Origin of the sequence: Cryobacterium inferilacus (assembly GCF_019599185.1) — a bacterium.
GTDB classification, from domain to species: Bacteria; Actinomycetota; Actinomycetes; order Actinomycetales; family Microbacteriaceae; genus Cryobacterium; species Cryobacterium inferilacus.
Genome location: NZ_JAIEUL010000009.1, coordinates 55,989 through 150,250 on the forward strand (window position 1 = coordinate 55,989; position 94,262 = coordinate 150,250).

97 protein-coding genes, 3 tRNA genes and 1 pseudogene (1 of these 101 only partly in view) are annotated in these 94,262 nt (G+C 69.7%); 60 read left to right on the plus strand and 41 right to left on the minus strand.

Annotated elements, in window-relative coordinates:
- A protein-coding gene (mshD, locus tag K2F54_RS09750; RefSeq protein ID WP_308287599.1) for a mycothiol synthase crosses the window boundary here: on the minus strand, positions 1 to 83 show its start. It extends 802 nt beyond the left edge of the window; 83 of the gene's 885 nt are visible here — the first part of the coding sequence; the start codon lies at positions 81 to 83; its stop codon lies beyond the left edge, outside the window.
- Entirely contained in the window at positions 58 to 750 is a 693-nt protein-coding gene (locus tag K2F54_RS09755) for a winged helix-turn-helix transcriptional regulator (RefSeq protein WP_220605675.1), read from the minus strand. Before K2F54_RS09755 ends, mshD begins: the two co-directional genes overlap by 26 nt.
- Before the next feature lie 73 nt (positions 751 to 823).
- Here K2F54_RS09755 and K2F54_RS09760 point away from each other — a divergent pair, with 73 nt between their 5' ends.
- The 4 genes from K2F54_RS09760 (at position 824) to K2F54_RS09775 (ending at position 3,971) form a co-directional block, all read left to right on the plus strand.
- Entirely contained in the window at positions 824 to 1,087 is a 264-nt protein-coding gene (locus tag K2F54_RS09760; protein ID WP_220605676.1) for a hypothetical protein, read from the plus strand.
- Between the two features lie 170 nt (positions 1,088 to 1,257).
- Positions 1,258 to 1,908 (plus strand): heme-binding beta-barrel domain-containing protein, encoded by a 651-nt coding sequence (locus tag K2F54_RS09765; protein ID WP_220605677.1) that lies wholly within the window; start codon positions 1,258 to 1,260, stop codon positions 1,906 to 1,908.
- 41 nt (positions 1,909 to 1,949) lie between these two features.
- Positions 1,950 to 3,134 (plus strand): CAF17-like 4Fe-4S cluster assembly/insertion protein YgfZ, encoded by a 1,185-nt coding sequence (ygfZ, locus tag K2F54_RS09770; protein ID WP_220605678.1) that lies wholly within the window; start codon positions 1,950 to 1,952, stop codon positions 3,132 to 3,134.
- Between the two features lie 87 nt (positions 3,135 to 3,221).
- Positions 3,222 to 3,971, plus strand: coding sequence for a phosphoglyceromutase (locus tag K2F54_RS09775; protein ID WP_220605679.1), 750 nt, complete (start codon positions 3,222 to 3,224; stop codon positions 3,969 to 3,971).
- Positions 3,972 to 4,047: 76 nt separating this feature from the next.
- Here K2F54_RS09775 and phoU read toward each other — a convergent pair whose 3' ends face one another.
- Positions 4,048 to 4,710, minus strand: coding sequence for a phosphate signaling complex protein PhoU (phoU, locus tag K2F54_RS09780; protein ID WP_220605680.1), 663 nt, complete (start codon positions 4,708 to 4,710; stop codon positions 4,048 to 4,050).
- 182 nt (positions 4,711 to 4,892) lie between these two features.
- On the opposite strand from phoU, the gene K2F54_RS09785 reads away from it, so the two are divergent.
- Both K2F54_RS09785 and K2F54_RS09790 read left to right on the plus strand, forming a co-directional pair.
- The gene (locus K2F54_RS09785) at positions 4,893 to 6,047 is read left to right on the plus strand and encodes a sensor histidine kinase (RefSeq protein WP_220605681.1); all 1,155 of its coding nucleotides are present in this window, start codon (positions 4,893 to 4,895) and stop codon (positions 6,045 to 6,047) included.
- Positions 6,044 to 6,724, plus strand: coding sequence for a response regulator transcription factor (locus K2F54_RS09790; protein WP_220605682.1), 681 nt, complete (start codon positions 6,044 to 6,046; stop codon positions 6,722 to 6,724). The genes K2F54_RS09785 and K2F54_RS09790 overlap by 4 nt, the downstream gene beginning before the upstream one ends.
- 165 nt (positions 6,725 to 6,889) lie before the next feature.
- On the opposite strand, the gene K2F54_RS09795 is transcribed toward K2F54_RS09790, so the two are convergent.
- The gene (locus K2F54_RS09795) at positions 6,890 to 7,441 is read right to left on the minus strand and encodes a hypothetical protein (RefSeq protein WP_220605683.1); all 552 of its coding nucleotides are present in this window, start codon (positions 7,439 to 7,441) and stop codon (positions 6,890 to 6,892) included.
- Positions 7,442 to 7,633: 192 nt separating this feature from the next.
- Here K2F54_RS09795 and K2F54_RS09800 point away from each other — a divergent pair, with 192 nt between their 5' ends.
- The 4 genes from K2F54_RS09800 to rlmB all read left to right on the plus strand — a co-directional run bounded on the left by K2F54_RS09800 (position 7,634) and on the right by rlmB (position 11,988).
- A complete protein-coding gene (locus tag K2F54_RS09800) occupies positions 7,634 to 8,116 on the plus strand; it encodes a CarD family transcriptional regulator (RefSeq protein WP_220605684.1) in 483 nt (160 codons plus the stop codon).
- A 120-nt stretch (positions 8,117 to 8,236) separates the two neighbouring features.
- Complete coding sequence (gene ispD, locus K2F54_RS09805) at positions 8,237 to 9,469, plus strand: 2-C-methyl-D-erythritol 4-phosphate cytidylyltransferase (RefSeq protein WP_220605685.1); 1,233 nt, start codon at positions 8,237 to 8,239, stop codon at positions 9,467 to 9,469.
- A gap of 9 nt (positions 9,470 to 9,478) precedes the next feature.
- Entirely contained in the window at positions 9,479 to 10,894 is a 1,416-nt protein-coding gene (gene cysS, locus K2F54_RS09810; RefSeq protein WP_220605686.1) for a cysteine--tRNA ligase, read from the plus strand.
- Positions 10,894 to 11,988 (plus strand): 23S rRNA (guanosine(2251)-2'-O)-methyltransferase RlmB, encoded by a 1,095-nt coding sequence (gene rlmB / locus K2F54_RS09815; protein WP_220605687.1) that lies wholly within the window; start codon positions 10,894 to 10,896, stop codon positions 11,986 to 11,988. Before cysS ends, rlmB begins: the two co-directional genes overlap by 1 nt.
- A 205-nt stretch (positions 11,989 to 12,193) precedes the next feature.
- Here the strand turns inward: rlmB and K2F54_RS09820 are convergent, their stop codons facing one another.
- The gene (locus K2F54_RS09820) at positions 12,194 to 13,498 is read right to left on the minus strand and encodes a DUF4032 domain-containing protein (RefSeq protein WP_220605688.1); all 1,305 of its coding nucleotides are present in this window, start codon (positions 13,496 to 13,498) and stop codon (positions 12,194 to 12,196) included.
- Positions 13,499 to 13,654: 156 nt separating this feature from the next.
- Positions 13,655 to 14,752 carry an ABC transporter ATP-binding protein gene (locus K2F54_RS09825; protein ID WP_220605689.1) on the minus strand — a complete coding sequence of 366 codons (1,098 nt, stop codon included), beginning with the start codon at positions 14,750 to 14,752 and terminating at the stop codon, positions 13,655 to 13,657.
- 280 nt (positions 14,753 to 15,032) lie between these two features.
- Here K2F54_RS09825 and K2F54_RS09830 point away from each other — a divergent pair, with 280 nt between their 5' ends.
- From K2F54_RS09830 to K2F54_RS09840, 3 genes are all read left to right on the plus strand, one after another.
- Positions 15,033 to 15,932 (plus strand): DsbA family protein, encoded by a 900-nt coding sequence (locus K2F54_RS09830; protein WP_220605690.1) that lies wholly within the window; start codon positions 15,033 to 15,035, stop codon positions 15,930 to 15,932.
- A gap of 103 nt (positions 15,933 to 16,035) precedes the next feature.
- A tRNA-Thr gene (locus tag K2F54_RS09835) sits at positions 16,036 to 16,108 on the plus strand.
- Positions 16,109 to 16,197: 89 nt separating this feature from the next.
- Positions 16,198 to 16,521 (plus strand): hypothetical protein, encoded by a 324-nt coding sequence (locus K2F54_RS09840; RefSeq protein ID WP_220605691.1) that lies wholly within the window; start codon positions 16,198 to 16,200, stop codon positions 16,519 to 16,521.
- On the opposite strand, the gene K2F54_RS09845 is transcribed toward K2F54_RS09840, so the two are convergent.
- Positions 16,511 to 17,866, minus strand: coding sequence for a chloride channel protein (locus K2F54_RS09845; protein WP_220605692.1), 1,356 nt, complete (start codon positions 17,864 to 17,866; stop codon positions 16,511 to 16,513). The two genes, K2F54_RS09840 and K2F54_RS09845, sit on opposite strands and share 11 nt — an antisense overlap.
- A 110-nt stretch (positions 17,867 to 17,976) precedes the next feature.
- Between K2F54_RS09845 and K2F54_RS09850 the strand changes: the two genes are divergently transcribed.
- Positions 17,977 to 18,603 (plus strand): sugar O-acetyltransferase, encoded by a 627-nt coding sequence (locus K2F54_RS09850; RefSeq protein WP_220605693.1) that lies wholly within the window; start codon positions 17,977 to 17,979, stop codon positions 18,601 to 18,603.
- A gap of 32 nt (positions 18,604 to 18,635) precedes the next feature.
- Complete coding sequence (locus tag K2F54_RS09855) at positions 18,636 to 19,010, plus strand: DUF1304 family protein (protein ID WP_220605694.1); 375 nt, start codon at positions 18,636 to 18,638, stop codon at positions 19,008 to 19,010.
- Between the two features lie 82 nt (positions 19,011 to 19,092).
- Here K2F54_RS09855 and msrB read toward each other — a convergent pair whose 3' ends face one another.
- The gene (gene msrB / locus K2F54_RS09860; RefSeq protein WP_220605695.1) at positions 19,093 to 19,494 is read right to left on the minus strand and encodes a peptide-methionine (R)-S-oxide reductase MsrB; all 402 of its coding nucleotides are present in this window, start codon (positions 19,492 to 19,494) and stop codon (positions 19,093 to 19,095) included.
- Between the two features lie 188 nt (positions 19,495 to 19,682).
- Here msrB and K2F54_RS09865 point away from each other — a divergent pair, with 188 nt between their 5' ends.
- The 3 genes from K2F54_RS09865 to K2F54_RS09875 all read left to right on the plus strand — a co-directional run bounded on the left by K2F54_RS09865 (position 19,683) and on the right by K2F54_RS09875 (position 20,985).
- Entirely contained in the window at positions 19,683 to 19,982 is a 300-nt protein-coding gene (locus K2F54_RS09865; protein WP_255576945.1) for a DUF3263 domain-containing protein, read from the plus strand.
- A gap of 26 nt (positions 19,983 to 20,008) precedes the next feature.
- Positions 20,009 to 20,569: a LytR C-terminal domain-containing protein gene (locus K2F54_RS09870; RefSeq protein ID WP_220605697.1), complete on the plus strand. Its 561-nt coding sequence runs from the start codon at positions 20,009 to 20,011 to the stop codon at positions 20,567 to 20,569.
- A 212-nt stretch (positions 20,570 to 20,781) separates the two neighbouring features.
- On the plus strand, positions 20,782 to 20,985 hold the full coding sequence (locus K2F54_RS09875) for a cold-shock protein (protein WP_088457037.1): 204 nt from the start codon (positions 20,782 to 20,784) through the stop codon (positions 20,983 to 20,985).
- A gap of 153 nt (positions 20,986 to 21,138) precedes the next feature.
- On the opposite strand, the gene K2F54_RS19560 is transcribed toward K2F54_RS09875, so the two are convergent.
- Positions 21,139 to 21,285 carry a hypothetical protein gene (locus K2F54_RS19560; protein ID WP_220605698.1) on the minus strand — a complete coding sequence of 49 codons (147 nt, stop codon included), beginning with the start codon at positions 21,283 to 21,285 and terminating at the stop codon, positions 21,139 to 21,141.
- Between K2F54_RS19560 and K2F54_RS09885 the strand changes: the two genes are divergently transcribed.
- From K2F54_RS09885 to K2F54_RS09895, 3 genes are all read left to right on the plus strand, one after another.
- Positions 21,266 to 22,147: a DUF3048 domain-containing protein gene (locus K2F54_RS09885; protein WP_308287608.1), complete on the plus strand. Its 882-nt coding sequence runs from the start codon at positions 21,266 to 21,268 to the stop codon at positions 22,145 to 22,147. The genes K2F54_RS19560 and K2F54_RS09885 overlap by 20 nt on opposite strands.
- Positions 22,148 to 22,288: 141 nt before the next feature.
- Positions 22,289 to 23,917 carry a chaperonin GroEL gene (gene groL / locus K2F54_RS09890; RefSeq protein ID WP_220605700.1) on the plus strand — a complete coding sequence of 543 codons (1,629 nt, stop codon included), beginning with the start codon at positions 22,289 to 22,291 and terminating at the stop codon, positions 23,915 to 23,917.
- Positions 23,918 to 24,084: 167 nt separating this feature from the next.
- Positions 24,085 to 25,239: a hypothetical protein gene (locus tag K2F54_RS09895; RefSeq protein WP_220605701.1), complete on the plus strand. Its 1,155-nt coding sequence runs from the start codon at positions 24,085 to 24,087 to the stop codon at positions 25,237 to 25,239.
- A gap of 43 nt (positions 25,240 to 25,282) precedes the next feature.
- Here the strand turns inward: K2F54_RS09895 and K2F54_RS09900 are convergent, their stop codons facing one another.
- The 3 genes from K2F54_RS09900 to K2F54_RS09910 all read right to left on the minus strand — a co-directional run bounded on the left by K2F54_RS09900 (position 25,283) and on the right by K2F54_RS09910 (position 28,218).
- Entirely contained in the window at positions 25,283 to 25,573 is a 291-nt protein-coding gene (locus K2F54_RS09900) for a WXG100 family type VII secretion target (RefSeq protein ID WP_220605702.1), read from the minus strand.
- A 137-nt stretch (positions 25,574 to 25,710) separates the two neighbouring features.
- Positions 25,711 to 27,495, minus strand: coding sequence for a sensor histidine kinase (locus K2F54_RS09905; protein WP_220605703.1), 1,785 nt, complete (start codon positions 27,493 to 27,495; stop codon positions 25,711 to 25,713).
- A 30-nt stretch (positions 27,496 to 27,525) separates the two neighbouring features.
- Positions 27,526 to 28,218, minus strand: coding sequence for a response regulator transcription factor (locus K2F54_RS09910; RefSeq protein WP_110128143.1), 693 nt, complete (start codon positions 28,216 to 28,218; stop codon positions 27,526 to 27,528).
- A gap of 161 nt (positions 28,219 to 28,379) precedes the next feature.
- Between K2F54_RS09910 and K2F54_RS09915 the strand changes: the two genes are divergently transcribed.
- From K2F54_RS09915 to K2F54_RS09930, 4 genes are all read left to right on the plus strand, one after another.
- A complete protein-coding gene (locus K2F54_RS09915; protein WP_220605704.1) occupies positions 28,380 to 29,684 on the plus strand; it encodes an NAD(P)/FAD-dependent oxidoreductase in 1,305 nt (434 codons plus the stop codon).
- Between the two features lie 49 nt (positions 29,685 to 29,733).
- Complete coding sequence (folP, locus tag K2F54_RS09920) at positions 29,734 to 30,639, plus strand: dihydropteroate synthase (RefSeq protein ID WP_220605705.1); 906 nt, start codon at positions 29,734 to 29,736, stop codon at positions 30,637 to 30,639.
- The gene (locus K2F54_RS09925; RefSeq protein ID WP_220605706.1) at positions 30,639 to 31,364 is read left to right on the plus strand and encodes a pyrimidine reductase family protein; all 726 of its coding nucleotides are present in this window, start codon (positions 30,639 to 30,641) and stop codon (positions 31,362 to 31,364) included. The genes folP and K2F54_RS09925 overlap by 1 nt, the downstream gene beginning before the upstream one ends.
- Before the next feature lie 89 nt (positions 31,365 to 31,453).
- Positions 31,454 to 33,040 (plus strand): HNH endonuclease signature motif containing protein, encoded by a 1,587-nt coding sequence (locus K2F54_RS09930; protein WP_220605707.1) that lies wholly within the window; start codon positions 31,454 to 31,456, stop codon positions 33,038 to 33,040.
- 61 nt (positions 33,041 to 33,101) lie between these two features.
- On the opposite strand, the gene K2F54_RS09935 is transcribed toward K2F54_RS09930, so the two are convergent.
- The 3 genes from K2F54_RS09935 to K2F54_RS09945 all read right to left on the minus strand — a co-directional run bounded on the left by K2F54_RS09935 (position 33,102) and on the right by K2F54_RS09945 (position 36,948).
- Positions 33,102 to 34,754 (minus strand): DNA repair helicase XPB, encoded by a 1,653-nt coding sequence (locus tag K2F54_RS09935; protein ID WP_220605708.1) that lies wholly within the window; start codon positions 34,752 to 34,754, stop codon positions 33,102 to 33,104.
- A gap of 66 nt (positions 34,755 to 34,820) precedes the next feature.
- On the minus strand, positions 34,821 to 36,668 hold the full coding sequence (locus tag K2F54_RS09940; protein ID WP_220605709.1) for a helicase-associated domain-containing protein: 1,848 nt from the start codon (positions 36,666 to 36,668) through the stop codon (positions 34,821 to 34,823).
- Positions 36,669 to 36,672: 4 nt separating this feature from the next.
- Positions 36,673 to 36,948: a hypothetical protein gene (locus K2F54_RS09945; RefSeq protein WP_220605710.1), complete on the minus strand. Its 276-nt coding sequence runs from the start codon at positions 36,946 to 36,948 to the stop codon at positions 36,673 to 36,675.
- A 94-nt stretch (positions 36,949 to 37,042) separates the two neighbouring features.
- Between K2F54_RS09945 and K2F54_RS09950 the strand changes: the two genes are divergently transcribed.
- Both K2F54_RS09950 and K2F54_RS09955 read left to right on the plus strand, forming a co-directional pair.
- A complete protein-coding gene (locus K2F54_RS09950; protein WP_220605711.1) occupies positions 37,043 to 37,423 on the plus strand; it encodes a cold-shock protein in 381 nt (126 codons plus the stop codon).
- Positions 37,416 to 38,180, plus strand: a complete 765-nt coding sequence (locus K2F54_RS09955; protein ID WP_220605712.1) for a DUF3027 domain-containing protein — start codon at positions 37,416 to 37,418, stop codon at positions 38,178 to 38,180. Before K2F54_RS09950 ends, K2F54_RS09955 begins: the two co-directional genes overlap by 8 nt.
- Here the strand turns inward: K2F54_RS09955 and K2F54_RS19155 are convergent.
- Positions 38,106 to 38,276: pseudogene (locus K2F54_RS19155) on the minus strand (DUF2530 domain-containing protein); the annotation flags it as partial. The gene K2F54_RS09955 and the pseudogene K2F54_RS19155 sit on opposite strands and share 75 nt — an antisense overlap.
- 9 nt (positions 38,277 to 38,285) lie before the next feature.
- Positions 38,286 to 39,401, minus strand: a complete 1,116-nt coding sequence (gene serC / locus K2F54_RS09960) for a phosphoserine transaminase (protein WP_220605713.1) — start codon at positions 39,399 to 39,401, stop codon at positions 38,286 to 38,288.
- A gap of 73 nt (positions 39,402 to 39,474) precedes the next feature.
- Between serC and K2F54_RS09965 the strand changes: the two genes are divergently transcribed.
- The 6 genes from K2F54_RS09965 (at position 39,475) to K2F54_RS09990 (ending at position 44,490) form a co-directional block, all read left to right on the plus strand.
- Entirely contained in the window at positions 39,475 to 40,182 is a 708-nt protein-coding gene (locus tag K2F54_RS09965; RefSeq protein WP_220605714.1) for an iron-dependent transcriptional repressor DtxR, read from the plus strand.
- A gap of 243 nt (positions 40,183 to 40,425) precedes the next feature.
- A complete protein-coding gene (locus K2F54_RS09970) occupies positions 40,426 to 41,286 on the plus strand; it encodes a C40 family peptidase (RefSeq protein ID WP_255576950.1) in 861 nt (286 codons plus the stop codon).
- Positions 41,287 to 41,638: 352 nt separating this feature from the next.
- Complete coding sequence (locus K2F54_RS09975; protein WP_220605715.1) at positions 41,639 to 42,148, plus strand: HNH endonuclease; 510 nt, start codon at positions 41,639 to 41,641, stop codon at positions 42,146 to 42,148.
- 122 nt (positions 42,149 to 42,270) lie between these two features.
- Positions 42,271 to 43,314 (plus strand): CHAP domain-containing protein, encoded by a 1,044-nt coding sequence (locus K2F54_RS09980; RefSeq protein WP_220605716.1) that lies wholly within the window; start codon positions 42,271 to 42,273, stop codon positions 43,312 to 43,314.
- A gap of 49 nt (positions 43,315 to 43,363) precedes the next feature.
- Positions 43,364 to 43,438 (plus strand) — tRNA-Arg (locus K2F54_RS09985).
- A gap of 50 nt (positions 43,439 to 43,488) precedes the next feature.
- Positions 43,489 to 44,490 carry a Gfo/Idh/MocA family protein gene (locus tag K2F54_RS09990; protein ID WP_220605717.1) on the plus strand — a complete coding sequence of 334 codons (1,002 nt, stop codon included), beginning with the start codon at positions 43,489 to 43,491 and terminating at the stop codon, positions 44,488 to 44,490.
- Between the two features lie 104 nt (positions 44,491 to 44,594).
- Here the strand turns inward: K2F54_RS09990 and K2F54_RS09995 are convergent, their stop codons facing one another.
- The gene (locus K2F54_RS09995) at positions 44,595 to 44,864 is read right to left on the minus strand and encodes a hypothetical protein (protein ID WP_220605718.1); all 270 of its coding nucleotides are present in this window, start codon (positions 44,862 to 44,864) and stop codon (positions 44,595 to 44,597) included.
- Between the two features lie 411 nt (positions 44,865 to 45,275).
- Here K2F54_RS09995 and K2F54_RS10000 point away from each other — a divergent pair, with 411 nt between their 5' ends.
- Positions 45,276 to 45,548, plus strand: coding sequence for a DUF2277 domain-containing protein (locus K2F54_RS10000; protein ID WP_220605719.1), 273 nt, complete (start codon positions 45,276 to 45,278; stop codon positions 45,546 to 45,548).
- A gap of 4 nt (positions 45,549 to 45,552) precedes the next feature.
- Here K2F54_RS10000 and K2F54_RS10005 read toward each other — a convergent pair whose 3' ends face one another.
- Both K2F54_RS10005 and K2F54_RS10010 read right to left on the minus strand, forming a co-directional pair.
- Positions 45,553 to 46,446: a hypothetical protein gene (locus K2F54_RS10005; RefSeq protein ID WP_220605720.1), complete on the minus strand. Its 894-nt coding sequence runs from the start codon at positions 46,444 to 46,446 to the stop codon at positions 45,553 to 45,555.
- A 53-nt stretch (positions 46,447 to 46,499) separates the two neighbouring features.
- Complete coding sequence (locus tag K2F54_RS10010; protein ID WP_220605721.1) at positions 46,500 to 47,102, minus strand: hypothetical protein; 603 nt, start codon at positions 47,100 to 47,102, stop codon at positions 46,500 to 46,502.
- Positions 47,103 to 47,179: 77 nt separating this feature from the next.
- Here K2F54_RS10010 and K2F54_RS10015 point away from each other — a divergent pair, with 77 nt between their 5' ends.
- Positions 47,180 to 47,380 (plus strand): hypothetical protein, encoded by a 201-nt coding sequence (locus K2F54_RS10015; protein ID WP_220605722.1) that lies wholly within the window; start codon positions 47,180 to 47,182, stop codon positions 47,378 to 47,380.
- Here K2F54_RS10015 and K2F54_RS10020 read toward each other — a convergent pair.
- Genes K2F54_RS10020 through K2F54_RS10030 form a run of 3 tightly spaced genes read right to left on the minus strand, consistent with a single transcriptional unit; the run spans position 47,350 to position 50,485 of the window.
- Entirely contained in the window at positions 47,350 to 48,888 is a 1,539-nt protein-coding gene (locus K2F54_RS10020) for a tripartite tricarboxylate transporter permease (RefSeq protein ID WP_220605723.1), read from the minus strand. The genes K2F54_RS10015 and K2F54_RS10020 overlap by 31 nt on opposite strands.
- On the minus strand, positions 48,876 to 49,508 hold the full coding sequence (locus K2F54_RS10025; protein ID WP_220605724.1) for a tripartite tricarboxylate transporter TctB family protein: 633 nt from the start codon (positions 49,506 to 49,508) through the stop codon (positions 48,876 to 48,878). Before K2F54_RS10025 ends, K2F54_RS10020 begins: the two co-directional genes overlap by 13 nt.
- Complete coding sequence (locus K2F54_RS10030; protein WP_220605725.1) at positions 49,505 to 50,485, minus strand: Bug family tripartite tricarboxylate transporter substrate binding protein; 981 nt, start codon at positions 50,483 to 50,485, stop codon at positions 49,505 to 49,507. The genes K2F54_RS10025 and K2F54_RS10030 overlap by 4 nt, the downstream gene beginning before the upstream one ends.
- A gap of 115 nt (positions 50,486 to 50,600) precedes the next feature.
- On the opposite strand from K2F54_RS10030, the gene K2F54_RS10035 reads away from it, so the two are divergent.
- Together K2F54_RS10035 and K2F54_RS10040 are read left to right on the plus strand one after the other, a co-directional pair.
- Positions 50,601 to 51,893 carry a sensor histidine kinase gene (locus tag K2F54_RS10035; RefSeq protein ID WP_255576951.1) on the plus strand — a complete coding sequence of 431 codons (1,293 nt, stop codon included), beginning with the start codon at positions 50,601 to 50,603 and terminating at the stop codon, positions 51,891 to 51,893.
- Positions 51,890 to 52,624: a response regulator gene (locus tag K2F54_RS10040; RefSeq protein WP_220605726.1), complete on the plus strand. Its 735-nt coding sequence runs from the start codon at positions 51,890 to 51,892 to the stop codon at positions 52,622 to 52,624. The genes K2F54_RS10035 and K2F54_RS10040 overlap by 4 nt, the downstream gene beginning before the upstream one ends.
- A 7-nt stretch (positions 52,625 to 52,631) precedes the next feature.
- On the opposite strand, the gene K2F54_RS10045 is transcribed toward K2F54_RS10040, so the two are convergent.
- The 4 genes from K2F54_RS10045 to K2F54_RS10060 all read right to left on the minus strand — a co-directional run bounded on the left by K2F54_RS10045 (position 52,632) and on the right by K2F54_RS10060 (position 55,530).
- Positions 52,632 to 52,829: a hypothetical protein gene (locus K2F54_RS10045; protein WP_220605727.1), complete on the minus strand. Its 198-nt coding sequence runs from the start codon at positions 52,827 to 52,829 to the stop codon at positions 52,632 to 52,634.
- A gap of 171 nt (positions 52,830 to 53,000) precedes the next feature.
- Positions 53,001 to 53,630 (minus strand): hypothetical protein, encoded by a 630-nt coding sequence (locus tag K2F54_RS10050; protein ID WP_220605728.1) that lies wholly within the window; start codon positions 53,628 to 53,630, stop codon positions 53,001 to 53,003.
- A 63-nt stretch (positions 53,631 to 53,693) separates the two neighbouring features.
- Positions 53,694 to 53,996: a hypothetical protein gene (locus K2F54_RS10055; RefSeq protein ID WP_220605729.1), complete on the minus strand. Its 303-nt coding sequence runs from the start codon at positions 53,994 to 53,996 to the stop codon at positions 53,694 to 53,696.
- Positions 53,997 to 54,093: 97 nt separating this feature from the next.
- Positions 54,094 to 55,530 (minus strand): aminotransferase-like domain-containing protein, encoded by a 1,437-nt coding sequence (locus K2F54_RS10060; protein ID WP_255576952.1) that lies wholly within the window; start codon positions 55,528 to 55,530, stop codon positions 54,094 to 54,096.
- 64 nt (positions 55,531 to 55,594) lie between these two features.
- Between K2F54_RS10060 and K2F54_RS10065 the strand changes: the two genes are divergently transcribed.
- Genes K2F54_RS10065 through K2F54_RS10075 form a run of 3 tightly spaced genes read left to right on the plus strand, consistent with a single transcriptional unit; the run spans position 55,595 to position 61,952 of the window.
- Complete coding sequence (locus K2F54_RS10065; protein ID WP_308287601.1) at positions 55,595 to 56,509, plus strand: DMT family transporter; 915 nt, start codon at positions 55,595 to 55,597, stop codon at positions 56,507 to 56,509.
- Between the two features lie 40 nt (positions 56,510 to 56,549).
- The gene (locus tag K2F54_RS10070) at positions 56,550 to 60,617 is read left to right on the plus strand and encodes a Pls/PosA family non-ribosomal peptide synthetase (protein WP_220605731.1); all 4,068 of its coding nucleotides are present in this window, start codon (positions 56,550 to 56,552) and stop codon (positions 60,615 to 60,617) included.
- Positions 60,618 to 60,623: 6 nt separating this feature from the next.
- Positions 60,624 to 61,952 carry a M1 family metallopeptidase gene (locus K2F54_RS10075; RefSeq protein WP_220605732.1) on the plus strand — a complete coding sequence of 443 codons (1,329 nt, stop codon included), beginning with the start codon at positions 60,624 to 60,626 and terminating at the stop codon, positions 61,950 to 61,952.
- Positions 61,953 to 62,045: 93 nt separating this feature from the next.
- Here the strand turns inward: K2F54_RS10075 and K2F54_RS10080 are convergent, their stop codons facing one another.
- The gene (locus K2F54_RS10080) at positions 62,046 to 62,729 is read right to left on the minus strand and encodes a 4'-phosphopantetheinyl transferase family protein (protein WP_220605733.1); all 684 of its coding nucleotides are present in this window, start codon (positions 62,727 to 62,729) and stop codon (positions 62,046 to 62,048) included.
- Between the two features lie 145 nt (positions 62,730 to 62,874).
- Between K2F54_RS10080 and K2F54_RS10085 the strand changes: the two genes are divergently transcribed.
- From K2F54_RS10085 to K2F54_RS10100, 4 genes are all read left to right on the plus strand, one after another.
- Positions 62,875 to 63,477, plus strand: coding sequence for a hypothetical protein (locus K2F54_RS10085; protein WP_220605734.1), 603 nt, complete (start codon positions 62,875 to 62,877; stop codon positions 63,475 to 63,477).
- 65 nt (positions 63,478 to 63,542) lie between these two features.
- Complete coding sequence (locus K2F54_RS10090) at positions 63,543 to 64,559, plus strand: magnesium and cobalt transport protein CorA (protein WP_220605735.1); 1,017 nt, start codon at positions 63,543 to 63,545, stop codon at positions 64,557 to 64,559.
- A gap of 99 nt (positions 64,560 to 64,658) precedes the next feature.
- Positions 64,659 to 68,408, plus strand: coding sequence for an AAA family ATPase (locus tag K2F54_RS10095; RefSeq protein ID WP_220605736.1), 3,750 nt, complete (start codon positions 64,659 to 64,661; stop codon positions 68,406 to 68,408).
- Complete coding sequence (locus K2F54_RS10100; RefSeq protein ID WP_220605771.1) at positions 68,401 to 68,688, plus strand: hypothetical protein; 288 nt, start codon at positions 68,401 to 68,403, stop codon at positions 68,686 to 68,688. The genes K2F54_RS10095 and K2F54_RS10100 overlap by 8 nt, the downstream gene beginning before the upstream one ends.
- 358 nt (positions 68,689 to 69,046) lie before the next feature.
- Here the strand turns inward: K2F54_RS10100 and mscL are convergent, their stop codons facing one another.
- The 3 genes from mscL to K2F54_RS10115 form a co-directional block, all read right to left on the minus strand.
- On the minus strand, positions 69,047 to 69,529 hold the full coding sequence (gene mscL, locus K2F54_RS10105) for a large conductance mechanosensitive channel protein MscL (RefSeq protein ID WP_220605737.1): 483 nt from the start codon (positions 69,527 to 69,529) through the stop codon (positions 69,047 to 69,049).
- 87 nt (positions 69,530 to 69,616) lie between these two features.
- Positions 69,617 to 69,976 carry an FmdB family zinc ribbon protein gene (locus tag K2F54_RS10110; RefSeq protein ID WP_220605738.1) on the minus strand — a complete coding sequence of 120 codons (360 nt, stop codon included), beginning with the start codon at positions 69,974 to 69,976 and terminating at the stop codon, positions 69,617 to 69,619.
- A 57-nt stretch (positions 69,977 to 70,033) separates the two neighbouring features.
- Complete coding sequence (locus tag K2F54_RS10115) at positions 70,034 to 70,612, minus strand: 5-formyltetrahydrofolate cyclo-ligase (RefSeq protein WP_220605739.1); 579 nt, start codon at positions 70,610 to 70,612, stop codon at positions 70,034 to 70,036.
- Between the two features lie 51 nt (positions 70,613 to 70,663).
- Between K2F54_RS10115 and galU the strand changes: the two genes are divergently transcribed.
- The 5 genes from galU to K2F54_RS10140 all read left to right on the plus strand — a co-directional run bounded on the left by galU (position 70,664) and on the right by K2F54_RS10140 (position 74,415).
- Positions 70,664 to 71,557, plus strand: a complete 894-nt coding sequence (gene galU / locus K2F54_RS10120) for a UTP--glucose-1-phosphate uridylyltransferase GalU (protein WP_220605740.1) — start codon at positions 70,664 to 70,666, stop codon at positions 71,555 to 71,557.
- Between the two features lie 78 nt (positions 71,558 to 71,635).
- Complete coding sequence (locus tag K2F54_RS10125) at positions 71,636 to 72,295, plus strand: GNAT family N-acetyltransferase (protein ID WP_220605741.1); 660 nt, start codon at positions 71,636 to 71,638, stop codon at positions 72,293 to 72,295.
- Positions 72,296 to 72,349: 54 nt separating this feature from the next.
- Positions 72,350 to 73,339 carry a hypothetical protein gene (locus K2F54_RS10130; RefSeq protein ID WP_220605742.1) on the plus strand — a complete coding sequence of 330 codons (990 nt, stop codon included), beginning with the start codon at positions 72,350 to 72,352 and terminating at the stop codon, positions 73,337 to 73,339.
- A 55-nt stretch (positions 73,340 to 73,394) separates the two neighbouring features.
- Positions 73,395 to 73,470: transfer RNA gene (locus K2F54_RS10135), tRNA-Ala, on the plus strand.
- A gap of 66 nt (positions 73,471 to 73,536) precedes the next feature.
- The gene (locus K2F54_RS10140) at positions 73,537 to 74,415 is read left to right on the plus strand and encodes a serine hydrolase domain-containing protein (RefSeq protein ID WP_220605743.1); all 879 of its coding nucleotides are present in this window, start codon (positions 73,537 to 73,539) and stop codon (positions 74,413 to 74,415) included.
- Between the two features lie 9 nt (positions 74,416 to 74,424).
- Here the strand turns inward: K2F54_RS10140 and K2F54_RS10145 are convergent, their stop codons facing one another.
- The 4 genes from K2F54_RS10145 to K2F54_RS10160 are packed head-to-tail and all read right to left on the minus strand — an operon-like array spanning position 74,425 to position 78,392.
- On the minus strand, positions 74,425 to 75,252 hold the full coding sequence (locus K2F54_RS10145; protein WP_220605744.1) for an ABC transporter ATP-binding protein: 828 nt from the start codon (positions 75,250 to 75,252) through the stop codon (positions 74,425 to 74,427).
- Positions 75,249 to 76,307, minus strand: coding sequence for a FecCD family ABC transporter permease (locus tag K2F54_RS10150; RefSeq protein ID WP_220605745.1), 1,059 nt, complete (start codon positions 76,305 to 76,307; stop codon positions 75,249 to 75,251). Before K2F54_RS10150 ends, K2F54_RS10145 begins: the two co-directional genes overlap by 4 nt.
- A 1-nt stretch (position 76,308) precedes the next feature.
- Entirely contained in the window at positions 76,309 to 77,364 is a 1,056-nt protein-coding gene (locus K2F54_RS10155) for a FecCD family ABC transporter permease (protein WP_308287602.1), read from the minus strand.
- Positions 77,365 to 77,369: 5 nt separating this feature from the next.
- Positions 77,370 to 78,392, minus strand: coding sequence for an iron-siderophore ABC transporter substrate-binding protein (locus K2F54_RS10160; RefSeq protein ID WP_255576955.1), 1,023 nt, complete (start codon positions 78,390 to 78,392; stop codon positions 77,370 to 77,372).
- A 197-nt stretch (positions 78,393 to 78,589) separates the two neighbouring features.
- On the opposite strand from K2F54_RS10160, the gene K2F54_RS10165 reads away from it, so the two are divergent.
- From K2F54_RS10165 to K2F54_RS10185, 5 genes are all read left to right on the plus strand, one after another.
- Positions 78,590 to 79,003, plus strand: coding sequence for an ankyrin repeat domain-containing protein (locus K2F54_RS10165; RefSeq protein ID WP_220605746.1), 414 nt, complete (start codon positions 78,590 to 78,592; stop codon positions 79,001 to 79,003).
- Positions 79,004 to 79,016: 13 nt separating this feature from the next.
- Complete coding sequence (locus K2F54_RS10170) at positions 79,017 to 79,274, plus strand: hypothetical protein (protein WP_220605747.1); 258 nt, start codon at positions 79,017 to 79,019, stop codon at positions 79,272 to 79,274.
- 89 nt (positions 79,275 to 79,363) lie between these two features.
- Complete coding sequence (locus tag K2F54_RS10175; protein ID WP_220605748.1) at positions 79,364 to 80,170, plus strand: hypothetical protein; 807 nt, start codon at positions 79,364 to 79,366, stop codon at positions 80,168 to 80,170.
- A gap of 76 nt (positions 80,171 to 80,246) precedes the next feature.
- A complete protein-coding gene (locus tag K2F54_RS10180; protein WP_220605749.1) occupies positions 80,247 to 81,383 on the plus strand; it encodes a baeRF11 domain-containing protein in 1,137 nt (378 codons plus the stop codon).
- Between the two features lie 400 nt (positions 81,384 to 81,783).
- Positions 81,784 to 82,029, plus strand: a complete 246-nt coding sequence (locus tag K2F54_RS10185) for a hypothetical protein (protein ID WP_220605750.1) — start codon at positions 81,784 to 81,786, stop codon at positions 82,027 to 82,029.
- A 32-nt stretch (positions 82,030 to 82,061) separates the two neighbouring features.
- On the opposite strand, the gene K2F54_RS10190 is transcribed toward K2F54_RS10185, so the two are convergent.
- Genes K2F54_RS10190 through K2F54_RS10200 form a run of 3 tightly spaced genes read right to left on the minus strand, consistent with a single transcriptional unit; the run spans position 82,062 to position 85,759 of the window.
- Positions 82,062 to 83,678 carry a threonine/serine exporter family protein gene (locus tag K2F54_RS10190; RefSeq protein ID WP_220605751.1) on the minus strand — a complete coding sequence of 539 codons (1,617 nt, stop codon included), beginning with the start codon at positions 83,676 to 83,678 and terminating at the stop codon, positions 82,062 to 82,064.
- Positions 83,671 to 84,864 carry an acyl-CoA dehydrogenase family protein gene (locus K2F54_RS10195; protein ID WP_308287604.1) on the minus strand — a complete coding sequence of 398 codons (1,194 nt, stop codon included), beginning with the start codon at positions 84,862 to 84,864 and terminating at the stop codon, positions 83,671 to 83,673. The genes K2F54_RS10190 and K2F54_RS10195 overlap by 8 nt, the downstream gene beginning before the upstream one ends.
- 10 nt (positions 84,865 to 84,874) lie before the next feature.
- A complete protein-coding gene (locus tag K2F54_RS10200) occupies positions 84,875 to 85,759 on the minus strand; it encodes a DUF4349 domain-containing protein (protein ID WP_220605752.1) in 885 nt (294 codons plus the stop codon).
- Positions 85,760 to 85,920: 161 nt separating this feature from the next.
- Here K2F54_RS10200 and K2F54_RS10205 point away from each other — a divergent pair, with 161 nt between their 5' ends.
- From K2F54_RS10205 to K2F54_RS10220, 4 genes are read left to right on the plus strand one after another with little or no spacing between them, the layout of a single operon-like run.
- Positions 85,921 to 86,133: a hypothetical protein gene (locus K2F54_RS10205; RefSeq protein WP_220605753.1), complete on the plus strand. Its 213-nt coding sequence runs from the start codon at positions 85,921 to 85,923 to the stop codon at positions 86,131 to 86,133.
- 20 nt (positions 86,134 to 86,153) lie between these two features.
- Positions 86,154 to 87,077 carry an alpha/beta fold hydrolase gene (locus K2F54_RS10210; RefSeq protein ID WP_255576958.1) on the plus strand — a complete coding sequence of 308 codons (924 nt, stop codon included), beginning with the start codon at positions 86,154 to 86,156 and terminating at the stop codon, positions 87,075 to 87,077.
- Positions 87,078 to 87,081: 4 nt separating this feature from the next.
- A complete protein-coding gene (locus K2F54_RS10215) occupies positions 87,082 to 87,870 on the plus strand; it encodes a GNAT family N-acetyltransferase (protein ID WP_220605754.1) in 789 nt (262 codons plus the stop codon).
- Positions 87,871 to 87,915: 45 nt separating this feature from the next.
- Positions 87,916 to 88,902, plus strand: a complete 987-nt coding sequence (locus tag K2F54_RS10220) for an aldo/keto reductase (RefSeq protein ID WP_220605755.1) — start codon at positions 87,916 to 87,918, stop codon at positions 88,900 to 88,902.
- A 75-nt stretch (positions 88,903 to 88,977) separates the two neighbouring features.
- Here the strand turns inward: K2F54_RS10220 and K2F54_RS10225 are convergent, their stop codons facing one another.
- Positions 88,978 to 89,796 (minus strand): aldo/keto reductase, encoded by an 819-nt coding sequence (locus K2F54_RS10225; RefSeq protein ID WP_220605756.1) that lies wholly within the window; start codon positions 89,794 to 89,796, stop codon positions 88,978 to 88,980.
- A 21-nt stretch (positions 89,797 to 89,817) separates the two neighbouring features.
- Between K2F54_RS10225 and K2F54_RS10230 the strand changes: the two genes are divergently transcribed.
- The gene (locus tag K2F54_RS10230; protein WP_255576959.1) at positions 89,818 to 90,753 is read left to right on the plus strand and encodes an SDR family oxidoreductase; all 936 of its coding nucleotides are present in this window, start codon (positions 89,818 to 89,820) and stop codon (positions 90,751 to 90,753) included.
- Positions 90,754 to 90,765: 12 nt separating this feature from the next.
- Here K2F54_RS10230 and K2F54_RS10235 read toward each other — a convergent pair whose 3' ends face one another.
- Positions 90,766 to 91,974, minus strand: coding sequence for an MFS transporter (locus K2F54_RS10235; RefSeq protein WP_220605757.1), 1,209 nt, complete (start codon positions 91,972 to 91,974; stop codon positions 90,766 to 90,768).
- 73 nt (positions 91,975 to 92,047) lie between these two features.
- Here K2F54_RS10235 and K2F54_RS10240 point away from each other — a divergent pair, with 73 nt between their 5' ends.
- The gene (locus tag K2F54_RS10240) at positions 92,048 to 92,953 is read left to right on the plus strand and encodes a sulfurtransferase (RefSeq protein ID WP_220605758.1); all 906 of its coding nucleotides are present in this window, start codon (positions 92,048 to 92,050) and stop codon (positions 92,951 to 92,953) included.
- Between the two features lie 44 nt (positions 92,954 to 92,997).
- Here K2F54_RS10240 and K2F54_RS10245 read toward each other — a convergent pair whose 3' ends face one another.
- Positions 92,998 to 93,894: a PhzF family phenazine biosynthesis protein gene (locus K2F54_RS10245; RefSeq protein ID WP_220605759.1), complete on the minus strand. Its 897-nt coding sequence runs from the start codon at positions 93,892 to 93,894 to the stop codon at positions 92,998 to 93,000.
- Positions 93,895 to 94,262 lie beyond the last annotated feature (368 nt).

The window sequence follows — 94,262 nt, forward strand, 5'->3', positions numbered from 1 at the left end:
TGCGCCGCCGCGTCGGCGACGTCATGGAACCGGGCCGCGAATGCGGTGTCGGTCAGGTCAGGCGCCGACAGAGTGAGCGACACGTTCACCGTCCTCTTCGTACACGTTGAAGCGGTAACCGACGTTGCGCACGGTGCCGATCAGGGATTCCTGGTCGCCGAGCTTGGCGCGCAACCGCCGCACGTGCACGTCGACCGTGCGGGTGCCGCCGAAGTAGTCGTAGCCCCACACCTCACTGAGCAGCTGCTCCCGGGTGAACACCCTGGACGGATGCGCGGCCAGGAAGCGGAGCAGTTCGAACTCCTTGTAGGTGAGGTCGAGAGGCTTGCCGTGCACCTTGGCGGAATAGCTGGCCTCGTCGATGACGACACCGGCGGCGCGGATGGTGGGGGAGGGCTCATTGTGCGGGGTGCGCCCGGCGGCGAGACGGATGCGCGCGTCCACCTCGGCTGGGCCGGCGGTGTTGAGCACAACGTCGTCGACACCCCAGTCGGGGCTGACGGCGGTGAGGCCGCCCTCGGTGATCACCAGCAACAGCGGCACGCTGCTCCCCGTGGTGCGCAGGATCTGGCACAGCGACTTGGCGGCCATCAGATTGGCCCGCGCATCCACCAGGATCAGATCGGAATCGGGCGCGGTGATGAGCTGATCCGGCTGAGCCGGAATGAGTCGTGTGCTGTGTGAGAGCAACGCCAGGGCTGGGAGAACGTCATCATTCACCGCCGAGGTTAGGATCAACAGCTGCGCCACGCAGGTCCTCCAAGAGTCGTGCGACTCATCCTAGCGTGCCACGGAATCGGACTCTGGCGTGCACAATGGGACTGTGAGCTGGAAGCGTTTGAGCGTGGGAATGATTTGGCTGGTCGCCGCGGTATGTGCCGTACTGACCGGTCTGCTCGTCGCCCCGGAAAATCGGTTCGTCTGGACGAGCCTGTCCCTGGCGGGTTGCACCATCCTCACCCTCGCAGCCCAACTGTCCACCGGGCAGAAGGAAGGCTACGTCAGCCGGGTGACGCTCAGCCTGGTCGGTGCCGTCCTGGTGCTCGCCGTCGCCACCGGCATCTTCGCCCTGTTGGGCCTCGTATAACGGTTCGGCGTTTCGGCCTCAGGCCGCGCGGCAGAGGATAGAGTGAAGGCATGTCAACGCTCGCACTCGAAATCCTGTTCCTGGGCCTCCTCGCGCTGGCCAGCCTGTCGATCGCCTGGGTCTCCGGCGTCGTGCTGTTCAAGCTGTTCCGGGGCCAGCGGTAATCCGAAGTGTACGAAATCCCGGTCGGCCTGCCGTCCGAGCTCGTTCCGCTGTCCTGGCTCCTCGGAGTCTGGGAGGGTTCTGGCATCCTCGACTACACGGCCGACGGTGAGACGGTCACCCGCGAATTCGGTCACCGGATCAGCTTCAGCCACGACGGTCTGCAGCACCTTAACTACAGCTCGTACACCTGGCTCGAACCCGAACCCACCGCCGCTCTGCCCGTCGATGCCGATGCCGCAGCACCCGACGCCGCGGCCGCCGCTATCCCGTTAATGACCGAGACCGGCTACTGGCGGCTCAGCCGCCCGCAGCAGGCCGGCGACCCGGGGCCAGGCCTGCTTCCCGGTGTGGGCGAGGCCCCGTTCCAGACCGCCGAGGCGGTGGAGACCCTGCGCAACGCCGACGGCGGGTTCGACATCGAGGTGAGCCTGGTGCATCCGGGCGGCATCATCGAGCTGTACCTCGGCCAGGTGAAGGGTCCACGCATCGACCTGGCCACCGACGCCATCGTGGCCACCAGTGGGGCCAAGCCGTACGCGGCCGCGACCCGGCTGTACGGCCTCGTCGACAGCCACCTGCTCTGGGCGTGGGACATCGCCGCCCTGGGCGAGGACCTGCGCACCCACGCGTCCGGCCGGCTCAGCCGCATCTCCTGACCGCCCGACGCCGTTTTCCCCGCTGTTATCAAGGAGACCCGATGACCACCGACCCCGCAGCATCCGTTCCCCCCACCGGCTCGGCCCTGCTCGACCTGGATGCCGCGGTGCAGGCCGACGGCATCGACGCCGGGGTGGCCGCCCACTACGGCAACCCGAACGCCGAACAACGCCGGCTGCTGGCCGGTGAGGCCATCGTCGACCTGTCCCACCGCGGGGTGCTGTCGGTCTCCGGCCCCGACCGGCTCACCTGGCTGAACTCGATGTCCAGCCAGGAGCTGCGCGGACTCACCCCCGGCCAATCCACCGAGACGCTGCTGCTCGACCCCACCGGCCACCTCGAATACGCCATCGCCCTCATCGACGACGGTGTGGAGAGCTGGCTGCTCATCGAGGCCGCCGAACTGCCCGGCCTGCAGGCCTGGCTCGACCGGATGCGGTTCACCCTGCGCGTGCAGATCGTCGACCACACCCTCGCATACGCCACCATCGGCACCATGGCCGCCGACCCGGCCGCCGTCGCGCTGCGCCCTGCCGCGCCCAACGGGGTGCCGCTGGTGTGGCACGACCCGTGGGCCGAGGTCGCCCCTGGCGGCTGGCAGTACGCCGCCGGCACCGCCCACCCCGGCGCGGACTGGCACTGGACAGAGGTGCTGATCGACCGGTCGGCGCTGCCGGCACTGCGCGATGCCATCGCGGCCGGTCCCGTCACCGCCGCTGGGCTGCTCGCCCTGGAGGCGCTGCGCATCGCCGCCTGGCGGCCGCGCGGCGCCCTCGACGCCGACGAGCGCACCATCCCGCACGAGCTGGACTGGCTGCGCACCGCCGTGCACCTGACCAAGGGCTGCTACCGCGGCCAGGAAACCGTCGCCAAGGTGCACAACCTCGGCCACCCGCCGCGCCGCCTGGTACTGCTGCACCTGGACGGCTCCGACGCCGTGCTGCCCGTGCACGGCGACGAGGTGCAGGGTGACAGGTTCGTCGCCAACAGCGACCCGGAGCGTCGCACCGTCGGCACGATCACGTCCAGCGCCATCCACTACGAGCTCGGGCCGATCGCCCTGGCCGTGGTGAAGCGCACGGTGCCGGGAACGGTGACCCTGCACGTGCTCTCGCAGGGCCTGTCCATCACGGCCAGCCAGGAGGTCATCGTGCCGGAGTCCGCTGGGTCGGTGGCCGAGATCCCGCGGCTGCCTCGCCTGGGCGTACGGGCCCCGCGCGGCTGAGACGAGGCGACGGGCCGGGCATCCGCCGGGACTTTCGTCACCCGAGGGGGTGCGGCGTCTGCGTGTGCGCCTCGCTAGAGTTGGAGCATGTCTGCTCCTTATACCCTCATTCTCCTCCGCCACGGCAACAGCACCTGGAACCAGCAAAACCTCTTCACCGGTTGGGTGGACGTGCGTCTGAGCGACCAGGGCCGGGCCGAGGCGCTGCGCGCCGGCGAGCTGCTGGCCGAGTCCGGCCTGCTGCCGGACATCCTGCACACCTCGCGCCTCACCCGCGCGATCCAGACCGCCGACATCGCCCTCGAAGAGGCCGACCGGCTGTGGATCGACGTCAAGCGCTCCTGGCGCCTCAACGAGCGCCACTACGGCGCGCTGCAGGGCCTGGACAAGGCCGAGACGCTCGCCAAGTACGGCCCGGAGCAGTTCCAGACCTGGCGTCGTTCGTTCGACGTGCCGCCGCCCCTGCTCGACGACTCCTCCGAGTGGTCCCAGGCCGGCGACGCCCGTTACGCGGACCTCGGTGAGGACCTGCCCCGCACCGAGAGCCTCAAGGACGTCATCGCCCGGATGCTGCCGTACTGGGAGTCCGACATCGCCGCGGACCTCCGCACCGGCAAGACCGTGCTCGTCACGGCACACGGCAACTCGTTGCGCGCCCTGGTCAAGCACCTCGACGGCATCTCCGACGCCGACATCGCCGAGCTGAACATCCCCACCGGCATCCCGCTGGTCTACCGCCTCGACGAGAACCTCAAGCCGATCGGTGCGGGCGAGTACCTCGACCCCGCCGCGGCCGCCGCCGGTGCCGCAGCCGTCGCCGCGCAGGGCAAGAAGTAACCCGAAGCCGCACACGAAAAGCCCCCGTCGCGAGACGGGGGCTTTTCTCGTTGACCAGCGACGGCGAGAGGGGAGGCTAGGCCTCCACCGGGGTGGACTGGTGCCAGTCGCCGGTGCCCAGGTACTGCACCTTCTTCGCGATCGACACCGCGTGGTCGGCGAAACGCTCGTGGTACCGGCTGGCCAGGGTGGCGTCGACGGTCTCAGCCGACTGGCCCTTCCAGGTCTCGCCGAGTACCGCGTCGAACACGCTCAGGTGCAGCGCGTCGACCTTGTCGTCTTCATTGCGGATGGCCTCGGCCAGCGCCATGTCCTCGGTCGTGAGCAGCTCGGCGAGCATGTTCGCGATCTTCACGTCCAGTGCGCCCATCTCGGCGAACGTGGGACGCAGGCTCTTCGGAATCACCTTGTCGGGGAACCGGTACCTGGCCAGCTGGGAGATGTGCGTCGACATGTCGCCCATCCGCTCCAGCGACGCGCTGATGCGCAGCGCGCTCACCACGATGCGCAGGTCACGCGCCACCGGCTGCTGCCTGGCGAGGATGGTGATGGCCAGCTCATCGAGCTCCACGGTGAGAGCGTCGATCTTGTCGTCGTCGGCGATGACCTGCTCGGCCAACGCCACGTCGGACTTGTTGAAAGCCTTGGTGGCCTTCTCGATGGAGATGGCCACCAGACGAGCGATCTCGGCGAGACGATCCTGCACCTCGGCGAGCTCCTGCTGAAATACTTCACGCATGTATCTGTGGTCCTTCCTGGTCGCGCCAAAGCGCGCGAACGCATGAGGCCCGCCTGGCCCCCGACCCATAGTGGCCAGCGGAGGTTAACGGCAGGTGCCCTGCGATTGAACAGTTCCTAAAGTAGCGTGTGCCCACCCTTGCCGCTGCGAATGCCCCGTGGGATAGTCACTAATCTGGTCAAATGGAATCGACCTGGCTCGTGTTGCTGTCCCTGGCACTGGGCCTCGCTGTCGGCGGAGGGTTCGTGACCTTGCTCTATGTGGCTGAGCACCACGGCAAGCGGGCGTCAGAGGTGATCAACCCCGCGGTCCCCGACGGCATCGACCAGGTTCTCGATGCCCTGGAGAGCGCCGGCCTGGTGCTGGACCCGTCGAACAACGTGATCAAGACCTCCCCTGGAGCGGTGAGCATGGGACTGGTGGTGAACCAGCAGCTGACGCATCCGGAACTGCTGGCGCTGGCCCGCGGGGTGCGGCGCACCGGTGAGCCGGTGTCGGAGGACCTGGTGCTCTCCCGCGGGCCGTTCGGCGACGCGAGCATGCACGTGCGGGTGCGCCTGGCCCGGCTCGGTTCCCGCTACGTGCTGCTGCTCGCCGAGGACCGCACAGAGGCGTTCCGGCTCGACGAGGTGCGCCGGGATTTCGTGGCCAACATCAGCCACGAACTCAAGACCCCGATCGCCGCCGTCGGCCTGCTCGCCGAAGCCCTCGGCCACGCCGCGGATGAACCCGTGCAGGTGCGCCGGTTCGCCGATCGCCTCACCACAGAGGCCGGCCGGCTGGGCCGGCTCACCCAGGAGATCATCGAACTGTCCAGGCTGCAGGCGCAGGATGCGTTGCGCCAGCCGGAACTGCTCGACATCGACGAGATCGTCGGTGCAGGGGTCGACCAGAACCGGGTCGTGGCAGAGGCCGACCGGATCACCATCGCGGTGGGGCGGAAGTCCAGGGCCAAGGTCTTCGGCGACGAACGCCTGCTCGTCATGGCCGTGCACAACCTCGTGGCCAACGCCGTGCACTACTCGACCTCCGGCGCCAGGGTCGGGGTGGGCGCGCGTGTCACCGACGGTGTGGTCGAGATCACGGTCACCGACCAGGGCATCGGTATCCCAGAAGGCGACCTCGACCGCATCTTCGAGAGGTTCTTCCGCGTCGACCAGGCGCGGTCCCGCAACACCGGCGGCACCGGCCTCGGCCTGTCCATCGTCAAGCACGTCGTGCAGATCCACGGCGGTGACATCCGGGTCTGGTCCCAACCCGGCAGCGGCTCCACCTTCACCATTCGCCTGCCAGAGGCGACTCACCCCGCGTTAGCGGCGACAGGAGACACCCCATGACTCGAATCCTTCTGGTTGAAGACGAGAAGGCGCTGAGCGAGCCGCTGAGCTTCCTGCTGGAGCGGGAGGGTTACGAGGTCACCGTGGCCGAGGACGGCCCGGCCGCGCTCGCCGAGTTCGACCGCACCGGCGCCGACCTGGTGCTGCTGGACCTCATGCTGCCCGGCATCCCCGGCACCGAGGTGTGCCGGGAGATCCGCACCCGCTCCTCGGTGCCGATCATCATGCTCACCGCCAAGGACTCAGAGGTCGACATCGTCGTGGGGCTCGAACTGGGCGCGGACGACTACGTCACCAAGCCGTACTCGACCCGGGAACTGCTCGCCCGCATCCGCGCCGTCTCACGTCGGCACACCGACCAGGGCGAGGGGGACGACGGTGTCCTGGCCGCCGGCACCGTGCGGATGGACATCGAGCGGCACACGGTGTCGGTCTCCGGCGAGGTCGTGAACATGCCGTTGAAGGAATTCGAGCTGCTCGAATTCCTGCTGCGCAACGCCGGCCGGGTCCTCACCCGCGGACAGCTGATCGACCGGGTCTGGGGCAGCGACTACTTCGGCGACACCAAGACCCTCGACGTGCACATCAAGCGCATCCGCTCCCGCATCGAAGCGACGCCGTCGGATCCGACCATGCTCGTCACCGTGCGCGGGTTGGGTTACCGCTTCGAGGCCTGACCGGCGCCTGCGGTTCGACGCCTCAGCGCCGAGATGCCTCGAAATGCCCCTTCAGCCGGTCTGACGGGGCATTTCGCGGCATTTCACCGGGCAACAACCCCGCCAGATACGCCGAAATGCCCCTTGCGCGAGCGCGAAGGGGCATTGTGCGGCAACTCAGCAGAGCTACGGGGCGGTGGTGGCTTCCGGCGTCGCGGTGGCCGCGGGGGTCTCCGTCGGCTCCGAGGTCTCGGCGGGCTCCGACGTCTGAGCCGGCGTGGGGGCCTCTGTCGGCACCAGGGTGGAGTACTCGGCCAGTTCGCCGTCGAGGACCGGAACGAGCAGCTCGATTCCGGTGAGGTCGCCGTACTGGAAGAACACCGGGAAGAGGGAACCCGCGCTGGCGTTCAGGCTTTCGACCGGCACGCTCTCGCCGTCGACGCCGATCTCGGTGGTCGAGTTAGCCTCAATGGTCACCTCGGTGTCGATCTTCTCGTCGACGCCCTCGTACTGCACAAGCAGCTCGATGTCCTCGGTGCTGGAGTTCACGACGTGAACGAGCAGGTTCGCGTTCTCACCGTCGGCGGTGAGCAGGATCGCGTTGCGGATGGCGAGGTCGCCGACGTCGCCGCTGACGCCGTCGCTGGCGTCGTACTGGATCGTCGTCGCCTGGGGAGCGTACAGATTGCAGCCCGTCGTTCCCAACAGGATGCCGGCCGCCACAACGACGGTTGCCATGGTTCGCGCTCTCACAAGACCTCCACAAGAGTTCAGCGTTCAGCCGAAAGTGGCGTGAACGCTGCAGATTTGGGTCGAGTTTACCTTACGGAAGGAACCGGCCACGGCGCGTAGGCCGGGTCGGCGCATACTCATCCGGGAGGGTGGCGGAGAGGGGTGGTATCATAGACGTTGCTGAAGGGATATCAATACATGCTATTCGAAGTTGGCGAAACAGTCGTCTATCCCCACCACGGCGCTGCGACCATCACCGAGGTGAAGACTCGCATCATCAAGGGTGAAGAAAAGCTCTATTTGAAGCTCAACGTCACCCAGGGAGATCTCACCATCGAGGTCCCCGCCGAGAACGTCGACCTTGTCGGCGTGCGCGACGTCATCGGCCAGGACGGCCTTGACAGGGTCTTCGAGGTGCTCAGGGCCCCGTTCACCGAAGAACCCACCAACTGGTCACGCCGGTACAAGGCCAACCTCGAGAAGCTGGCCAGTGGCGACGTGATCAAGGTCTCGGAGGTCGTGCGCGACCTGTGGCGCCGGGATCAGGACCGCGGCCTGTCGGCCGGAGAGAAACGGATGCTCGCAAAGGCGCGGCAGATCCTCATCTCCGAACTGGCCCTGGCCGAGAAGACCGACGAAGACCGGGCATCCAGCGTGCTCGACGAGGTGCTCGCCTCGTAACCCGTGATCTGCGACCGGCGGCGCCCAGCGGCGCCGCCTTTCGCACGTTCCCCGCCAGACTCGACCGCCCCCAGCCCCGCTCACCACGCTTCACGGCGCCGCACCAGATAGCCTCCAGACATGACTGAATACCCGCAGCCCGCCGTCGCGGTCATCGTCGTCGCGGCGGGAAGCGGCAGCCGGCTCGGCCGTGACCGCCCGAAGGCGTTCGTGCCGCTGCACGGCCGCAGCATCCTCGAGCACGCCCTCACCGGCGTGTTCGGCCTGACCGAACCCGCGCAGGTGATCGTCGTGGCCCCCGCCGCCGAACTCGCCGACGCCCGCGCCATCGCCGAGCGGGTCGCAGGGGGAGCCGCCGGGTACCTCGACGTCGTCGCCGGCGGAGACACCCGGCAGGCCTCCGTCGCGCGCGGCCTCGCGCTGGTGCGAGCCGACGTCACCGTCGTGCTCGTGCACGATGCCGCCAGGGCGCTCACCCCGCCCGCGCTCATCGACGCCGTGGTTGCCGCCGTGCGCACCACCGGCCACGGCATCGTGCCCGGACTGCCCGTTGTCGACACCATCAAGAACGTCGATCAGACCGGCAGCATCCTCGGCACCGTCGACAGGTCGCTGCTCTCCGCCGTGCAGACCCCGCAGGGCTTCCCCCGCGCCATGCTCTACGCCGCGTTCGCGTGGGCAGACGCCCTCCCCGCCACGGATGCCGCCGCCCGCGACCTCACCGACGATGCGGCCCTGGTCGCCGCGGCCGGCAACCCCGTGAGCACGATCCCCGGCGATCCGATGGCGTTCAAGGTCACCACGGCCTGGGACCTGCGCCGCGCCGAGCTGTTGCTCGGCGACGGCGTCGTGGCACCGGCATCCGCCGACCCGCGGGTGGGCACCGGGCTGGATGTGCACGCCTTCGACGACACCAGCCCGCTCTGGCTGGTGGGCCTGCACTGGCCGGGGGAGCGAGGCCTGTCCGGGCACAGCGACGGAGACGCCGCCGTGCACGCCATCTGCGATGCCCTGCTCGCCGCTGCTGGCCTCGGCGACGTCGGTCAGGTCTTCGGCACCGCGGATCCGCGTCTCACCGACGCCCACGGTGCGGTGTTCCTCACCGAGACCCTGCGCCTGGTCACCGAGGCCGGCTACCGGGTCGGCAACGTCACCGTGCAGGTCATCGGCAACCGCCCCAAGCTCTCCCCACGCCGGCAGGAGGCCCAGGATCTGCTCGCCGGTATCCTGCACGCCCCGGTGTCGGTCTCGGCCACCACCACCGACGCACTGGGCTTCACCGGGCGCGGCGAGGGCATCGCCGCACTGGCCACCGCGGTCCTCTACCCGAGCATCCGAGCGACCCTCGCCTAAACTGGACCAGTGAGCATGCGACTATACGACTCGAAGGCCCAGACCCTTCGCGATTTCCTGCCGATCGTCCCCGGCCAGGTGGGAATCTACGTCTGCGGACCCACCGTGCAGTCCTCGCCGCACATCGGCCACCTGCGCAGCGCCCTGGTCTACGACCAGCTGCGCCGCTGGCTCAGCTACCGGGGTAACGACGTCACCTTCGTGCGCAACGTCACCGACATCGACGACAAGATCCTGCTCAACGCCCAGGGCACGACCGAACAGTGGTGGGCGTTGGCCTACCGCTACGAACTCGAGTTCACCGCCGGCTACCAGAAGCTGGGCATCCTGGCCCCCACCTACGAGCCGCGCGCCACGGCGAGCGTGCAGGAGATGCAGGACATCATCGGTCGGCTGATCGACGCCGGGCACGCCTACCCGGCCGCAGACGCATCCGGCGACGTGTACTTCGACACCGCCAGCTGGCCCGCCTACGGCACCCTCACCCGGCAGAACCCCGACAACATGGAAGCCGCCACCGACGCCGACCCGCGCGGCAAGCGCGACGCCCGCGACTTCGCCCTGTGGAAGGGCCACAAGGACGATGAGCCGGCCTCGGCGGCCTGGGCGTCACCGTGGGGCGCCGGCCGTCCCGGCTGGCACATCGAGTGCTCGGCCATGGCCGCTCGCTACCTGGGGCCGCAGTTCGACATCCACGGCGGCGGACTCGACCTGCGCTTCCCGCACCACGAGAACGAACTGGCCCAGTCCACCGCGGCCGGAGACGCCTTCGCGAACTACTGGGTGCACAACGGCCTGGTCAACACCAACGGTCAGAAGATGTCCAAGTCGCTGGGCAACTCGGTGTACGCCGCCGAACTGCTCGAACAGGCCCGCCCCATCGTCGTGCGCTACTACCTCGGTGCGGCGCACTACCGGTCCACCCTCGACTTCCACGAAGGCTCCCTCGCCGAGGCCGAAGCCGCCCTCGAACGCATCGAGAGCTTCCTCGACCGCGCCGACCGGCGCCTGGCCGACACCCGCTTCGCCGGGTCGGGTGTCGAGATCGTGCCGGATGACTTCGCCACGGCCATGGACGACGACCTCGCGGTTCCGCAGGCGCTCGGCGTGCTGCACGACACCGTGCGCGCCGGAAACGCGGCCCTCGACGCCGAGGACCTGCATGCCGCCGCGGCCGCCCGCGGCCAGGTGCTCGCCATGAGCGAGGTACTCGGCATCAACCCCCTGTCGCCCGGCTGGGCCGTGGCCACGGACGAACCCGCCATGGTGGCCCTCACCGCCCTCGTGGAGCGCCTGCTCGACGACCGCGAGACCGCCAGGAACAACCGCGACTACGCGGCCGCAGACCGTATCCGGGACGAGCTCGTCGCCGCCGGCATCACCATCGAAGACACCCCGTCGGGTGCACATTGGAGTTTTGACTGATGAAGAACACAGATCGCAAGTCGCGCACCGGCGCGGTGCGTAAGGGCAGCCGCGGACCTCAGGTCGGCTCCGGCGGACAGGGGCGCCAGGCCCTCGAGGGCAAGAAGCCCACCCCCAAGGCCGAGGACCGTCCGTACCACCCCGCGGGCAAGGCCAAGGCAGCCAAGGACCGCTTCGCCGCGGCCGGCGGCGGACGCAGCCGCGCCCCCGGCGGCTCCGGCGCCCCGCGCACCGGCCGGAGCGCGAGCACAGGCAACACCGGCGGAGGCGGCTCGTCCACCCGCAAGGCCAAGTCGGATGCCGAGTTCGAGGTCGTGACCGGCCGCAACTCGGTGCTCGAGGCGCTGCGTGCCAAGATCCCCGCCTCTGCGCTGTACGTGGCCACGCGCATCGAAATGGATGACCGGGTCAAGGAAGTTCTCAAGCTCGCCACCACCCGCAACATCCCGGTCCTCGAGGTCATGCGCCCCGAGATCGACCGGCTCGCGGGCAAGGACGCCGTGCACCAGGGCCTCGCCCTCAAGGTGCCGGCCTACGAGTACGCGCACCCGGTTGAGCTGCTCGACCTCACCATCAGCCGCGGTCACAAGCCGCTGTTCGTGGCCCTGGACGGCATCACCGACCCGCGCAACCTCGGTGCGATCATCCGCTCCACCGCCGCGTTCGGCGGCCACGGCGTGATCGTGCCGCAGCGTCGCTCTGTGGGCGTCACCGCCTCGGCATGGAAGACCTCGGCCGGAGCGGCCGCCCGTCTGCCCGTCGCCATGGCGAGCAACCTCACCCAGACGCTCAAGGCGCTCAAGGAGCGCGGCATGCTCGTCATCGGCCTGGACGGTGGCGGCGACACCGAGCTGCCAGAGCTCGGCATCGGCTACGCCGAGCGTCCGATCGTCGTCGTCGTTGGCAGCGAGGGCAAGGGCCTGTCCCGCCTCGTCACCGAGACCTGCGACGCCATCGTGTCGATTCCGATCAACGCCTCCACCGAGTCGCTGAACGCCGGTATCGCCGCCGGTGTCACCCTGTACGAGATCTCCAAGCTGCGCGCTGTCGCCGTGGCCGCGAAGGCCGCGACGAAGGCTGCCGCCCAGGGCTAAACACCTGCAGAGCGGGTGAGAACGGCGCAGATCCTCCCTCGGGGTGGGTCTGCGCCGTTCGTGCGTGCGGGAGGTCGCACAGTGCCCTGGGAGCGTCTGAAGGAGACATCCGACGCATCCGTCTCTCGCGAGAACGCACAAAATGCCCCTTCAGCGCGGCTGAAGGGGCATTATGGCGCAACTCGTCGGAGCTGCAGGGGCGGGATCAGACGTTCAAACGCCAGTCGTCGGCGTCGGCGCTCTCGGAGTCGAGTTCCTCGTCGTCGAGCTCTTGGACGTCGATCGGGGTGGTGGGTGGGTCGATCACGGTGGCTTCGTCGCGGCGGTGACGGAGCACATCCTGCACGTACGACGTGACGGCCTCGGCCAGCGGGATGTCCCGGTTCGCGTTCTGGGCCATGTACCAGCGGTGGTCGAGCAGCTGGTGGAACACCTCTGCCGGTTCGAGCTTGCCCTTGAGGTCACCCGGGATGGCCCGCACAACGGGTTCGAAGACACGCATCAGCCACTCGTGGGCCATCATCTCCTCGTCGGCGTCCGGGTTGCCGTAGGCCACCCCGTATGAGTCGAGGTCGTTGAGCAGGCGGCGGGCCTGGTTCTCCTCGGCGTCCAGGCCGGTGAGGCGCAGTAGGCGGCGCTGGTGGTGACCGGCGTCCACGACCTTGGGCTGGATGCGCACCGTCGTGCCGTTCTCGTCGGTCTTGATGGCGAGTTCCTCGATGTCGAACCCGAGATTGTTGAGGCGTTCCACGCGCTCGGTGATCCGCCAACGCTCGCTGCTGGCGAAGGACTCCGAGCCGGTGAGCTCCTTCCAAAGCAGCCGGTAGGCCGCGACGATGCCGTTGCTCACGTTGATCGGGTCGAGCTCGTCGGCGACCCGGCCGCCGGCCTCGAGGTCCATCAGTTCGCCGGCGATGTTGACGCGGGCGATCTCGAGGTCATTCTCGCGTTGCCCGTTCGAGAGCCCGCCGGGGTAGAGCTGACCGGTCTCGGCGTCGACGAGGTAGGCGGCGAAGGCGCCGGCGTCACGGCGGAAGAGGGTGTTGGACAGCGACACGTCGCCCCAGAACAGTCCCACCATGTGCACGCGCACGAGCAGGAGGGCCAGCGCGTCCACGAGTCGGGTGGCGGTGTCCGGCCGCAGCGCCTGGGAGTACAGCGCCCGGTAGGGCAGGGAGAACTTGAGGTGCCGGGTCACCAGGACCGAGTTGAGCGGGTCACCGTCTTCGTCGGTGCGGTTGGTGATCACCGCGAGGGGCTCCACGCAGGGAACCTCGAGCCCCTGGAGGGTACGCAGCATCTCGTACTCGCGTTTGGCCATCTCACTGGTGGTCTCCTTGATGGCGACGACCCGACCGCTGAGGTGGGCGAAACGCACGAGGTGCCGGGAGAGTCCCTTAGGCAGCGACGCGATGTTCTCGTTCGGCCAGGCGTCCAGGGGAACGTTCCAGGGAAGATCGAGCAGGGCCGGGTCGGCCGTGGCGGAGGTGATGTTGAGGGAACCGCTCATGAGGAGCCTAACTTTGACGAAGGCCCGTCAGGGCCACAGCCGTCCCGGCCGGATTCGGCGCGGAAACGCATAAGACGGCGCCGACGGGCATCCGGGCGCCGATATGACAAACTCGACCGCCGAAAGTGCCGGCGGTCGAGTTTGTCGTGAGGGAACTTAGTCGGTGACGGCGCCGCCGAGACGGGCACCGGACTCCGCGTTGAACACGTGCAGGTGGTTCGGCGTGGTCGTCAGGTAGACGGTGTCGCCGGCCGACGGGTGCGAACGGCCATCGACGCGGGCGACGATGTCGGTGCGCTTGCCCTCGACGGTGGAGTGGCCGTACAGGTAACCGTCCGCGCCGAGCTCCTCGACCAGGTCGACCTCGACGGCGAGGCCCTCGCCCTGCGTGGTGGAGAGCTGGATGTCCTCGGGCCGGACACCGATGGTGACCTTGGGGCCGTTGGCTCCGGCCATCGTCTCGCGGGAGACGGGGACCGTGGCGGTACCGAACTTGACGCCACCGTCGACGGCGTCGGCCAGGAACAGGTTCATGGCCGGGCTGCCGATGAAGCCGGCAACGAAGACGTTGTTCGGCTTGGCGTACAGGTCGCGCGGGGTGCCGACCTGCTGCAAGACGCCATCCTTGAGGACCGCGATACGGTCACCCATGGTGAGCGCCTCGGTCTGGTCGTGGGTGACGTAGACGGTGGTGACGCCCAGGCGACGCTGCAACGACGCGATCTGGGTGCGGGTCTGCACGCGCAGCTTGGCGTCGAGGTTCGACAGCGGCTCGTCCATGAGGAACACCTGGGGCTGACGCACGATGGCGCGACCCATTGCGACGCGCTGACGCTGGCCACCGGAGAGTGCCTTCGGCTTGCGGCTGAGGTAGGGCTCGAGGTCGAGCAGCTTGGCGGCTTCCAGCACGCGGGCGGCGCGCTCGTCCTTGTTGACGCCGGCGATCTTGAGCGCGAAGCCCATGTTCTCTGCGACGGTCATGTGCGGGTACAGCGCGTAGTTCTGGAAGACCATGGCGATGTCACGGTCCTTCGGGGGAACGTCGGTGACGTTGCGCTCACCGATGAAGATGTCGCCGTCGTTGACCTCTTCGAGGCCGGCGAGCATGCGGAGCGACGTGGACTTACCACAGCCGGACGGGCCGACCAGGACGAGGAATTCACCGTCGGCGACCGAGAGGTCGAGGTGGTCGACTGCCGGGCGGGTGGAGCCCGGGTACAGGCGTGTGGCCTTGTCAAAGGTTACTGAAGCCATTATTTCGTTATTCTCCTTCACCGGCAGGTACGTGCCGGACGATCCGTTGTGATGGGATTTACGTCTCCAGCCGGTGCAGCACCGGCGCAAGACGTACCCAGTATGGCACGTCGCCGGTGCGGAGTCGCTGAATCGGGGTCGAGCTCGGTCGCAGATGGCGCTGTGCCTGCGGTGAGGCGGCGGTGCACCGGTTGGTCATTTCCCAGACTCGGGTCCTACTATTTGGAGTGCTGGCGCGCAATTTGCGCGAGCAAATCCCCTCGACTCGGAGCGATCATCCATGACAACTGGCGGCCCAGGCGACTCTCGTCCCGCGAAGACCACCCGAGACGCCGCACGCACGAAGGCCGCGAAGCTTCGGGTTCAGCAAAAGAAGCGTGACCGCCGCAATCGGTTTCTGTTGCAGGGGGGCATCGGGGTTGTCGCCGTCGCCGTCATCACCGCCATCGTCCTGATCATCGTCAACTCCGTGCAGCCGGCCGGTCCTGGCCCGAAGAACATGGCCAGCGACGGCATTCTGCTCGGACCCGGGCTTGCCGCAGTCACCACGCCCGCCCTGCAGCCCGATGACGACCTGGTGCCGTCCCTTCCGGATGCGTCGGGTGCCGTTGCCGACATCCGCGTGTACCTCGACTACCTCTGCCCGTTCTGCGGAACCTTCGAGAAGAACAACAGTGACCAGATCTCGCAGTGGGTCGAGGCAGGGGCCGCGACGTTGGAGATTCACCCGATTTCGATTCTGACCAGCAAGTCGGCCGGCACGCAGTACTCGCTGCGGGCCGCGAATGCGGCGGCATGTGTGGCGAACTGGTCACCAGATGATTTCTTCGCGGTCAACGCGGCGCTGTTCGCCGACCAGCCCGTCGAGGGCACGGTGGGGCTCAGCGATGAGGAGCTCAAGGCCCTCGTGCGGGATGCCGGAGTGTCCACCGGGCTCTCCTCGATCGAGGAGTGCATCGACGAGACCACCTACCGGTCCTGGGTCAAGGCGGCGACCGACCGGGCTCTCAGCGGCCCCATCCCGAACTCGACGCTCGAGGCGATCACCGGCACGCCGACCGTGCTGGTGAACGGGAAGCAGTACGTGGGAGCGCTCGACGACCCGAAGGAATTCGCCGCTTTCGTCCTCCAGGCGGCGAGCGAAACCTACTCCACCGCGGACCCGGCACCCGCCGGCTAGCCGGATTGTCGCGCCGAGGTCGAAGGATCGCGACGGGTCTGCGTCGCGAGTGGGTGCCAGGGTGATTTAGGATGAATGCTCGAGGCTGCTCGTTCGGTCTCATGCCGGCCTGGCGCAATTGGTAGCGCACCACTCTTGTAAAGTGGGGGTTACGGGTTCAAGTCCCGTGGCCGGCCCTCTCCCGTCGATTCCGTGTGAGCACGCCGCGGTTGTCATCAAGGCCCGTGAGGTTCACCGTCAGGCCCGCTCGGTCTACACTGACCGCGTGCCGGCCAGCCGTCGCGCCGGCGGAATCGAGAACCTCATGTTCACTCTGCACATCGAGCACACCATCGGCGACTACGACCAGTGGAAGCGCATGTTCGATTCCGATCCTCTCAACCGGCGGGCCGCGGGTGTCGCCGCGTTCAGAGTCCTGCGCACTGTGGCTGATCCGAACGCGGTGTGGATCGACCTGGATTTTGAGGCCCGCGCGGACGCCGAGGCGATGAAGACCGCTCTCGAGCGGATGTGGGCGGGACCCGCAGCCGCCATGGTCCACGGCCCCACCGCGAGACTGAGCGAGAACGTCGAGACGATCACGCTCTAGCCGTCGGCGGCTCCTGGCCCGGCTGTCGCCGACCCGTCGCATCCGGCAGTCGGCCGGTCAGCACGTGGGCCGTGACGACGGCCACGATAACCAGGGGCATCACCGCGGTGGCGTCGCTGGCGAGGAGCACCGTGGCCAACAACACGCTGGTCAGCGGCAGGCGCAGCATCGACACGCACATGGCGCCGATTCCCACGCCCACGGCTGGAACCAGCTCGAGACCGGGAAGGTTCGAGGCGGCGACACCCACAGCGGCTCCGAGGAACATGGCGGGGAAAACCGGCCCGCCGCGGAAGGCGCCCAATGACAAGCCGTAGGCCAGGGACTTGCACGCGACGAGCAACAGGATGGCTCCGAGAGGCCAGGCCGCGCCCGCGGTGAGAAGGGCGGGCAGAGCCGCCTGGCCCGAGAAGAGCACCTGGGCGGTGTCCTCACCGGTGACCATCGCGAAGCCGATTGCCAGCCCGGCGATGAGCGCTCCGAGCGCCGGTGTAACCAGCACCCGGTGCGCGTGCACCAGGGGGCGCACCAGGCGGGCCACCGCGGTGATGCCCCAGGCCAGGAGCGGGCAGGCAAGCCCCAGTACCAGCGCCCAGCCGAACATCGCGAGGGTGGGGGTCGTGAACGCCGGCAGATCCGGAATGGCCAGCGAGAACGTGCCCAGCCCGGTCCACGAATCCAGCCCGACGAACACCAGGGAGCCGATCCCCGACGCCAGCAGGCCCGGGAGCAGCCCGATTCCGAGCATCGCCCCGGCAAGACCGGATGCCTCCATCAACAGGAACGCGCCCAACAGGGGAGAGCCGAGCAGGGTGCTGACGGCGGCAAAGCTCCCGGCCGAGGCGATCACGGTCACCGCCGTGGGCGGGGAGTCCTTCTTGATCAGGCGGATCGTCAGGGCGGCCAACCCGCCTCCCAGGGCGATGAGCGGGGCCTCGGGGCCGAGGACCGCGCCGAGGGCCAGCGTGGCGAGTGCGGCCAGTGCCACCCCGGGCAGCTCGGCGGCTGTCGGGACGCCGCCGGCTGTGAAACCCTGCGACGGTGAATGCCCACCGGTTCCTGGCAGCTGCCGAATGGATAGGGCGACCAGCAGCCCGGACAGGGTAAGCAGCGGCAGCGGCCACCAGAGCGGCACTGCGTCGAAGCCCAGCATGCCGGGCAGCTCGGTGAACAGGTAGGCCTGCAGCCAGTCGACCAGTGCCAGGAAGCCGTACGCCACGGCTGACACCGGGACGCCGATGAGGCCGGCCAACAGCAGAATGCGCAGGTATCCCCGCGAGCGGATAATGCTGAGGGGGTCGGGGGTGGCTGTGCCGGGCGCCGACGGGTCGGGGTGCGCCTGCATGTCTCGGTCCTCTCCGGCTTGCGGGCGGGGGATGTGCAGCCCACGCTGGCCCGGGGCCGCCCGCGCCGCAAGGCCGAAAGGCCCGACCCGACACCGATCAGTCGACTACCATGGCTTTTGTGGTTACAGACAACAAAACGCCCCCGACTCCCGTCCGCTCCGAATTCGACAAGATGGTGGCGGGGGAGTGGTACCGGTACCGCAATGGGCCGGAGCTCGCCGACCTGACCACGAGTACACAGCGCACCTGTCGGCAGATCACGGCCCTCTACGACGACGACCGCGCCGCGGCGCACGCCCTCTTCCAGCGCCTGCTCGGCACGGTCGGTGACGGCGTCGACTTCCGGCCGCCGATGTACCTGGACTACGGCTCCCGACTGCATGTGGGCGCGAACACGTTCATCAATGCCGACTTCCTCACCCTCGGCGGTGGGGAGATCACCATCGGCGCCAATGTGTTGGTGGGGCCCAGCGCCCGCCTGTACACCCCGACTCACGCTATCGACCCGGACGAACGGCGGGCCGGATATGAGCGGGTATCGCCGATCGTCATCGAGGATGACGTCTGGCTGGGCGGCAACGTGGTGGTCTGCCCCGGCGTGACCATCGGTGCCGGCAGCATCATCGGCGCCGGCTCTGTCGTCACCAAGGACATTCCGGCCGGGGTCATCGCCGCCGGCAATCCGGCCAGGGTGGTTCGCGCGATCGGACCGGAGGACCGGGGGATCATGGGCTAGGCCTGCCTCGATGGCGGGCCTATTCTGGCTGCATGAACGCCGCCGCCCAGGTACTCGCGGTTCTGCAGGGGTTGACTCTGATCGGGGTCGGCACGCTGGAGGCCTTCTTCTACAAGAATCCGCGCTTCTACGGAATGTTCCTGATCAAACCGGATGAGATGAAGGCCGTTCGGTTGTGGGTGGTCAACGTGGGCGTCGAGAACATCCTCGTCGGTCTGGCCTGCATCCTGGGCGTCATCCTGCTGCCCATCGAGGAGACTGTGGGTCGCACCCTGATTTTCGCGGTGTGCGCATTGCACATCGTCATGGGGCCGGTGCTCGTGATCACCGACCGGCGGTTGTGGAAGAGCGGAATCGCGGAGGCTGGGCTGCCGATCCTGGTGATCGTGGTCGCGCTGGCGTACTGACCGGCCCAACTGTTGCCCGAACGGACAAATGCGCCCGGCGTACCGGGCGCATTTGTCCGCAGCGGGAACAGTTGCAGCGGGACTACTCGCCGGGGGTGAAGTTGAGCGAGATCGAGTTCATGCAGTACCGGTCGCCCGTTGGCGTGCCGAAACCGTCATCGAACACGTGACCCAGGTGCGACCCGCAGGCAGCGCAGCGCACCTCGGTGCGCAGGACGCCGAGCGAACGGTCCTCGAGGAGCTCAACGGCCTCTGGGCGCACCGACTCGTAGAAGCTGGGCCAGCCGCAACCGGAATCGAACTTGGTGCCGCTCTTGAATAGCTCGGCGTTGCAGGCGCCACAGGTGTACACACCCGCCCGGCCCTCATCGAGGAGTTCACCGGTCCAGGCTCTTTCCGTGGCTGCTCCACGCAGCACTGCGTACTGCTCTGCGGAAAGCTCGGCCTTCCATTCGGCGTCAGACTTGGTGACCTCGTAGTCCATGGTGCGTCCTTTCGATCCTTCGTGTGCGGCAGGCGACTGCCTCCAGCCTAAACTCGCCCGGTGCCACGGACATTCCCGGGTGGCGGGCACTGTCAGGCGATTCTCACTCCCCGGCGCACGAATGCCGTCGTCGCGACAGGCTGCGCCGGTCAGCGAAAACCCAGTGCCCGGCAAATAGGATGACGCGTATGGCGACGAGCGGGCACGATACGAGCGAGGGCGACGACGTCGCCGCTCGGTCGCTCACCCCGCGCGACGAGGCCGTGCTCGCCTTCGAACGGCGCTGGTGGTCGCACCCCGGCGCCAAGGAACAGGCAATTCGGTCCGAGTTCGGTCTTTCGGCCGCCCGCTACTATCAACTGTTGGGTGCCCTGCTCGACTCCCCCCTCGCCCTCGCCCACGATCCCATGCTGGTCAAACGACTGCAGCGGATGCGTGACGCCAGGGCCCTGGCCCGGTCGCACCGGGCCATCCGCCCCATCGAGTAACCAACGAGGATCGAACCAGACTGACAATGCCCACTTCGTACCCGAAAGACCGCTTCGACGACCTCCCGCACCACCTCGACAGAGTGGGGGCACACCGGGCTCCCACGAAGAAGGGCCGGCGGTGGGTGGCGCTCTGGTGGGCGCTCGGTGCGACGGCCGTGCTCGTCACGATCGGTGCGATCGGGCTGTCGGTACTGAACAACCGGCTCGACTTCACCATTCCGGGCATCCCGGCGGTTACCGACGAGGTGGCACCCACCGAAGAAGCGGTGCCGACGGCCGAACCCACCACTGACCCCAGTGCGAGTGTCACGGTGCTCAACGGCACCCCGGGTGCCGGCGTTGCCGCCGCCGTCGGGGAACTGCTCACCGGCGCAGGCTGGTCCGTGGCCGCGACCAGCAACGCGGACACCGAGGACGTCGCGACGACCACGGTGTACTACGCGGATGCCGCCCAGGAGGGCGCTGCCCGGGGTGTGGCGGCGTTGCTGCCCGGCTCGGACGTTCTCCTCTCGGATGTCTTCGCGAGCTCAGGAGCCACCCTGACCGTCGTGGTGGGCAGCGACTACGTGGCACCGGTGGGCTAACCGGCGGTTTCTTACCGGGATCCAAGCTCCCAGTCAACCCCCTATGGGAATTCGCAATGGTCACTAGCATCTGCAGTGGTCGCTCATTTTCTGTGTGAGCGCTCTCCAGCGGAGGGCGCGCCATTGCGGACGGTGGACGCAGCTACTGCGCCAGGCCCGGTAACACCAACGGGTGAGTGCCGAACTACAACACTGCATTAGGGGAGTTTCACATGGCGAACGGAACCGTCAAATGGTTCAACGCTGAAAAGGGTTTCGGCTTCATCACTGTTGATGGAGGTGGGCAGGACGTCTTCGTCCACTATTCCGCCATCGACATGCACGGCTACAAGGTTCTTGAAGAAGGCCAGCACGTCATCTTCGAACTCGGTACCGGAGCCAAGGGCCCCCAGGCCGAGTCGGTCCGCCCGGCCTAACCACGCGTCGATCACACCCGCATCACCAGGCGGCTGTCAGGTCGCACACTGAATCATCACGCCACCACCGTGACCGCCGCGCAGCGATGCCGGGTGGTCACGGTGTGTGGCGTGATTCGTTTGTTCCTCGTTCGTCGACCAGGGCCCTCCCATTCATGTCAGCACGACCATGACCCCGTGGCGGATGGCCGGAGTGCCGGCGGTCGTCATCACGATGCTCATCGGGATGACGGGCTGCGCGCTGGCGCCACCCGATCCGGTTCCCTCACCGACGACGGCCGTGGCGCCGCTCCGGGGCACACCGCTGTCCCCGGCGGATGCGTGCCGCCCGGCACTCGCCGTGAAGATCGACAATCATCCGGCCGCCCGCCCGCAGGTGGGTCTGGAACGCGCCGACCTGGTCTTCGAGGAGTTGGTCGAGGGCGGCCTGACCCGGTACGCCGGGGTGTGGCACGCCGAGGTGCCGGATACGGTCGGCCCGGTCCGTTCCATCCGCCCGATGGACCCGGACATCCTCAGCTCCCTCGGCGGCATCGTCGCCTATTCCGGCGGTCAACCCCGGTTCGTGGCGGCCATGGAGGAGACGGGGATGCTCAACCTGGTCTTCGACCGGGGAGACACCGATCTGTTCGCCCGGTCCGAGCTGCGCCCGTCGCCGCACAACGTCTTCCTGGGCGCGGCGGATGCCGTCGAGCAGCACGCTGACCTGGCGCCCCCTGACCCGCAATTCCGTTACGCCCGCAGCGCGGCCGATGCCACCCCGGTCGGCGCAGGGACGCCGACGGCCGCAATCACGCTGAGATTCTCGCCGACAGAGGAGCGCGAGTGGAGCTGGGATCCCGACACCCGCTCGTACCTGCGCGGGCAGAACGGTGCCACCGACCTGGACAGCACCGGCTCGGCCCTCGGCGCCACCAACGTTGTGGTGCTCAGAGTGGGGGTGGACCGCACCACTGACGTGCCCCGCACCCGGATCACCGGATCGGGGGAGGCCTGGGTGTCGGTGGGTGGCGCGACGGTGCCGGCCACGTGGCGGAAAGCGGGACCAGACGCGCCCATCCGCCTGGAGGATGCGGTGGGGAACGAGGTCATGCTGGCACCGGGGAACACCTGGATCGAATTGGTCCCGGCCGATGACGGCGGTGTGGAGCTCACGCCCTGACCGGGCCGGTCGGTGCCGCCGAGCCCCGCCCGTTCACTTGCACTCTCGACCCCAGAGTGCCAGAATCGGTTTAGCACTCTGCTGTTCGGAGTGCTAACCCATCATCGTTTTGGTAACGTCCGGGAGGGACGAGAAACACATATGGCAAAGATCATTGCTTTCAATGAAGAGGCCCGTCGCGGCCTTGAGCGCGGCCTCAACATCCTCGCTGACACGGTCAAGGTGACCCTCGGCCCGCGCGGACGCAACGTCGTGCTGGAGAAGAAGTGGGGCGCCCCCACGATCACCAATGACGGCGTGTCCATCGCCAAGGAGATCGAGCTCGACGACCCGTACGAGAAGATCGGTGCGGAGCTCGTCAAGGAGGTCGCTAAGAAGACCGACGACGTCGCCGGCGACGGAACCACCACCGCCACCGTCCTCGCTCAGGCCCTGGTTCGCGAAGGACTGCGCAACGTCGCAGCCGGCGCCGACCCGATCAGCCTCAAGCGCGGCATCGAGAAGGCCACCGCTGCGGTCATCGCCGAGCTCATCTCCAGCGCCAAGGAGATCGAGACCAAGGAAGAGATCGCGGCCACGGCCTCCATCTCCGCCGGAGACGCCGAGATCGGCGCCATCATCGCCGAGGCCATCGACAAGGTCGGCAAGGAAGGCGTTGTCACCGTCGAGGAGTCGAACACCTTCGGCACCGAGCTCGAGCTCACCGAGGGCATGCGTTTCGACAAGGGCTTCCTGTCGGCATACTTCGTCACCGACCCCGACCGTCAGGAAGCGGTCTTCGAAGACCCCTACATCCTGATCGTCAACTCCAAGGTCTCCAACATCAAGGACCTGCTGCCGATCGTTGACAAGGTCATCCAGAGCGGCAAGCAGCTGCTCATCATCGCCGAGGACGTCGACGGCGAGGCCCTGGCCACGCTCGTTGTGAACAAGATCCGCGGCATCTTCAAGTCGGTTGCCGTCAAGGCCCCCGGCTTCGGTGACCGTCGCAAGGCGCAGCTGCAGGACATCGCCATCCTCACCGGTGGCCAGGTCATCTCCGAGGAGGTCGGCCTCAAGCTCGAGAACGTCACCCTCGACCTGCTCGGTAACGCCCGCAAGGTCGTCATCACCAAGGACGAGACCACCATCGTCGAGGGTGCCGGCGACGCCGACGCCATCGCCGGTCGTGTGCAGCAGATCCGCAACGAGATCGAGAACACCGACTCCGACTACGACCGTGAGAAGCTCCAGGAGCGTCTCGCCAAGCTCGCCGGTGGAGTTGCCGTCATCAAGGCCGGCGCCGCGACGGAGGTTGAGCTCAAGGAGCGCAAGCACCGCATCGAGGACGCCGTTCGCAACGCGAAGGCAGCCGTCGAAGAGGGCATCGTCGCCGGTGGTGGCGTCGCCCTCATCCAGGCCGGCAAGACCGCTTTCGAGGGCGAGGCCATCACGAGCCTCGTCGGCGACGAGGCAACGGGCGCGAACATCGTGCGCGTCGCCATCGACGCTCCGCTCAAGCAGATCGCGCTCAACGCCGGTCTGGAGCCGGGCGTTGTGGCCGACAAGGTGCGCAACCTGCCCGTCGGATTCGGCCTCAACGCCGCGACCGGTGAGTACGTCGACATGATCGCTGCCGGCATCAACGACCCGGTGAAGGTCACCCGCTCTGCGCTGCTCAACGCAGCGTCGATCGCCGGACTGTTCCTCACCACCGAGGCCGTCGTCGCCGACAAGCCCGAGAAGAACCCGGCTCCGGCCGGCGACCCCTCGGGTGGCATGGACTTCTAAGTCCGGCCGCACCAGTCACCAGTACTGACGCAATGTGGGCGTCCCCTTCGGGGGGCGCCCACATTCGTGCGTGCGGCGCTGGTCGACCACAGCGAGTGCTACCGTGCGGTATGGGGCACCGGGGGACACACCAGGCATCAGGCACGCTCGTCACGACAGCACTGTTGGTGTTGTTACTGACCGGATGCGGAAGCGCGCCGACCGAGAACCCGACCAGCGCGCCCGGCGGGACCTCTCCGAGCGAGACCCCGACCGCGCCGGACGCCAGCGCGACGCCGACACCCGCAGCGACGCCGGCGGACGCTGCGACCGAGCCGTCTTCCAGGTTGGGCCTGGACTGCGCCGTGCTCGTGCCGGAGGATCTCGCCGCCGAGACAGTGATCGCCGGTCTCGTGGCGCTGCCGGCTGCCGCGCTCGCGTTCGGCATGAACCCGCTCAGCTTCGCGGTCGAGCAGCTCGGTGGCACGGCCTGCGCGGCCACCGCCCCCACTGCGGTGGAGCCGGTCGACGGCGTCGGGCCGATCGTCCCCGGCTACACGGTGCAGGTGCTCCCCGACGCCACCGAGCAGTACGCCCGCTACGCCGAGCTCTATCCAGGCGTCACCAGCGGTGCAGAGTCGGTCTTCGGCGATTCCTCCAGCGGGGCGTGCTTCGGCCGCGGCGCCGAGTCGATGTGCACGAATAGCATCCTGGTCGGCAGCACCTGGATCGAGGTGACCCTGCGCGGCATCGACGTGGATGCCGCGCAGAGCGATGATGCTGTGGCCGCCCGGGTGGCGCCGCTGCTCGAGTCCATTGTCGCCACGGTGGCGGCCGCGCCCGCGCCGGCGCCACTCTGGACAGCCCCGGCCGACGCCGTGGCGCTGCCGGAAGAGTGTGCGGTCTATGCCTCCGCCGACGAGGCCAGGTCGGCCTTCGAGCGCACAGAGGAGTTGTGGGTCGGGCCGTCCGGTGGCGGCGGTTGGAGCCTCGCCGCCGGCGCGTGGGTCATGAGCGGCGCCCAGCGCTGCTCCTGGCTGCTGGACAACTCCGATGTCGCCGTCCTCGGCGTGGAGGCGCTGCCGGGCGGGGCCTGGGCGTACGACACGATGACCGGCCTGGTCGCGGCGTCCGATCAGACGGAGTCGACAGACGAGACGATCCCGGGGGTCGAGCGGGCATCCTTCGGCTGCGTCGGCTCCACAGTCTCATGCCACCTCGACACGGTGATCGGTGGCAACTGGGTGCGGTTCAGCACGGATTCGTCGGCGGCCGACCCGGACACTCTGCGCGACCGGTTGGGTCGGATCGCCGAGGCGGCCGCCGCCCGGCTGGTGGGCTGAACCAGCCCGCTCACCGCCGGTCAGGGCCGGCGCCCCGCGACGACTACCGGGCGAACAGCCTGGCGTTGGCCTGCTCCACCTCTGCGTACTGCGCACCGGCCTGGCCGAGGGCCTGATTGAGGGCATCCGCGCTCTGCTCCACGTGCTGCTGCGTGGTGCGCCAAGCCGAGACGGCGGCCTGGAACTGAGCCGATGCCTGCCCGGTCCACGACCCCTCCAGCCCGGTGAGCTGGCCCAGCAACCCGGCCACCTCGGCCTGGATCCGGCCCATGGTGGCCCGCGCGGCTCCGGTCGTGCTGATCAGGGCATCACTGTCTACCTGGAATTGGGTCATCGATCTCTCCGTTCGCTCTGTGGCGCCCGGTCGGACGCTCGCCAGCGACGCTACGGCGGCAACCGGCCGGTGAAGCCGGGCGGGGACCACCGGGGGAGAAGCGGGCCGCACCCCGCCTGGGGAGGACGGGCGGCGGATCAGGGCAGAGCGGACGGTGGCAGGGCCTGCGGTGCCGCGGTGGAGTCGGCGAGCGGGAACCAGACCCGGAAGGTGGCGCCGCCGCCGGGGGTCTCCAGGACCTCGACCGACCCGTTGTGGCTGGCCACGATCGACGCCACGATGGCCAGACCGAGGCCGCTGCCGCCGGTCTCGCGTGCTCGTGAGGTGTCGGCCCGCCAGAAGCGCTGGAAGATCTTGTCGCGAATCTGCGGCGGGATTCCCTCACCGTGGTCGATCACAGAGATCGAGGCGCGCTCGTTGCGGCGGTCCACGGCCACCTCGAGCTGCACCGGGCTGTCGGCGGGGCTGAACCGCAGAGCGTTGCCCATCAGGTTGGTGATGACCTGGCGGACCTTGTTCTCCTCGGCCATGATCACGGCCTGCAACGCCGGCGGCGCGGGCTGCGGCTCGGTGACGTCGACGCCGATCTGGCTCGTCGCATCCGTGCGCTTGGGGCGGCGGGTGCGCAGGCGTGCCAGGGTTGCGCCGGCGAACGAGACCGAGCCCGTGGTGGACCCGGACTGGTCCGGCTTGGTCGCGGATGGCCTGGCGGCCGCCTTGGCGGCGGCCGCAACGGCCCTGGCCGTTGGCGGAGCGGCCGGCGCCGGCGTTTGGGCGGCCGGTCCCGGAACTTCGCCGGTGGAATTGGCGAGATCGATCGACGGCTCGGGGGAGGTGTCCTCGAACTCCGTCGGCTGGCTGGTGAGCACGGTGACGCGGCGGCCGGGCGACGAGGCCATGGCATCGAGGGCGGCGTCCTTGGCTAGGGGCAGCAGATCTACCCGGGTCAGGACGAGCGGCTTGGTCTCGTCCAGCCGGGCCAATTCGAGCAGGTCCTCGACGAGGCCCCCCATCCGGATGGCTTCCTTCTCGATGCGCTGCATGGCCTGAGCGACCTCGTCGGGGGTCTGCAGGGCACCCATCCGGTAGAGCTCGGCATAGCCGCGCACGGAGACGAGAGGGGTGCGCAATTCGTGGCTGGCGTCACCGACGAACCGGCGCATCTGGTCGATCGTGCGGGCACGGTCCTTGAACGCCCGGTCGATCCGGCTGAGCATGGTGTTGAGTGATCGGTTGAGCCGGCCGACCTCGGTGTTGGGGGTGGCGCCGCCCAACCGCTGGCTGAAGTCGCCTTCGGCGATGGCCGCCGCCGTGCGTTCGACCTCGCGCAGCGGAGCGAACGTGGTGGTGACGAGCAGCCGGGTGAGCATGGCGCCCACGACGACGACGCCCACGCCGAAGCCGAAAAAGATGCTGAGGTAGGTGTTGACGGTGTTCTGGGCCGGCTCCATCGACACGGCCATCAGCAGCGTGCCGTAGGTGCCGGTGGAGTTGATCACGAACGGCACCGCGACGGCGTGGAACTCGATGTCCCCATCGGCGTTGGTCAGCTTTTGTACCCTGCCGTCCAGACTGTACACGCTGTGCAGGTCCAGCGGAATCGTGACCACGGGCAGGGTGCTACGGGAGCGGTCCTCCCAGGTGCGGGCTTTGAGTACACCGTTCTGGTCGTAGGCCGCGACGAAGTAGTCAGAGTCCACACCGATGCGGCCGTCTTCCACCGCGTTGAGGTAGGTCAGTCCGTTGGTCTGAGCCTCGGTTATCAGGCCCGCATCAACCTGCTGCACCACATAGTTGCGCAGGATGACCATGGTTCCGACACCGGAAACGAGCAGGCCGAGCGTGAGCATCAGCACGGTCACACCGGTGATTTTGGAGCGGAGCGAAACCCGGCTCCATCGGTCCATCAGGGCCACATGCATGCTTCCAGTCTAGGAACTGAACCTGAGCGTCTAGACCTTGGCTGCCTTGAGCATGTACCCGAAGCCGCGCTTGGTCTGGATCAGCGGTTCGCTGGAGTGCATATCGACCTTGCGACGCAGGTAGGAGATGTAGGACTCCACGATGCCCGCGTCGCCGTTGAAGTCGTACTCCCAGACGTGATCGAGGATCTGCGCCTTGGACAGCACCCGGTTGGGGTTGAGCATCAGGTAACGCAGCAGCTTGAACTCGGTGGGGCTGAGTTCGATGGGCTGGTCGCCGACGAGGACCTCGTGGGTGTCCTGGTCCATGGTCAACTCGCCGGCGCGGATGACCGCGTCCTCATCGGCGTGCATGGTGCGGCGCAGGATCGCCTTGATCCGGGCGACGATCTCGTCGAGGCTGAACGGCTTGGTGACGTAGTCGTCGCCGCCGACGGTGAGGCCGGTGATCTTGTCCTCGGTGTCGTCCTTCGCGGTGAGGAAGAGGATCGGGGCGGTGTAGCCGGCCGACCGGAGGCGCTTGGTGACGCCGAAGCCGTTCATGTCGGGCAGCATGACGTCGAGGATGATGAGGTCTGGCTCTTCCTCGAGCACGGCGGAGATCGCCTGTGCACCGTTGCCGACCGCACGCACGGCGAAACCGGCGAAGCGGAGGCTGGTGGTGAGAAGATCCCGGATGTTGGGTTCGTCGTCAACGATAAGGATGCGGGGGCCGTCAGTCATGCAACCAGTATCTGCGCGTTAGCTGGAGCTTTTCTGTGAGTGCGCGGTACGTGAGAAACCAGATCCTCTTCGCCGGCGGGCCTTCCGTCAAGCACGACTTGCCCATACGGTGGCGCACAAGACGGCCGCGTGACGCGGCATCGCCGATGGGGTGAGGGGCAATGGATGGTCGGGCAATCGTGAACGAGTCCACCGACACGTCCGGTGACCCCGCCGCGGATGCCCTGGTCATCGCCGGGGCCGGGCTCGCCGGGGCTCGGGCGGCCGAGGCCGTGCGGGCGGGCGGCTACGCGGGGCGGCTGGTGCTGATCGGGCAGGAGGCCGCAGCCCCGTACATCCGCCCGCCGTTGTCGAAGGAGTACCTCGCCGGCCGCGCCGACCGCGACTCGGTGGACGTGCATCCGATCGGCTGGTACTCCGAACATGGGATCGAGCGCATCGGCGGGCACCGGGCCGCGGTGCTCGACCGCGCCGGCCACCGGGTGACCCTCGACGACGGGCGCACCCTGCGGTACTCGAGGCTGCTGCTGGCCACCGGCGCGTCGCCGAGACCGTTCCCCGGCCCCGGCGCGAGCCTGCCAGGGGTGCACTATCTGCGCACGGTCGAGGATTCGGAGCGACTGCGTGCCCGCCTCGCCGAGGGCGGTCGCCGGGTGGTGATCATCGGCAGCGGTTGGATCGGCCTGGAGGTCGCGGCGACGGCGAAAGGCTACGGGAACGATGTGATTCTGCTCGGTCGCGGTGCCGTGCCGTTGCAGCGGGTTCTCGGCGCGGAGGTGGGCGGTGTCTTCGAGCGGTTGCACCGCGACCACGGTGTGCACGTGGGTAACAACACCGAGGTGGTGGAGCTGGAGGGGGAGACCCGCAGCGGCGGTACCCGGGTGACCGGGGTGCGGCTCTCCGATCGCACCCTGGTGCGCGCCGACCTCGTCGTGGTCGGTCTCGGCTCCACTCCGAACACCCAGCTGGCCCTGGGCTCCGGCCTGGCGGTAGATGACGGCATCGCGGTCTCGGCCACGTTCGCGACGGGCGACCCCGATGTGTTCGCGGTCGGTGACGTGGCCAACGTCTACCACCCGCGGCTCGGCCACCGGCTGCGGGTGGAGCACTGGGCGAACGCCGACGCCGCCGGGGCCGCCGCCGGGCGGGCGATGCTGGGGGACACGACGGAGTATGACGCCATTCCGTACTTCTACACCGACCAATTCGACCTGAGCATGGAGTACTCCGGGTTCGGCGACCTCGCCGTCGACGCGCAGGTCGTGTTTCGGGGAGATCGGCTCGGCCGGGAATTCCTGGTGTTCTGGCTCGCCGCTGGGCAGGTCGTCGCCGGCATGAACGTGAACGTCTGGGATGTGAACGCGACCGTGCAGCGCCTCATCCGGTCGGGCGTCAGAGTGGACCCGCGGCGGCTGGCAGATGAGAGCATTGCTGTGGAGGACCTGCTCACATCACCTCAGGGGTAGGCCGCCGCACCGCCCGTCGCCGTCGGCGTGACCCAGCACAAGGAGCCAGATGCCCAGTTCGACCGCCGCCGGGATCCACCTGCCCCGGCTGGATGTGCCGGTGCGCCGGATCGGCGGGCGCGACTTCGACTTCGCCCGTGAGGTGGCCGTGATGGCGGTGATCAACCGCACGCCGGACTCGTTCTACGACCGGGGCGCCACCTTCGCCCTGGACTCGGCGGTCGCCGCCGCCCACCGGGCCGTGGCCGACGGTGCCGACTGGGTCGACATCGGCGGGGCCAAGTTCGCCCCTGGCCCCGCGGTGCCCGTGGCCGAGGAGATCGACCGGGTCGTGCCCGTGGTCGCCGCCCTGCAGGGCTCAGGAGCGGTCATCTCGGTGGACACCTTCGACCCCGACGTGGCGAGGGCCAGCATCCTCGCCGGCGCCCACGTCATCAACGACACCACCGGGGTGCACGACCCGCGGATGGCCGAGGTCGTCGCCGACAGTGACGCCACCCTGGTCATCACCCACAGCCTCGCCCGGCCGCGCACCCCGTACCCGGCACCGCGGTACGACGACGTCGTGGGTGAGGTCGTCGCGTTCCTCACGGCCAGGGTGGAGCGTGCGCTGCGCCACGGGGTGCCGGCCGACCGGCTCATCGTCGACCCTGGCCACGACCTCAACAAGAACACCCTGCACTCCCTCGAGCTCACCCGGCGTCTCGGCGAGATCAGCACACTGGGTCTGCCGACCCTGGTGGCGGTGTCGAACAAGGACTTCATCGGCGAGACCCTCGACCGGGACCGCGACAGGCGCGTCGAGGGCACCCTCGCCGCCGCCGTCTTCTGCATCCTGCAGGGTGCCCGCATCGTGCGGGTGCACAACGTGACGGCCGCCGTCGACGCCGTGCGCATGACCGAGGCCATCCTGGGCTGGCGCGAGCCGGCGTACCTGCGCCATAACCTGGCCTGATGACCACCCAGACCCTGGAACCTTCCGAGGTGCTCCGCCGGTACCTGATCGACGAGCGGGCCACCCCGCACCTGCGGGTGAACTTCGTCAGCAGCCTCGACGGCGCCGCCACACACGACGGGCTCAGCGGCGGGCTCGGCGACGCCGCCGACCGGCTGGTCTTCGATACCCTGCGGATGCTCACCGACGTGATTCTGGTGGGTGCGGGTACCGTGCGCGCAGAAGGGTACGGCGGCATCCGGTTCACCGAGGAGGCCGTGGCCTGGCGCCTCGCCCACGGGTTGCCGGAGCACCCGCCGGTGGCGATCGTGTCCGGACGGCTCGACCTCGACCCTGCGCACCCGGTGTTCACCCGCGCGGCCACGCGGCCCCTCGTGGTCACGCACGCCCAGGCGCCGGCCGAGCGACGGGCGGCGCTCGCCGCGGTGGCCGACGTGCTGGTCTGCGGGGAGGCAGCCGTGGACCACGGGAGTCTGGCGCGCACCCTCACCGAGCGCGGCTACCCACAGGTGCTCTGCGAAGGCGGCCCGAGCCTGTTCGGTGCGCTGCTGGCCGCCGACACGGTGGACGAGCTCTGCCTGACCCTGGCCCCGCTGCTGGAGTCCGGCCAGGCGCCCCGGATCGCCGTCGCACCGGAGGGGTCATCACGTCGGATGCGACTGGTGCACGCCCTCCCCGCGGGTGACACCCTTCTCCTGCGCTACCTGCGGGGCCGCGAGTCGTGACTTAAGCCCGAAAAGTCGGCGAATCTGGGGGTCCTTCTCCCGGTTTGCGGGCGGGCGTCTATGTCGGTGGTAGCTGAGATGATCTCAGTATGAGTAGCCCAGACCAGGCACCACCGCCAGTTCCGGATGATGACGACTACTCTCCGGAACCCGTCCCACCCGGATCCACCCCCGCCCCCGACCACCCGCCCGGGCCCGATCGAGCCGATCCCGACTGGGTGCGCACGGAGCTGGTGCGGCGCACCGGGTTGATCGCGGCCGAGCACCGCGCCATCGCCCAAGCCCAGGCCCGACGGGCCGAACGGCTGGTGGAACTGCAGCTCTGGAGCGAGGAGCCGCAGGTGGCGAGCCGCCTGCAGGGCAGCCCGGAGAGCGTCCGGCTGGCCGACCGGGACGCCGCCACCCTCACCGAGGATCAGGCGCGGGCCATAGCGTTCGGCCGGTGGGAGGACCGGGAGGTGGCCCGGCGCACGATCGTGAGTGAGACGGCGTGCCTGCTGCGGTTATCCGAACGCACCGTGGAACGGCTGCTGGACGAGTCGCTCTGGCTGTACTCCACCACTGGCACTTTCGAAGCGTTGGCGGCGGGTGAGATCAGCTACCCGCACGCCAAGGCGTTGATCGATCAGCTGCGCACCCTGCCCGAGGAGGACCAGGCCGCGTTCGAAGAGGCGGTGTTGCCGCACGCGAAGACCCTGCCGGTGGGCCGGTTCACCAACCGGGCCCACCGGCTGCGGGAAAGACAGCACCCGGAGTCGATCGTGGCCCGCACCAAGAACGCCCTCGCCGACCGGCACACCCGCTGGGAACCGGCCGCCGACGGCATGGGCTGGTTGCACTGGTACGGCACCGCACACGACACCAGATCCGCGTTCGACCGCATCGACAGCACCGCGAAAGCTCTGCAGCAGCACGGCGACACCGGCGCGGGAACGGGCACGGCAACGGGCTCGGCGGCAGAGCGGGCGGAGGCCGAGCAGCAGCGCAAGCGTGGTCTCGCTCAGCTTCGGGCGGACATCACCCGGGCCCTGCTGCTCGACGGTGTCACCCCCGACGGTCTCGGCGCGGGCATCCGCGGCACCGTGATGATCACGGTGCCGGTCCTCACCCTGCTCGGCCAGAGCGACGAACCCGCCACCCTCGAGGGGTACGGGCCGATCTCCCCCGAGACCGCCCGGGACATCGCCGCCGGCGCGCCCAGCTTCACCCGGCTGCTCACGCATCCGGAGACCGGGGTGGTGCTCTCCCTGGGCAAGACCCAGTACAAGAACACCAAGGCCATGAAGAAATGGTTGCGGATGCGGGATGAGACCTGCCGGTTCCCCGGCTGCAACCGGCCGGCGGTGAAGTCAGATGTGGATCACACCGACGACTGGGCCACCGGCGGAACCACCGACTGCGACAACCTCGCCCATCTCTGTGAGCCCCACCACCGGCTCAAACACCTCTCCCAGTGGCAGGTCGTTCAGGAACCGGGCGGTGTGCTGCTCTGGACCTCACCGGGCAAGCGCAGCTACCGCACCGACCCGGCCAACCCGGTCGCACCACCCCGACCCAAGCCCCCGGTCGTCACCCCCAAAACGCGCAAGCGACCGGCAACGGCGAGCTACCTGATGCCCGAACACCAGCCCACACGTCGCCCGTCACCGCCGGTGCCCAAGAACCCGCCGTTCTAGGCGGTCACTCCTCGGCCTTTGTCGGGGGTGTTCTCACGGCTCACGGCTCACGGCTCACGGCTCACGGCTCACGTACCAGGTCGAGGGCGTGGGAGTCGAGGATCGTGTACGAGTAGCCCTGCTCGGCCAGGAAGCGCTGGCGGTTCTGGGCGAAGTCCTGGTCGACCGTGTCGCGGGCCACGAGCGTGTAGAAACTGGCGGTGAGGCCGGACTCCTTCGGGCGCAGCAGACGGCCCAGGCGCTGGGCCTCCTCCTGCCGGGAGCCGTACGAGCCGGACACCTGGATGGCCACGGAGGCCTCGGGCAGGTCGATCGAGAAGTTGGCCACCTTGGACACCACGAGCAGATTCTCCTCGCCCGTCCGGAACGCCTGGTACAGCCGTTCGCGTTCGTCAATGGGAGTGGCGCCGGTGAGTTTGGGCGCCTGCAGGGCGTCGGCGAGTTCGTCGATCTGATCGAGGTACTGGCCGATCACCAGGATGCGTTCCCCCGGGTGCATCGCCACCAGCTGCGTGACGACGTCCAGCTTGGCCGGCGCGGTCGCGGCCATCCGGTACCGTTCGTCGTCTGGCGCTGCGGCGTAGCTGAGCCGCTCGGACTGGGGCAGGTCGATGCGCACCTCGAAGCAGGCGGCGGGGGAGATGAAGCCCTGCGCCTCGATCTCCTTCCACGGGGCGTCGAACCGTTTGGGGCCGATCAGGCTGAACACGTCGCCCTCCCGGCCGTCCTCGCGTACGAGCGTGGCGGTGAGCCCAAGCCGGCGGCGGGCCTGCAGCTCGGCGGTGAGCTTGAACACCGGTGCGGGCAGCAGGTGCACCTCGTCATAGATCACCAGGCCCCAGTCCATGGCGTCGAGCAGTTCCAGGTGTGCGTACTCGCCCTTCCGCTTGGCGGTGAGGATCTGATACGTGGCGATGGTGACCGGTTTGACCTCCTTCACCGCGCCGGAGTACTCGCCGATCTCCTCCGCGGTGAGGGTGGTGCGCTTGAGTAATTCGTCCCGCCACTGCCTGGCCGAGACCGTGTTGGTGACCAGGATCAGGGTGTTGGTTTTGGCGGTGGCCATCGCGCCGGCTCCCACCAGGGTCTTGCCGGCACCGCAGGGCAGCACGACCACGCCGGAGCCGGCGTCGAAGAAGTTCGCCACGGCCTTGTTCTGGTAGTCGCGCAACGACCAACCGTCTTCGAGCAGCGCGATGTCGTGCGGCGTGCCGGGGGTGTACCCGGCGAGGTCCTCTGCGGGCCAGCCCAGCTTCACCAGCTCCTGCTTGAGCGCACCCCGGGCCCACGGCGCGACCAGGAACGAATCGGGGGTGGGCTGGCCGATCAGCAACGGCGCGATGCGGCGGGCGGCCGCGACCTCGGTGAGCACAGGGGCGTCCAGGCTGCGCAGGATGAGCTGCCCCTCTGCGTCCCGGTCGATGACCAGGCGGCCGTACCGGCCCACGGTCTCCTCGAGGTCAACGGCGACCGTCTGCGGAATCGCGAACTTGGAGTATTTCTCCAGCGTGGCCAGCATGTCGGCGGCGTCATGGCCGGCCGCGCGCGCGTTCCACAGGCCGAGCCGGGTGATGCGGTAGGTGTGGATGTGTTCCGGCGCGCGTTCCAGCTCGGCGAAAACGGCCAGGTCATGCCGGGCATCCTCGGCCTGAGGGTGCGCGACTTCGAGCAGAACCGTGCGGTCACTTTGGACGATCAGCGGGCCATCGGACATAACCGTCAATGGTACGCCGGTGTGCCGCCGGACGGCTCGCCCTCGTTCCGGGGGTGCCGGCCGGCGTCAGGGGGCGGGGGTGATGCTCACGACGCTGGACAACGGCAGGGTGCGCTCGATGTCGGCGTGCCGGTCGCGGGCCCGGAAGCGCCCACCATTGACGCTGGCCGGTTCGAGCAGGTACTCGACGATGTCCCCGTCGGGCATCCGCACGCTCACCTGCACGGTCTGGCGGTGTTTGATCGCGGAATCCAGCTGCCGGGCGAGCCAGGCGTGCGCGGCCTTCGCCTCGCCGCCGTCGGTGGCCCGCAGTGTCTGCACCAGGGTGATGAGGGGGTCGGGCCGGTCGGCGCGGGCGGGAACGCTGAGGGGGTGACGCCGCGGATGCACGATCGTGCCGGCCGCGTCCTCGGCGGCGACGGGGTACCTGGCGTCGGTGAGGGCCCAGAACACCGTGGCGGCGGGCAGCAGACTGGTCAGCCGATCGGCGCTGATCCGGGTCAGGTCCAGTGCGCTGACGGTCTGGTCCACGGCGATGGCGTCGAGCAGCGCGCTGTCGTCTGACGCGATGTAGCTGGCGCCGGCCGGGTCGCCGGAGTCGATGCTGCCCACGCGCACCCGCCCGTACCTCGCGGCGGCGTCACGCACGAGGTAGTCCACCGGCTGCGGCACGCCGGTGACGGAGATCGACGCGAGGAAGGCCAGCAGGGAATCGGCGTCATCCCCGAGCGCGAGGGCGCGGTTGACCGACGCGCCACTGAGCCTGAAGGTGGAGGCCAGCTCCCGGCTCTCGACATCCGCGAAGGTGCGCACCCTGGCGTCGATCCATGGTGCCAACGGCCCGGGCGCGACGATCGAGAGGTCGTGCTGCAGATAGACGGTGCCTACCTCGGCCGGCAGGGAGGCCGCGATGGTGGCCATGGCGGCGTCGATGTCACCGACCAGCACGGATGCGCCGGCCGCGCTCGTCGTCTGCCGCGCGGTGATCCCGATCAGCTCGGCGTCCCGGGCGAACACGGCGATGCGTTCGTCCATCCAGCCGCCGCCGGCGGGGTAGAGCCACGCCACGAAACGGTGCAGCGCGTCTCCCCAGGCCACACCGGGGCGCTGGGCCAGAATCTCGCGGACATCCGGGGGGAGCGCGTTGAGCCAGGACCTGGCCAGCTCGGACCAGCGGGCCGCGGCGTCACCGAGGAGCCACTCCTCACCCCCGGCGGTTTCGAGCCAGTAGCCGCCGTTCTGCACGACCAGGCCGGCGCGGCCGGCCACACTGACGAGGGCCGCGACCTCGTCGACGTCGATGCCCATCACCGTGGCCAGGCGTTTGGTGTCCGGCAGGCCGAGACCGCCGCGGCTGAGTTCGCGCGCCGGCTCCCGGCTGAGCTCGGTGATCAGTTCGGCGATCGCGGACACGGCCGAGAAGGCGCGCTCGGCCGCGAGCCGTTCGGTGAAACGGCCGTCAGTGGCCGACAGCGGAGCGAGCGGGGTCGGAGCGGGTACGCCGGCCAGGTCGGCGGTGCTCGGCAGGCCGCGCTGGGGCCAGCCGCGCAGCTGCGTGATGACCTCAGGGTACGGCCGCACGATGCCGTCCACGGCGCGCACGAGCATCAGCTCGTCCAACCGCTCCACTCGGGCCGCGATGTCGGCGGCGTCCCTGGTGTCGTGGCCGAGTTCGGCCAGGCCCTCCACCACGTCGGCGACGGTGGGGGCGCCGAGGTCGCCGGCGACGGCGAGCACGGCGAGGGTGCTGCGGTCCAGGTGCGAGAGTGCTGCCTCGATGGCGTCCGGGTCGAGGAGGGCCTCGGCGAGGTCGAAGAAGTCGGTGATTCCGTGCGGGGAGATCCCCCGGAGGTCGATTGTGCGGCGGAGTGCGTCGTCGTCCAGTGCGCGGAGGCGGGAGGAGAGCGTCAGCATGGAGTTACTCCGGCTTCTGTCGAGCCTCGCGTGCGCGGCGGAGACCGCTGATGATCATCAGCGCGATGATCAGCAGGAAACCGAGGGGGAGACCGAACAGGGGCAGGGTGAGCACAGCCGGCCAGACGCCCTGGCTGAAGCCGTCGTTGTCGCCGACGCCGGCGGCGGTGCCCAGGATGACGGCGAGGAAGGACAGGATCGAGACGCCGACGACGCCCGCGACCATGTACGCCAGGATCTTCTCGAGCCGGCCGGAGTCGTGTGGGGTTTGAGTGGTCACAGTCCAAGGATACGGGGCACAGTCAGCTACAACGGAATAGGCTGTGTCTGGTTGGCACGCATTCTGCGCGCCCCAAAACCACAGCGAGGTTCAGATGCCCACCGGCAAAGTCAAGTTCTACGACGAGGAGAAGGGTTTTGGCTTCATCACTTCCGATGACGGCCACGAAGTCTTCCTGCACGCTTCTGCGGTGCCCGCCGGCGTGACGGTGAAGGCGGGGATGAAGCTCGAGTTCGGCATCGCCGACGGCAAACGGGGCGCCCAGGCGCTCTCCGTTCGTGTTCTCGAGGCTCCGCCGAGCCTGGCCAAGCTCAGCCGCAAGCCGGCCGATGACATGGCCATCATCGTCGAGGACCTCGTGAAGCTGCTCGACGGCATCGGGGCCAGCCTGCGCCGCGGTCGCTACCCCGACAGCGCGCACAGCAAGAAGATCGCGGCGATGCTGCGCAAGGTTGCCGAGGAACTGGATGCGTGACCCGTTCGATCCCACTCCGCCCGCGGCGCCGGCCGCTGACGTTCCCCCGGTGACGGAGGTTCAGGCCGACGAGGCCGCGGACGAGTCGACCCCGCAGACGACCGAGACCGAGACCGAGGTCGAGGTCGAGGTCGAGGTGGACGCTGACGATGACGAGGTCTGGGAGGCCGACGAGGTGCTGGCGAGCGCACTGGACCAGGCGCGCAGCGCCCTGGAACTGATCACCCCCGCCGACACCATCGGTGAACCGCTCGGCTACATCGTGGAGGGCGAGCATGTGCTGTCGTTGCTCTTCGACTGCCTGATGACCGGTTATCCGGGCTGGCGCTGGACGGTCAGCCTGTCGCGGGTGGACGGCGACGCCGCCCCGCAGGTGCTGGAAACCGAACTCACCCCCGGTGACGACGCCCTGCTCGCTCCGGAGTGGGTGCCCTGGATCGACCGGCTCGCCGACGCCAAGGTGGCCGAGGAACTCGCCGCCGCCGAACTGGCCGGCGACGACGAGTTCGACGACGATGACGATGACGACGCCAGTGACGACGACGCCGACGACGACAGTGATGACGACGACGACAGTGATGACGACGACGCCAGCGATGACGTCGAAGCGCTCACCGAGTCAGCGTCGGCGGAGCAGGACGAAGCCGAGACCGGCCAGGCCGAGGCCGAGGCCGATGGCGGCGCACCACAGCCACCAGTCCAGGCCCGCGGCATGCAGTTCAGCGCGGAAGACAACGGCGCACGCCAGGGCGACTAACCAGGCGACCGAACCCGCTGCCACCGCCTTCAACGCATTCGCGCGGGCGGGCAGCGGGTCTGGCCGACGTTCGCTGTCTTTGAGCCAGAACCGCATGGGCCGAGGTTAGCCCAGGTTGGCCACGACGTACTCGATCGACGAGACGAGCTTCCGCACATCCGCCGGCTCGATCGCGGTGAAGGTGGCCACGCGCAGCTGGTTGCGGCCGAGCTTGCGGTACGGCTCGGTGTCGACGATGCCGTTGGCCCGCAGCACCTTGGCGATGGCGGCGGCGTCGATGCGGTCATCGAAGTCGATGGTGGCGACGACCTGCGAGCGGTGGCTCGGGTCGGCGACGAACGGTGTCGCGTAGTCAACGCTCGCTGCCCAGTCGTACAGCACGGCCGACGACTCGGTGGTGCGAGCGGATGCCCAGGCAAGTCCGCCGTTCGAGTTGATCCAGTCGATCTGGTTCTCCATCAGCAGCAGCGTCGACAGGGCCGGCGTGTTGAGCGTCTGGTTGAGCCTGGAGTTGTCGATCGCGTTCTTCAGGCTGAGGAACTCGGGGATGTACCGGCCGCTGGCGGCGATGCGCTCGACCCGCTCGATGGCGGCGGCGGAGAAGAGGGCGAACCAGATGCCGCCGTCTGAGGCGAGGTTCTTCTGCGGGGCGAAGTAGTAGACATCCGCCTGGTCGGCCTCGAAGTCGATGCCGGCAGCGGCGCTGGTGGCGTCGATGACGGTGAGAGCACCCGCATCGCCCTGCACTCGGGTGACCGGAGCCATGACGCCGGTGGAGGTCTCGTTCTGCGGCCAGGCGTACACGTCGATGCCCTCGGTGGGGACCGCGGTCGTGCGGGAGCCGGGAGCGGCCTTGATCACGTCGGGGGCGGTGAGGAACGGGGCAGCGGCGGCGGCGGCGAACTTGCCACCGAACTCGCCGAAGACGAGGTTCTGGGCGCGGGTCTCGATGAGCGAGAAGGCGGCGGCATCCCAGAATGCCGTCGAGCCGCCGTTGCCCATGATGAGCTCGTAGCCCGCCGGGGCGCGGAACAGGTCGCTGAGGCCGGTGCGAACGCGACCGACCAGGTTCTTCACCGGGGCCTGACGGTGGGAGGTGCCGAGAATGCTGGCGCCGGCGCCGGAGAGGTACGCGAGTTGCTCCGGGCGAATCTTGGACGGGCCGCAGCCAAAACGTCCGTCGGCGGGCAGGAATTCGGTGGGGATCTGTAGGTCCGGCATATCAGGATTCTAGTTGGCCGCACCGCACGGGTAGTGTTGGGGCGTTGCACATATGGCCGAGCGGGAGGCTGGAATGACTGACCTTATCGACACGACCGAAATGTATCTCCGCACAATCCTCGATCTCGAGGAGGAGAACATTGTTCCGCTCCGCGCCAGGATCTCGGAGCGCCTCGGCCACTCCGGACCCACGGTGTCCCAGACCGTCGCGCGGATGGAACGGGACGGCCTCGTCGTCGTGTCCGGTGACCGCCACCTCGAGCTCACCCTCACCGGCCGCAGCAAGGCCGTGCACGTGATGCGCAAGCACCGCCTCGCGGAGCGTCTGCTCAGCGACGTGATCGGCCTCGAGTGGGAGTTCGTCCACGACGAGGCCTGTCGGTGGGAGCACGTGATGAGCGAACAGGTCGAGCGCAAGATCCTCGAGATCCTCGGCCACCCCACCGAGTCCCCGTACGGGAACCCGATCCCCGGACTCGACGAACTGGGTGACTCGCCCGCCGTGGCGTTCATGGCCGGGGTCACCAACCTTCTCGACGTGGTCGCGGCGTCGGCGCAGCCGGTCAGTGCGGTCATCCGTCGGCTCGGCGAGCCCGTGCAGTTCGATCCCGAACTGCTCGCCCAGCTCAAGCAGTCCGGCGTGCTGCCGGGCAACACCGGCGTGTTCTCCGCCGCCGGGTCATACGTTCTCGTGCGAGTGGACGGATTCGGCGACGGGCTGGAACTGCCCAACGAGGTCGCCGGGCACATCTTCGTCACCACACCCCCCGTCGTGGGGTAAGACAAACCTCCCCATTTGTGAGCCGATTCACAGATTCGTTACCGATTCGTTAGATTCGGTGGTTTTGGAGTGACAAACGAGATCTCGTCACGTAGCGTCTTCCCAAGCCCATAGGTCAGAGACCGGCCGTCGGGCCCGCACAAGACGTCTCTGTACACCCGTCTCTTGTGCGGAAACTCTCCGCGGTCTTCCGCATCGGACGGGGCAACTCCCTAGTGTTGTCGAGGCGCCGGAGGTTATCTTTTGGCTGCACTCGGTAGAAGACTGTCCACCCGCCCACAACGCTCCACGGCGCTGGCCCTGCGCGCCGCATCCGCCCCACCGCTGCCAGCGACCCAGTCCGAGATCCGCCCGCGCGAGGTGCTGCCGGCCGGAACCCCGCTCAAGCGCCCGGCCAGGCGCGGCTCCGTCGGCAGTGTGGTGATGATGACCCTCGCCACCGGACTCGTGGCCACCATGGCGCTCCCCGCCTACGCCTTCGCGCCGTCGGAGGGGGAAATCGCCTTCGCGGCCACCGACGCCACCGAACGCACCCAGGCCGGTGCGCAGAACGTGGCCGTCGATGACACCGCCGCGACCGTGGCCGTGGCAGAGGACGGCTTCGCCTCCACCCCTCAGGCCGAGATCGATGCCGCTGAGGCGGCGGAGGCCGCCGCGGCCGCCGAAGCAGCGCGGGTGGCCGCCGCCGCCGCGATGACAAGCTACGCGGCCTCGTATTCGGGTCCGTCCGCGGCCGAGTACCTGGCCAGCCCCGCGCATCCCAGTTTCGACCTGGCGTCGGTGTACAACGTCGCGCTGCAGTACCAGGGCGTGCCGTACGTGTACGGCGGGGCCACCCCGGCCGGCTTCGACTGCTCGGGTTTCGTGATGTACGTCTACGCGCAGTTCGGTATCGCGCTGCCGCACTCCTCCTCGGGCCAGGGCGCCGCAGGCACCCGCATCGCCCTCGCCGACGCCCAGCCGGGTGACCTGGTGATCATGCCAGGTCATGACGGGTTCTACGCCGGGAACGGCAACATCCTGCACGCACCATACGAGGGTGCGGCCGTGCGCGTGCAGCCGATCTGGACCAGCAACTACTACATCGTGCGCTTGGGCATTTGAGCCCCGGCTGATCGCGCCCGGTGAACACTGGGTAACGCCATAGCACAAATGGTGCGCCGCGTTTCGCGGCGCACCATTTGTGGGTTAACCTGATGCCCTGATGTTCTGCGGGATTTTAGGAGAGCCGATGCGCCAGCTACGCACGATCCACACCATGGATGTGCGCGCATGCCGAGCGCTGCGGCACAGCAGTCAAATCTGTCCGGGTATCGTGTGCCGCCAGCACACTGAGACCCGTGGGGCGTTGTCATGATGACAACGCCCTTTTTGTTTGCCCGCATCTCCTCCCCGCGCTCGCCAGGTAGCAGTTCGAATGGCTGGAAGCCGTCCAGCCTTTTTCGAAAGGGAGCGCATGCGCACACTGGTCCTCAACGCGGGGTATGAACCCCTCGCGGTCGTTTCGTTCAAGCGGGCGCTCGTGCTCGTCATGAACCAGAAGGCAACCGTCATCCAGGCAGACCAGGGTCATCCGGTCTGGGCGGCGACGGGTTCGTGGGAGCGGCCCAGCGTCATCCTGCTCACCCGGTATGTGCGTCTGCCCCGGTCGCGGACGGTGCCGGTGAGCCGGCGTGGGGTGCTGCGCCGCGACGAACACCGCTGCTGCTACTGCGGCAAGACCGCCAGCACCATCGACCACGTGCAGCCCCGCTCCCGTGGCGGCCGCGACACCTGGGACAACCTCGTGGCCTGCTGCCTGCGGTGCAACAACCTCAAGAGTGATCGCACGCCGGCCGAGATGGGGTGGACCATGCACACCAACCCGAGGATGCCGCAGGGGACGACCTGGACGCTCAGCGGCGTCGAACGGCCGCTGCCGCAGTGGGATGAATTCCTGGTTCCGGCCGCGCGCAGCGCCGCCTGACGCCTCCGTCGGTTTATTTCCAAGCAATGTCACGAAAACGTAACGCTCAGCGTGACAGGGGCCCGGGGCATCGCCTAAGGTTGACGGGTACCCCACCGGTTTCGGCCGTTTAAGGAATCCCTGTGACTCATTCCGGCCCAGCCGGCTCGCCCGAGGGCGACGGCGCGATGCTCACGCGCCGCGAGCTGCGCGCACTGCGCGAAGCCGAAGCCCTCGCCGCCGGATCCGTGACCCCGGTCTCCGAGACATCGGTACCCGAGTCGTCGGTACCTGTGCCCGTGCCGCCGGTGCAGATCGTCTCCGCGGCGCAGGACCTGGCCGTCGTCGTCGTCGAAGGGCCCGCGGCCGTCGCGTCGCCGGCCCGCCGCGCTCCCGGGCGTCCCGCCCGCGCCTACGCGCGCGCCACGCCGCCGCCTGCTGCCCCCCGGCAGCGCGCGACCGGTCGAATGCGGGCCGCCCGCAAACCGATGGCGAAGCTCCTGACCCTCGTGGCGATCCCCGCGATCTTCCTCACCATCGCGTTGCCCTCCTACGCCTTCGCACCCCAGGGCGCCAGTGCCGTGGTCAGCGGCGCGACCGCCGAAGAGGCCCAGCGGGTCACCGTGGCTGCAGCGGCCGCGGCCGTGACCATCTCCGCCGACGGCTTCAGCTCCACCAGCCAGGCCGAGCTTGACGAGACCGAGGCGGCCCTGCAGGCGGAACTCGCCCAGAAGGCCGCCGCGGCCGCAGGCTTTGCCGTGTACGGCATCCGTGCCGAGGGCGACGACTACCCGTGGCCGACGGCCGCAACGGATGACCAGGGCGGCGGGCTGTCCCCGCTCGGCTATTACTACCGCGAGTGCGTGGACTTCGTGGCGTGGCGGTTGAACCGCGACGCCGGCGCTTCCGGCAGCCCGTGGAAGTGGACCTGGGGCAACCTGACCCCCGGCGGCGGCAACGGTTCCGCCTGGGCGGGCAACTGGGCGGCCCAGGGTCGCCCCACCGGCAAGACCCCCGTCGTCGGGGCCGTCGCCACCTTCAGCTACAACCACGTGGCCTACGTGCAGTCGGTGCCCGGCGACGGCACCGTGGTGCTCGAGGAATACAACTGGATGGGTTCGCACGCGTACCACACGCGCACGATCCCGATCAGCGAGGTCAAACTCTTCCTCTACCCGCCGACCTAACCGCACACGTTCGGTCCGCGTCGGGATAGCGGCTAAACTTTCCCGGTCAGCCTCTGTAGCTCAATGGAAGAGCAGTTCCGTCCTAAGGAAAGGGTTGGGGGTTCGAGTCCCTCCAGGGGCACCACGCGTCGAGGGTGCGCATCCGCTGATCTGAATCATTGCTAGCGTCGGGGAATGACGACTACACGCACCCGGTGGGCGATCCTGGGACCCGGCGACATCGGCGGCTGGTTCGCCCGAGCGTTGCCCCGCTCCGACTACGGCACCCTGCACGCCGTCGGAAGCACCAGCCCGGACCGGGCGGCGGAGTTCGCGGCGCTGCACGGCGCCCCCGTCACCGGTAGCTATGCAGAGCTTCTCGCTCGGGACGACATCGACGCCGTCTATGTCTCCACCGTGAACACCACGCACGCGGACCTCGCCATCGCCGCGCTGCGGGCCGGAAAGGCCGTGCTGTGCGAAAAGCCGGTGGCGCCCAGCGCGGCCGAGACCGAGCGGGTGTTGGCCGTGGCCGCGGAATGTGGGGTGCCGTTCGTCGAGGCCTACAAACACCGCTTCGGGCCCGTCGCCCGCGCCCTGGAGGGGCTCGTGGCCGACCGGGAGAGCGGATCCCCGCTGACGGTGGTCGCGTCGGGCGGATTCGCCGCCGGGCAGCGCTCCGGCCGACTGTTCGACCCTGCCCTGGCCGGCGGAGCCATCCTGGACATGGGCGGCTACCCGGTCGCGTTCGCGCTGGGGCTCGCCGCGGCCGCCGGCATTGACCCGGCTGACCTCAGCGTCACGGTCGCCACCGGACAGATCGGTGACACCGGCGTCGACGAGCACGCCACCGCCACCATCGCTGCCGCCGGGTTCTCCGCTGACGTGGCCTGCTCGATCGTCGCCGCACTGCCGAAATCAGCGCAGCTTGCCGGCGACTTCGGGGTCGTCGACCTCGCCGACGCGTTCGGCGACCGCACGGCCTCTGCGCGGTCGTTCATCGTGCGCAGCGGTGGCACCGAACGACTGGTGGAACTGCCGACGGTGGATCCGTTCGCCGCCGAGGCCGACTGCGTGTCGCTGGCGCTGCGCGACGGCCGCACCGAGGCACCGGAGATGCCCTGGGCGTACAGCCGCAGCATCGCCCGCCTGCTCGACCAGTGGCGGGCGGGCGTGGACGCGGCCGCACGCGGCTGACCGCATCCGCCGGTCGCGCCGGCACCCCGCCGCGATTCGCGGGTCAGGCGCCGCTTCGCGGGCGGCACGCCACCCGCGAAGCGGCGCACCACCCGCGCGGCGGCTCACCGCAGCCGGATGAGCATCAGGGCGAGCTGCTCGTCGCGAGCGCGGTCGAGGTCGCGGCGGGCGTCCACCGACTCCGGTGCGAGAACGGCCCGTTCACGGCGCCGGGCCGTGGCGGGGCGGCGACCCCAGCGGATCAGGGCCAGACCGAGGTGCATGGCGGCGCGATCCACCGGGCCAACGCGCCGCACGGGGTGCGGTGCGGGGGAGCCCAGGGGTTGAGGTGGGTGATCATGGCGCCCGATCGTGGGCGCCAGCTTGGTTGTCATGATGAGTGTCCTTGAGAAGGTTTGCGTGCCAGGCAGGCGCGACAAAAGCGCATCCGGGCACGCCGAATAAGGGGTGGCCGCGCGAAGCGGCGAGGATGCTGCGCGCGATTCGCGCGGCACGAGCGGGGTGAATGACCCTGGCCGCGAGCGCACGAGTGCGGATGCCGGCCTGGTCGGGCTTCGAGAGCGTCACCACCGTCTGGACCGGTGGGTTGCCTACTGGCCGATCAGGCGGTGAAGACGCCGACGAAGCCGGCGGTGGTACGGAATGCGAATGCAATCGTGGCTGTAATCACGCTGGGCTCCTTTCGTCGTATGGCGTAGGCATCACCGTAGTGGGGGTTGGGCGCGGCGCGCAACACCCCCAACCTGCCGGTTTCGCGGATGGACCCGGCTGGCTACTCTCGGAGTATGTGTCGGAACATTCATCAGCTTCACAATTTCGAACCTGCCGCCACCGACGATGAGGTGCACGCGGCCGCTCTGCAGTTCGTGCGCAAGATCAGCGGGTCGACGAAACCGTCGAAGGCCAACGAAGCGGCGTTCACCCGGGCGGTGGAGGAGATCGCCCACATTTCCCGCCACCTGCTGGAAGACCTCGTGACGAGCGCCCCGCCGAAGAATCGCGAGGTCGAGGCGGAGAAGGCCAAACAGCGTTCGGCGAAACGGTTCGCCGCGGCCTGACGGGTCAGTCGGAGTGCCCCAGGGCGTCGGCTGACGCCCTGGCGGCTCTGGCGCGCCTGCTGGACTCCTCTGCGGCGACACGCGCCGACGCGCGGGCCTCGGCGAGCGCTTTCTCGTCGTCGGCGACGCCCCGCAGCCCGGCCTGGGCCGTGTCCAGTTGTTCGCGCACCTCGGCGATCTCCGCCTCGAGGCTGGCCCGGCGCAATGCGAGCCGGTGCGCACGACGGTCGAGGGCCTCGTTCTCCGCGGCGGCGGTGTCCGCCTCCCGTTCGAGGCGGTCGGCCTGCAGCCTGGCCTCCTTGCGACGGCGCACCTCGGCCAGGTCGACCGGGGAAGGCGTGCTGCCGGTGGGGGACCCGCTCCGCGGGGATGCTCCGTGCCAGGGCTCCGGATCGGGCACCGCCACGGCGCCGGCCAGCTCGACCGCCCCGAAGCCCTCCGCTCGCAACGGCTTGACCAGCAGCCCGCTGGCGACGGCCGCGGCCGCCGCGGCATCCGTGGTGCCGGCCAGCAGGGTTTGCTCCACCTCGGCCAGCACGTTCGGGGTGGGCGGATGCCCCAGGCCGTCTGCGGCCTCCGCGCCCTGGCGGGTGAGCGCGGCCACCAACGTGCGCCGCTCACCGCCGATGCGCCGCAGGTCCTCCCGGTCCAGCTGCTCCTGCGCGGAGCGCATCCGCTCACCGAGCCGCAGGAGGGCGTCAAGCTCGTCGGCGCTCTGTCGGGCGAGAAGGTTGACCAGCCAGGCCGCAGGGGCGGGTTTCCGCAGCGCGGCGACCTGCGTCGCAAGCGGCGCATCCGTGGGTTTGAGTTCACGCACCCTGTTGTTGCGCGCGGCGGTGAACTCCTGCGGCTGCAGCCCGTACAGGTCCAGGGCAATCGCGGTGAGGGTGGCGGTCATGCACCCATCCTCGCCCGCGCGGGTCGCTGTCGCCACCGTTTCGGCTGCCGGTGTCAGCGCAGGCGCACCCCCGACGCCTTGAGTTCCAGCGCGGCCAGTGCGCGCATCACCCCGGCGTCACCCCGTCGCCAGGCGGAGACGGGGTCGGCATCGACGGCGGCCAGCACCGACAGCTTCTGATTCGTCAGGGCGCGGAGGGCCAGCATGTCCACCGTGACCCCCGCCCCGACCAGCCGCCTGGTCGTGGCCGCCCGACGGGTGAACCGCAGGCGCGGCACGAGCCAGAACAGCAGGATCGTCGCCACCGGCACGACCGCGATTCCCCAGCCCAGGCCGACCGCGAGGTTCAATACCGCCTCCTGCTGGCTGCGTCCGGCCGCCTCCAGGCTCGCGCCCGCCCCGCTGGCCGTCGCGAACGGTTCGCTGATCCCACCGCCGATGAGCGGTATCCCGTCGAGCCTGTCGCCGATGTCGCTCATGGTGCTGGCGAAGTCCGACCCGGCCGTCTGCATCTGCCGGCCGAACCGGGCCAGGTCGATCACCAGCGAATAGACGAACGCGCCGAGCGCCACCCACGCGGCGATGGCGGTGACGGCGAGCACGTCGACCGCGACCTGACGGGAACGCTGGGCGGGGAAGTCGGAGTAGAACTGCATGCCTTCACTATTCCGTACGCCGTGGCTACCCTGTTCGGCAACGCGGTCAGCACTGGCGCGGAGAGGCGGAGAATCTGATGACGACGGACGGACGAGGCCGCGTGATCGTGCGGGACGGGTCCTGGGGGTTCTTCTTCCTCCTGGCTTACATCGGAGCCGCCGTCTACTTCATCTCGGTATCCGACGGCTCCTTCTGGGCGGTGATCTTCGGCCTCCTCCAGGCGATCGTCTGGCCGGCCTACCTGGTCTACAACGCGCTGCTGCTGATGGGCGCCTGAGCGGCGGCGTTGGCGCGCCGGTGCCGCACGTGCTGTACGGCGCTGATCACAATGGCCACGGCCATCACCGAGTACAGCGACGCCGTGATCGGCGACGACACCAGGATGGCCAGGTCGCCCTCTGACACCGCCAGCGCCCGACGCAGCTCGGTTTCGGCCAGCGGGCCGAGGATGGCGGCGATGAGCACCGGGGCAAGCGGAATCGCGAACCGGCGCATCACGAAACCGAGCACGCCGATGCCCAGTAGTAACCAGAGGTCCTTCATCGAGGACGCGATCGCGTAGACGCCGAAGACCGAGAACACGGCCACACCGGCGTAGAGGTAGTGCTTGGGCACCAGCAGCAGCTTGGCCCACACGGCGGCGAACGGCAGGTTGATGATGAGCAGGAAGACCAGGCCGACGAACAGGCTGGCCAGTAGCGGCCAGACCAGGTCGGCGCTGCGCTCGAAGAGCAGCGGACCCGGCTGCATGCCGTACTGCTGGAACGCGGCGAGCATCATCGCCGCGGTCGCCGAGGTGGGCAGGCCGAGCGCGAGCAGGGCCCCCATCGCGGTGCCGGCGGTGGCGTTGCCGGCCGCCTCTGGGCCTGCGACGCCCTGGATGGCGCCCCTGGAGCCGAAGTCGGTGTCGCCGCGGCGTTTGGCCAGGCGCTTCTCTGTGCCGTAGGCGAGGAAGGTGGGCACCTCTGAGCCGCCCACCGGGATGGCGCCGAACGGCAGGCCGTAACCGGTGCCGCGCAGGAACGCCGGGAACGCGGCCGTGAACTCGCGCCAGCTGAGGTACGGCGAACCGCTGGCCTGGATGCTCATGGCCGGTCCTTCCCGGTGGATACGGGAAGCCACATGCAGAACCTCGCCCAGGGCAAGCAAACCCACGGTGACGACGATGATCGAGATCCCGTCGAGGAATTCCGGCATCCCCAGGGTGAACCGGGCCGCGCCGCTTGGACCGTCGATACCGACCATGGCCAGTGACAGGCCGATCGCCAGGGCGATCAGGCCGCGCACCACGGATTCCGCCACGACCGCGGAGATGGCCACGAACGCGAAGGCGGCCAGGGCGAAGTATTCCGCCGGACCGAACAGGGTGGCCAGCTTGACCAGGTAGGGGGAGAAGAACACCACCAGAGTGGTGGCGATCATCCCCCCGGTGAACGCGCCGATCGCCGCGGTGCCGAGGGCCTTGGACGCCCGACCGTCCTTGGCCATCCGGTGGCCCTCGAAAGTGGTGGCGATGGCGGAGGAATTGCCGGGGGTGTTGAGCAGGATGCCGGAGGTGGAGTCGCCGAACAGGCCGCCGAAGTAGATGCTCGCGAACATGATGAACGCGCCGGTCGGGTCCAGGCTGAATGTGACCGGCAGCAGCAGCGCCACGGCCATCGCCGAGCCCAGCCCCGGCAGCACGCCGACGGCGGTGCCGAGGATGGCGCCGATGAGCAGCCAGAGCAGGTTCATCGGGGTGAGGGCGACGGAGAAGCCCTCCAGCAGCAGGCCTAGTTGATCCATGAGAGCACTCCCGTGAGGATTCCGGAGGGAAGGTTGAGGCCGAGCCCGGCCGAGAAGGCCAGTTGGATGCACGACGAGAAGATGATGGCGACACCGATGTCGAAGACCGGACGGTTGCTGCCCAGGGCTCTGGCGATGGCCCAGAACAGCGCGGCCCCGGCCAGCAGCCAGCCGAGTGGTTGCAGGATCAGGGTGAAGCCGACCAGGGCGCCGAAGACGGTGCCGGTGGTGCGCCAGTCGGTGGCGCCGATGCGCTTCTTGGTGGTCGGGTGCACCGACGAGCGCACGACCCGGATCTCCGAGGTGGTGTCGATGTCGCCGAGGTCGGTGAGGAGGTCGGAGGACAGGCCGACGTTGCTGTCACCGTCGATGGTGCGGGGCGCACGGATCACCTGCACCGCCAGCAGCACCGCCAGGGTGTACAGCAGGCCGGCGACGATGGTCGGGAAGAACTGCGGCCCAGGCGTGCCGGAGCCCTCCGGAACCGCCATGGTCACGGTGCCCACGGTGAGGAACACGGCCAGGCCGAGCACCAGCACCGATACGATCAGTTCGCTGCGCCCGGTGAACCAGCTCGCCGGTTTCGCCTCGACGGGCGGGTGGGTCAGTGCGGTCGTCATAGTCCGAGCTCCTTGATGATGGCGGCCACCCGCACGGTTTCCTCTGCGACGAAGTCGTCGAGTTCCGCCCCGGTGGAGAAGCTGTCGCTCCACCGGTTGCGAGTCATGGCGTCCTCCCAGTCGGCCGTGGCGTGCATCTCGGTCACGATGGCCACGAGCTCCTCGCGGGTGTCGTCGCTGATGCCCGCGGGGGCGACGTAGCCGCGCCAGTTGGACATCTCCACGTCCAGGCCCGATTCGATGAAGGTGGGCACGTCGATGCCGTCGACGGGTTCCGCCGCCGAGGTGCCCAGGGCACGGATGGTGCCGGCCTCGATCTGGTCGCTGAACTCGTTGTAGCCGGAGATGCCCGCCGCCGCCGTGTTGGACAGCACCGAGGTGAGCACCTCGCCGCCACCTGAGTACGCGACGTAGTTCACCTGCTGCGGGTCGAAGCCGATCTCCTGGGCGAGCAGGCCGCTGAGGAGGTGGTCGATGCCGCCGAGCGACCCGCCCGCGATGGCGTGACCGCCCGGGTCGGCGGCCCAGCCGGCGGCGAAGTCCTCGATGGTCTCGTATGGCGAGTCCGCGGGGACCACGAGCACGTTGTAGTCGTCGGCGACCCTCGCGATCAGTGTGACATCATCCAGCGTGGTCTGGGTGTCGGCCAGCTCGATGGCGCCGAGCATGACGGCTCCGGTGATCATCAGCACGTCTTCCCTGCCGTCCATCTGGCCGAGCTGGTTGAGGCCGATGGTTCCGCCGGCTCCGGGCACATTCACCACCCGGGCCGTGTTCACCACCCCGTTGACCCGCATGGCCTGTTGCGACTCCCTGGCGAAGCCGTCCCAGCCGCCGCCAGGCGCGGCCGGGGCGATCAGGGTGAGCTTGCTGCGGGCGGTGGCGGTGCCACCGGAGGAACTGGCATTTGCTGTCGCGGCGACGAAGAACACCGCGGTCACGGCTGCGAAGGCAACCGTGAGAATCGCTTTTTTCATGCGCGAAACCCTTTCTAACAGCGACGTCGTTGTAGCCGCGGAAGTTGCTCTACCATTGCAGGACGTCGATGAGGATTCGTCCGTATCGGCCTTTCTGCTCTTTGATGCACATGACATGCTGCAGCCATCGATCGACGACACCGAGGTCTGGAGACACATGCCGGGCACGTCGTGGATGCTCCGCCGTGGTTCGCTGCTGTTGTTGCAGGTGCTCATCGTGTCGCTGTGCGTCTGCCTCACCACCCTGGTGGCCGTGCGGGTGCAGGAGGCGAACCTGCGCTCCGCGACGGTGGAACGGGTGACCGACGTGGCGGAGAGCCTCGCCACGCTGCCGGCCGTGACCGAGGGAATCGGCGACCCCGATGACACGGCCGTGCTCCAGCCGCTCGCCGAGTTGGTGCGGCAGGCATCCGGGGTGGACTACGTGGTGATCACCGACGCCGACGGCCTGCGCATCACGCATCCGAACCCGAGTCTGGTGGGGTTGCCGGTGTCCACCGATCCCACCGCCGTGCTGCGCGGGGAGACCTTCGTGGGCACAGAGGAGGGCACCCTGGGTCGCACCCTGCGCGCCAAGGTGCCGGTGTTCGCGGACGGCGTGGTGATCGGAGCCGCGTCGGTGGGTCTGCTGGAGCGGCACATCAGTGACGACCTCGACCGTGCCATCGGCCAGCTCGCCCCGTGGGCGCTCGGCTCCCTCGTGGTGGGGTTCATCGCCGCCACCGCGGTTGACCTGGCCGTGCGGCGCCGCGTGGCCAGGCTTGAAACCGAGCTGCGCGAACTCGATGTGCAACGCCGGCTGGCCACGGTGTTGCGCGAGCAGACCCACGAATTCACCAATCGGCTGCACGTGCTCTATGGGCTCGTCGAGGCCGACGCGCGCCGCGAGGCGCTCGATTTCATCGGCACCATCGTGCCGGTGAGCGTGGGTACAGACCCCCTCGTCGACGACCCCCGGCTGGCGGCCGTGCTGGCCGCGCACGCCGCGGAGCTGTCCGGCGGCGGCGGTGCGCTCCGGCTCGTCGACGGTTCGAGGGTGCTGCCTGGCCGGGTGAGTGATGCCGCCCTCACCGTGACGGCGAACCTGCTGGCCAACGCGGTCGAGGCCACGGATGCCCGCGGCCGGGTGGACGTGCTCGTCACCGCCGATGACACCGGGTTCTCGGTCACGGTCTGCGACGACGGCCCCGGCCTCGATCTGGCCCAGCGTGGCCGGTTGTTCGAACGCGGCTTCAGCACCAAACAACGGGCGCGGCGCGGCGGGGTGGAGATCCCACGCGGCGTGGGGCTGGCCCTGGTCCGCGACCTGGTGCGTCGCTCCGGCGGGCTGCTCGACGTCGGCCAGTCCCCGTCCGGCGGCGCCCGCTTCTCGGTGACTCTGCCCGGCCAGGGGACGGTGGTGTCGTGAGGGCGCCGGGAACGATCCGCACGCTCGTCGTCGACGACGACGCATCCGTCTGCGGCCTGCACGTGCGCTACCTGACCGCCCTGGCCGGCTTCACCGTGGTCGGCACGGCGGCCACTGGCGCCGAAGCGGTGGACTTTGTGGCCGCCACCGAGGTCGACCTGGTGCTGCTGGACATGCACCTGCCCGACTTCAGCGGGATCGAGGTGCTGCACCGGTTGCGCTCACTCAGCCACGAGGAACTGGCCGTGATCGTGGTGACGTCGGCCAACGAGGCCGTCACCGTGCGGCAGGCGGCCGCGGCTGCGGTGGCGGACTACCTGGTCAAACCGTTCTCCCGGTCGGTGTTCGAGCTGCGGCTGACGGCGTATCGGGCCGCCAGCGCCGCCGCCGCGGCCAGCCCCGGCGGTGCGGGGGCGCTGCGACAGACGGAGATCGACGGCCTGCTGCGACCGGCGCGGTCGGCACAGACCGTGCCGACGGTAACCGGGCCAGTGGCGCCCATCGCCCGCCTGCCGAAGGGACTGGCCGCACCCACCGTGGCCAGGGTGTTGCAGGTGCTGCGCGACCGGGAGGTGAGCAGCGCCACCGATGTGGCCGGCGCCTGCGGACTGGCCAGGGGCACGGCCCGGCGGTACCTGGAGTACCTGCGGCTCTCCGGGCAGGCGATCGTCACACACCGGTACGGCGTGCGCGGCCGGCCGGAGCTGCTCTACAGCGTCGCACCGGGATAGCCGCGGCTCAGGCGGCGCGACGCCCGCCGGCGGACTGCGCGGCCCAGAGCGCGATGCTGTCCCTGGAGTGCGCCGGCGCACGGTCGACGGTGACGGGCAGGTCGGCCGGCCCGTGTACCCCGGCGGGCACGGCCACGACCGTTGCGGTCATGACGATGGGGCGGAGCGTGCGTTGGGCGGGGGGAGTGCGAAGGATGGTGGTCATGACGAGTCCTCTCGGCCGGCGGCCCCGAGCGCGTTCGCGGCCGGTGATCCCATCGTCCCGGCCGGAGGTGCTCGGGGCATCCTCCCGATGGATGAACTCGTCTACGGCGGACGGCGTACCTGTGCCGTCGGGAGGCCGGGCCACGCGGTACGCCAGGCCCGGCCGCTCCGGTTACAGCTGGATGATCACGGCGATGACGGCGGCCAGCGCCAGCCCGCCGAAGAGAACACCGTAGAACCAGGTCATGAAGTTGGCCTTCCTGGCCGATACCTGCGCGCCGGCCTCCTGCAGGGCGGGCGGCCAGGCCTTGAGCACGTTCACGCCCGAGGCGTACTGGCCGACCAGGATGCCGGTTCCCGCGAGCTGGCCCAGCACGGAACCGGCGAGCACGCCCGCACCCGCCACGCCGACGCCGGTCGCGGACAGGTCCATTCCCCGTGCCGCAGCGCCGAGTTGTTCCTGCTGCTTCGGACTGAACGGCTTGGACATCGCGCCGGCGGTGCCGACGAAGTCGTAGCGGGTGTCGGCCGCGGTGATCGTCAGGGTTCCCCACCCGCTGAAGACCGCGGAAATGGCCGTGACGGCCTCGTCGAACACGGTGCCGCTGTCGGTGACGAAGGACACCCGGCCGTTGGCGAGGGTGAGGATCCCCGGCGGGCACAGCCAGCCGAAGAACTTGCTCTTGCGCCAGTACATGCCGGACGCGAGCGTGAGAGCAGCGGCCGGAACGGCGGCTGGTTGTGCGGATCCCCCGGGTGATGGCACGGAGGCGGGCTGTGAGAAGTCCTGGTTCTGTTCCATGACCGTGAGCCTAGCGGGCGGCGTTCGCCGGACCGGCTCAGCGCGGGGGAGCGATATCCCTGATCAGCTGCGGGACTGCAGGAAAACCATGATGAGGGTGCCCGCGCCGTAGAGCAGCAGCTTGCCGCGGTAGCCGGCCCACCAGGAGCGCGGCGCCGGCTGTTCGTCGTCCGTCGCGGCATCCGTACCGTCGGCGGAATCGGGGGCGAGCGGAGTGCCGTCGGCATCGGAGCGGGCCGCGGGGCGACCGGCGGAAGCGGCGTGCAGCGGGCGAGAGCCGAGGCGCTCGAACGGACGCGCGAGAAACGCCGGGATCTCGATCCGGTCGAACTCGTCGCCCGGCTTGTCGTTCTTGTTCTCAGTCATCCGTATTTTCTCCCCTCCCTCTGATTGTACGCAAATATCCTGATCGGCCTGCCGCACCGTCGCCACCGCGAACCCCACCGCCGGTAGGGGGAGCCGGTCAGGAGCGGCCGGGCAGGAGGTCGGCGATGGTCGCCACGGCGTCCTGGAAGACCTCAGGGCGGGCCCGGGAGTAATTCAGCCGCAGGAACGAGCCGGTCGGTTCGGCGGGGAACCAGTCGTCGCCGGGGGAGACGAGCACCCCGGCCGCGCGACCCCGGCGGGCGAGGTCGCGCATGTCGACGCCGTCGGCCAGCCGCAGCCAGAGGTTGAGGCCGCCCCGGGGAACCAGCTCGAGGGCATCCGCGCCCAACTGGCCGCGCACCTGCCTGGCCAGCTCGTCACGTCGGGCACGTAGCGAGGACCGCAGCCGGCCGAGGTGGCTGCGCCAGCCCGGATCGGTGAGCACATCGACGGCGGCGGCCTGCAGGATGCCGCTGACGTACAGGTCATCCACGGTGCGGTCGGCCTGGATGCGTGCCAGCGCCGGTCCGCGGGCAACGACCGCGCCCACCCGGATGGCGGGGGATACGCTCTTGGTGAGCGAGCGCACGTAGACGACGTGGCCGTCGGCGTCGTCGGCCGCCAACGGGAAGACGTCGGCGTCGATGCCGAAGTCGTGCGCCCAGTCGTCTTCGATGAGGTACCCGCCGCGCGCCCGGATGACCGCGAGAACCCCGGCGCGGTCGGCGCTGTCCCACAGCGCCCCGGTGGGATTGGCGAAGTGCGGTTGCGCGTAGAACAGCCGGGCCCCGCTGGCGCCGAGGGCGTCGTCGAGGTCGCCTGCGGAGGGGGCAGAGGCGCCCCGAGCGATCGGCACCACGCGTAGCCCGGCCTGGCGGGCCGCCGCCATGGCGCCCCAGTAGGTGGGGGACTCCATCACGATGGCGTCGCCCGGTGCGGCCAGGGCGCGGAAGACCGACGACAGCGCGCTCTGGCCGCCGGGGGTGATCACGACGTCGTCCGCGGTGGGCGGGGCGACACCGGATGCGCCGGCGGGCGCCAGCTCGGCGGCGAACCAGGTGAGCAACTCCGGCAGCCCGGCCAGCGGAGCGCGTTCGACGGCGGCGCCGGTGCGGGCCGCCCGCACCAGGGCCGATCGCACCAGCCGGGTGGGCAGCAGTTCCTCGGCCGGGTAGCCGGAGTGCAGCGAGATCACGCCGGGGCCGGCCTCGGCCATCGCGGCGCCGATCGCGTCGGCGCCCGTGCGAGCCGTGCCCAGCGCGGTGGTCTGCCAGCCGAAGTCGGCACGGTGCACCCCGTGCCGGCGGGCCACAAAACTGCCGGAGCCCGGCCTGGTCTCGACCAGGCCCTCGAGCACGAGCCGGTGCAGGGCGCGCTGCACGGTGAGCGGGCTGGCCGCGTGCTCGAGCACGAGGGTGCGGGTGGACGGCAGCCTCTCGCCCGCCGGCCGGGTGGCGGCCAGGTGACGCAGCCGTCGTTCGATGGCGAGGTGCGCGGATTCGCCGGCGTCCATCCTGGTGCTATCCTCTGTCATGAAACTAGACAATAGCGCTATCGCAGCCTCGTCGCCAGTGCTATCCGGTCAGGACGCGGCGCCCGTGACCCGTGCGACCGGGCCAGCGATCACGGCACGGCCTGGCTCCGCGTCATCCGCCGCCGGGCTGGTCTTCGGCTTTCTCGGGGTGCTCGCGTTCTCGTTCACGCTGCCGCTCACCCGGGTGGCGGTGAGCCAGCTCGACCCGTTGTTCGTCGGTGCCGGCCGCGCGGTCGTGGCCGGTGTTCTGGCGGTCCTGGTGCTCGCTCTGCTGCGGCAACGGTGGCCGCGCGGGTCCCAGTGGGCGCGCCTGGCCGTGGTGGCGGTCGGTGTCATCGCCGGGTTCCCGATCCTCACCTCGTATGCCCTGCAGACCGTGCCGGCCGCGCACGGCGCCGTCGTGATCGCGCTGCTGCCGGCCGCCACCGCCGTGGTCGCGGTGGTGCGGGCGAAGGAGCGGCCCTCGCTGGGCTTCTGGCTGGCCGGCGGTTTCGGGGTGGCTGCCGTGATCGGTTTTGTGGCGGTGAGCGCGGACGGCCTCGACGGCCTGCACCCGGCCGACCTGCTGCTGGTGGGTGCCGTGGCGCTCGCCGCGATCGGCTACGGCGAGGGTGCGCTGCTCTCCCGCGAGCTGGGCTCCTGGCAGACCATCTGCTGGGCGTTGATCGTGGCGCTGCCGGTGATGGTGCCGCTGATGCTTGCCGGGCTCGGTTCGGGCTGGCCGGTGGCGGAGGCGCCGGCCTGGTTGGCGTTCGCCTATCTCGCCGGGGTGAGCATGTTCCTGGGCTTCTTCGCCTGGTACCGGGGCCTGGCAATCGGGCCGATCGCCCGGGTGAGCCAGATCCAGCTGGTGCAACCGGTGCTCACGATCGTGTGGGCGACCCTGCTCCTGGGCGAGCGGCTGGACCTTGTGGTGCTCATCGGCGCAGGGGCGGTGATCCTCTGCGCGGCGACGGCCGTGCGCGCCCGCATCCGCTGACCGGACCCGGCAGCGGAGATGGGCGGCGGAGATGGGGCGGATGTGCCCGTGTGACGGTCGTTCACCCACCGGTTACCTGTTCGTTCTAGGCTGTCGCCATCGCGGACCCTCGCGAGACCGGACAGGAGCGTGCGTGACCCCGATCCACCCCGAGCAGCAGCCTCGCTCCGCCGATTCGACCGCCACCCTGCCCCACGAGCAAGCCGTATTGGATGCCGGTCATCTGGTGCACCCGGAGCGCTCCCTGGTCGACATCCTGCTCGCCACCGCAGAGGAACACCCCACCGCGCTCGCCCTCGAGGACGCCGCGGGGGCCCTGAGCTACCGGCGGCTGGTGCGGCTGGTCAACGACCAGGCCGTGAAGCTGAGCCGGGCCGGTGTGCGCCGCGGCGACACCGTGGGCATCCGCATCCCGTCCGGCAGCCGGGACCTGTACCTGTCGATCCTCGCCACCCTCACCGTGGGCGCCGCCTACGTGCCCGTCGACGCGGACGACCCCGAGGAACGCGCCCGGCTGGTCTTCGGCGAAGCCAGGGTGGTGGGCGTGATCGGCGCCGGCGGCCGCTTCACCGTGCGCGACGGCCTGGACGCCGGGGTGCTCACCGAGCGGCCCCTGGCCGCGGAAGAGGACCCGTCACTGGCGCACTGGGGCGAACCGATGCCCAGCCCGGACGACGACGCCTGGATCATCTTCACCTCCGGCTCCACCGGCGTGCCCAAGGGCGTCGCCGTCACCCACCGCTCCGCCGCCGCGTTCGTCGACGCAGAGGCCGGCCTGTTCCTGGCCGAAGAACCGATCATCCCCGGCGACCGGGTGCTGGCCGGACTGTCGGTGGCGTTCGACGCCTCCTGCGAAGAGATGTGGCTGGCCTGGCGCAACGGCGCCTGCCTGGTGCCCGCTCCGCGCTCGCTGGTGCGCAGCGGCGCCGACCTCGGCCCCTGGCTGATCGCGCACGGCATCACCGTGGTCTCCACAGTGCCCACCCTGGCCGGGTTGTGGCCGGAGGAGGCGCTGGAGAATGTGCGCCTGGTGATCTTCGGGGGCGAGGCCTGCCCGCCGGAACTCGCCGCCAGGATCAGCGCCCGCGGCCGCGAGGTCTGGAACACCTACGGCCCCACCGAGGCCACCGTCGTGGCCTGCGGCGCCCTGCTCGACGGCAGCGATCCCGTGCGGATCGGCCTGCCGCTGGACGGCTGGAGACTGGCCGTGGTCGACGCCACCGGCGCCAGGGTCGGCGCCGGCGAGACCGGAGAGCTCATCATCGGCGGGGTCGGCCTGGCCCGCTACCTCGACCCGGCCCAGGACGCCGTGAAGTACGCCCCGCACGACGGTCTCGGCTGGGATCGGGCCTACCGCAGCGGCGACCTGGTGCGCTTCGAGAACGCCGGGCTGGTCTTCGTCGGCCGCGCAGACGACCAGATCAAACTCGGCGGCCGACGCATCGAGCTCGGCGAGATCGACGCCGCGCTGCAGGCCCTGCCCGGTGTGGCCGGTGCCGCCGCCGTCGTGCAGACCACCCCGGCCGGCAACCAGGTGCTCGTGGGCTACCTCTCCCTGGCCGACCCGGCCGCCGCCCTCGACCTGACCATCGCCGCCGAAGCCCTGCGCACCGCCCTGCCGGCCGCGCTCGTTCCGCTGCTCACCGTGGTGCCCACCATCCCCACCCGCACCTCCGGCAAGGTCGACAGGGCCGCCCTGCCCTGGCCGCTGGCCACCTCGGGCGACGCCACCGGCACGGATGCGCTCAGCGGCACCGCCGCCTGGCTCGCCGACCACTGGGCCGCGATCCTCGGCGTGCCTGTCGTCGACGCCGACAGCGACTTCTTCGCCTACGGCGGCGGCTCGCTCTCGGCCGCCCAGTTCGTCTCCGCGATCCGCGAGCGCCACCCGGACACCCGGATCAGCGACATCTACGACCACCCGCGCATCGGCTCGCTCGCCGACGAACTCGACAGCCGCACCCCACCCGTGACCAGGGCCACCCGCCGGGTGCTGCCCGTCCCGGTCAGGGCCGGGCTGCTGCAGAGTGTGCTCAGCGTGCCGCTGCACCTGCTCGTCGGCGCCCGCTGGCTGGTCTATCTGATGGCGGCCAACAACGTGCTCGCCGCCGCCGGTGCATCCTTCGCCCCGACGGTGTCGTGGTGGCTGGTGCTGGCCGGGTTCATCCTGCTGGTCACGCCGCTGGGCAAGATGACCCTCTCGGTGACCGCCGCCCGGCTGCTGTTGCGGGGGGTGAAACCGGGCAACTACCCGCGCGGCGGGTCGGTGCACCTTCGGCTCTGGCTGGCTGAGCAGGTGGCGCACTTCGTCGACGCCGCCAGCCTGGCCGGGGCGCCGTGGATCAGCTACTACGCCAGGCTGCTCGGCGCCCGGATCGAACCCGGCGTCGACCTGCACTCTGTGCCGCCGGTCACCGGGATGCTCTCCATCGGCGCCCGCGCCGCCGTGGAACCCGAGGTGGACCTGGCCGGCTACTGGCTCGACGGCGACACCCTCAGGCTCGGCCGGGTGCGCATCGGCGCCGACGCCGTGATCGAGTCGCGCAGCACCCTGCTCGGCGGCACGAAGATCGGCGCGGGCAGCGAGATCGAACCCGGTTCAGCCGTCTCAGGTCGGGTGCCAGCCGGGGAACGTTGGGCCGGTTCGCCCGCAGCGCGGGTCGGGTCCGCCCGGCACGCCTGGCCCCAGGAACGCCCGGCGAACCCCCGCCGCTGGCTGTTCGCCTACGGTGCAGGGTCGCTCGCGCTCACCGCCATCCCGGCGGCCGCCGTGCTCGTCGGCCTCGTCATCGTCGGTCTGGCCGTCGGCGATGCCGGCACGCTCGGCGCCGCAGTGGCCCGTGCCGCCGCCGCCGTGCCCCTGGCCGTGCTCGCCGCCGGGCTGGTCTACGCCGGCGCCGTGATCGGTGCGGTGCGGCTGCTGGCGATCCGCCTCACCGAGGGGCACGTGCCGGTGCGCAGCCGCGTGGGCTGGCAGGTGTGGATGACCGAGCGCCTGCTCGACGGTGCCCGCACCCTGCTGTTCCCCGTGTACGCCAGCCTGCTCACCCCGGTCTGGCTGCGCCTGCTCGGCGCCAAGGTGGGGCCGGGTGTCGAGGCCTCCACCGTGCTGCTGGTGCCCTCGCTCACCACCATCGCCCCTGGTGCGTTCCTCGCCGACGACACCATGGTCGCCTGCTACGAACTCGGCGGCGGCTGGATGCGCATCGGCCGCGCCAAGATCGGCCGGCGGGCGTTCCTGGGCAACAGTGGCATCGCCGGCCCCGGCCGCACCGTGCCGAGGGACGGCCTCGTGGCCGTGCTCTCCTCCACACCGCGGAAGGCCAAGCGCGGGTCGTCCTGGCTGGGCAACCCGCCCACGCGGCTGCGCCGCCGGGTCACCGACATCGACGAGGCCCGCACCTTCCACCCGCCGGCCCGGCTGGTGCTGGCCAGGTCGCTCTGGGAGGTGCTGCGACTGGTGCCCGTCTTCGTGTCCGCGTGGATCGCGCTCGGGGTGCTGGCCGCGCTCGAGGCGCTCTGGTTGTGGGCCGGCCCCGGCGTCGCTCTGCTGCTCGCGGGGGTGGTGCTCATGGCCGCCGGCGTCGTCGGGGCCGGGGTGACCACGGCCGCCAAGTGGCTGCTGGTGGGGCGCATCCGGGCGTTGGAGCATCCGCTCTGGTCGTCGTTCATCTGGCGCAACGAGGTATCGGACACCTTCGTGGAGATGGTCGCCAGGCCGTGGTTCGCGCAGAACGCGGCTGGCACTCCGGCGCTGGCGTTCTGGTTGCGCTCGCTGGGCGCCCGGATCGGGCGCGGGGTGTGGTGCGAGTCGTACTGGCTGCCAGAGGCCGACCTGGTCACCCTCGAGGCGGGCAGCAGCGTGAACAGAGGCTGTGTCGTGCAGACGCACCTGTTCCACGACCGGATCATGCAACTGGACACCGTGCACCTGGGCGCCGGCAGCACCCTCGGGCCCAACAGCGTGATCCTGCCGGCGGCCCGGATCGACGAGAACGCCTCTGTGGGGCCGGGGTCGCTGGTGATGCGGGGCGAGCGGGTGCCGACGGGGTCGCTGTGGTCTGGAAACCCGATTGCGCCGTGGCACCGGCCGCCGTGGAAGACTTGACCCCTTATGTTGCAGCCTCCCACCCCCGTGCACGGGTCCGCGTCCGCGAATGATCCCTACCTGCCCGCCAGCGGCAACGGCGGCTATACGGCGCTGCACTACGACCTGCACCTGGACTACCGGGTGGCGACGAACCGGCTGACGGCCACGGCCACGATCACCGCGCGGGCACTGGCGCCGCTGGACCGGTTCAGTCTCGACCTGGCCGCGCTGACCGTGGAGAAGGTCACCGTGAACGGCGTCGTGGCCGCCAAGGCCGTGCACTCGGCCCGGAAGCTCGTGATCACGCCCGCGGCGCCGCTGGCCGCCGACGAGTCCTTCGAGGTGACGGTGCGCTACCGCGGGGCGCCGCGTCCGGTGCGCAGCCACTGGGGCGAGGTGGGCTGGGAGGAACTCACCGACGGGGTACTCGTCGCCGGCCAGCCGAGCGGTGCACCGTCCTGGTTCCCCTGCAACGACCACCCCAGCGACAAGGCCACCTTCCGCATCCAGGTCACCTGCGAGGCACCGTACACGGTGGTGAGCAACGGGCCGGTTGTGGCCAGGAGCACCCGCTCCGGCCGCACCAGCTGGACCTTCGACGTGGCGGAGCCGATGGCGGCCTACCTGGCCAGCGTGCAAATCGGTCGCTACCGCCGGCACGACATCGCCGCGACGCCGGTGGCGCACAGCCTGTTCTTCCCGCCAGCCCTGGCCAGGCAGGTGGCCGTGGACTTCGCCAGGCTGGGCGAGATGATCGACGTGTTCAGTGACGCCTTCGGTCCGTACCCGTTCCCCGGCTACGCCGTCGTCGTCACCGATGACGAGCTGGAGATCCCGCTGGAAGCACACGGCCTCGCCGTCTTCGGCCGCAACCACGTCGACGGCCTGCACGGCAGCGACCGGCTGATCGCCCACGAGCTGGCGCACCAGTGGTTCGGCAACAGTCTCACCCTCACCCGCTGGGCCGACATCTGGCTGCACGAGGGCTTCGCCTGCTACGCGGAGTGGATCTGGGCCGAGGTCAGCGGCGGCCTCAGTGCACAGGAGTGCGCCGTGCTGCACCGTGCCGAGCTGGACACCCTGCCCAAGAACCTCGTGGTGGGCGATCCCGGCCCGCACGACATGTTCGACGACCGGGTCTACAAGCGCGGGGCGCTGGCCCTGCACGCCGTGCGTCGGGAGATCGGCGACGAGGCGTTCTTCACCGCGCTGCGCGCATACACCCGCACCCACCGGTACGGCCACGTCACCCCGGCGGACCTGCTCGGCACGTTCAACGTCGCCTCCGGCACCCGGGTGGCCGAGAAGATCGTGGCCCGCTGGGTGTCGAGCAAGAGCCTGCCGCAGCTGTAGCGGCGCCCAGGCGAGTTGCCGCAGAGGCACCATTCACCCAGCCCGAAAGGGGTGTTGGCGGCACCTCGGTGAAGCGGGCGCGCATACTCGCGGCTACCGCGGTGGGGCAGCAATCCGGTGCACGCGGGGCCGGTCGGCGCACAGGACGGCGACAGTGGCGACCGCCCCCACAGGTGCGGGCGCCGGCAGCAGGTGCAGCGCGGTCACCGGGAACGGGGCGGACGGCCACCCGGCCAGGCGTACGGGTGCGCCGGCACCGTCGAGCACGACGGTGAGGTCGCGCGGATCGACCCGGAGACCCACCCCGGCGGCCTTGAGCACGGCCTCCTTGGCGGTCCACAGCGCGGCCAGGGCGGCCGGCGCCCGGCCGGGGTCGAGGGCGGAGAATGCATCCGTCTCGGCGGGGGAGAGCAGCACGTCGGCGACGGGCGCCCGGGTGAGTTCGGCGATCGACTCGATGTCGATGCCCACCGGTCCGGCTGCGGTGACCGCCAGGGCCAGCTTCCCGGCGGCGCGGGCGAGGCTCACGTGCACGGCGAGGGCGGGGACGGCCGCGCCGGAGAACACGACCTCAAGAGGCCCGTGGCCGGCCTCGCCGCAGTGCGGGCAGACCTGGTGCAGGGTGACGGATGCCGGATCCACGCCGGTCAGCCGGGCCACGAGGGCGGCCAGCCGGCGGTGGTCGCCGGCAGCGGTTTCTGCCCGGTCGCCCAGAGAAACGACCACGGTGCGCAAGAGGTTGACGCCCCGAAGGTCATCGGCGGGGGTTGCGGGCACGCCATCACCCTAGCGCCGCCGCCCGGCAGTCAGCGCGAGTGCGCGGCTCTTGTTCGGGGCAACCGCCGGTGCCAGAATCGACGTAACCGGCCCCCGGTGTATCGCCCCGGGCTGGCGCGTGGTTGGCGCAGTTGGTGAGGTCGTCATGAAGAGATTCGAAGGCGTGGCGAAGCCCTCGACACTGGCGGCCGGTGCGGCGTTCCTCCTCGGCGGCATCCTCGACCTGGTCGTGCGACTGTCGGCGGATGCCGTCAGTCGGGTGGTGCAGACCCCGCTCTACGCGGTGCGCTCGATGGCTCTGCTCGGCGGTGCCCTGCTGCTGATCCTCGCGTTGGTGGCGATCTACGAGCGCCACGCCCGGCTGATCGGGCCGTTCGGGTTCTCCGCCGCGATCGTCGCCGGGACCGGCACCATCCTGATCAGCGGACTGTTCTGGGCGGAGGCGTTCCTCTTTCCCACCCTGGGCCGGGTCGCTCCCGGCCTCCTCGACGGCACCGACAGGCCCGGCTCCTTCTCCTTCGGTCTGCTGCTCACCGCGGCGGTGTTCGGGGTCGGCTGGATCCTGCTGGGCAGCGCCATCCTGCGCGCCCGGGTGTATCGGGTGCTCCCGGCGGTGTTGATCATCCTCGGTGGCGGCGTGTCCCTGATCCCGACCACCGCGGTGGGCCTGGCCGTGCTCGGTGCGGGGCTGGTGCTGCTCGCGTTCAGCCCCACCTACCGCAAGCACGTAGGGCCGCAGCGGCACTGACCCGCGCCGTTGCGCGGTGCGCACATCCGCCGGTGGCACACTAGGACGGCGAGTGAGGAGCAGCCGTGGCGCTGATTGATGACGCGATCTATGTGGAGGGCCGCCGGGTGGCGACCCCGGAGACGTTGCAGGACGTTTTCACCGTGCTCAAGGAGAAACAGGGTTTCGCCTGGATCGGGCTGTACCGGCCGACCGACGACGAGATCCGCAGTGTCGCCGACGAGTTCGGCCTGCACCATCTCGCCATCGAAGACGCCCTCAAGGGCCACCAACGCGCCAAGATCGAACGGTTCGCCGACACCCTCTTCCTGGTGCTGCGCCCGGCCAGGTACATCGACGCCGACGAGCGGGTGGAGTTCGGTGAACTGCACGTTTTTGTCGGCCCGGACTTCGTCGTCACCATCCGCCACGCCGAATCACCCGACCTCGCCTCGGTACGCCGGCGCCTCGAAGGCACCCCCGATCTGCTCGCCTTCGGCCCGCAGGCCGTGCTCTACGCCATCCTCGACCAGGTCATCGACGAGTACGCGCCGGTCGTGGCGGGCCTGGAGAACGACATCGACGAGATCGAGGACCAACTCTTCGACGGCGACCAGGCCGTGTCCAGACGCATCTACGCGCTCTCCCGCGAGGTCATCGAATTCCAACGCGCCACCCAGCCGCTGATCGGCATGCTCGAATCGCTGCAGGAGGCCTTCGAGAAGCACCACGTTGACGTGGAGCTGCACCGGCACCTGCGCGATGTGCTCGACCACACCATCCGGGTCGTCGAACGGGTCGACGCGTTCCGGCAGCTGCTGCAGAACGCTCTGACCGTGCACAGCACCCTCGTCGCGCAGCGGCAGAACGACGAGACCCGGCGGCTCAGTGAGACCGGACTGGCGCAGAGCGAGGAGGTGAAGAAGATCTCCAGTTGGGCGGCGATCCTGTTCGCCCCCACCCTGGTCGGCACGATCTACGGCATGAACTTCCGGTTCATGCCCGAACTGGACTGGCCACTGGGCTACCCGTTCGCGATCAGCTTGATGTTCGCGATGGGGTTCGGCCTGTACGCGGCGTTCAAGCGCAAGGGCTGGCTCTAAGCCGCCGTCGGCCGCCAAAACCCACAAGAAACCTGCGAATGCGCGAAAAACCCGGGTGGCCTAACCGAGAACCGCCCGCCCAAGAAATAGGGTATGGGTGTGTGGCGCCTCGATAAAAAACCAGAAGATGACGATTTCACGTCGGAGTACACCGACGCGCCGTCAGCCGGCTCGCGATATGCAACCTCCCCGGACTCGGTGAGTCTGGGTGACCCGGCGCTCATCGCCGGCAACATCGCCGAGCCCACCTGGCAGCGCTGGCGTGACGAACTCGCCGCCGTCGGCGGGCACTCACCCCTGTTGCATTTCGGCGACAGCCCGCGCTCCCGCATCGAACTCTCCGCCACCCACCCTGGCGGTCTGCCCCAGTTCATCACCGGCAAGACCACCCTGCTGTCGAACCTGATCCGCGACGAGCTGGCGCTGCGTAACGCCCGCCTGGCCGCGAACGAGATCACCCAGAAGGGCATCGAGCTGCGCTCCATGCGCGGCATCGAATCGGTGCACCTCGCTATCGGCCTGGCCCAGTGGCGCCACGGCGACGTGGACTTCACCGCGCCGGTGCTGCTGCGCCCGCTGGCCATCCGTCGTTACGGCCGCGACTTCGAACTCAAGCTCAAGGGCGCCCCGTTCCTCAACCCGGAGCTGGCGCGCGCGCTGCACGACCAGTTCCAGATCACCCTCGACGCCGACGCCTTCGTGGCCCTGGCCGTGACGAACGGCGCGTTCAAGCCTCAGCCCGTGATCGACCGGCTGCGCGGGCTCACCTCGCACCTGCCCTGGTTCAACGTCGTGCCCCGCCTGGTGGCCTCATCCTTCGCCGACGTCGGCCGGGCCATGGCCGTCGACGCCCACAAGCTCACCCACCCGGTGCTCGACGCCGTTGCCGGCAACCCCACGGCCCGTCGCGCCATCGAGATGGCCTACCACCCGGTCATGCCGGTGGCGCAAGACGTGCGCCCGCCCGGCACCGACACTCTGCTGCTGGATGCCGATTCCGAGCAGGAGAACGTCGTCGCGCAGATCAGCGCAGGCAACTCCCTCGTCGTGAAGACCCTGCCGGGCACCGGCGGCACCCAGACCATCGTGAACGCCATCGGCTCGCTCATCGCCCAGCACAAGCGTGTGCTCGTCGTCAGCGCCCGCCGCTCCAGCCTGGACGGCATCGCCCACCGACTCGTGCAGGTGGGCCTGCCCGGCGTCGCGGTGACCCCGCGTACCCTGCGCCGCGACCTGATCCAGTCCATCACCCGCAACGAGAAGTGCGTGCAGCCCAAGGTAGGCGACGTCGACGACGCCCTCGTTCGCCTGCGCAAGGTGCTGCTCGACTACCGGTCGGCGCTCACCCGCAAGGACACCGTGCTGGGTGTCTCGGTGCTCGACGCGCTCGGCGAACTCGCCAGGCTCGCCCAGCTGCCGTCCCCGCCGTCCACCACCGCCCGGCTCGACCGGGTCGCCCTGGAGCGCCTCGCCCACGACCGGGCCAGCGCCGCGGCGATCCTGATCAAGGCCGCCGTGCTCGGCCAGTTCCGCTACGGCCCCGGCGACTCGCCCTGGTACGGCGCGTCCTTCAACTCCACGGCGGATGCCGGTGCCGCGCACGACCTCGCCAAGCGCCTCAATCAGCCCGACCTGCCCCGCCTGCTCGAGCGGGCCGGTCACCTGATCGGCCAGACCCGGTTGCGCCCGTTCGAGACCGTGCACGAGCTGGGCCTCTACCTGCGCCTGCTGCTGGACATCCGCGAAACCCTGGACAAGTTCCAGCCCGCCGTCTTCGACCGGTCGCTGACCGAACTGATCGCCGCCACCTCGGCCCGCCGGGACTCGCCGGAGATGACCGGCGCGAACCGGCGCCGGCTGCGCAAGCTCGCCGACGAGTACCTGCGACCCGGCGTGCACGTGAGCGACATGAACGAGAGCCTGCGGCGCATCCAGCAGCAGCGCACCCTGTGGCAGCGTTACGCGGCCGCCGGCGTCACCCCCGAGGTGCCCGTGGGCATCAACGACGTGCACGTCGCCTACCAGCGGGTCGCCGAAGACCTGGGCAAACTGGATGTGCCGCTCGGCACCGCCGGCACGCCCAGCCAGCTGATCTCCCGCCCCCTCCGCGAGCTGCAGCGCACCGTCGCCGGCCTCGCCGCCGACAGTGAGGTGCTCGCGAACCTGCACGAGCGCACCGCGCTGCTCGCCACCCTGCGGGAGCACAACCTCGACCCGCTGATGAACGACCTGTCGCTGCGGCACGTGTCGGAGAGCGATGTGGCCGCCGAACTCGAGCTGGCCTGGTGGCAGTCGGTGCTGGAAGTCATGCTGGGCGGGGACAAGGCCCTGCTCAACGCCAACACCCAGGTGCTGGACCGGCTCGAAGCCGACTTCAAGCTCGTCGACGAGGCACACGCCGCCAGTACCGGTCAGATCCTGGCCTGGCTGCTCGCCGAAACCTGGAAGATCGGCGTTGTCGACTGGCCGGAGGAGGCGGACCAGCTGCGCCGCCTGCTGCGCGCCGACCGGGCCACCCCGACCCGCATCAACGAGGTCTCCCCGCACCTGGGCCGCGTGCTCGCGCCCGTCTGGCTGGCATCACCGTACGAGGTCGCCGCCCTGGACGACTCGATGACCTTCGACGCCGTGTTGCTCGTCGACGCCGGGGCCACCACCCTCGCCGAGAACGTCGGCGCGATCCGCCGCGGCAAGCAGGTCGTGGCGTTCGGCGACCCGGTCACCCAGACCCCGTCGCCGTTCGAGACCGGCATCGTGGAACCGGCCGACGTGCCCATTCCGCAGGAGACCAACGTCGACGCCCTGCACGCCGACTCCGCACTCGCCCGCCTCGGCGAGCTGCTGCCGACCCTCACCCTCACCCGCAGCTACCGGGCCGGCGGCGAGGACCTCGCCGAGCTGGTGAACCACCGGTTCTACGGCGGCCGCATCGACTCGCTGCCCTGGGCGGGCAGCTTCCTCGGCCACGGCAGCCTCACCCTCAACTACGTCGCCGGCGGTCACGGCATGCCAGACGCCGACAGCGGCGCCGTGGAGAGCGTCGATGCCGAGGTGGCCAAGGTCGTCGACCTGGTCATGGACCACGCCGTCAAGCGCCCCCGCGAATCCCTGATGGTGATCACCGCCAGCGCCCGGCACGCCGTGCGCGTGCACCAGGCCGTGCTCGCCGCGTTCGCCAAGCGCACCGACCTGAGCGACTTCATCCTCAAGGACCGTGCCGAACCGTTCACGGTGCTCACCCTCGAGCAGGCCGTGGCGCAGAGCCGCGACCGGGTGATCTTCTCGATCGGCTACGGCCGCACCCCGCACGGCCGGCTGCTGAGCAACTTCGGCTCGCTCGGCGAACCGGGCGGCGAACGCCTGCTCGCGATCGGCATGACCCGCGCCCGCCGCGCCATGGACATCGTCTCCTGCTTCCGCCCCATCGACATCGACGCCGACCGGCAGCGGCACGGCATCCTGGCCCTCTCGCAGGTGCTCACCGAGACCGAGGCCCGCCGTAACGAGGTGGCCGTGCCGGATGCCCGCGAGGCCATGCTCGTCGACCTGGCCCGCCGCCTCGAACGCAAGGGTCTCACCGTCTCGCTCGGTCACCGCGGCAAGCTCGCGCTGGCAGCGTCACACGCCGGCCGCGCCGTGGTCGTGGAGACCGACGCCGTGGTCAACCGGGCCAGCCTGCGCGAATCCCTCCGGCTCCGCCCCGAGGTGCTGCGGCGCCTGGGCTGGCACTACCTGCGCGTGCACAGCTTCGAGCTGTTCAGCAACCCGGATGCGGTGGCCGCCCGCGTCGCCGCCCTCGCGGGGCTGACGCCGACCGAGGGGTCGGGCGGTCCGGCGCACCGTGCCTGACCCGGCCCCGGCCGACCCCGCGATACCGGACGCGACCGCGCCCGCCGAGGTCGCGCCGGCCGAGGTTGCGCCGGCTGACACCGCGCCCGCCGACGCCACGCCTCGCCAACGCGTCGTGCGGTCGGCGGGTGCCCGTCGGGCGCGCCTGACCCCGGCCCCGGACACCGACCCGAACCCCGAGCCGGCGGCCCGCGAAGAGGGCGGCCAGACCTCCGGCGACGGCTCCTCCACGAGCGCGAACGACGCCAGGCTCCGCCAGGACAAGCCCCCGCACTGGTAGCCCCCGGCCCGGCCCGGCTCGGCTCGGCCGTGCTCGGCGGAGCGACTCGCGGCAAAAGCCCCCCCCTTGGAGCGCTTCCAAGGGGCACTTCGCGGCATGTCGTGGTGCGCCCGGAACCTCGCCGTATGCGAGTTGCCAGTTGCGGCCCCCTGGTGCACACGGAATGGGCCTCAACCGGCGAGTCATCGGGAGGGGCCGCGGTGAGTTGCCAGTTGGGGCCCAGTGGGGCGTGCGGAGTGGGCCTCAACTGGCAAGTCAGCGTGCGATGCCGGCCGGGAGACGGCAGAAGGCCCCCTGGACAGGATCCAGGAGGCCATCCGAGGTGCTCCGGCGAGCCGCCGGGCGTGGATCGTGCGGGTTACAGCGTGTGCTTCGGGGTGCCGTCGGCGGGACGCGCCGCGGCGGCGGCATCCGTGACGCCCGGGGCGGTTGAGGTACGGGCCGAGGCGGCGAGCAGGTCGCGGATCTCGCTCAGCAGGACGATGTCGGTGAGCGGTGCTGCTTCCTCCACGCCGGGTGCCTGGGCGGCCAGGCGGCGCTCCTGCGCCTCTTTCATCCGGTTGATCGGCAGCACGAAGACGAAGTAGACCACGGCGGCGATCAGCAGGAAGTTGATGATGGCCGCGAGCACGGCGCCGAGCGCCAGCTCGCCACCGCCGGGCAGGCCGATCAGGAACGAGGTCTTGAGGCTGTCGGCGTTGAAAATGGCACCGATCAGGGGGTTGAACACGCTCTCGACGATTGCGGTGACGACAGCGGTGAAGGCGGCGCCGATGACGACGGCGACGGCGAGGTCGATGACATTGCCCCGCATAATGAATGCTTTGAAGCCTTGGATCATGGTTCTTCCTTACGTAGGGCGGGTGTGAACCGCGTCCTCGATATTACCGGACGTTGTCGCCGAGCCGGAAGAGCGCGGAATCCGAATTCAGGAAGACTTGGGTGCCGGCGTCGGGGACGAGCTGGATCCCGAGCCGCCCGACGACGAGCTGGACGACGGCGTCGCCGGTGCGGACTTCTCGGCCGGCTTCGCGGCGGGGGTGGAGTCCGACTTCGACTCCGACTTGGCGGCGCTCTTCTCGGCGGACAGCGAATTCGACTTGCCGGACTCGGCGCGGGAGTCGTTGCGGTAGAAGCCGGAGCCGGTGAAGCTGACCCCGATCGACGAGTACACCTTGCGCAGCTTCCCGCCGCAGGTGGGGCACTCGGTGAGGGTGTTGTCGGTGAAGGCCTGCTGGATATCGAAGGCCGTGTCGCACTCGGTGCAACGGTAAGAATAGGTAGGCACTGCGTCTTTTCGGTTCGTGGTTCGAAGGAGCTGGCCGGCCGGGCCGGTGGGGAAAGTCTAGAAGACGACGATCCGGGTGGGGGTGACGAGGCCGTTCACCGGCTGGTCGTGCACCTCGCGGGGCACCTCGTCGAGGTATTCATTGTCGTAGACGACGGCGTACACCGGCGGGCATTTCTCCATCGACCCGAGGGTCTTGTCGAAGTAGCCGCGGCCCCAGCCCATCCGCAGGCCGGTGCGGTCGATGGCCGCCGCGGGAACGATGATCAGGTCGACGTCGTTGATCGCGATCGGGCCGAGCAGCTCGCCCGAGGGCTCCGGCGCGCCGGACAGGCCCTGGATCTCGGTCTGGTCCTCACCGACGGTCCAGTCCAGCAGGCCGTCGTCGCGGGAGACGGGGAAAAGGACGCGGATGCCGCGTTCCTCGGCCCAGTTCACGAACGGTCGGGTGTTGGGTTCGGTGGGTCCGGAGAGGTAGCAGGAGATGGACCTCGCGGAGAGGTCGAGCACGATGCTCTGCAGGTTCTCGGTGAAGCCGGCGGTGGCGGCGTCGCGTTCCATGGTGGTCAGGTTCTGGCGGCGCTCCCGGAGCTCTGCGCGGAGCGCCCGCTTGCGGTGCTCGATATCGGAGTCCATACAAGTCATCCTAGGTGCGGAAGAAGGTGGGGATGCCGCTAACCTAATGCCATGGTTACTCAGATTACTAAGGCCGTCATTCCCGCTGCTGGAATGGGAACCCGGTTCCTGCCCGCGACCAAGGCCATGCCGAAGGAAATGCTGCCCGTCGTCGACAAGCCGGCCATCCAGTACGTCGTCGAAGAAGCCGTCGCCGCCGGACTGACCGACGTACTGATGATCACCGGGCGGAACAAGAACGCCCTGGAGAACCACTTTGACCGCGTCACCGAGCTCGAAGCCGTGCTCATCCAGAAGGGCGACCGCGACCGTCTGGCCAAGGTGAACGAGTCCACCGACCTCGCCGACATGCACTACGTGCGCCAGGGCGACCCGCTGGGCCTGGGCCACGCGGTGCTCCGCGCCAAGATGCACGTGGGCCACGAACCGTTCGCCGTGCTGCTCGGTGACGACATCATCGACGCCCGCGACCCGCTGCTCGACAAGATGCTCGCCGAGCAGATCAGCCGCAACACCAGCGTCGTCGCCCTGCTCGAGGTCGATCCGTCGCAGATCCACCTCTACGGAGCCGCCGCGATCGAGAAGACCGACGACCCCGACGTGGTGCGCATCACCGGCCTGGTCGAGAAGCCGGCCGCAGCGGATGCGCCGTCGAACCTGGCCATCATCGGCCGCTATGTGCTGCGCCCCGAGGTGTTCGACGTGCTCGAGCACACCGCACCGGGCAAGGGCAACGAGATCCAGCTCACCGACGCCCTGCAGGAAATGGCCGTCAACCCGGAGACCACCGGCGGCGTCTACGGCGTGATCTTCCGCGGCCGTCGCTACGACACCGGCGACCGGTTGGACTACATCAAGGCCATCATCCAGCTCGCCGTCGACCGCGACGACCTCGGCGCCGAGCTGCGCCCCTGGCTGCAGGAGTTCACCGCCACCCTCGAGTAGCACCGCCTGTTCACAGGTCGGTCCCGGGCTAGGATTCGGGCATCATCGGGCTTCGGCCCCCAAGTAGACGGGTTCATCGTGCCGACCGCGATTCCGACGCTCCGCGAGGGCGCAGTGACCCTGCGCCCGATTCGGCTGCGCGATGCCAAGGCCCTCGAGCGTGAGCTGATGGCGAACCGGTCCTGGCTGCGCACCTGGGAGGCCACCAGCCCGTACGCGCCGATGTCGTTCGACACCCGCGCCAGCATCCGTAGCCTGCTCACGCACTCGCGCACCGGCAGCGGGCTACCGTTCCTGGTGGAGTACAACGGCGAACTCGCCGGCCAGCTGAACGTCTCGTCGATCACCTGGGGGTCGCTCTCCAGCGCATCCATCGGCTACTGGGTCGGCGAGGAATTCGCCGGCCGGTCGATCACCCCGATCGCGGTGGCGCTGGCGACCGACTACTGCTTCGGCCAGCTCGGCCTGCACCGGATGGAGATCTGCATCCGACCGGAGAACGCGCCGTCGCTGCGAGTGGTGGAGAAGCTGGGCTTTCGCTACGAGGGCCTGCGCCGCCGGTTCATTCACATCAACGGCGCCTGGCGGGACCATTTCGCGTTCGCCCTGGTCGCCGAGGAAGTGCGCGGCGGGGTGCTGCGCCGCTGGCAGGACGGCCTGGTGCCCGAAGGTCAGGCGCGAGTGAACGAGTTCGACCGGGCCGCCGCGGCGCAGCCGCTGCCGGTGGCCGACAAATGACACACCCCCCGGTAATCAGGCATGGATGGTGCCGCGACTCATACCGTAGGGATCATGAGTAGCGAAGTCCTGGGTGGGGGAGTGATGGTGGCCGTTGCCGCCGCGCTCTGGGTGACGTACCTCATGCCGACATGGGCCAGACGTCGACAGTATCTCGCCACCGAACGCAACGCCGTGCGACTGCAGCAGACCCTGCGGATCCTGGCCGAGACGTCGGAGATCCCCCAGGAGGTTCGCGTGGAGACCAGCGCGCGCGGTGTGTCCACCCAACGAAAGATTCTCGCCCAGGCCGAGGAAGACGCCCGGATCGCCGCGAAAGCCGCCGGCGACGCCGCCACGGCCGCCCGCCGTGCCGCCGTGCTGCGCGCCGCCGCCGCCCGCCCGCCGGTGCTCACCCCGGCCGGCAAGGCCAAGCGCCTGCGCGCCATGCGTGCCCTCTCCTCCCTGGTTCTGCTCATCGGCCTCGTCGCCGCCGTCGTCGGCGCGACCATGCTGGCCTCCGGCGCCTGGACCCTCCTGGCCGGCGGGCTCGTCGCCGCCGTCGCCGCCCTGGCGACCCTCGGCCGCCTCGCCGCCGTGAGCCGGGCCGCCCGTGCGCCGCGCACCGCGACGGATGCCGACACCGCCACCCTGGGCCGCCGCGCGCCCGGCAGCGCCACCGGTCAGCGCTTCGAACCCGTGCACTTCGACGAGGCCCCGGTCGCCCAACCGAGCCCGTGGACCCCGCAGCCGCTGCCCAAGCCGCTGCACCTCTCGCCCGGTTCCATCGCGCAGGCCGCGATGGCGTCGGTGGACGCGGCCGCGCAGCTGCGCCAAGCCGCCGCCGAAGCCGAACTGCAGCGCCGGGCCGCGGCCATGGCCGAGGCCATCGCCCCGTCGGAGGTCACCCCGATCACCCGCCCGGTGGTTGCCAGGGCCGCCGCGGCGAAGACCGCCCCGGCAGCCGCGCCGAGCCGGTTCGCGAACATGGGCATCATCGGCGACACCGAGCCGGGCATGACCGACCTCGACGCCGTGCTGCGCCGCCGCAGAGCCGTCGGCTGACCCGCCGGACGGTGTATGCCGCATCCGCTCGCGTGATAATGTAAGTACGCAGTCTGGGGCTATGGCGCAGTTGGTAGCGCGTCTCGTTCGCAATGAGAAGGTCAGGAGTTCGAATCTCCTTAGCTCCACCACAGAGTGCACAAGGATCGAAGCCAGTTGGCTTCGATCCTTGTTGCATGTGTAGAGAAAACGGGGCGATGAGTCGAGCGCAGCTGATCGTGGACCGCCTTGTTGCCATAGCCGAGGAAGACGGCTTCGCCGCGCATGCCGTGCACGTGCTTGTCGGTCACGAGAGCGCCGAGTATCACTGGAGCGATGATGATCGCCGCGATGTGCACTCGGTGGCCAAGGGCGTCTGCGTTCTGGCGATCGGGATCGCCGCCGACGAGGGGCTGCTCGACGTGGATGAGCCGGTCACCGCGTACCTGCCGGACTTCCCACCCGGTGCGGACGTGGCGGGCGTCACAGTGCGGCACCTGCTCCAGATGACAAGCGGTATCGACCTGCCGTGGTCGGAGACCATGATGACGGACTGGCCCGACCTGGCGCGGGAGTTCCTCAGCCGTCCATCACGAGGACGGGTCTTCCAATACTCCAACGCGAGCACCTACACTGCGATGCGGGCTCTGCAGTCCGTTGTGGGTGACGTGCCCCGGTGGCTCGATCGGCGCTTGTTCGTGCCGTTGGAGATCGAGGAGCCCGCGTGGGAGCGCTGCCCGAACGGCTGGATCCTGGCCGGAGGAGGACTGCACCTGCGCACGACCGAACTGGCCCGGATCGGGCAGCTCATCCGCGACGACGGAGTCTGGCAGGGCCAGCGCATCGTGTCCTCGCGCTGGGTGCAGGCCATGCACTCCGACTGGTTCGAGCGGGGGCCGGAAACCGGGCCCGCGTACCGGCGCTACGCGCTCTCCGGTTGGGCCGGGCCCGATGATGCGTGGCGTCTGCACGGTGCCCACGGACAGCTACTCGTCTTCTGCGGCGATGCCGTGGTCACGATCACCGCCCAGGATCATGTCAAGGCCGATCGGATGGCCGAGCGCGTCGTCACGACCCTGCAGCAGGGCGGGAGCTGAGGCGCCGACCTAGGACGGATGCGTCGCCGATTGTGTCAAGCGCACATGGTGCCGCCCGATCGGGGTGACCATCGGCTTGCCAGAGACCGGGTCGGCCGTGATGCTGTTGGGGAGGCCGAAGACCTCTTCTATGAGTGTGCAGGTGACGACCTCGGACGGCTCTCCCATCGCGAGCACTTTGCCGTCCTTGACCGCCACGATGGTGTCCGCGTAGCGGATCGCGAGGTTCACGTCGTGCAGCACCATGACGATCGTCGTGCCTCGACGGTGGTTGAGGTCGGTGAGCAGGTCGAGGACCTCGACCTGGTGGGCGATGTCGAGAAACGTTGTCGGCTCGTCCAGCAGCAGAATATCGGTCTGTTGAGCGAGCGCCATGGCGATCCACACCCTCTGGCGCTGGCCACCGGAGAGCTCGTCGACGCTGCGGTCGGCGAGGTCTGCGATGCCGGTCGCGTCCAGCGCCTCCACGACGGCCCGGTCGTCGTCGGTCGTCCAGGACTGGAACAGCTTCTGGTGCGGATGCCGTCCGCGCCCGACGAGGTCTGCGACGGCGATGCCCTCCGGCGCGATCGGCTGCTGAGGGAGCAGGCCGAGGGTGCGGGCCAGCTGCTTGGTGTGCAGCTCGCTGATCAGTTTGCCGTCGAGCACAACAGCACCGCTGGTCGGTTTGATGAGCCGTGCCAGAGTCTTCAGCAGTGTCGACTTGCCGCACGCGTTCGCCCCGACGATCACGGTGATGCGCCCGGCCGCCAGTTCGAGGTCGACGCCGTCGACGATGGTCCTGTTGCCGTAGCCAGACACCAGGGCTTCTGCGGTCAGTTGATGCTGTGCAGTCAAGAGGAGCCTCCGCGGCGGGATGTGCGAATCAATAAGAAGAGCAGGTAGGGCGCACCGAGGATGCCGGTGATGACACCGACCGGGAACCGGGTGTCGAACGCGAACTGGCCGATGAGGTCAGAGGTAAGGACCAGGCAGGCTCCCATCAGGGCCGCCGGGATGGTCAGCGAGGACCCGTGACCGACCAGCCTGCTCACGATGGGGCCCGCAAGGAACGCCACGAACGCGATCGGCCCTGTGGTCGCGGTCGCGAAGCAGGTGAGGGCGACCGCAGCGAGGATGAGCAGGATGCGCACGTGGTCCACCCGCACGCCCAGTGACGTTGCCGCGGCGTCGCCGAGTTCGAGCGCTTTCAGCTGCCGCGAGAGCAGGGCGAGCGCCGGCAGTAACACGGCCACGGCGATGCCGAGCGGGAGGACGTCTTCCCAGCGGGAGCCGTTGAGGCTGCCGGTGAGCCAGCGCATGGCGACGGCGACATCCCATTCGGCGGCCCGCTGGATCGTGTAGGAGACGACCGAGTCAAGCATCGCCCCGATGCCGATGCCGATCAGGATCAGCCGGCCGCCGGTGGACTCGCCGCCGCGGGCGGCGAAGTAGATGGCCGCGGCCGTGGCCACGCCCGCGATGAGGGCGGCGAACATGGTGGCGGTGCCGCTCCAGCGCAGCACGACGAGGCAGACGACGGCGGCCGCGCTGGCTCCAGCACTGATGCCGATCACATCCGGGCTGGCGAGAGGGTTGCGCAGCATCGTTTGGAACGTCGTGCCGGCTGCGCCGAAGGCGAGTCCGGCGAGGGCTCCGACGAGCGCCCGCGGGATGCGTAGGGTGCCGACGGTGAAGGAGGCCCCGGGCACGCTCTCACCGCGGATGACGGCGAGGACGTCGGAGACCGGGTAGATCGTGTTGCCGATCATGATCACGGCACTCAGGAGCGCCAGGACCGCCACGGCGAGGACGACCATGACGAGCACACGACGGCGGGAGCGGCGGATGCGGCCGGCGCGGACCAGCGCTGTGCGTGCGGCGATATCGGGCGTAGCGGGGAGAGTGGTCATGTCAGAGTGCCCTCATTCGGCTGCGGCGGGCGATGATGACGAGGACCGGGGCGCCGACGAAGGCAGTGACGATTCCCGCTTCCGTCTCGCCGGGGTAGCCGATGAGGCGCCCGATGGTGTCTGCGAGCGTCAGCAGGATGGCGCCGCCCAGCGCCGAGAGTGGCATCATCCAGCGCTGATCGGGACCGACGAGCATGCGCACCACGTGCGGAACCATGAGACCCACGAACGCGATGGGACCGGCGACCGCGGTGACCGCGGCGCAGAGCACCACGCCGGCAACGGCGGCGAGCAGCCGGGTGCGGCCGATGCGCACGCCGAGTCCCACGGCGACGTCGTCTCCGAGGGCGAGCGCGTTCAGCCCGGGTGCGCAGATGAAGGCGACCAGGGTGCCGGCCACGAGCAGGGGGGCAATGACCGCCATCGTGCCCCAGTCGGCGCCGCCGACGCCGCCGATCTGCCAGAACCGGAAGGTGTCCATGGCTGCGGTGCGGGGCAGCAGGACCGCACTGACCAGGGAGCCCAGTGCTGCCGTCGTTGCCGCTCCGGCGAGCGCCAGTTTGATGGGCGTGGAACCGCCGGGTCCGACCGAGCCGACGTTGTAGACGAAGATCGACGTCAGGATAGCGCCGCCCAGGGCCAGCCAGAGGTACTCGTATGGCGAGGTGATCCCGAAAAATGCGATTCCGCAGACGACGGCGAGCGCGGCGCCGGTGTTCACTCCGAGGATGCCGGGGTCGGCGATGGGGTTGCGGGTGATGGCCTGCATCAGCGCCCCGGAAAGCGCGAGTGCGGCGCCGGCCATGATGGCCAGCACGGTGCGCGGGATGCGCGCCTGAACCGCGATCGCGCCGATGTGCGACGGTGTTTGCCCCTGCACCCAGGAGGTGACCCCATCGATGATCTCCGCCATCGAGACGGTTCGCGACCCGAATGCCAGGGAGAGCAGGATGGCGATGATCACGCCGGCGATCAAACCGGCGATGCTCAGAGCGCGCCGCCGCGCCCCCACCGAAGTGGCGGGGGCGCGGCGGCGGTCATCGACCGTTGTGTGCACCGAGGTCACTTCGCGAGCGCGACGGCACCGTCCAGAAGGGCGACGTAGTCGGTCAGCATCCACGGGATCGACAGCGCGGTCGGGGTGACGGCGCCGCTGAGCGCATCGCCGGATCCGACCGAGACGACAGCACCGTTCTGCACGGCCGTCAGCGTATTCCACAGCGGGTCGGCCTGCAGGGCCTTGAGCAGCTCATCGCTGTCGCCGTAGCTCACGATCACGTCGATGTCGGCCAGCTGATCGGCGTTCTCGGCGCTGACGTCCTGGTAGAAGGTGTCGCCGTCGCCGGCAAGCTCGGGAAGATCGAAGCCGAGATCGGCGAGGAAGGCCGTGCGCGAGTCGCCCTGGCCGTAGATCGAGATGGTGGAGAGGTCGGCTGCGCTCATGTAGAAGAACGCCGCCTTCTTGCCCGCGAAGGCGGAGTCTGCCGTGGCGTCCGCGATCTCCTGGTCGAGCGAGTCGACGAGCGCCTGGCCCTCGTCGGCGAGACCGAGAGCAGCGGAGTCGGTGAGGACGACGTCGCGCCACGGGGTGAGCCAGGCGGCATCGGGGTAGGCGACGGTCGGCGCGATCTCGCTCAGAGTGGCGTAGTCCTCCTCGGTCACTCCGGAGTAGCCGGCAAGAATGACGCCGGGCTGGGTGTCGGCGATGGATTCAAAATCGGTGCCGTCTGCGGTGGAGAACACCACCGGCTCGTCAGCGCCGAGCGCCTCGTAGGCATCCAGAGTCCAGTCGTAGACACCGAGCCCATCGCTGCCGTCCATCGACCAGGTCTGGTCATCGACGCCGACCGGAGCGATGCCGAGCGCGAGCGCAACGTCCTGGTTGCCCCAGCCGATCGTGGTGACCCGCTCGGGTTGCGTCTCGATCACGGTCTCTCCGAGCGCGTGCTCGACGGTCACGGGGAAGGCGCCGCTGGCGGCGGGGGCTGCCGAATCGGACGTCTCCGCCGAGGGAGTGGAGCAGGCGGCAAGGCCGATGGTCATGACTGTGGCCGCGCTGAGGCCGAGAAAACGGGAGATTGACATAGGATTCCCTATTCATGTTGGTGGCGGGGGCGTAGACGCGAGGGCGTCAAAACTTTGGTAAGCCTACCCTAATGTCCACCGACGCCCACGCGCCACTATCCCTGCCAGCCGGAGCTGCGGCTAGACTTGACCGGTTCGCCACAACCGGCAGGCCGATGGCGTGGCGGTTGTTCTGTTCGAGAAACCGGGAGACGATCATGACAGCGCACGCGGACGACCAGGCTGCCGGATCGTCGGATGCCGTCGTCGAGGGTGTCTTCGACCTGGCTCGCGATGGCCTCACCGGGCCGCTCGGCGAGATGCTCGACGCCGGCGTGCCGCTCAACCTGGTCAACGCGCGCGGCGACAGCCTGTTGATCGTGGCCGCGTACGCGCAACACCACGACACCGTGCAGGAACTGCTCCGCCGCGGCGCCGACACCGCCATCGTCAACGGCATGGGGCAGACGGCCCTGGCCTGCGCCGTGTTCCGGGGCAACGAGCCGATCCTGGCCGACCTGCTCACGGCCGGCGCCGACCCCGACCTGGGCAGCCACACCGGTGTGCAGATCGCCGACCAGTTCGGCCTGCCGCGGATGCGCGCGCTCATCGAATCGCACACCGGCGCCTGAGCGAGGAAACACCATGTCATCCGCGATGTACTCCAGCCGCACCGGCGTCGTCAACCTGTCCTATGCCGCCATGTGGATCTTCATGATGGTCTTTCTCGTCGCCTGTGCGGCGTACCTGTTCTACCTCCAGCTACCGTGGGCCGCCCTGATCCTGCTCGCGCTCGCGGCGTTCTGTGTGTGGCCGTTCCGGCTGTGCCTGAGGGATGGCAGGGCCGAACGGCGGGCTTACCGTGCCGATCTGGCCGACCAGGCCGCCCGGCGGAACGACTAGCTTCTCGACTCCGGCGAGCGGTGCGTTCCGTGTGCTCTGTCGGCCGTCGTTGATACCCTGACGCCGAACGAGAGCGACGGTGACAGGTCATGGGCGACCAGGCAGACAGGGTGAGCACGGCAGGTAGGTCGGGCACGGCGGGCGTGGCCGTGCGATTCCGCTGCGGGCACGGGGCGGATGCCGCCGACGCGCGCATCACCCTGCAACGGGCCTGCCCGCTGTGCATGCTCCTCGCCGAAACCAAGCGCAGCCGAGCTGAACTGCTGCGCCGGGTGGCCCCAGCCGGGCGGGACGCCCTGGCGCGGGAGACCCGGCTCGGCGCCGAGTACGACTGGATCTGCACCCGCGGGCACTCCAGGTACCGCGCCAGCGTGAGCCAGACCCTGACCGGGCCGGGCTGCCCGAAATGCCTGAGGAACGCCGCGGCTCCCGCCGCCAGGCAGGAGGGCGGGGTGCCGTTCATGAAGCCCGGGCTGAAGACCCGCACCTCCCAGGCCGAACAAAAGCTGCGGATGCTGCTCGGCGAACGCATCCGCCTGCCGCACCGGGTGAACGCGATCCGGATCAACCGTAGTTTCTACGGAAAGCCGGAGGTGTGGCCGGATATCATCATCCCCGCCCTCAAGGTCGCGATCGAATACGACTCGCCCGGCCGCGCCAAGACCGCGCACCGCGGGCTCAAGGAGGTCTCCGACCGGGAGAAGGACGCCGCCCTCGAAGAGGTGGGCTGGGCGGTGATCCGGGTGCGCGCCGACGGTCTGGAACCCGTCGGGCGGTACAGCATCGCCTGCACCGGGGTGACCGCCGGGGTCGTCGAGGAGATCCTCACGATGCTCGCGACCATCCGCGGCGAGCACGCGCTGGCCACCCTTATGCGATCAGACCCGAGTGGATAGAGTGGCCGGGTAAGAGGCTCACGGTCGAGCAGGGGGTCGGCATTCGTGAGACGCCCGGATCAAAGGAGCTCGTGCCGTGCTGCACACCGATATACCCACCAGAGACGACGTCGAGACCCTCGCGGCCGTGCGAAAGCATCCCTGTGTCTCGATCTACCTGAGCACCACCCCGCTGCCGCAGGACTCGGAGAAGGCCAGGGTGGAACTGAAGAACCGGCTCACCGAGGCCGTGCTGCAGTTGCGCGACGCCGGCACCGACAAGGCCACCATCGAAGAACTGCAGGAGACTCTGGATGACCTGATCGAAGACTCGGATTTCTGGCGGCTGCTGTCGTACAGCCTGGCCATCTTCGCCAGCCCTGGCAGCGTGCGCACCTTCCGGCTGCCCAACCGGCTCAGCGGGGCGCTGGAGGTCTCAGACCGGTTCTACCTCAAGCCGCTGCTGCGCGCCGTGACCTTCCCCCAGTCCGCGTTCGTGCTGGCGCTGGCGCAGAACTCGGTGCGGTTGCTGGAGATCAGCGCGGACAGCCCGGTGTACGCGGTGTCGGTGCCCGGGCTGCCCAGCGATGTGGCGGATGCCGTGGGCCTGCCGTCGATCAACGGCCGCACCCAGGACAGCCACATCATGGGCGGCCGCATCCAGGGCGCCGAAGGGCAGAAGGTGCGGATGCGCCAGTACGCCAGGGCGATCGACCGGGCGCTGCGCCCGGTGCTGAGCGGGCTGGACCTGCCGCTGATCCTCGCCGCGGCCGAACCGCTTGCGGGTATCTACCGGTCGGTGAACAACTACCCCAACCTCACCGACGCGATCATCGCCGGCAACCCGGAGGAGACCCCCGACGAGGATCTCGGCCGGTCAGCGCGGGGCATCCTGGACGACCTGTACGCGACCGAACTCGCCGAGCTCAAGGACCGGATGGCGCGCAGGGCCGCGCACGGCCGGGCGGTCACCGACCTGAGCGACGTCGCCAGGGCGGCGACCTACAGGGCGGTGGAGACCCTGTTCGTGGACATCGACCAGAGCGTTCCGGGACTCGTCGACGACGAAACCGGCGCGCTCACCCTGAGCGGCCAGGACGACGCCGTCAGCTACGGCGTGGTGGATGAGATCCTGCGCCGCGCGTTGCTGTCTCGGGCGGAGATCTTCGCGGTGCGCGCCGATGACATGCCCGGTGGCGGGGCCGTCGCGGCTGGAGTGCGGTTCATGGTCTGACCGCGAGGCCGGACCGCGTGGCTGGACACAGACGAAACCGGTGCCGCCCGCGACAGGCGGCACCGGTGAGTGTCGTGCGCCGCGCGTGGGCGGCTCGCTCGAGGCGGTTAGCGCTTGCGCGCCTTCTCGGTCTCAGCGGACTTCGCCTGCTTGTCGGCGCGCTTTTCCTTCAGGGACTTGCCGGCGACCTTCTTGGTCGCATCCTTCTTGGGTGATTTGTCAGCCATGTGTACTCCTTCGACCCGAGCCCTAGCGGCACCGATGGTTTGACCATACGCGGGTTCGACCCAAAGGGCACTTCGAGCGCGATGCCCTGTGCCATTCGCGGGTGTCGACGTAGGCTGTCAGCGATGAGGCGCCTCGTCACTGGGACGAGTGGGCGCGGAAGAGCCGGGAGATCATGAGCGCACAGGGAACGTACAAGGCAGTGCTATTCGGTCCGAACGTGATCGGGTCCGGCACAGAGGTCGAGCTGCACTACAGCAACGGCGAATACCAGGACGTGGTGGTGCTCGAGGCCGTGGAGGACGGCCAGACGATCACCCGCACCTATCGCAAGGGCCGGGAAACCGAAGAGCCCATCCCGTACCGGTTCGTGGACGAAGACGTCTCGGACGAGACCCCGGAGGGCGAGGTTCCCAACTGACCAACTGACCAACGGGGCACCGTGACGGCGGGCTAGAGTCGAGTTCCGGGCTTGGAACTGCGGCTCAGTCGCACCGGCAGCGCCATCAGCGGGCCGACGAAGCGGCGCTGCAGGCTCCGGCCTGGGCCCCAGACATACTGCACGATGAGCTGGGCCAGGATGGCGCTGGCCGCGAGGGCCACCGCGATCGCGCCGGCGGTGAGCAGGTTGAGCAGCCCGTTGATGTCGCCGTCGGACATCTGCAGCAGCCCGCGGAACAGCGCCAGCCCCGGCACCAACGGCACCAGGGAGCAGACGATGATCACCAGCGGCGGGGTGCGCACGATGCGTGCGCCCACGGCCGCGAGGAGACCGGCGCCCATCGCGGAGATTCCGGACGACCAGACCAGGCCGAAGCCGGCGCTGGTGGCGCCGAGGTAGATGGCCTCGGCCACCGCGCCGATCAGGCAGAGCACCCAGAACGCCCGCCACGGCACCTGCGTGGCGAGGCCGAAGCCCACCACGATGACCACGGCCGCGATCAGCTGAATCGCCACGACACCCACGGTGGGGGTGAGATCGGCGGTGATCTGCAGGTCGAGACCGAACCTGGACAGCACCAGCGAGGAACCGGCGACCCCGGCGACGAGGCCGGCGGTGATCAGGAGCGCCTCGATGAGTCGCGCCGTGCCGGTGAGGTAGAACCCGGACAGGGTGTCGTGCACGGCGCCGAAGGTGGTGACGCCGGCCAGGAGCATGATGATCGTCGCCACCACGACGAGCGACGGGGTGGCGCTGGGATCCACCAGCGGCACGAACGCGGCGAACAGCGGCCCGATGGCCCCGCCGACCACGGTCTGGTAGAACAGCGGCACCCGGCGCTTGTCGAGCGCCGTGGTGAGGAAGTCGATCACGAACGCGGCGACGAACGCGGCGAGGACCACGATCGGGCCACCGCCGATGAGCGCGGCGGCGCCGGCGCCGACCAGGCTCCAGCCGACCCGCCGGTACAGCAGGGTGACCTGCGGCTTGGAGGAGACGATGGTGGCCAGGCGTTTGCGGGCCTCCGACACATCCGTGGGCTCGTCGATGAGCTCGGCGATCAGCTCGGAGGTGGCGGTGAGCTTGGCGTAGTTGAGGTTGCGGTACTTCACGTCCCGGCTGCGCGAGATCGCCTCGTGGGTGGACTGGTCCTCGTGGGTGAGCGTGATGATCGTGTGGGTGATGTTCGCCTCGGTGCCGCGCAGGCCGTAGGCGCGGGTGAGCGCGAGCATGGCAGCGGTGGCGTCTTCGGCGCCGGCGCCGGAGGAGAAGATCACCTCGGCCAGCCGCATCACCAGGTCGAGCACCGACCGGGTGTACGCGGCGATGTCGATCGTCGGGACGGCGGTGGTGGAGGTGCTCGGCGCATCCTCGTAGGCACGCACCGCCGCGATCCCGCTGGCGTCCGCGCGCAGGATGGGGATGCTCGTCGTCACCGGCCGCGGGGTGGTGGGGTGCGGGGCGCGGTACGGCTGCTTGGGGATCGGCGCGGTCGTTGGAGCCGCCTGGACGGCCACCTGGTCGGTGTTGGACGGTGGGGAATTCGGGGGCACGGCAGTCAACGGGACAACTTCAACACTTCGGGGATCGGTGAGACGGGTGGGAATCGGTCGGGTGCGCTCAGTCATCGAGGGCACCGAGCCAGGCGCTGGCGACGGTGGCGTGGGCGGAATCGGCGTTGGACGGGTGGAACACTCCGGCCAGGACGTCACGGTACAACCGGCCCAGTTCGTCACCAGTGAAGTAGCTGGCGCCGCCGTTGACCCGGAGCATCGAGTCGACCACGGCCTTCGCGTTCTCCACGCTGGTGTGTTTGAGGCCGGCGAGCCGGGCGAACCAGAACGGGCCGTGGTCGACGAGGTCGTCGACGTCTCTGGCGAGGGTCTGAATCGGCGGGTAGGTGGCGTCCAGCAGCATCGCCGCCTCGGCGATGCGGCGACGGATGTCCGGATCCTGGGCCAGCGGACGGCCGTCGTGCTTCGCGGAACGGCGGCGTTTCGCGGCGGCGACGCCGAGCTCCAGCGCCCGCTGGGCGATGCCGGTGTACACGCTCGAGAGCAGGATCTCGAAGGTGGCGAAGATGCCGAAGATCAGCGGGTCGTTCACCGGGCCGGGCGGCAGGTGGCGCACCACCCGGTCGGCGGTAGCGCGGGCGCCGTCGAGCAGGGTGGTCTGGCTCTGGCTGCCGCGCATGCCCATGGTGTCCCAGTCGTCCCTGCGACTGATGCCGGGGTCGGCGCGATCGAGGAACGCCCACACGATCAGCGGCCGGGCGGGATCCGAGGTGTCCAGGCCCATGGTGCCCAGCTGGGTCCAGACCGGGGACAGCGAGGTGAAGACCTTGGTGCCGGTGAAGGTGTAGTCGCCGCCCTGCTGCGGCACGGCAGCCGTGCTCGACCCGAACAGGACCAGGTCATTGCCGGGCTCGCTGACACCGAAGCCGAAGATCGCGCCCTGTGCGGCCTCGGTGAGGACGAAGTCGAGGGCGGAATCACCGCGGTCGTGCATGACCTTGGCCACCCCGGTCCAGACCAGGTGCATGTTGACCGCAAGCGCCGTGGCCGGGGCGTGGGCGGCGAGCCGGGATTGCTCGTCGGCCAGCTGCGGCAGGGTGAGGCCGAGCCCACCGAACCGGACGGGCACCAGGGCGCGCAGGTACCCGGCGGCGGCGAGGTCGGTGATGTCGTCGAACGGGAAGGTGTTGAGCGCATCGTGGGCCGCCGCGCGCGCTCGGATGCGGGCGAGAATGTCGTCGTCGAGCACCCGTTTCACGGCGGCGGGGGAGGGCGCGTTGGCGCGGGAAGACTCGGTCACACCTGCAAGCCTACGTAGGGTTTCGTCTCCGTGTGATCAGGCGCACGAGCAGGAAGACGATCCCGCCGAGAACGGCCGCGATTCCCAACCAGGGCAGGGCGAATCCGACGCCGACCAGGGCCGCGCCGAGCGCGGTCACCAGGGCGTTCCAGCCGGCCACGATGCCGGACACGAAGGTGTCGGGAGCGCCGGGGGCGACGGTGTCGGTGGCGGTCAAATCGAGGGTGATGGTGGAGTACTCGATCTGGTCGGCCAGGTAGTCCCGCTGTGACCGCATGCTCTCCAGGTCGGCCTGCCGGGTGGCGAGTTCGCCCTCGATGGCGATCAGGTCGGCGGTGTTTCCCGCCTGCGTCATCAGGGCGAGCAGACGGTCGACGGAGGTGGTGAGGGCGGTGACGCGGGCGTTGATGTCTGCGCTCTGCTGGGTGACGTCGGAGGCGTTCAGGGTCACGTAGTTCACCGTGCCCAGCGCCCGCAATTCGTCCAGGGTACGATCCAGGTCGCCGGCCGGGATGCGCAGGGTGAGGGAAGCGCTGGCGACCTGTTCGTCGGTCTCGGGGTTCTCGGTGCGGCTGTCGACCCGCCCGCCGGCCTGCTCGACGATGGTGACCGCATCCTGCGCGGCCGTGATCGGGTTGGTCACCGTCACCGAGACCGACCCGGTGGTGATCACGGACCGGTCGGCGACGGAGGCGTCTTGGGCGAGCGAGTCGCCAGAGGCGCTCTCCGGCTGCCCGAGCATCTCACCGGATGTCGACGCCGACCCGGATTCGGTGTCGGCGCTGTCGTTGGCGGCGGACGTGCATCCGGCCAGCAGCAGGACGACGAGTACGACGCCAGCGGCCCAGCCGACGCGGGGGCGGATCGCGGATCGTGGCGCTCTGCTCTGGTTCATGGCCCCACTGTATGGGTGGCTCTCTCCCCAAATCTGGGGGGTGTCTGGGAGTCGGATCACAATCGCGTCTCGGCGCCGGGCCGGGCCGTACGCTGAAAATGGAGCCGTTCGCGGCCCCGCCGCCCGAAGATTGATTTCAGCTCGTGTTTGAGGAGGAACCCATGGGATTCGTAGACAACGCCAAGGACGCGCTCGACGCCACCGGCCAGAAGATCGGCCGCGCCGCGGAGGACGCGAAAGAACGCGTCTCGGACAAGGTCGACGAGGTCAAGGCAGACGCCGAGGTGAAGAAGGCCGAAGGGGACGTCAAGCGCGCGGAAGCGGAGCGGGACGCCACCAAGGCCAAGAACGACTACAAGGAAGACCTGCGCTAGCCCCGCGGGCGAGCCGGTAGATGACCACCCCCGTGGACGACACCGCGGCGGGCGTGGTCGGCGCGGCGCCGACGGAGAGCATCCGTCGGCGCCGTTTCGCACGTCTGGGCGCGGCACGACTGGGCGCGGCCGGCATGAGCGCCGCGCTCAGGCGTGCGCCCCGGCTGCACGTCCACACCGACACCGGGACCGGGCCGGTAGTGATCCTGGTGCACGGCATCGCCTCCACCTCCGCGACCTGGCACAAGGTGGTACCCAAGCTCTCGCCCGGGCACCGGGTGATCGCCATCGACATCCTCGGCCACGGCGGCTCGCCCACCCCGATGGGCTGCGAGTACACCCTCGACGACCACGTCGCATCGCTCGCCGCCACCATCCGCAGCCTGCGCCTGCGGGAACCGTTCGTGCTCGTCGGCCACTCCCTGGGCAGCCTGATCGCCACCCGATACGCAGCCGAACGACGCTGGTATTCCCCGGCCGGCATGCGCGTGGCGCGCCTGGTGCTGGTGGGACCGCCGATCTACCTGACCCCGTCGGACATCGGCGACCCCTGGGTGCGCGCCAGGATCTCGGCGTACCTGCGCGCCTACGAGTTCCTGCGCACGAACAAGGACTTCACCCTCGCCAACGCGGCAGTGCTCGGCCGGCTGCTGCCCAAGGGCATCCTGGAACTGACCAGCGACACCTGGACACCGTTTGTGAAATCCCTTGAGCACTGCATCGAATCGCAGACGATGGTGAGCGACATCGCCAGCCTGCACGTGCCCGTCGACCTGATCTACGGGGCTCTGGACGCCTTCGTGGCGCCGGGCAGCCTGCAGGTGGTCGAACGGATGCGGCACGTCACCACCCACCGGGTGGAGGGCAACGACCACATTGTGCGCAGCCGGGTGGCCCGGGTGCTGGTGCGGGTGATCGACGGGGCCGCCGACCTGCCAGCATGAACCTATGATTTCTTCCGCACGGTATCTGCAGGCCTATGACGCCCAGCTGCGTACCGACGCGGAAACGCCCAGCGCGCTCAGCGTGACGCGGCTGGGCCCGTTGCGGCTGGTGACCTTTGCCGGTGGGCGCGGCTTCGTCACCTATCGCGACCTCGAGGGGGCCGATGCCGCCGGGATTCACCGGCTGGTCACCGACGCGATGGCGCACTTCCGCTCCGACCCCGGCATCAGCCGGGTGGAGTGGAAGAGCCGCGGCCACGACCACGCGCCGGGGCTGCACGAGACGCTGCTGTCGGCCGGGTTCTCGCCGGGCGACCCGGAATCGATCATGATCGGCCCGCTCGAGGCGCTCTGCACCGACGGGGCGACCCCGCCGGGCGTGACGGTGCGCAGGGTCACCTCGCCGGCGGACGTGCGGGCGATGAGCGCCGCCGTGGACGAGGCGTTCGGTGACCCGGTCGACACCCGGATGGCCGACGTGCTGCTGGATCGCCTGGCCCGCGGCGATGGCATGGAACTGTGGGCGGCAGAGGCCGACGGTCGCGTGGTCTGCGGTGGGCGGCTCGAACCGGTGCCCGGCACCGACTTCGTGGGCATCTGGGGCGGCGCCACCCTGCCCGGCTACCGCGGCAGGGGCATCTACCGCGCCCTGCTGAACGCCCGCGCCCGCTCGGCCCTCGCCCAGGGCAAAACCCTGGTGCACAGCGACTCCACCGAGCACTCCCGGCCGATCCTGGAGCGCGCCGGCCTGCTCACGGTCTCCACAACCACGCCGTACGACTGGAGCCGGTAGCCCGTCGCCCGGACTTCTGTCAGCCCGCGTCGATAGGCTGATCAGATGGACACTAGAACACTGGGCAGAACCGGCCGCACCGTCTCCGTCATCGGACTGGGCACCTGGCAGCTGGGCGCCGACTGGGGCGACGTCACCGAGGCCGACGCCACCGCCGTGCTCGCCGCATCCGTTGATGCCGGCGTCACCTTCTTCGACACCGCGGACGTCTACGGCGACGGTCGCAGCGAACAGATCATCGGGCACTTCCTGGAGCACGGCGCCCCAGGCGTGGACATCACCGTGGCCACCAAGATGGGCCGCCGGATGGACCAGCTGCCGGAGAACTACGTGCTGGAGAACTTCCGGGCGTGGACCGAGCGGTCACGCCGGAACCTGGGAACCGAAACCCTCGACCTGGTGCAGTTGCACTGCCCCCCGAGCGCGGTGGTCGAGTCCGGCGAGGTCTACGACGCCCTCGACACCCTCGTCGACGACGGTGTCATCGCCAACTACGGCGTGAGCGTGGAGACCTGCGACCAGGCCCTGGCCGCCATCGCGCGGCCCGGCATCGCCACCGTGCAGATCATTCTGAACGCCTTCCGGCTCAAGCCGCTCGACGAGGTGGTGCCGGCCGCGCGTGCCGCCGGCGTGGGCATCATCGCCAGGGTGCCGCTGGCCAGCGGGCTGCTCACCGGCAAGTACACCCGCGACACCGTGTTCGCCGACAACGACCACCGCAACTACAACCGCGACGGCAGCGCCTTCGACGTGGGCGAGACCTTCTCCGGCGTCGACTACGAAACCGGTCTGACCGCCGCGACCGAGTTCGCCGCGTTGGTGCCGGAGGGCCTCACGCCCGCGCAGGCCGCCCTGGCCTGGGTGGCGCAGATCGACGGGGTCTCCTCGGTGATCCCCGGTGCCCGCTCGGTGAAGCAGGCGGAGGGCAACGCCGCCGCCGGCGCCGTGCCGCCGCTGCCGGAGGACTTCATGGTCGGCGTGCAGCGCATTTACGATGACCTCCTGCGGGCGGACATCCACCCGCGCTGGTAGCCCTCGACCGGCCCCGCGCACGCTGAGTCACGCCCCAACCCGCACGCCGGGTTGGGGCGTTCTCGCGTCTGGGGACTAGTCGAGGTCGTCGGGGTCCTTGCCGGTGCGCTCCTCGGCGTCGAGGGCCGTGATCGCCGCCAGGTCGGCGTCGGCCAGCGTGAAGTCGAACACGTCCAGATTCTCCCGGATGCGCGCCGGGGTGACCGACTTGGGGATCACGATGTTGCCCAGCTGCAGGTGCCAGCGCAGCACCACCTGCGCGGCGGACTTGCCGTACCGGGCGCCGATGGCGTCGAGCACGGGGTCGCCGATCGCGCGGCCCCGAGCCAACGGCGACCAGGCCTCGGTGAGGATGCCGTGGGCCGCGTTGTACGCGCGCACCTCGGCCTGCACCAACCACGGGTGCAGCTCCACCTGGTTGACCGCCGGGACGACGTCGGTCTCGGCCAGCAACCGGTCGAGGTGGTGGGTGTGGAAGTTGGACACGCCGATGGACCGGGCGCGGCCGTCCGCGCGGAGGGTTTCCAGGGCGCGGTAGGTGTCCAGGTAACGGTCCTGCGCCGGCGCCGGCCAATGGATGAGGTACAGGTCGACGTAGTCCAGGCCGAGCTTGGCCAGGCTCGTATCGAAGGCGCGCAGGGTCTGGTCGTAACCGTGGTCGGTGTTCCAGACCTTGGTGGTGACGAAGACCTCGGCGCGGGGGAGAGCGGCCCTGGCCAGGCCCTCGCCGACGCCGCGCTCGTTGGCGTAGAGGGCCGCGGTGTCGAGGTGCCGGTAGCCGGCCTCCAACGCGACCTGGACGGTGCCGGCGGCCTGCGCATCCGGAATCTTGTACACCCCCAGCCCGAGCTGCGGAATGGTGTGCCCGTCATTGAGTTTCAGCGTGAATGCCATGCCCCCATTCTCGTCGGGCTATTGTCGACGTCGAAACCTCCTCGTGAACTGGAGAGTCCCACGGAGCATGCGCTCGCCGGCAGCACCGCTCTGGTGACCGGGGTGTCCCGGCGCAGGGGCATCGGCTACGCGGTGGCGTGCCGGCTGGCCGAGCAGGGCGCCCACGTCTTCATTCAGCACTTCGCCCCGCACGACGAGCAGCAGCCCTGGGGCGGGGACGACCTCGACGCCGTGCGCGCGGGCATCCGCTCCGTGCTGGTCGACGACGCCAAGTTCGGTGACCTGAGCGCCGACCTCTCCCAACCGGATGCGGCCGCCCGCGTCATGCAGGCCGCGACCGAGCTCACCGGTCGGGTCGGGATTCTCGTGGCCAACCACGCCCGCAGCGGCGGCGACGGGTCGATCTTCGACCTGACCGCCGACATGCTCGACGCGCACTGGCAGGTCAACGCCAGGTCCACCCTGCTGCTCACCCGCGCTTTCGCGGAACAGTTCGGTGATGCGGCCCGCCGGGCCGACGCGGCTCCGGCGGCGGACGACCCGCCGGTGCCCGTCGAAGCGGGGGAGCTGCCCGCGGCCATCGACGAGTTCGCCACCGGCCGGGTGATCTGGCTCACCTCCGGCCGGATGCGCGGGCGGATGCCCGGCGAGGTCGCCTACGCGGCCAGCAAGGCGGTTCTGGCCGGTCTGACCCCCACCGTGGCCAGCGAACTGCTCACCCACGGCATCCTGCTGAACACCGTTGACCCCGGCCCGGTCAACACCGGTTACCTCGACCCGGAGGTCGCCGACCGACCGTTGTCCGGGATGCTCGAGTTCCTGCGCACCATCCCGTTCGGACGGTACGGCGACCCCACCGACCCGGCCAGGCTGATCGGCTGGCTGTGCACCACGGATGCCCGCTGGCTGGTGGGCCAGGTTCTCACCAGCGACGGCGGGTTCGCGCTCTCGAACTGAGAACGCGGCGGACTAGGAGACCTGGATGCTGATGGGCTCGGTGTCGGGGATCGGGCTCACGTCGCGGCCACGCAGGTCGGGGTGCCAGCGCCGGCCGAGCGCGGGGATGATCGTGCCGAGCGCGGCGAAGCCGGCGGCCACGTAGATCGCCGACGCGGCGCCGGAGTGGTCGATGGCGAAACCGGCCAGCGCGGAGCCGAGAGCGGCGCCGATCAGCTGTCCGGTGCCGATCCAGCCGTAGGCCTCTGCGGTGTCGCTGAACTTGACGCTGGCCGAGACTATGCCGAACAGTACCGCGAACGACGGCGCGATGCCGATGCCGGCCACGAGCAGTGCGGCGGAGAGCCACCAGAAGTTGAGGAAGATGCCCGCGACGGACAGGCCGAGCGTGACGATGAGCATCCGGCTGGCCAGCGCCCACGGGCCGATCGGCAGGTGTCCGAGGGCGAGACCGCCGATGAGCGAGCCGATGGCGAAGATGCCGAGCACCCAGCCCGCGTTGGCGCTGCCGTGCCCGAACACGGCCACCACACCCGCCTCGACCGCGGCGCAGGCGGCGACGAGCATGAAACCGACGACCGTGCTCAGCAGTACCTCAGGCTTCTTGAGCACCACCCCGATTTTGCGGCGGCTGCGGGGGATGCGCACCCGGCCGACCTCGGGCAGCGCCACGAACCAGATGCCGCCGGCGACGAGGAAGAACGCGGCGAGCAGGATGCCCGCCGTGGTGCTGACCTGGATGGCGACGAAGGTGGCGATGACGGGGCCGAGCACCCAGATGATCTCCTGCGCTGACGCATCCAGGGAGAACAGCGGGGTGAGCTGGCGGGAGTTGACGACCTTGGGGTAGATGGTGCGCACGGCCGGCTGCACGGGCGGCATCGACAGGCCGGCGATGAATCCGACGATCATCAGGCCCACGATGGGCAGTGGCACGAGGGCCATGATCACGATCGCGGCGGTGCAGACGATCATGGTGACGATGAGCACCGGGCGCATGCCCAGCCGGCCCATCAGCCGGGAAGTGAGCGGGCCGGCGATGGCCTGGCCGATGCTCATGGCGGCGAGCACGAGGCCGGCGGCCGCGTAGGAATCGAAGAGCTTCTCGATGTGGATCAGGAACGCCAGCGAGAGCATCCCGAACGGGAATCGAGCGGTGAGCTGGGCTCCAATGAGTCGGGCAACGCCCGGGGTTTTCAGAAGGGTCCAGTAGCTGCTCACAACCGTCCAGTCTACGGCCGCGGCGGGCCCCGCCGCACAGCGCTGCGGCCCGTGCGGCCGCTAACGTGAACGGATGCGCACCCTCATTTCGGCGGCCGATCTGGCCGCGCTCCTCGTCACGGGTCCGACGCCGCGAATCCTCGATGTGCGGTGGAAGCTCGGCGGCCCTCCCGGCCGGGGGGAGTTTCGCCGCGGGCACCTGCCCGGCGCCGTGTACGTGGACCTCGACACCGAGCTGGCCGGGCACGGGGACGCCGCAGAGGGGCGGCATCCGTTGCCCTCGTCGGCGCAGCTGCAGGCCGCCGCCCGCGGCTGGGGGCTGAACGACGGCGAGACCGTGGTGGTCTACGACGACCTGGGCAACATGTCGGCCGCCCGCGCCTGGTGGTTGCTGCGGCACGCCGGGGTGCGTGACGTGCGCCTGCTCGACGGTGGCCTGGCCGCCTGGCGGGCCGCCGACCTGCCGATCGTGGCGGGGGAGGAGCCCGTCGCCGCCGGCTCGGTGACCCTGAGCCTGGGCGACCTGCCGGTGCTCGACGCGGATGCCGCGGCCGCCCTGGCCGTGGACGGCGTGCTGCTCGACGCCCGCGCCGCCGAACGCTACCGCGGCGATATCGAACCGATCGACCCGCGGGCCGGCCACATCCCTGGCGCGGTGAGCGCGCCGACGGGCGGCAACCTCGACGCCTCCGGCCGGTTCCTGCCTGCCGCCGAGCTGCGCGCCCGGTTTGAGGCGCTCGGGGTGCGCGGCCGGGTCGCTGCCGGTGGCGCCGATGGTGCCGGTGATCCCGGCTTCGATGTGGGCGTGTACTGCGGGTCAGGGGTGACGGCCGCGCACGAGGCGGTGGCGCTCACCCTGGCCGGTTTCACCCCGGCGCTGTACCCCGGCTCCTGGTCGCAGTGGTCGAACCTGCCCTGGTGCCCGGTCGCGACCGGTGAGGAGCCCCGCGCGGCCTCGACCCTGTCGTCGCGGCACTAGTTGCGCCCGCCGGCACGTGGTGGAACGCGTGCCGCCGGACCGAACTAGTGCCGCGAGTGCGCGGCGCCGGGCGACGAGGCGATCGGCACCGCGGTGCCGCTCACCACGATGCCGCCGCTGCGGGGCACGTCCACGAGCAGCAGGCTCGGCCGGCCCACGTGCCGGCCCTGGCGGATGACCACCCGTGCCGGCGGCGACACCAGCCCGAGCTCGCGCAGGTACCCGCCCACCGCGGCCGCGGCCGAGCCGGTGGCCGGGTCCTCGGTGATGGTGCCGACCGGGAACAGATTGCGCGCCTCGAACTCGTGCGCGCCCCGCACCACCAGTGTGGTGACGGTGCCCGCCCAGCCCTGGGCATCCATCAGCGTGCGCAGGGCCGCCGGGTCGAAGGTGAACCCGTCGAAGTCGGCGGGCTGGGCGAAAACCAGCACCGGATGCCAGTTGCCGGCGAAGGCCAGCCGAGGCGGGTAGACGGGGTGCAGCGACCCCGCGGCGACGCCGAGCAGGTCGAGCAGGGCGGTGAGCACCTCTGGCGCGATGACCCGCACCTCGGGATCGACGCTGGTGAACGAGGCGGTCAGGCCGGCATCCGTCTGGCTGGTGTCGATCGTGATCGCGCCGACGTTCGTGTCGAAGGTGAGGGTGCCGGCGCCCTCACGGCCAGCCAGCGCCACCGCGGTCGCGACGGTGGCGTGCCCGCAGAACGGCACCTCGGCGACGGGGGAGAAGTAGCGCAGCCGGCTGCGGCGCGGGTCGCCGTCAACCAGCGTCGCCGTGACGAACGCGGTCTCGGCGTAGCCGACCGTGGCGGCGATGGCCTGCATGGCGGCATCGTCGAGGTCGCTCGCGTCGAGCACCACGCCGGCGGGGTTACCGCCATCCTGGGCGCGGTCGACGGTGGGATCGGTGAAGGCGGCGAAACGCAGCACGGGCACGGTCATGGGTCCATGCTGCCAGCACCGGTGTGCGTCGCCGGGCTGCGCGCGCCTTGGCGGGTTCGCTTCCGGGGCGGCGCATGCCGTCGCCGCGCCCCGTCTGGCTGGATGATCCCGCTCTAGTGGGCTCATGTAGCCAGACGGGGCTCAGCGAGTCCGGGATCCGCGCAGAGGAGCCGGGCGGCCCGAGCCCTCGCCGGGCACCCTCCTGGGGCGGCGGGCAGGGTCGCTGCACCCCCTCTGGGCCGCCGCGCCCGCTATAGAGCCTGTTGTCCTTTGGGGTTTTGGATTTGTGGTGCACTGGGATGCTGGTCGGGCGAAAGTGGTCTGCGGGGCCCGACCTGCGGCGGCCGGACGAGGTTTCGTGTGATTCG

What these genes read in the sequence shown, in the direction of transcription:
- ygfZ (WP_220605678.1), top strand. Translation starts at nt 1,950, where the DNA reads ATGACCACCGACCCCGCAGCATCCGTTCCCCCCACCGGCTCGGCCCTG.
- K2F54_RS09775 (WP_220605679.1), top strand. Translation starts at nt 3,222, where the DNA reads ATGTCTGCTCCTTATACCCTCATTCTCCTCCGCCACGGCAACAGCACC.
- phoU (WP_220605680.1), bottom strand. Translation starts at nt 4,710, where the DNA reads ATGCGTGAAGTATTTCAGCAGGAGCTCGCCGAGGTGCAGGATCGTCTC.
- K2F54_RS09785 (WP_220605681.1), top strand. Translation starts at nt 4,893, where the DNA reads ATGGAATCGACCTGGCTCGTGTTGCTGTCCCTGGCACTGGGCCTCGCT.
- K2F54_RS09790 (WP_220605682.1), top strand. Translation starts at nt 6,044, where the DNA reads ATGACTCGAATCCTTCTGGTTGAAGACGAGAAGGCGCTGAGCGAGCCG.
- K2F54_RS09795 (WP_220605683.1), bottom strand. Translation starts at nt 7,441, where the DNA reads ATGGCAACCGTCGTTGTGGCGGCCGGCATCCTGTTGGGAACGACGGGC.
- K2F54_RS09800 (WP_220605684.1), top strand. Translation starts at nt 7,634, where the DNA reads ATGCTATTCGAAGTTGGCGAAACAGTCGTCTATCCCCACCACGGCGCT.
- ispD (WP_220605685.1), top strand. Translation starts at nt 8,237, where the DNA reads ATGACTGAATACCCGCAGCCCGCCGTCGCGGTCATCGTCGTCGCGGCG.
- rlmB (WP_220605687.1), top strand. Translation starts at nt 10,894, where the DNA reads ATGAAGAACACAGATCGCAAGTCGCGCACCGGCGCGGTGCGTAAGGGC.
- K2F54_RS09820 (WP_220605688.1), bottom strand. Translation starts at nt 13,498, where the DNA reads ATGAGCGGTTCCCTCAACATCACCTCCGCCACGGCCGACCCGGCCCTG.
- K2F54_RS09825 (WP_220605689.1), bottom strand. Translation starts at nt 14,752, where the DNA reads ATGGCTTCAGTAACCTTTGACAAGGCCACACGCCTGTACCCGGGCTCC.
- K2F54_RS09830 (WP_220605690.1), top strand. Translation starts at nt 15,033, where the DNA reads ATGACAACTGGCGGCCCAGGCGACTCTCGTCCCGCGAAGACCACCCGA.
- K2F54_RS09845 (WP_220605692.1), bottom strand. Translation starts at nt 17,866, where the DNA reads ATGCAGGCGCACCCCGACCCGTCGGCGCCCGGCACAGCCACCCCCGAC.
- K2F54_RS09850 (WP_220605693.1), top strand. Translation starts at nt 17,977, where the DNA reads ATGGCTTTTGTGGTTACAGACAACAAAACGCCCCCGACTCCCGTCCGC.
- K2F54_RS09855 (WP_220605694.1), top strand. Translation starts at nt 18,636, where the DNA reads ATGAACGCCGCCGCCCAGGTACTCGCGGTTCTGCAGGGGTTGACTCTG.
- msrB (WP_220605695.1), bottom strand. Translation starts at nt 19,494, where the DNA reads ATGGACTACGAGGTCACCAAGTCTGACGCCGAATGGAAGGCCGAGCTT.
- K2F54_RS09865 (WP_255576945.1), top strand. Translation starts at nt 19,683, where the DNA reads ATGGCGACGAGCGGGCACGATACGAGCGAGGGCGACGACGTCGCCGCT.
- K2F54_RS09870 (WP_220605697.1), top strand. Translation starts at nt 20,009, where the DNA reads ATGCCCACTTCGTACCCGAAAGACCGCTTCGACGACCTCCCGCACCAC.
- K2F54_RS09875 (WP_088457037.1), top strand. Translation starts at nt 20,782, where the DNA reads ATGGCGAACGGAACCGTCAAATGGTTCAACGCTGAAAAGGGTTTCGGC.
- groL (WP_220605700.1), top strand. Translation starts at nt 22,289, where the DNA reads ATGGCAAAGATCATTGCTTTCAATGAAGAGGCCCGTCGCGGCCTTGAG.
- K2F54_RS09900 (WP_220605702.1), bottom strand. Translation starts at nt 25,573, where the DNA reads ATGACCCAATTCCAGGTAGACAGTGATGCCCTGATCAGCACGACCGGA.
- K2F54_RS09905 (WP_220605703.1), bottom strand. Translation starts at nt 27,495, where the DNA reads ATGCATGTGGCCCTGATGGACCGATGGAGCCGGGTTTCGCTCCGCTCC.
- K2F54_RS09910 (WP_110128143.1), bottom strand. Translation starts at nt 28,218, where the DNA reads ATGACTGACGGCCCCCGCATCCTTATCGTTGACGACGAACCCAACATC.
- K2F54_RS09915 (WP_220605704.1), top strand. Translation starts at nt 28,380, where the DNA reads ATGGATGGTCGGGCAATCGTGAACGAGTCCACCGACACGTCCGGTGAC.
- folP (WP_220605705.1), top strand. Translation starts at nt 29,734, where the DNA reads ATGCCCAGTTCGACCGCCGCCGGGATCCACCTGCCCCGGCTGGATGTG.
- K2F54_RS09925 (WP_220605706.1), top strand. Translation starts at nt 30,639, where the DNA reads ATGACCACCCAGACCCTGGAACCTTCCGAGGTGCTCCGCCGGTACCTG.
- K2F54_RS09930 (WP_220605707.1), top strand. Translation starts at nt 31,454, where the DNA reads ATGAGTAGCCCAGACCAGGCACCACCGCCAGTTCCGGATGATGACGAC.
- K2F54_RS09935 (WP_220605708.1), bottom strand. Translation starts at nt 34,754, where the DNA reads ATGTCCGATGGCCCGCTGATCGTCCAAAGTGACCGCACGGTTCTGCTC.
- K2F54_RS09940 (WP_220605709.1), bottom strand. Translation starts at nt 36,668, where the DNA reads ATGCTGACGCTCTCCTCCCGCCTCCGCGCACTGGACGACGACGCACTC.
- K2F54_RS09950 (WP_220605711.1), top strand. Translation starts at nt 37,043, where the DNA reads ATGCCCACCGGCAAAGTCAAGTTCTACGACGAGGAGAAGGGTTTTGGC.
- K2F54_RS09955 (WP_220605712.1), top strand. Translation starts at nt 37,416, where the DNA reads ATGCGTGACCCGTTCGATCCCACTCCGCCCGCGGCGCCGGCCGCTGAC.
- serC (WP_220605713.1), bottom strand. Translation starts at nt 39,401, where the DNA reads ATGCCGGACCTACAGATCCCCACCGAATTCCTGCCCGCCGACGGACGT.
- K2F54_RS09965 (WP_220605714.1), top strand. Translation starts at nt 39,475, where the DNA reads ATGACTGACCTTATCGACACGACCGAAATGTATCTCCGCACAATCCTC.
- K2F54_RS09975 (WP_220605715.1), top strand. Translation starts at nt 41,639, where the DNA reads ATGCGCACACTGGTCCTCAACGCGGGGTATGAACCCCTCGCGGTCGTT.
- K2F54_RS09990 (WP_220605717.1), top strand. Translation starts at nt 43,489, where the DNA reads ATGACGACTACACGCACCCGGTGGGCGATCCTGGGACCCGGCGACATC.
- K2F54_RS09995 (WP_220605718.1), bottom strand. Translation starts at nt 44,864, where the DNA reads ATGACAACCAAGCTGGCGCCCACGATCGGGCGCCATGATCACCCACCT.
- K2F54_RS10000 (WP_220605719.1), top strand. Translation starts at nt 45,276, where the DNA reads ATGTGTCGGAACATTCATCAGCTTCACAATTTCGAACCTGCCGCCACC.
- K2F54_RS10005 (WP_220605720.1), bottom strand. Translation starts at nt 46,446, where the DNA reads ATGACCGCCACCCTCACCGCGATTGCCCTGGACCTGTACGGGCTGCAG.
- K2F54_RS10010 (WP_220605721.1), bottom strand. Translation starts at nt 47,102, where the DNA reads ATGCAGTTCTACTCCGACTTCCCCGCCCAGCGTTCCCGTCAGGTCGCG.
- K2F54_RS10015 (WP_220605722.1), top strand. Translation starts at nt 47,180, where the DNA reads ATGACGACGGACGGACGAGGCCGCGTGATCGTGCGGGACGGGTCCTGG.
- K2F54_RS10020 (WP_220605723.1), bottom strand. Translation starts at nt 48,888, where the DNA reads ATGGATCAACTAGGCCTGCTGCTGGAGGGCTTCTCCGTCGCCCTCACC.
- K2F54_RS10025 (WP_220605724.1), bottom strand. Translation starts at nt 49,508, where the DNA reads ATGACGACCGCACTGACCCACCCGCCCGTCGAGGCGAAACCGGCGAGC.
- K2F54_RS10030 (WP_220605725.1), bottom strand. Translation starts at nt 50,485, where the DNA reads ATGAAAAAAGCGATTCTCACGGTTGCCTTCGCAGCCGTGACCGCGGTG.
- K2F54_RS10035 (WP_255576951.1), top strand. Translation starts at nt 50,601, where the DNA reads ATGCTGCAGCCATCGATCGACGACACCGAGGTCTGGAGACACATGCCG.
- K2F54_RS10045 (WP_220605727.1), bottom strand. Translation starts at nt 52,829, where the DNA reads ATGACCACCATCCTTCGCACTCCCCCCGCCCAACGCACGCTCCGCCCC.
- K2F54_RS10050 (WP_220605728.1), bottom strand. Translation starts at nt 53,630, where the DNA reads ATGGAACAGAACCAGGACTTCTCACAGCCCGCCTCCGTGCCATCACCC.
- K2F54_RS10055 (WP_220605729.1), bottom strand. Translation starts at nt 53,996, where the DNA reads ATGACTGAGAACAAGAACGACAAGCCGGGCGACGAGTTCGACCGGATC.
- K2F54_RS10060 (WP_255576952.1), bottom strand. Translation starts at nt 55,530, where the DNA reads ATGACAGAGGATAGCACCAGGATGGACGCCGGCGAATCCGCGCACCTC.
- K2F54_RS10070 (WP_220605731.1), top strand. Translation starts at nt 56,550, where the DNA reads ATGTGCCCGTGTGACGGTCGTTCACCCACCGGTTACCTGTTCGTTCTA.
- K2F54_RS10075 (WP_220605732.1), top strand. Translation starts at nt 60,624, where the DNA reads ATGTTGCAGCCTCCCACCCCCGTGCACGGGTCCGCGTCCGCGAATGAT.
- K2F54_RS10085 (WP_220605734.1), top strand. Translation starts at nt 62,875, where the DNA reads ATGAAGAGATTCGAAGGCGTGGCGAAGCCCTCGACACTGGCGGCCGGT.
- mscL (WP_220605737.1), bottom strand. Translation starts at nt 69,529, where the DNA reads ATGATCCAAGGCTTCAAAGCATTCATTATGCGGGGCAATGTCATCGAC.
- K2F54_RS10115 (WP_220605739.1), bottom strand. Translation starts at nt 70,612, where the DNA reads ATGGACTCCGATATCGAGCACCGCAAGCGGGCGCTCCGCGCAGAGCTC.
- galU (WP_220605740.1), top strand. Translation starts at nt 70,664, where the DNA reads ATGGTTACTCAGATTACTAAGGCCGTCATTCCCGCTGCTGGAATGGGA.
- K2F54_RS10130 (WP_220605742.1), top strand. Translation starts at nt 72,350, where the DNA reads ATGAGTAGCGAAGTCCTGGGTGGGGGAGTGATGGTGGCCGTTGCCGCC.
- K2F54_RS10140 (WP_220605743.1), top strand. Translation starts at nt 73,537, where the DNA reads ATGAGTCGAGCGCAGCTGATCGTGGACCGCCTTGTTGCCATAGCCGAG.
- K2F54_RS10150 (WP_220605745.1), bottom strand. Translation starts at nt 76,307, where the DNA reads ATGACCACTCTCCCCGCTACGCCCGATATCGCCGCACGCACAGCGCTG.
- K2F54_RS10160 (WP_255576955.1), bottom strand. Translation starts at nt 78,392, where the DNA reads ATGTCAATCTCCCGTTTTCTCGGCCTCAGCGCGGCCACAGTCATGACC.
- K2F54_RS10165 (WP_220605746.1), top strand. Translation starts at nt 78,590, where the DNA reads ATGACAGCGCACGCGGACGACCAGGCTGCCGGATCGTCGGATGCCGTC.
- K2F54_RS10170 (WP_220605747.1), top strand. Translation starts at nt 79,017, where the DNA reads ATGTCATCCGCGATGTACTCCAGCCGCACCGGCGTCGTCAACCTGTCC.
- K2F54_RS10175 (WP_220605748.1), top strand. Translation starts at nt 79,364, where the DNA reads ATGGGCGACCAGGCAGACAGGGTGAGCACGGCAGGTAGGTCGGGCACG.
- K2F54_RS10185 (WP_220605750.1), top strand. Translation starts at nt 81,784, where the DNA reads ATGAGCGCACAGGGAACGTACAAGGCAGTGCTATTCGGTCCGAACGTG.
- K2F54_RS10190 (WP_220605751.1), bottom strand. Translation starts at nt 83,678, where the DNA reads ATGACTGAGCGCACCCGACCGATTCCCACCCGTCTCACCGATCCCCGA.
- K2F54_RS10200 (WP_220605752.1), bottom strand. Translation starts at nt 85,759, where the DNA reads ATGAACCAGAGCAGAGCGCCACGATCCGCGATCCGCCCCCGCGTCGGC.
- K2F54_RS10205 (WP_220605753.1), top strand. Translation starts at nt 85,921, where the DNA reads ATGGGATTCGTAGACAACGCCAAGGACGCGCTCGACGCCACCGGCCAG.
- K2F54_RS10210 (WP_255576958.1), top strand. Translation starts at nt 86,154, where the DNA reads ATGACCACCCCCGTGGACGACACCGCGGCGGGCGTGGTCGGCGCGGCG.
- K2F54_RS10215 (WP_220605754.1), top strand. Translation starts at nt 87,082, where the DNA reads ATGATTTCTTCCGCACGGTATCTGCAGGCCTATGACGCCCAGCTGCGT.
- K2F54_RS10220 (WP_220605755.1), top strand. Translation starts at nt 87,916, where the DNA reads ATGGACACTAGAACACTGGGCAGAACCGGCCGCACCGTCTCCGTCATC.
- K2F54_RS10225 (WP_220605756.1), bottom strand. Translation starts at nt 89,796, where the DNA reads ATGGCATTCACGCTGAAACTCAATGACGGGCACACCATTCCGCAGCTC.
- K2F54_RS10240 (WP_220605758.1), top strand. Translation starts at nt 92,048, where the DNA reads ATGCGCACCCTCATTTCGGCGGCCGATCTGGCCGCGCTCCTCGTCACG.
- K2F54_RS10245 (WP_220605759.1), bottom strand. Translation starts at nt 93,894, where the DNA reads ATGACCGTGCCCGTGCTGCGTTTCGCCGCCTTCACCGATCCCACCGTC.